Genomic DNA, 115,343 nt, shown 5'->3' on the forward strand with positions numbered 1-115,343 from the left:
AGGACCAGGGCCATATGAGCGCCCGCGTCACCGGCGCCATGATCGATTTCCTGACGCCCGGCGATGCTGCCGCGATCATCGAGCGGCTTGCCGATCCGGCAATCAGGATCGTTTCGCTGACCATCACCGAAGGCGGCTATTTCATCGACCCGGCCTCAGGCAAGTTCAACCCGGCCCATCCCGACATCGTCGCCGACGCGCGGCCGGGCGCCGTGCCGAAAACCGTCTTTGGCATCATCCTTGCCGGCCTGCTGCGCCGGCGCGCCGAAGGCATCGTGCCGTTCACCGTCATGTCCTGCGACAACATTCCCCATAACGGCCACGTCACATCCGACGGCGTCATCGGCCTGGCGCGGCTGATCGACGAGGATCTGGCCGACTGGGTGAGGGACAGTGTCGCCTTTCCCAATGCCATGGTCGACCGCATCACGCCGGCCACCACAGATCGCGAGCGCAAGATCCTCGCCGATGATTTCGGGCTGGAGGACAACTGGCCGGTGTTCTGCGAGCCGTTCAAGCAGTGGGTGCTGGAGGACCGCTTCACCGCGGGCCGCCCGGCGCTGGAAAAGGTCGGCGTGCAGTTCGTCAAGGATGTCTCGCCCTACGAGCTGATGAAGATCCGGATCCTCAACGGCGGCCATGCCGCCATCGCCTATCCGGCCGGTCTGATGGACATTCATTTCGTCCATGAAGGCATGGAAGAGCCGCTGGTGCGCGACTTCCTCTCGAAGCTCGAGCATGACGAGATCATCCCGACCGTGCCGCCGGTGCCCGACACTGACCTGGAGGAGTACTACCAGCTTATCGAACGGCGTTTTGCCAATCCGAAGATCGGCGACACCATCCGCCGGCTCTGCCTCGACGGCTCGAACCGCCAGCCGAAATTCATCATCCCGACGATCGCCGACCGGCTCAAGGCGGGCAAGGGAGTCGCCGGTCTGGCGCTGGAATCGGCCCTATGGTGCCGCTACTGCTTCGGCGTCACCGACAGCGGCGCAATCATAGAGCCGAACGACCCGAACTGGGGCCGCATGCAGGCAACCGCGAAGGCAGCGAAGGATGATCCGAAGGCGTGGCTTGCGATGGAGGATATCTATGGCGATGTCGGCCGTTCGTCCGCCTTCGCCGCGGCCTTCGCTCACGCCTTGCAGGTGCTGTGGGCGAACGGCGCGCGCGAGACCCTGACGCGCTATCTCGCCGGGAGGCTCTGAAGGCCGGAAGAGCCAGCCGTGACGCCTGAACTGGTCATTTTCGACTGTGACGGCGTGCTGGTCGACAGCGAGGCGCTTTCGGTCTCGGCGCTGCTCGCCATGATCGAGCTCGCTGGCGGCACGCTCAGCGAGGACGTCGCCTACGAGTATTTTCTGGGCAAGAGCATGAAAAGCGTGCGCGAGATACTCGGCCGCGATTTCGGGCTCGAGATCAGCGACCGGCATCTGACCGCAATGCGCGTCGACCTGATGCGCAAATTCCGCGAGGAATTGAAACCGATCGCCGGCGTCAAGGACGTGCTGCCGAAGCTCGGTCGGCCCCGCTGCGTCGCGTCGTCGGGCACGCTGGAACGCATCCGCTACGCGCTCGACGTGACCGGCCTGCTGCCGCTGCTGGAGCCGCATATCTTCAGCGCCACCATGGTCAAAAACGGGAAGCCGGCACCCGATCTCTTCCTGCACGCCGCCGCAAGCATGCGAGCCCATCCACGCAACTGCCTGGTGATCGAGGACAGCCCGGCCGGCATTGCGGCGGCTCGCGCGGCCGGCATGCGCGTCTTCGCTTTCACCGGCGGCTCGCATGCGTCCAGCCCCGCCCTGAGGGCGCGGCTTGCGTCGACGGAACCGGACTCTATATTCGCTGACATGCTGCAATTGCCCGATCTGATTGCAGGCCTGGGAGCGAGAGTAAGAACATCTTGACGAAAAGCTTTGTTTGCGCGGTCGATGTCGGCACCGGGAGCGCTCGCGCGGGCATTCTCGATGCCGAGGGCAACCTGTTGGCCCGGGCCGATCATCCGATCGCCATGCATCAGCCCAAGCCCGATCACGCCGAACACGATTCGCAGGACATCTGGGCGGCGGTGTGCAAATCCGTGCGGGGCGCGCTGCGCAAATCCGGCGTTGCGGCCGGCGATGTCGCCGGCATTTCTTTCGACGCCACCTGCTCGCTGGTCGTGCGCGACAGGCAAGGCGAACAGCTCAGCGTCTCGGTGACCGGCGCAAAGCGCTGGGACACGGTCGTCTGGCTCGACCACCGCGCCATCGCCGAGGCCGATGAATGCACGGCAAGCGGCCACGCCGTCCTCGACTATATCGGCGGAGTGATGTCGCCGGAGATGGCGACGCCGAAGCTGATGTGGCTGAAACGCCATCTGCCGCAAACATGGAATGAAGCCGGCTATCTATTTGATCTGGCCGACTTCCTGACCTGGAAGGCGTCGGGCTCACTGGCCCGTTCGCAATGCACGCTGACGGCGAAGTGGACCTATCTGGCGCATGAGGAGAACAGCTGGCGACGCGATTTCTTCGATCTCGTCGGCCTTGGTGACCTCTTCGAGCACGGCAATCTGCCGGAGAAGGCAAGCCCGGTCGGCGCCGATATCGGCCCCTTGACGGCCGCTGCAGCGGCCGAACTCGGCCTCACCGAAGAATGCCGGGTCGGCGCCGGTGTCATCGATGCCTATGCCGGCGCGCTCGGCGTCCTCGGCGGCTTTGCCGGCGACGAGAAGAACATCAGCCGGCACCTGGCTCTGATTGCCGGTACGTCGTCCTGCGTCATGGCAATGTCGCGCGACCCGCAACCCTTTGCCGGCGTCTGGGGTCCGTATTACGGCGCCGCCTTGCCGACGCTATGGCTCTCGGAGGGCGGCCAGTCGGCCACCGGCGCGCTGCTCGATCACATCATCCGATGGCACGGGGCAGGTGGTGAGCCCGACGCGGCCATGCATATGAAGATCGCCAGCCGGGTTGCCGAGCTGCGCGCCGAGGACGGCGATGCGCTGGCTGCAAGGCTGCATGTGCTGCCGGATTTCCATGGCAATCGTTCGCCGCTCGCCGATCCGCATGCGGTCGGCGTCATCAGCGGGCTGACGCTCGATTCCTCCTTCGACAGCCTGTGCAAGCTCTACTGGCGCACCGCCGTCGGCATCGCGCTCGGCGTGCGCCACGTGCTCGAGGCGTTGAACGAGAACGGCTATTTGATCGACACGCTGCATGTCACCGGCGGCCACACCAAGAACCCGCTATTGATGGAGCTTTACGCCGACGCCACGGGCTGCACGGTGGTCGAGCCGCTGGCCGACGAGGCGGTCCTGCTCGGCACCGGCATGGTGGCGGCAACAGCCGCCGGGCTCTACAGCGACCTCAACGCCGCCTGCGTCGCCATGCAGCAGGGCGGCAAGGCGCGCGCGCCCAACAAGGCCGCCGGCGCCCGCTTCGATCGCGACTACCGGATCTTCCTCGAGATGCACCGCCAGCGGCAGGCGCTCGACGCGATTGGGTAGAGCGTTCCAGGACGCAACCGGTCTTATCGCCGGCGCAGCGACTTGCCGGTCTGCGCGTCGAACAAATGGATGCTTTCCTCGTCGAAGCTGTAGCGCACGGGTGCGCTCTGCTCCGGGCATTCGCGGGCCGACACCAGCGCGCTGATCTCCTTGCCGCCGGAGCCGAACGTCACCAGCGCGTCATTGCCATGAAACTCGATGAGATCGGCGGTGCCCTGCAACAGGTTTGCCGTGCCGGCTCCGGCCGTCTTCAGATCCGGAGGCCGGATGCCGAGCACCACACGATCGCCATGCTGCAGGTAGAAGTCGCCGCCTTCCAGCGATAACACCGTCCCGGCGCCGGTCAACGTCCAGCCATCGCCCTTCCGGCCGACCATGGCCTCGATGAAATTCATGCTCGGCGTGCCGATGAAGCCGGCCACGAACTGGTTCCCGGGGCGGCGATAGATCTCCGCCGGCGAGCCGACCTGTTCGATCACCCCGTCCTTTAACAGCACGATCCGGTCGGCCAAAGTCATCGCTTCCAGCTGGTCATGCGTGACATAGACGGTTGTCGTCTTCAGCGACTGGTGCAGCCTGGCGATCTCGACGCGCATATGGTTGCGTAGCTTGGCGTCGAGATTGGACAGAGGCTCGTCGAAGAGAAAGACTTTCGGCGTCATGATCATGGCGCGCGCGATCGCCACGCGCTGCTGCTGGCCGCCGGAGAGCTCGGTCGGCTTGCGACCCAGATAGGGTTCGAGGCCAAGCGTTTTCGCAACGGCTTCGACGCGCTTCTTGATCTCGGCCGCTGGCACCTTCTGCCGCTTCAGTCCGAAGGCGACGTTGTCGAAGATGGTCATGTGCGGATAGAGCGCATAATTCTGGAACACCATGGCGATGCCGCGATCGCCGGGGTCTAGATCGTTGACCACCTTGCCGCCGATCGACACCTCGCCGCCGCTGATGTCCTCAAGTCCGGCTAGCATCCTGAGCAGCGTGGACTTGCCGCAGCCGGACGGCCCGAGGAACACGACGAATTCATGCTCCTCGATTGCAAGGTTGAGGTCGCGGATGACCGTCGTGGCGCCATAGGCCTTGTCGACATGCGAGCAAACGATCGCGGACATCACTTATCCCTTCTCGCCGGTCAGCAGGATCTGCAGCTTGACGTCCTGCGGCTTGCCTTGCGCCGCGCGCTCGAACGCCTTGATGCTCTCGGAGAAATCATAGGTGCCGGTGATCAGCGGCTTCAGGTCGACCTTGCCGGAGGCGATCAACTGCAACGCGCGGTCGAAGATGTTGGCGTAGCGGAACACGGTCTCGATGCGCACTTCCTTGGAGATCGCCGCAGGCACGTTGAGCTCGACCGCTTCCACCGGCAGCCCGACCAGCACCACCGCGCCGCCCGGCCGCACTATGTCGAACAGATTGGCGAAAGCCTTCGGGCTGCCGCTGGCCTCGAACACGATGTCGGCGCCCCAATTGTCGGTCGCGGACCGCACGGCGTCTACCAGCGACCGCTCGCCGATATTGACCGGCACGATGCCCGAATACTGGGCGGCGATTGCCAACTTCGGAGCCGAGAAGTCGGAGATCAGCACTTTGGAGCAGCCGCCGGCCAAAGCCGCGAGCGCGATCATGATGCCGATCGGGCCGCAGCCGACGACGACGGCGACATCGCCCGGCACGATCCGGGCGCGCGCCGCCGCCTGCATGCCGATGGCGAAGGGTTCGACCATCGCGCCCTCGGCAAACGAGACATTGTCCGGCAATTTGTAGGTGAAGGCCGCCGGATGGACGGCGTAGGGCGCAAGCACGCCATGCACCGGCGGCGTCGCCCAGAAGCGCACGTCCGGGTCGACGTTGTAGATACCGAGCTTCGTCGCCCGCGACGCAAGGTTCGGCACGCCGGGTTCCATGCAGACGCGATCGCCGACCTTCAGGCTGGCGACTTTGGCGCCGACCTCGACGATCGTGCCTGACGCCTCATGGCCGAGCACCATCGGCTGGTGCACGATGTAGCTGCCGATGGCTCCATGCGTGTAGTAATGCACGTCGCTGCCGCAGACGCCGACCGTGTGGATGGCGATCCTGACGTCGTCCGGCCCGACATCTTGCGGCAGCGCGATCTCGCGCAGCGACAGTTCGCCTTTTTTCTCAAGCACCAGTGCTCGCATCGGGGTAAGCCTCACTTCAACTTTTCTTTTGCCGGAAAACGGAATTCAGGAAGCCGCTCAAAACGCCGAGGAACAGCAGTGGCGGCAGCGACAGGAGCACGACCGAGGCGTTGAGGATGCCCCACGGCACGTTCATGCCTTGCTGGGAAAGTTCCGAAGCGACGATCGGCAGCGTCTTGGCGTTTGAGCTCGACAGCATCAGCGCGATCAGGAACTCGTTCCACACCAGCACGAAGCTGAAGGCGATGGCGCCGATGAGCGAGCGCGCCGCGACGGGAAGCCCGATCCGCCAGAACACGGCGTAAGCGCCGTAGCCATCGACGAAGGCAGCTTCCTCGATCTCTTTCGGCACGCCCTGGAAGGCTGGGATGGCCAGCCACATGATCACCGAGATGGTCAGCAGCGAATAAGTGACGATCAGCGCCGGCAAAGTGTCGTAGAGGCCCACCTGCAGCCAGATCACCATCAGCGGGATGGCCACCGCCACCGGCGGCAGGAAGCGCAACGACAGGACGAAGAACTGGATGTCGCCGGCGAAGCGGTTGGGATAGCGCGCCACCGCATAGGCCGCCGGCAGGCCGAGCGCGATGCCGATCAGCACCGCCGAGCCGCAGGCTACGACCGAGTTGTAGAGGCCGGTCAGCACGCTGTCGCGGCCGAGGATGTAGCTGATATTGGCGAGCGTCGGCGTGAAGAACATCTTCGGCACGCGCGTGATGATGTCGACATTGTTCTTCAGCGCGTTGAGCGCCGTCCACGCCAGCGGGAACACGGCCAGGAATCCGGCCAGCGCCAGGATGGCTTTGGCGATCAAGCGGCCCGGTCTGATCCGATGTGGCTTCATGCCTGCACCCGCTTCCAAAGCATGGTGAAGGTGATGACGGTCGCGATCATCATCAGCACCGCCATGGCCGAAGCATAGGAGACCTTGCCGGACTCGATGAAGCCCTGCGAGAAGGCGTACATGTCGAGCGTCTCGGTCGCCACGCCCGGCCCGCCGCGCGTCATCACATAGATCAGGTCGAAGGAGCGCAGCGACTCGATCATCTTGACGAACATCAGGCTGATCAGCGGTGCCTTCAGCATCGGCAGCGTGACATAGGCGTGGATCTGCCAGCGCTTGGCGTGATCAAGCCGGGCCGCCTCGATCGGTTGCGGCGGCAGGGTTTCGAGCAGCTTCAGCACGATGACCGCGAAGAACAGCCCCCATTGCCAGACGTCGACCGAGGCCACGGCGAACAGCGCGGTGCCGGGCTTGGACAGCGGATCGAAGATCAGTCCGCCGGTGACGAGCCGGTAGGGATAGGTGGCGATGCCATAGAGCGGATGATAGGCGAACTTCCAGACGAAGGCGGCCGAAACGCGCGGGAGCAGCACCGGGACGATGAACAGCAGGCAATAGAAATTGCGCAGGCGCGGGCCGGCGACCTCGAACATCAGCACGCCGAGCCCGATCGCCACCACCATCGTCGCCACCACGGTGACGATCTCCCATTTCACCGAAACCCAGACGGCATTCAGGAAACGGCGGTCGAGGAACAGGTCGCCGAAATTCGCGAACCAGACCCAGGAATAGCCCGGCGCGCTCAGCTCGCGGTTCTGCAGGGCGATGACGATGGCGTAGAGCGTTGGCACCATCGACAGCACGAGCAGGATGGCCAAAGTCGGAACCAGAAATGTGACCGGCAGGGAAGAGCGTCGGCGCATTGCCTATCCTCGGGCTGCATTGCATTGCTTTAAGTGAATCCGCGGCGCGGATCCCGGCACTCCAGCGAGTGCCGTGGACCGCGCGCCGCGGGCGGGAGGATTACTTCTTCTTCACCAGACCGTTGGCATAGGCCTCGAGCTCGTTGAGGCCGCCCTTGATGTCGGTGCGCGTACCGGTGACGAGCTCTTCCAGGATGATGCCCCAGCGGTCGCCGAGATCGGGCCAGCGCGGATCCTGCCAGAAGTTCACCGCCGTCACCTTTCCGGTATCGGCCAGCGCCTGGCCGAGATCGGCGCCGTAGATGTCGGCGAATTCCTTGCTGGTGAGGATGCTGGTGCGGTTCAGTTCGCCAAACTGATGCGCGTCGAGCCGGCGCTTCTCGTTTTCCTTGGACGTCGCCCAGGCGATGAACAGGCCGGCGCATTTCTTCGCAGCGTCGTCGGCATTGGCCTTGGTGCCGATGGCGAGCCCGTGGCCATAGCCGCCGCCCGGCAGCGGCGAGGGCGGCGGCAGGAAGCCGACCTTGCCGACCACCTGCGAGGTCTTGGGGTCGACCGCCATGCCCGACAACGGGGTCGATTCAACGAGTATGGCGACCTGGCCGGAGAGGAATGCGCCGGTCGATTCATCCCAGCTGCCGGTCTGCGTGCCGGGCGCCGAGTCCTTGAACAGCTTCAAATAGGTCTCGGTCGCCTTGACGGCGGCGTCGGAATTGAAAGCCGGCTTGTCGCCGTCGAACCACTTGCCGCCATAGGCCTTGAAGAACGGCATCCAGCGCCAGACATTGGCGCCCGAGCCGCGCGCGCCGCGCAGCGCAATGCCGTAAATGCCCTTGTCGGCATTGGTCAGCTTCGGCACGTCGGCGATCAGTTCGTCCAGCGTCTTCGGCGGCTGGATGCCGGCGGCCTCCAGCACATCCTTGCGGTAGACCATCAGGTCGCCGCCGCCGGTCAGCGGCGCAAACCACACCTTGCCGTCATAGGTGGCGACCTTCTGGCGGCCCGGATCGAAATCGGCATAGTCATAGTCAGCCGGATAATAATCGGTCAGCGGCACTATCCAGCCGGAAGACGCGAACAGCGCCACGTTGGCCTCGTCGACATAGTAGACGTTGTAGTTGCCGACGGTGGAAGCATCGGCGCGCGACTTGGCGCGGCGGTCGTTCTCGTTGAGGTAATCGATCTGGAACGAGGCGCCGGAGAGCTTCTTGAACTCGTCTTTCGAATCCTCCAGCAGCGTCAGGCCGTCGCGCGGCTGCGCCAGCACCTTGACCGGCGCCGAGCAGACCGGCGCCTGCGCGAGCGCCGCGGTTGAAACAGAAGCGGTAAGCACGAAAGCTGCGCCGAGGCTGGCAGCGAGCCGGGTTGATTTCATTGATGTTTCTCCTCCAGGAACAAGCAAGTCCGCGGGCTAAGCGACCCTCACCGTCGCCCGCATGACTGCGGCCCGCCGCCAAAATGAGGAGTTGGATGGGGCGAGACTAGAAGCCCCGTTGCAGCAGACCTGTACTTTTATGCATTGTGCGGCGCAAAAGATGCCACAGGCAGAGTCTACCCGTCACACGAGTATCAGTACGATCAGGGGTGGCGAAATCAGGCTCGTAACGTCAGCCGCTGCCGCGATAGCTTGCGATAGGAGGACGGCGTCATCTTGTGCTTGCGCAGGAAGGCGCGGTTGAAGTTCGAGATGTTCATGTAGCCGACCTGGAAGCAGATGTCGGTGATCGGGATCTCGGTATCGGCAAGCAGCTTGCAGGCCTGCCAGAGCCTGAGCTTGGCGACATGGTCGCTGAACGAGTTGCCGGTGTTCTTCTGGAAAAAGCGCGAGAATGTGCTTTCGCTCATGCCGGCCAATGCCGCCACCTCCGGTAGCTTCAAATCCTCGGCAAAGTGCTGGAACAGATAGGTCAGCGAGCGCTGGATGATGTCCAGCGACTCGGCGTCGAGCAACGGCGAAAAATCCGGCGACGACAAAAGCGCGTATTCGTCGGTGGTGGCCAGAAGGTCCAGCAGTTCGAGGAACAGGCGGAACCTTGCCAGCCCATGCACCTCGCCCATCCGTTCCATCAGCTCGGCGCCGTCGAGTGCCGTCTGGCCATGGAAGACCATGCCGCGCAGCGAGCGCTCCAGGAACGGCTCCAGCTCGCGCAGCTCCGGCAGCAGCCCGGACGAGCCGCGCAGCCGCTCCGGATCGAATTGAAGCACGATATCGCGCCCCTCAATCAGCTCGCCCGGCTGCACAGCGGTCACCCAGTCATGCGGCAGCCCGCCGCCGACGATGGTCAGATAGCCCGGCCCGAACTCGCCGATATGGTCGCCGACCAGCACCACGCCGGACGATTTCCTCAGAAGATGGATTTCGTATTCGGGGTGAAAATTCCAGACATTGCGCTCCCAGGGATAATCGTCCAGCCGCCACAGAAAACTCTCGCTGGCCTCGGTGACGATATGCTCGAAGGCGGGCACCGTGCGCGGTATCGCGGCGGTGTTCTTTCTGCGCTTGAAGGGCATCCATTCCTCCCGGCACGGTGCGCCGGCTGTCCGCATCAGCGCTATCCGTAGCAGCCCGGCTCCGGCAAGTGAACGTGCCGTCGGCGCCTGGTCCCGGGCTGGCCGGCGGATGTTTTAGGCTTTCACCACCCGGTCGCAGACGATGCCGTTGCGCTGCATGGCGTTGCGGGTGTCGATGATCAGGCGCGAGTGATTTGCCAGAAGGCCATAGTCGACCCCGTCGTGATCGGTGACGATGACGACCGCGTCGTAGGCAGCGATGGAGTCGCGGTTGAGGCGGATGCAGTCCTTGCCGGCCAGCATCGGATGCTTGCGCGTCTTGGGTATGCGCGCGACATGAGGGTCGTGATAGGCAATGTCGGCGGCGCGTTTTTCGAGTAGCTCGATCAGCTTGAGCGCGGGGCTCTCACGCACGTCCGACACGTTCTTCTTGTAGGCGACGCCGACGATCAGGATGGCCGCCTGGCTCAGCGGCAGGCCAAGCTGCGTGTCGAGGGCTTCCGACAGCTTCGACATGACATAGTGCGGCATGGAGACGTTGATCTCGCCGGCGAGTTCGATGAACTTCGTCGACACTTCGAACTCGCGCGACTTCCAGGTCAGGTAGAACGGATCGATCGGGATGCAATGTCCGCCGAGCCCCGGGCCGGGATAGAACGGCATGTAGCCGAAGGGCTTCGTCTTTGCGGCTTCGATGACCTCCCAGATGTCGATCCCCATCGCGGAATAGATGACCTTGAGCTCATTGACCAAGGCGATGTTGACGGCGCGGAAAATGTTCTCCGTCAGCTTCACCACTTCGGCCACCTTGATGCTCGAGACAGGCACGACCTTTTCCACGATCGCCCCATAGAAGAGCGCCACCAGTTTCGCCGCGGCCGGCCCGTCGCCGGCGACAATTTTCGGAATGGTGGCGGTCTCGAAGCCGATGCTGCCCGGATCCTCGCGTTCCGGCGAATAGCCGAGGAAGAAGTCCCTGCCGGATCTGTAGCCCGTCGCTTCCAGTATGGGCTTCATCACCTCGTCGGTGGTGCCGGGATAGGTGGTCGATTCCAGCACGACGAGCTGATCTTTGCGCAGATGCGCCGCTATGGCGCGCGTTGTATCCTCCACGAAGGAAAGGTCCGGCTCGCGCTGCTTTGTCAGCGGCGTCGGGACGCATATGGAGATGACGTCGCATTCTTCCAGCATCGCGAAATCCGATGTTGCCCGGAAGGAGCCGCTCGCGCTGATGCCTTGCAGGGCCTCGTCTGTGACGGCGCCGATATAGGAACGGCCGGCCTTCAGTCTCTCGACCTTGCTGTTGTCGATATCGAAGCCGGTCACCCGGAAGCCGGCGCGCGCCGCAACCGCGGCCAGCGGCAATCCGACATAGCCAAGTCCGATGACACCAATCGTGGCCGTTCGTGACTCGAGTTTTGAATGAAGCGTCGCTCCGCGCGCCTGCTCGACCAATGCCATTGTTGCCTCCATGGTGCGGCCGGCTCGGAATCGGCGCCGCACTGCAATGACGTGAATTCTGACGGACAGGACTTCTGGTAGCCGGCGTCATAACCCCACGTTGTCGTGGGTCCTCGTGCAACTCTTGTGCCACGAGGCTTTTTGCGCGCCAGATCGTTGCGGAGCGCCGAGGCAACAAGGAAAGATCGGCCCGCGCAGGAGCAAACTTGCACTGATTGTCAAGTGTTCTGCTTGTGCTGATTTCGCACGCAGTCGTTTCATTTTAGGTCAGGCCAAGAACGAAGTCACAAAAAAGACAATGATTACAAGGTGGTAATTAACCACTGTTGTTTATCATATTGTTAACTATCAGTTGCGCTGCCTGGGGAAATCCTCATTGCATGACGCAAGGCGCACAATGAGGGGGTGCAGCCCTCTTCTTATGCAAGTGAGGATTGTCGCTTTATGAGCATGAACAGCACCGAATTCAGATGTCTTGTCGCCGGAGGCGCGGGATGTCTCGGGACCAACCTCGCCCGTCGCCTTCTCGACCAGGGTGCGCATGTCGATGTCGTCGACAATCTCTCCACCGGTCGCCAGGCCAATGTCGACCAGTTGGCGCGTCACCCGAACTTCGGCTTCATCAAGATGGATGTTGCCGATCCGGCGATCTGCCGCCGGTTGCAGCGCCGCCGTTACAGCCATGTCTATAACCTGGCCTGCCCCACGGGCGTTCCCAACATCAAGCGGTTGGGCGAGCAGATGCTGATGGCCTCGTCCGTCGGGACCCTGAACCTGTTGAAGATCGCGCGCAGGTGCAAGGCGAAATATCTGTTTGCCAGCACCGCCGAGACGTACGGCGATCCGGACGTCTTCCCGCAGGCCGAAACCTATGTCGGGCGGGTCGATCCCGTTGGGCCGCGCAGCCCCTACGAGGAAGGCAAGCGCTTCGGCGAGGCGCTGACCCGATTCTGGGGCGGCAAATATGGCATCGAGGTGCGCATCGTGCGTATTTTCAACACCTATGGTCCGGCCATGTCGCCCAAGGACCAGCGGGTTATTCCGCAGATGCTGACCCGCCTCATCGCCGGCCAGCCCGTGCCGATCTATGGCGACGGAACGCAGACGAGGACCTTCCTGCATGTGGACGATCTGGTGAACGGACTTCTCACAGTCATGGAGAAGGGCGACAGCGGCGAGGTCTACAATGTCGGCGGCGACGAACAGATCACCATGCGTGATCTCTTCACCACGGTGAAAAGGGCGACCGGTCTCGTAGGCAAAGCCGATTTTCGCGACCATTTCATCGAGGATCATCGCGGCCGCTGGCCGGACACGACGAAGCTGCGGGCCCTGGGCTGGCGGCCGAATATCCCGTTGGAAGCAGGTATCCGCCAGAGCTATCAGGACCTGCTTCGCTCGCTGGGCATCAAGCCGGCTCGCGCGGCCTTCGACTCCACGCATGGCAGAACCGACCGCGCGCTGGTCCCGGGCGATCGGTTGCAGCCCCTCTCGCCATGAGCCTGACGGCTGCCCTCAACGCGACCTTGATGGTGCTCAGCGCTTCGCTGGGCATAAACATCGCGTTCTGGTGCACGGTCGGGCTGTTGCGCTTCATCGCCGAACTCGCCGGCCGCAAGGCCGTCGCGGGCCCGCGCGCGATCAGGGTCGCCGATGTCGCGGTCGTCATCCCCGCGCATAACGAGGAGATAGCGCTGCCCAAATGCATCGCCGCCCTCAAGGCGATCATCCCGGCCCGGCAGATCTATGTGGCCAGCGATGGATCGAAAGACGCCACGGTTTCCATCGCCCGGAGCATGGGCTGCAGGGCTCTCGACATCCGGCCCAACGGCGGCAAGGCCAAGGCCATAGACCGGGCCATCAAGCACTATCGCCTTTGCGAGCGGTTCAAGGCGGTTCTGATCCAGGATGCCGACTCCGAAATCGATCCGCATTATCTCGACTACGCCCTTCCGCTGTTCGACGATCCGGGTGTCAGCGTCGTCGCGGGTCATGTCCTGTCGCGCTGGCGCGATCAGCGCCTGCCGACGCTGGACATGCTCTTCGCCGCCTACCGGACGCGCCTCTACAGGATCCTGCAGACGGCGTTCCAGTATGGCCAGTCCTGGAAATGGACCAGCGTGAGCTACATCGCGCCCGGTTTTGCCAGCATGTATCGCACCCAGGCCCTGACCCGGATCGACATCACGGCCCCAGGCCTCGTGATCGAAGACTTCAACATGACCTTCGAGGTGCAGCACAAAGGGCTGGGCCGCGTCGCCTATACGCCGAAAGCGCGGTGCTCGTCGGAAGATCCTTTCAACCTCTCCGACTACCGCAAGCAGGTGCAGCGCTGGTATTTGGGCTTCTGGCAGACCGTGCGCCGGCACGGGGTCTGGCCAGGCCGGTTCTGGCTCTCGCTTGGCGGCCTGCTGGCGGAGTTGCTGGTCATTTCGATTTTCGCCCTTGCCTTGCCGCTGGCCGTCCTGGTCTATCTGGTGACCGGTTTTGAAGTCCCCGCCTTGTCGATCGGTCAACTCGCGGTGCGACCGGTCTCGCCTGTCGTCCTGCTTGCGCTGTTCTTGGCCGTCGACTACGCGCTCACTGTCGTCGTCGCGATCATCGAGCGGCGGCCGAGCCTGATGCTCTACGGCATCGCCTTTCCCGCGATCCGGCTTCTCGACGCCGCGCTTTTCCTTCGCGCCCTCGGCAAATCCTTCTCCGCGAAATCCGATGGCCGCTGGGTGAGCCCGGCGCGGTACGCGGTTCCCGCCGCCGACAGGAGGCATCCATGAACATAAGCCGGCGTTCGGTCCTTCTCGGCGGCATCAGCATCCCGCTCCTGGCGGTTGCCGGCCGCGCCCTGGCCGCCGCGCGCCTGCCCAATCCGCTGATGGTGATCGTCAGCGGCGTCGGCGCCCGCGCCGACACAGGCAGGCTCGGAGCTGTCGCGAACGCCTTCTCGTCCGCCGGTCTGCCGATCGCCATGACCATCGAGATGGCTGGCGATCCCGGCGACATCCCAAGCTTCAACTCGGACCTTGCCAAGTGGATAAGGCAGTCCTTGGTACTGGCTCCAGACGCCATCGAGTTCGGCATTCATGCCGCGAAGATCGCGCCGCCCGACCCTTATCTTCAGGCGCGGCAGGCAGGCGAGATGCAGGCCGCCTTTTCGTACATGATCAACGCATTCGACCGCTACAAGTCCAAGGCCGTCCTCACCGCGCTGACGCTGACCACCAATCAGCCGCTGCAATCGCCTCAGGACGCCGCAGCGATGAGGTCGGCCGGCATTCGCACCGTCATCCGTCTTGCGGGCGGGCAGGACGACAAGGTCATCCAGGAGCCCTCGGATGGAGGCTACTGGATGACCAACACCGGGCTTGTGAACACGGCCGCCTCGGCGCGAACATCCGCCACATCGGGCAATGCGGCAGCCGCGCTGACGGCCCCGGCCGCGCTTGCGCAGAACATCACGGCTCTTGCCGCCAACACTGACCCGATCATCGTCGATATCCCGTTTGATGCGCTGGCCGGCCTGTCCAATGCCGATGCCGCCGACTATGCGTCCGGTGTCGCCATGGCGGTGCTTGCGGCGACCTCGTCCGGCGCCGTGCGTGTCCTTGCGCCGCAGAAGCTCTATACACAGAGCCGTCCCGCCAACAGGCGCTACATTGTGGTCAGGATCGATGACCTGCGCCTCGACAGCGATACCGATCCGAGCCACATGGCCTTCGTCAGGGGTCTCATCGAAGCCGGCTATCCGGTCACCAACGCCATCATCCCGGCCCCCAAGGCGGGCCTGCTGTCGGCGGATGAAAGCAGCAAGGCCTTCCTGCGGTCGATGCTCGCGGAGCCGCGATACGATATCGCGGGGCATGGCTGGCACCACACGCCTTCCGAGCTGCTCGGAAACTCGCTCGCGAAAGACGTCGACCTCATCAGGGACTGCATGAGCGAAATCTATCGCTCCACGGGCACACTGCCGCTGACTTACATCCCTCCGAACGACGATTTCGACGGCAACACGCTCGATGCCGTGGCCGGCACGGGAACGCCGATGTTCGCCGCCGAGAAGGGCACGCTGCGCTGGTTCAACGGTCTGGACAGGCGCGGAATCCTGCACGTGTCCAATACCCTCAAGTTCGAGGCCGCCTGGACGGGCGATCTTCCCTACTTCTCCCAGCAACAGGTCTTCGATTATCTCGGAGAGGACAATGACGCGGTCTTCTGCATCCACCCGGACACCGCCAATACGCCCGAAAAGAAACAGGTGATACTCGATTCCATCACCCGGATGGCGGGTCTGCCGGGCACGACGCTGGTCAATTTCGCCGAATACTACAAGGCCGTCTGCCCGACCATGCCGAAGGTGGACCGCATCCGGCAAGCCCGTGCCGAGGTATCGGTCAAGGACTGGCGGAAACCCGGTCCGTATCCGCTGGAAGAGCAAGCGCTGAGGGCTGATGCCGAACTGGCCTGGACCTATTTCGACTGGGGTGCAAAGCATTACAACGGCATGGCGCCCGCCACCTCCTGGATCGAGACCGGCAAGCAGACTGGATATCCGTTCGTGACGATGTGGGATATAGGATCGCACATCCTGGCCGTGGTTGCGGCTCAACGCCTGCGCGTCATCGACCAGACCGAATTCGAGACGAGGATAAATCGTATCCTTGCCTTCCTTGGCCAAAACGATTTCAGCTTGGCGGGGGCGAAGCTCCCGAACACCGAACGACGGCTGAGCTCGAAGGGCGGCGAGCGCGACGGCTTCGACAGCGCCGATACCGGGCGGCTGCTGGTCGCCCTCAAGATCCTGGACAGTTATACGGCAGGCGCCTTCCCGGTGTTCAAGCTGGTGCGGCATTGGTCGTTCGGGCCTGTCCTCAAGGATGGCGAGATGCATGTGGTCAGCGACACCGGCAGGATTTCGTCGGCGCAATTGAACAGCTACGCCGGCTATGCCGGTCGCGGATACAGCCTCTGGGGCGAGGCGATAGCGCCGGTCTTTTCCACGCCTGACCCGAGCAGCGACATGGACGCCGCCCTTGCTGCCATCGTGGAAATACAACGGCGCGGCCGCATCGCCACCGAGCCTCATGTCACCGAGGAAATCGAGCTTGGCGCATCGCCGCACGGTCGCCTCATCGCGGACATCCTCTACGCGGCCCAGATTAAGCGCTTCCAGGATACCGGCATCCTGACCTGCGTTTCCGAGACCGCCATGGCCGGGCCTCCCTATTTCACCTACCAGGGCTACCAGCTGGCCGACGATGGCGGCACTTTCCCGGTCGACACGCTGAAGACCTCCGCGCCCGACAAGGCGGCGAAGCTTTCCGACTCGCTGCGGCTGGTCAATTCCAAAGGCGCCTATCTGTGGCTCGCGGCCCGGCCCGGCGATTACGCGCAAAAGCTCGTGGCCTATATCAGGGAGCGGGCCAGGATGAAGGGGGTCGGCTTTTCCGCCGGAGTGTCCGAGCAAACCGGCAAGCGGATCGAGGTCACCGACATCAACACCAACGGCGTCATCCTCGAAGCGGTCGCCTACATACTCGGCGGCCGCAAACCGCTGATCTCTCGCGCGGAGGCCTGACCTCCGCGATATTGGCGGCAGGGGGATCGGGCGCCGCCTGGCGCCAATGTGCCGCCACAAGGGTGTGCTCGCCGCGGGGTGCGCAGCCACGGGCCGCTCCCGTGAGGCGCATGGGGGGATGCGGCAGGTTGCGATCGCTGGATCAATCGCTGCCCGGTCCTCTCCCTTGCCAAAATGTCGCACTTCGTCCACAAGGCGACGCAAACGACGCCATTTTGCGTCGTGCGGCTTCCGGCCCTTTGGCCGACGCGCCGTGTTCTGAAAGAGCGGAACAATGTCTGCGATCGAAGCCGGCGCTCGCGCGCCGGAAAACCTTTGGCGTCGGGAAATCAGGGCGACGGTCGCGCTCGCCTGGCCCATGGTGCTGACCAATCTCGGCCAGACCGCCATGACCGCGACCGACGTCATGATGATGGGCCGTCTCGGGCCGGATACGCTGGCCGCCGGCGCGCTCGGCTCCAATCTCTATTTCATGCCGTTGATCTTCGGCCTCGGCCTGATGCTGGCGACTTCGCCGATGATCGCGACAGAACTCGGCCGCCGCCGCCATTCGGTACGCGACCTGCGCCGCACCGTACGTCAGGGCCTGTGGCTGGCGATCCTGATCTCGATCCCGATCTGGGTCTTCCTCTCGCATGGCGAAGAGGTCCTCTTGGCCATGGGCCAGAAGCCGGAACTGTCGCGTGAGGCCGGCATCTACCTGCACTGGCTGCAATGGGCGGTGCTGCCCTTCTATGGCTATATCGTGCTGCGCTCCTTCATCTCGGCGCTGGAGCGGCCGGGCTGGGCGCTGATCATCGTTTTCGTCGCGGTCGCCTGCAACGCCTTCTTCAACTGGGTGTTCATGTTCGGCAATCTCGGCGTAAGGTCGATGGGCATAGCCGGCTCCGGTCTCGCCACCACGCTGTCCAGCACGCTGATGTTCGTCGGCCTTGCGGCGGTTGTGATGCTGGAGAAGAAGTTCCGCCGCTATCACCTCTTCGGCCGCTTCTGGCGCTCGGACTGGCCGCGTTTTCGTGGCCTGCTCAGGCTCGGCCTGCCGATCGCCGGCATCCTTGCCTTCGAGGTGACGATCTTCAACGCGGCGGCGCTGCTCATGGGCCTGATCGACGCGGATTCGCTCGCCGCCCATGCGATTGCCATCCAGATCGCGTCGGTCTCTTTCATGGTGCCGCTCGGGCTTAACCAGGCTGCCACGGTGCGTGTGGGCCTGGCGCATGGCGCCGGCAATCCGGAAGGCGTCTCTCGCGCCGGCTGGACCGCCTTCGTCATCGGCGTCTCGTTCATGGCGCTGATGGGCCTGGTGATGATCCTGTGGCCGCATGCGCTGATCGGCGCCTTCATCGATCTCACCGATCCGGCCAATGCGAGGGTGATCAGCCTGTCCGTGTCGTTCCTGGGGTTCGCGGCGCTGTTCCAGATCTTCGACGGCGCCCAGGCGGTGGCGGCCGGCATGCTGCGCGGCCTGCACGACACCAAGGTGCCGATGCTTTATGCCGCGATCGGCTATTGGGGCGTCGGCCTGCCGCTCGGCGTGCTGCTCGCCTTCCGTTTCGGTTTGAACGGCGCCGGCATCTGGATCGGCCTGGCGTCGGGCCTGGCCGTCGTGGCGGCCCTGCTGCTGGCGCGCTGGCTCCGCCGGGACCGCTTGGCGCCACCCCTCGTCTTCGGGCATTGACCGCACACCGGTTGCCAGGCAGCCGTCATGTCCAGACCGCCGGGCCGAATGCTGCAGGGGCTTTGCGGTTACTTTCAACGAGAAAGACAAGCATCCTCAGAAAGGGCCAGAGCCGTACCGCTGGCTAACGAGAATGCGATCAAAGTCCTCATTTCGGTTCCCCCTGGTTCGACGTACACGTCGTTTTTCTCGGGAGTTCGGCTTTGAACGAAGAACTTATCGGAAGTCCGCTGTGCTTGCCCGCAGGAAAATCTTTGTGCGCGCCGTGCCAGGCGAGGTCAGCAGTTCCAGACTGGCGGCGTGCCGATGACTTCCCGCAGGGCACTGCTCATCACCCGTAGTTTTGCCGAGGGCTGCGCCAGCGCGCGCAGCAGGTAAATCCCGGTTTCTGCTGCGTTCCAAGGCTCTCCTTCGAGGTCCAGCCTGTGGAGGGCCCCTGACCGCACATCGCCGCCAACGACCCAGTCCGGCAGAAAGCCGACGCCTATCCCCGCCAGCGCGGCTCCCCGCATGGCTTCGAAATCGTCACAGCGAAACACCGCGCCCTGACCTTGCCGATGCCCTGCCGGCCAGCCGAGCACGTTGGTCCATCCCAGCAAGTCGGCACCATGCAGCTTGTCTATGAGGCGGTGACCCGCCAGATCGGCGCACGTCTCTGGCACGCCGTGTCGCGCTAGATAGTCCGGGGAGGCGATCAGAAGGCGCTTCTGTCCAGCAAGCCGCGTCGCAATCAGCGTGCTGTCGGCCAGCTCGCCGATCCGGATCACCGCGTCGAGACGCTCCAGTACAGGATCGGCGAGCCGTTCGGTCAAATCCAGTTCAATCTTCAGCTCCGGATGCTGCTGCATAACAGCTCGGACCGCGGGGATGACGAAACGCTTGCCGAATGTCGGAAAGCAGGCCAGGCTGAGCGTGCCGTTGACCGCCCCGGCGAAGGCGGAAATCTCCGCATGTGTATCGGCAAGATCATCCAGCAAACGCTGCGCACGTTCAAACAGCCGTTCGCCCGCATCCGTCAGAGCAAGCGCTCGCGTCGAGCGTAGGAAAAGGGGCACACCGACGCTTTGCTCCAACGCATCGATTTGACGGGCGATCGCCGACGGGGTCAACCCGCGCCGTCGCGCCGCGCTGGAAAAGCTGCCGCCCCGGACCACCTCGACGAAGACGGTCAGATGTTCCACAAACCGAGGATCGACCATCTGTGCGCTCCACGCAAAAAGGTTTCGAGGTCGGCCCGCATTATCACGCCAGGCATGGCCACGTAAGTTGGCTTCATCAGTTGGGCAAAGGGGCCCGGCTCACATCTGGTGGAGACAAAAATGAAAGTCCTGGACGAAATCCTGTCGCAATCTGCCTATTCCGCCGAAATCGACGTACCCCTCTCACAGGTAGACATTGAGGAATGGCTATTCTCTCTGCCCGAAGCCGAGTATTTGCGCTGCTGTCCGCCCGATCACATCGCCGCAGGGACCACCACGACCGACGACGGCCGCCGCATGTCGATCAATGTCGAGATGATTGGAACCGGCCTCGTGGTGCAGCACTATGTCTGTGAAGAGGCTGGCCCAGCCTATGTCCGGATGAATTCGATCTCGGATGTGTTCACGGCCAACGGACGGACCCAGGTCAATGTGATTTGGGAACTGATGGCAGAGGACCTCGGCGACGGCCGCAGCCGCTATACCAACCGGGTGACCGCGCATCCGACCGATGCCTTCATGGAATTTATTAAGGAACATGACATCTCCTATGAAACTGCAGCGGCGGCGCGTCAGGCCGCCGGCGGCGATCACAATCGCCGCGAAACCCCACTTTTTGCCGACAGCATTGCCCGGCGCGCGAGAATGCGTTCGCTAGAAATCGTGAAGTGAAAGCACTCGTCTTTCAGGAACTCGGCCGGCCAGATGCTCTCTGCCTGGCCGAGATGCCCGCACCCGAGCTGCGGTAGAGGAGGCCCTGGCGCCCTTGCGTGCGGTGGGATCAACCGTGCCGATCTGCTTCAGAGATAAGGCGTTTACGGCCGTCAGAGCTTTCGGTGCAGCCCGTTGCTTCAATGTGCGGCGCGCCGCTCCAGCCGCCGCGCATATTGCGTCAGCGGGAAGCACATGGCGAAGAAGATCAGCGCCACCAGTCCGTAGACCTTGAACGGTTCGAAGGTCGCGTTGTTGATCGCGTTGGAGGTTCTGACCAGCTCCTCGAAGCCGATGATCGAGGTCAGCGCCGTCGATTTGATGAGCTGCACCAGGAAGCCGACGGTCGGCGCCCGGGTGATTGCGAAGGCCTGTGGCAGGATGATCAGCCGGAGTTCCTGCAGATAGTGCAGCCCAAGGCTGGCGCCGGCGTCCCACTGGCCGCGCGGCAGCGCGTCGACGCCGCCGCGCCAGATCTCGGCCAGATAGGCGCTGGCAAAGAAAGTCAGCCCAAGCATCGCCGCCGTCCACGGTTCGATGCGCAGCCCCAGCATCGGCAGGCCGAAGAACATCAGGAAGAGCTGCATCAGGAGCGGCGTACCCTGGAACAGCGCGATATAGCCTGAGGCGATCCGCTTCACCCATTTGTTCTTGGCGATGCGGAAGAACAGCACCACCAGCCCGACCAGCGCGCCGCCGACAAAGGCGGCGAGCGACAAGAGCACCGTCCAGCGCGCGGCCAGCAGAAGGTTACGAACGATATCCCAAAGGGTGAATTCGATCATGACACGCCGGCCCCCAGAACCCGGCGGCCGCCGCTTACCAGCAGCCGGCGCAGCCCCATCGACAGGCCGAGATAGACCATGGTCACGACGAGATAGGTCTCGAAAGCGCGGAAGGTCCGGGCCTGCAGCATGTCGGCCTCGTAGGTCAATTCGCGCACGGCGATCTGCGACACCACGGCCGATTCCAGCATCATGATGACGATCTGGCTGGTCAGCGCCGGATAGATCACCTTCAGCGCCTGCGGCAGCACGATCTTAACGAACACCTGGCGGGGCCTGAGCCCGAGCGCCAAGGCGGCTTCCGTCTGGCCACGCGGCACGGCGTCCAGCCCCGCGCCGACGATCTCGATCGTATAGGCCGCCATGTTGAGCGTCATCGCCAGCATCGCGGCGAGGATCGGATCGAGCCTTATGCCGAGGCTGGGCAGGCCGAAGAAGATGAAGAACAGCTGCACCAGGAACGGCGTGTTGCGCATCACCTCGACATAAACGCCGATCGCCAGCCGGAGCGGCTTGGGGCCATTTCGTTTGCCGGCGGCGCCCAGGATGCTGAGGAAAGTGCCCGCCAGCGTGGTCACGGCGATCAGGAGGATCGTCGTCGCCGCGCCACGCGCGATCACGCCCGCCGCACCCGCAAGCCAGCCGAAATCCAGGCTGTAGCCCATGGCGTTTGACCTTGTTGGACAGCGCGTCGCGCAGGGAACAAAAGCGGGAACGGCTCAGCCCGTTATCGTGGGCTGAGCCGTTCCGGAGATCAATCCTTGAGGTTGTCGGGATTGAGCGGCGTCTTCAGCCAGGTCTTCGAGCTTTCATCGAGCTTGCCGTCGGCGAGCATCTTGGCGACCGCGTCGTTCACCGCCTTCTTCAGCCGGTCCTCGTTCTTGTTGAGGCCGATATGCGAGGGCGAGGTGAGCAACTGGAATTTCTGCTCAGGCTTCAGCGCATCCTGCTTGGCCAGCACCTGGGCGCCGACATCGTTGCCGACCACCATGAGCTGCGTCTGGCCGGAGATGAAGGCCTGGATGACGGAATTGTAGTTGTCGAAGCGGCGGATGTCGGCCGAAGCCGGAGCCGCCTGGGTCAGGGACGTATCCTCGAGAGTGCCACGATTGACCGCGATCGACTTGTCGGCAAGGTCTTCCTTGCCTTTGACCGAAAGCGCCGCCGGGCCGATGACGGCGATGTAATAGGGCGCGTAGGCGGCGGCGAAATCGATCACCTCGGCGCGCTCCTTCGAGTAGCCGACGCTCATCAAGATATCGACGCGCTTGTCGGTGAGATAGGGGATCCGGTTCTGGCCGGTGACGCTGACCAGGTTGAGCTTCACCTTCAAGGCATCGGCGATCGCCTGCGCGACGTCGACGTCGTAGCCCTTGATGCTCATGTCGGCGCTCGCCGAGGAGAAGGGCGGGAAGTCCGAGAAGATGCCGACATTGATGGCGCCGGCCTTGGTGATGTCGTCGACGGCGTCGGCCTTCGCCTGCGTGGCGAGGGCGGCGGCGCCGAGCATCAAGGCCGCCGCGATGGCGGATTTCAGTGCGTTGCGAAGTAACATTGTCATTCCCCTGCTGGAAGCTTGTTGTTGCATCCGGCCGCCGGCTCCAGCGCGGCGGCCGTGTTGGTAGGGCAATTCCAGCAGAGACGGTTTAGGCTTGGCGATTTCGCCATGGCCTCCGACTGGAATTGCGAGGCGTCAGCCCTTCCTGATTGCGGGGCTGAACACCATGAGGCTTAGGATCTCGAACAGGACCTGGGCGCCGGCATGGGCGGTGTTGGTGGTCGAGTCATATTGCGGCGCCACCTCGACGACGTCGCCGCCGACGATGTTGAGGCCTTTCAGGCCGCGCAGCAGCTCGAGCACCTCGCGCGTCGTCAGTCCGCCGACTTCCGGCGTGCCGGTGCCCGGCGCGAAGGCCGGATCGATGCTGTCGACGTCGAAGGAGATGTAGGTCGGGCCATCGCCGACGATTTTGCGCGCCTTCTCGATGATGGCGGGGATGCCGAGCCCAGTCACCTCCTCGGCATGCACGACCGTCATGCCGGACTCGTAGGTGAACTCCCACAGATATTCGGCCGAGCCGCGGATGCCGATCTGGATCGTGCGCGAGGGATCGAGCACGCCATCCAAAACCGCGTTTCGGAAGGGCCCGCCATGGTGGAACTTGGTCATGTCGAACAGCCCGCTGGTGTCGCAATGGGCGTCGATATGGATCATGCCGACGGGAGCCTTTTTGCCAACCGCCTTCAGGATCGGGTGGCTGATCGAATGGTCGCCGCCGACCGAGAGCGGCAGCACGCCGGCATCGACGATCTGGTTGGTGCGCTTTTCGACGTCCTCATGGCTGATCTCCAGCCGGTAGCGGCTGCGGAACGGCGTGTCGCCGATGTCGGCGACGCGAAGCTCATGCGTCGGCGCGCATTCCAGCACGTGGTTGTAGGGCCCGATGCGCTCGATGGCGCGTAGCGCGCGCGGCCCGAAGCGCGAGCCGGGACGGTTGGTGACGCCGAGATCCATCGGCACGCCGATCATCGCGACCTGCAGATCGCCGAAATCCGGATTGTCGGCGGCGATTTCGCGGTAGGGCGCGGCAAGGAAGGTCGGGATGCCGGCATAGGGGGCGAGCCGCGTGCCCGACTTGTTGAAGATCTTGTCGGCGACCTTGCGGAATTTCGGATCGAACATCTCGCCGCCATGGCTCTCGCCATATTTGCGGCGCAACGCTTCGAGCTTGCCGCGATCGTAACCCATGTCCGGTCTCCTCTCTTGCCTGCTCGCAGCGCTGCCCGCAGGACGATTTGCCAAGCCAGCCTGTTGTCCGGCTGGATCGTTGCCCGCCGGCTGCGCTGCGGATTTCACGTCTCTTGAAAGCTGTTCCGGGCAAAAGTGTCGGGCAGCCGCTTTGAAAAAGCAATTGATATTGTTAGGGTCTCAGTTGTGAGAAAACCTCACAAAGTAGGAGCATTCCATGGCCAAGCGCCTGCCGCCGCTGAACCCGCTGCGCGCCTTCGAGGCCGCGGCGCGGCACGCCTCGCTGACCAAGGCGGCGGGTGAGCTGAATGTCACCCATGGCGCCGTTAGCCATCAGATCAAGGCGCTCGAGCAATCGCTCGGGGTGAAACTTTTCGAACGCACCGGCCAGCGCGTGAAGCTGACGCCGCATGGCGCGGAGTTCCTGCCGGCGGTCTCGGCTGCCTTTGACGGTATCGCCGCCGCCACCCAGCGCATGACCAGGCCGGCAAGTGCCGGCGCGCTGTCTGTATCCTGCGTGCCGGCGCTGTTGCTGCTCTGGATGACGCCGCGCCTCGGCTCCTTCACCGCGCAATATCCCGACATCCAGCTGACGCTGATCCCGTCCAACGACGCCCGCGATATCCGTGCCCCCGAGATCGATGTCTGCGTGCATTATGGCGACGGCGGCTGGACCGATTGCTGGATGCGCAAATGGTCCGGGCTGGAACTCTTTCCCGTTGTCAGCCCGACGCTGATCAACAACCGGCCCATCCGCGGCGTCCGCGACCTTGCCGACCACGTCTTCCTGCATGGCGACGACGGCCGCGAATGGCACACCTGGCTGGCCGCCGCCGACGCGCTCGATCTGGAGCGTGGCCGCCGCCATCATCTGGGCGATGCGCGCATGGCGACGGAGGCCGCCGTGCACGGCCACGGCGTGGCGCTCGGCGATTCCGTCACCGCGCGCGCCCTGCTTGCCAGGGGCATGCTCGTCGCACCCTTCACTCTGTCCGTTCCGGCCGTCGACGATTTCTACGTCGTTTGCCGCAACGAGATGCGCTCGGCGCCCATCGTTCAGCTCTTCATCGACTGGCTGTTCGCCGAGAAGGAGCAGGACGAGGGCCGCGCCAACGCGCCGGTGGCTGGTCGCGTGCCCAGCCGCCGGAAGCGCCCTTCGCTCAAGGTCATCGGCGCCAGGACCGCGTCTTGACGGCTGGACTTGCATAGCTGCTTTTTGTCGGGCCAGCCCGCAAAGCAGGAAGCGCGTTCGGAAATACAGTGCTAAGAGGCAGTTGGCTGAGGCAATTCCAGGAAACCGCGCGAGGGTCTTCCATCCGGATTGCTCGAACGAGAACTTGAAGCGTGGCGCCTGCGTTTCCGTGCGTCGTGCCTTACGGGTGAGGAAGCATGGCAAAAACCGATATAGCGCGGCGCGTCTACAACCACACCTGGAAGCTCGACCCGATCGTCCGCAGCCTGCTGGACACCGACTTCTACAAGCTTCTGATGCTGCAGATGATCTGGGGCATGTATCCCAAGGTCGACGCCACCTTCACGCTGATCAACCGCACCACCACGGTGCGCCTCGCCGACGAGATCGATGAGGGCGAATTGCGCGAGCAGCTCGACCACGCCCGCACCTTGCGTTTCTCCAAGAAGGAAATGATCTGGCTGGGCGGCAACACCTTCTACGGCCGCAAGCAGATCTTCGAGCCGGAATTCCTCGCTTGGCTCGAGGATTTCCGCTTGCCCCAATACGAGCTTTCCAGGCGCGACGGACAGTATGTGCTCTCCTTCCCTGGCCCCTGGATGTATACGACGCTCTGGGAAATCCCGGCTTTGGCCATCATCAACGAGCTGCGCTCGCGCGCGGCGATGCGCTCATACGGGCCTTTCGCGCTCGACGTGCTCTATGCCCGCGCCAAGGCCAAGATGTGGGCCAAAACCGAGCGGCTGAAGGCGCTGCCTGGCATCCGCATCTCCGACTTCGGCACGCGCCGCCGCCATTCCTTCCTGTGGCAGCGCTGGTGCGTCGAGGCACTGAAGGAAGGCATCGGCGATGCCTTCACCGGCACCTCCAACGTGCTTCTGGCCATGGACAACGATCTCGAGGCCCTGGGCACCAACGCGCATGAATTGCCGATGGTCTTCGCGGCGCTCGCCAATTCCGAGAAAGAGCTGCGGGAGGCACCCTACAAGGTGCTGCAGGACTGGCAGCGCTACTATGGTGGCAATCTCCTGATCGTGCTGCCCGACGCCTTCGGAACGGAATCCTTCCTGCGCGACGCGCCCGACTGGGTCGCCGACTGGACCGGCTTCCGCCCCGACAGCGCGCCGCCGATCGAAGGCGGCGAGAGGATCATCGACTGGTGGCGCAAGAAGGGCAAGGACCCCAAGCAGAAGCTGCTCATCTTCTCCGACGGGCTCGAGGTCGAGACCATCGAGGAAACCTACAGGCACTTCCGCGGCAAGGTGCGCATGTCCTTCGGCTGGGGCACCAACCTCACCAACGATTTCGAAGGCTGCGCGCCGACCGAGACCGACAGCCTCGACGCCATCTCGCTGGTCTGCAAGGTGACGGAGGCCAATGGCCGGCCGGCGGTGAAGCTGTCGGACAACCCCGCCAAGGCGACGGGGGACGAGAACGAGATCAAGCGCTATCTGCGGATCTTTGGCGAGAAGGGCCGGGTGGAGCATTTGGTCAAGGTGTGAGAGCGTCTAGTTCGCCCAACCTTGCCGCATATGGAATTCGGATAAGTTGAGTTCCCACCCACCCCCCTCTGTCCTGCCGGATATCTCCCCCGCAAGGGAGGAGATTGGCACGACAGAGGGGGGTGCGACGGATCGCGACGCTGGACCTAATCTCCCCGGGGCAATTGCATTAGCATCTGCTCTTGCCCTCCTCCCCACCCCTGCCTTCGCCCACGCCTCGGACCGTGGCCACGTGCTGCTTCTCCCCACCGGCTACTATCTCGCCGGCGGCGCGCTGGCGGTCGCCGTCAGTTTCCTCGTGCTGGCGCTGCTGCCGCCCGCCGCCCTCAATCGCTTCTGGCGCTGGCGCCTGGCCCTGCTCACCTTCGGCGACGCTCCGCGCACCGTCGTCAGCCTCATTTCCTTTGCCGGCTTTGCGCTGCTCATTGCCGCTGGTCTCACAGGTAGCCGGGACCCGCTTTCCAACCCGCTGCCGTTGGTGGTCTGGACGCTGCTCTGGGCAGGCTTCACCCAATTGCAGGGCGTCTTCGGCGACCTCTGGTCATGGCTCAACCCGTGGTACGGCCCTTACCGAGTTGCGACCAGGATTTTCGGCCTTCAAAGCGACGAAGCAAAGCCACCACGCTTGCCGCCACGGCTCGGCTACTGGCCGGCCTTCGTGCTGTTCTTCGCCTTCGCCTGGTTCGAGCTGATCGATCCTGCGCCCGACGATCCGGCCCGCCTGGCCTTTGCCGCCGGCCTCTGCTGGCTGGCGAGCTTTGTCGCCATGCTCATCTTCGGCTACGACGACTGGAGCAAGCGGGCCGAATTCCTGACCATCTTTTTCGCCATGGTCGCCCGCTTCGCGCCCTTCGAGCGCGTTGAAGGTCGTCTCTCGCTCTGCTGGCCCGGCGCCAAGCTGCTGGCGGCCGAGCCGCTGCCGCCAAGCGGCACGGCCTTCCTCCTGCTAGCGCTATCCTCGGTATCCTTCGACGGCCTGTCTAAGACTTTCTTCTGGCTCGGCCTGTTCGGTATCAACCCCCTGGAGTTTCCCGGCCGCACGGCGCTGATCGGCATCGGCAGCTTCGGCCTCATCCTGACCTTCATCCTGCTGGCGGCGGTGTTCGCGTTGGCCCTCTTTCTCGGCCAGCGCCTCGCCAGTGACAAACAGTCTTTCATGGAGGCCGCCGGCCTGCTGGTCTGGTCGATCGTGCCAATCGCGCTCGCCTACCACATCGCGCATTACCTCACCGTGCTCTTGGTCGACGGCCAGTACGCGCTGGTCGCCCTCTCCGACCCGTTCTCGCTCGGCTGGAACCTGTTCGGCACCGCCAGCATGATGGTCGAGGCGGGTGTCGTCGCCGGCGCCGGCTCGGCCTGGTGGCTATGGAATGTTCAGGCAGGCGCCATCATCGCCGGTCATGTGCTGGCGGTCCTCGTTGCGCATGGCCTCGCCTGGCGCCTGCACCCGCAGCCATCGCGAGCCGCGCTCAGCCAGTTGCCGCTCACCCTGTTGATGATCGCCTACACGATATTCGGCCTTTGGTTGCTTGCCACGCCGACGGCGGGATGAGACAAGGGCGCGGCTCCGATGCCGTCGGGTAAAGCTCGCTTGCCACGCCAAAGCTTTGGTGATTTAGTTTGTACACATGCAATTTTTCCATCCTTAGGAAAGGGATGGTTTAGCCGCCTTATCGCTGGTCAAAACTGAAAAACAGGGGAACGGACATGGCTGACAAGAACGGATTCTTCGACCTCTCCAGGACGACGCTTTCGCGCCGCACGGCATTGAAGGGCATTGCCGCCGGCGCCGGCCTGGCACTTGCGCCGGGCTTCGTCCGCTACAGCCAGGCGCAGAGCTCGGCGCCGATCAAGATCGGCTTCCAGTCACACCGTACCGGCATCGGCGCCGCCTATGGCCGCTGGTATGAGAAGACCAGCACCGCCGCCGTCAAGGCGATCAACGACGCCGGTGGCATCGGCGGCCGCCAGGTCGAGCTGGTCATCGAGGATGACGGCACCGATCCCGCGCGCGGCGCCGAGGTGGTCAACAAATTCGCCAAGCAGCACAAGACCGACATCGTCTTCGGCACCTTGTTCTCCCATGTCGTGATAGGCTCGGCGCCTGCCGCCGGCGAGAACAAGATTCCCTATTTCGTGGTCAGCGAAGGCCACCACGTGGCCTCGACCAAGCTCAACCGCTATGTCTTCCAGCCCGGCATCACCGACGTGAAGAGCCAGATCCAGTCGATGGCGCCGTGGATCGCGGCGAACGCCGGCAAGAAGGTGACGCAGATCTTCCCGGACTTCGCCTTCGGTTACGATCACCGCGATTACCTGCCGCCTGCGCTGAAGGCGCAAGGCGCCGACGTGATCGCCCAGATCGCCATCCCGCCGACGGAGTCGTCCTTCACCAAATACTTCCCGCAGATCCCGGCCGAGACCGAGGTGATCTACCATGTCATGGTCGGCCCTGCGGTGCTCACCTTCGTCAAGGAACTCGGCGAGTTCTACGGCTCGCAGAGGCCGCAGCTCTTCGGCTTCATGGACTCGCTCGAGGCCGTCGACATCAACAGCCCCGGCCTCGAATTCCTCGACGGCAGCCACTTCTGGGAAGGCTCGCCGCGCTATGCTCAGCCCGATGATTCCGCCGCGCAGAAGGCCTATCGCGCCGCCGTCGGCATCGACGACAATGGCGCTGCCGTCGGCGACGCCAAGGACATATCCACCGCCTCGCACATGTTCGGCTGCTGGGAAACGCTCTATGTGGTCAAGAAGGCGATGGAAGACGCCGGTTACAAGGGGCCGGAAGACCGCGCCAAGCTGGTCGAGGCGACCGAGGCGCTGAAGGAATTCGCCGAGGGGCCGGAGCACCCGCAGGGTCCGAAAACCTTCAATGGCAAGATCCACCAGTGTTTCGGCATCCAGAACATCTCCAAAGTCGAAGGCGGCAAGCTCAAGGTCGTGCACAAGACCAAGATCGAGGACGGTCTCTACGAGCCGGAAGGGGATTACACGACGCAGGCGCTGTAGGATCATCCTCGCAAGCGTGAGTACCAGGCCACCCCTCTCTGTCCTGCAGAGGGGGGTGCATCGCGCATCCGCTGGCAAATAGCCCATGCACTTCGGACCCCACCTTCTCCTCGCCGCCCTAGAAGGCCTTGTCACCTCCGCCGTGCTGGCGCTGACGGCGCTTGGACTGTCGCTGGTGTTCGGCGTCATGCGCATCGTCAACGTCGCCCATGGCGAGTTCTTCATGCTGGGCGCGGTACTTGCCTGGGCGATCTCGACGGCGATTTCCGGCCACCCGGCCATCGGCTTCGCGGCCGCGCTGGTGATCGCGCCCTTGCTTGTCGGCCTGATCGCGTTTCTTGCCGAATGGCTGGTGCTGCGCCGCCTGAACTACAATCCCGAAAGCACCATCGTCGCCACCATCGGCATGCTCTACATCATCCAGCAACTGGCGCTCACCTTCTACGGGCCGGAGGCGCGTCCCGTCGAGCCGCCTTTCAGCTATCGCATACTTCTGCCGTGGTTCGGCTATTCCGGCTACAAGCTGTCGGTGGTTGCCGCTTCCGCCATCCTGCTCGTGATCACGTGGCTTGTGCTGACCCGCACCAGGATCGGCCTGATCATGCGCGCCACCCAGTATGATCGCGAGACGGCGCAGGCCTTCGGCATCCCGGTCGAGCGCGTCTATGCCGGCGTTTTCGCCATCGGCGCCATGCTGGCGGCGATCGCCGCTGTGCTGATCGTGCCGATCAGCCAGGCGCATTACCTGATGGGGCAGGACCCGCTGCTCTTGTCCTTCATCGTCGTCATCATAGGCGGTCTGGGATCGCTCCGCGGCACCGTGGTCGCGGCCGTGCTGATCGGCCTCTCCGACGGGATCGTCTCGATGTTCTTCTCGCCGACGCTCGCCAAGATCATCGCCACGCTGGCGGTCGCAATGGTGCTGGTGTTCCGGCCGCAGGGCCTGTTCGGGACCACGCCGCGATGACGGATGTTTCGCCGGCAAAGGCCTATGCCTTGCACATCCTGGTCGTCGCGCTTCTGTTCGTGCTGAACTTCGCGCTGCCGGATTACCACCAGGGCTTGTTTGCCCGCATCATGACGCTGGCGGTCTTCGCCATGGGCTACAATCTGCTCTTCGGCTATGTCGGCCTGCTCAGCCTCGGCCACGCCATGTTCTTCTCGGCCGGCCTCTATGGCGCGGGCTTGACCGTCTATCATCTCGGCTGGGGCGTGCCGGAAGCCTTCGTCGCAGGCGTCGTCTGCGGCGCGATGCTCGCTCTGGTCATCGGCCTGCTGGCGTTGCGCACGTCCGGCGTGGCCTTCATGATCGTCACCATGATGTTCGCGCAGGTCTTCTACCTGCTCATCCTCTATTTCGCGGCCTCGACCGGCGGCGACCAGGGCCTGGTCATCCAGCAGGCGTCGCGGGTTGTCACGGTCGGCGGCGCCTTGTTCGACCTGACCGACCCGACCGTGCGCTACATGAGCGCGCTGGCGCTGTTCGCGGTGGTTCTGCTGATCACGCTTGCCCTTGTCCGCTCCCGCTTCGGCCGCGTGCTGGTCGCCATCCGCGAGAATGAAGAGCGCACGAAAATGTTGGGCTACGACACCGGCGCCAAGAAGCTCGCCGCGGTCGTCGCCTCCGGCGCCGTCTGCGCGGCCTCGGGCGCCGCCTACGCGCTGCTGTTCGGCTATGTCGGCTCCAGCTTCGCCTCGGTGCAGTACTCGATCCTGCCTCTGCTCTGGGTATTGCTCGGCGGCGCGGCCACCACGCTCGGGCCGCTCGTCGGCACGCTGTTCATGTATTATGTCACCGACATCACCAGCGGCTTCACCTCCGCCTATCTGCTGATCGTCGGCGTGGCGCTCATCCTGCTGGTGCTGTTCTTCCCGAAGGGCGTTTTGGGTTCAATCCGCCAGCGCTGGCTGGGGTGGCTGCCATGAAGCCGCTGCTCACCACCAAGGGCCTGTCGCGGCAGTTCGGCGGCCTGCGCGCCGTCGACGGGGTCGACTTCGCGCTGATGCCGGGCGAGATCCGCGCCATCATCGGCCCCAACGGCGCCGGCAAGACCACCTTCGTCAGCCTGCTATCGGGCCGCATCCGGCCGTCATCAGGCACAATCGTCTTCGACGGCGCCGACATCACCGCCATGCCGGCCTACAAGAGGGTTCGCCGTGGCGTTGCCTACACCTTTCAGATCACCAGCGTCTTCGCCAATCTCACGGCTTTCGACAATGTCGCGCTGCCGGTGCAGCGCACGCTGACGGACGGCCGCACGAAGGGGCAGGTCAGGACCGGCGTCATGGCGGCGCTGGAGCGCACCGGACTTGCCGACCGCGCCGGCACGCTGGCCGCGCATCTTTCCTACGGCCATCAGCGTCTGCTGGAAGTGGCGATGGGCCTGGCGCTGAAGCCGCGCCTGCTCATCCTCGACGAACCGACGCAAGGCCTGGCCGACAGCGAGATCGACAATTTCATCACGCTGGTGCGCGGGATCGCCAGGGACGCGACGGTGCTTCTGATCGAGCACAACATGCCGGTCGTCATGCAGCTTGCCAAGCGTATCACCGTCTTCAATTCGGGAAGGATCCTCGCGGAAGGCACGCCGGGTGAGATCCGCGCCGACACGCAAGTGCAGGATGCTTATCTCGGAGCGACCCATGGCTGAGGCGGGGCTGCTTACGATTGCCGGGCTCGATTGCTTCTATGGCGAGGTACAGGTGCTTCACGGCCTGGACCTGGCCTTGAACAAGGGCGAGGTGCTGTGCCTGTTCGGCCGCAACGGCGCCGGCAAGACGACGACGCTGAAGGCGATCATGGGGCTGGTTCCGGCCGCCGCCGGCTCGATAAGGCTGAACGGCGCGGAACTCACCGGGCTCGCCGCGCATGACGTGCCGAAGGCCGGTGTCGCCTATGTTCCGCAGGGCAGGCGGCTTTTCGCCGACATGACGGTGGCGGAAAACATCGAGATCGGCTTGATGGCGCGTGGCAAGGGCAAGGCCGTGCGGGAAAGTGTGCTGAACCTCTTCCCGCTCTTGCGCGAGCGGTTGAAGCAACGCTCCGGCACATTGTCCGGTGGCGAGCAGCAGATGCTGGCCATGGCCCGCGCGCTGTGCCTGGAGCCCCTTGTCCTGTTGCTCGACGAGCCCACCGAGGGGCTGATGCCGTCGATGATCGCCAAGATCCGCGAGACGGTGGCCAGGCTGCGTGAGCTCGGCGTCTCGACCATCCTGGTCGAGCAGCGCGTCGATGCCGTGCTGTCGGTTGCGGATCGCGTTTGCTTCATCGAGAACGGCCGCAACCGCGAGACGGTCGATGTCGAAGCGTTGCGCGCCGATCCGTCGGCGGTAAGGCGTTATGTCGGTGTCGGCTAGAAAAACAGAAATCCCGCGATCAGAAACGTCGGGATCAGCACCAGGCCGGACCACATCATGTAGCCGAAGAAGCCCGGCATCTTGAAGCCGCGATGCCTCGCGATGGCGAAGACCATGAAGTTGGGCGCGTTGCCGATATAAGTGTTGGCGCCCATGAACACCGCGCCGGCCGAGATCGCGGCGAGCGTCGAGGCTGCCTCCGTCATCAAGTGCTTCGCGTCGCCACCGGCAAGCTCGAAAAAAACCAGATAGGTCGGCGCATTGTCGAGGAAGGATGACAGCGCTCCGGTCAGCCAGAAATAGGCGAGGTTGTTCGGCTGGCCGTCAGCGGTGGTGACGAGCGATACCAGCGGTGCCAGCGCGCCGTCATGGCCGGCTCGCAGTATGGCGATGACCGGCACGATGCAGACGAAGATGCCGGCAAACAATTTCGCCACCTCGGCGATCGGGCCCCAGGTGAAGCCGTTTGCCTGCCGATGGCTCTTGTACGACACGCCGAGCGACAGGAAGGCAAGCGCCAGGATGATGGCGTCGCGCAACAGGTTCTGCAACTCGAGGCCGACGCCGAGCACGGAGATGCTCACCCCAGGCTTCCAGCTCGCCGAAAGCAGGATGGCGCCGATCACGCCGGCCAGCAGCGGCAGGTTGGCGAGGCCGCGCAGGCGCACCGTCGAATCCGGCGTCGGATCCTTGATCTTCGGCATGCCGCCCTCGCGGTGGTGCAGCACCATATCGAGCGTTAGGAATACGATGAGAACCAGCCCGCCGGTGAACAGCGTCTCGCGCCACAGGTTCGCGGTCGTCCAGAAGAAGTCGACGCCGCGCAGGAAGCCGACGAACAAGGGCGGGTCGCCAAGCGGCGTCAGCGAGCCGCCGATGTTGGAGACCAGGAAGATGAAGAAGATCACCACATGCGCATTGAATGGCCGGTTGTCGTTGGCGCGCAGGATCGGCCGGATCAGGATCATCGAGGCGCCGGTCGTGCCGATGACCGAGGCAAGCATCGCGCCGGCGAGCAGCAGGCCGGTATTGGTGAGCGGCGTGCCGTGGATGTTGCCGGCAAGCAGGATGCCGCCCGAGATCGTGTAGAGCGCGAACAACAGGATGATGAAGGACATGTATTCGGTGAGCAGCGTGTGCAGCACCGCTTCGCCTGCCGTGGCAAGCCCGAAGACGGCCGCGAGCGGCACGACCACCAGCGCCGCCCAGCCGGCGGCGATCTTGCCGTAATGGTGCTCCCACGCATGCGGGAAGAGCAGCGGTCCGGTCGCGATCGACAAGAGCAGGCCGGCAAAGGGAAGTGCCCACCACAGCGACATGGCGGCGCCGGGCAGCTCGTGGACTTCGGCGGCGGAAGCCGGCTGCGCAAATGCAATCAAGGCTGCGGCAATCAAGCCCGTAGCCAATCTGCCGATCGGTCTTGGGAAGCCCCCCAGATCCCCCACAGTCCGGTCAGTCCGCCAGATGATCTTCGAGCGCCACGCCGGCTTCATGCATGCGCTTCAGCATCGCCTCGACCGAGCCGTTGAGGTCGATGCCGCGGCAGGCATCGAGCCGCACCGTCGTCTTGAAACCCTGCTTCACAGCGTCGAGCGCCGAGAACGCGACGCAGAAATCGGTGGCGAGCCCAACCAGGGTGATCGTGTCGATGCCGCGTTCCTTGAGGTAGCCGCCAAGGCCGGTCGGCGTCTTATGGTCGTTCTCGAAGAAGGCCGAATAGCTGTCGATGGCCGCCCGGAAGCCCTTGCGGATCACCAGCTCGGCCTTGGTCCAGGCGAGCCCGGAATGGAAATCGGAGCCTAGGCTGCCCTGGATGCAATGGTCGGGCCACAGCGTCTGCGGCCCGTAGGGCATCTCGATCGTCTCGAAGGCCTGCTTGCCGGGATGGCTGGAGGCGAAGCTCGAATGTCCGGCTGGGTGCCAGTCCTGCGTCAGGATCACATGCTCGCTGCGCCGGATCAGGTCGTTGACCAAGGGCACGATCTCGTCGCCGCCGGCAACCGCCAGCGCCCCGCCAGGGCAAAAATCGTTCTGCAGGTCGATGACGATGAGCGCTTCTTCGGCCATGCGGCTCCCTCTCGTTTCGGCCCTCTCGTCTGGCTTGGGGCTCCAGTCCAAATGCCGCTGACGCGGCCGGACACGGAACCTTGACCAGATGGCCGGCGGCGTCAACCTCCGGCTTCATAACAATCGCGTTCAGGTCTTGGCGGCGCAAACTCCGGCTTTGACAATTCCGACCGGCCTGATATCATTTGCATACGAATGAATTTGACCGATCCGCGCACCGGCGGAGAGACCCGAATTAGGCACTTGGGAGGCCAGGGGAAGGCCCCTTTCGGGAAGGTACAATTGTCTGGAAGGCAAAGCGTGATCCGTTACGCGAAACCCACCACCCTCGACGAGGCGCTCGCTGTGCTTGGCGAGGATCGCTGGCGCATTCTGGCCGGCGGCACGGACTTCTATCCGGCGCAGGGCGCCAAACCCTTCCGCGAAAACATCCTCGACATCAACGGCCTCGCCGAACTACGCGGCGTCGCCGAGACGGTCGATCATTGGCGGATCGGCGCCCGCGCGACCTGGACCGACATCGCGCGGCACCCCTTGCCGGCGGCGTTCGACGCGTTGAAATCGGCCGCCCGCGAGGTCGGCTCGGTCCAGATCCAGAATGTCGCTTCCGTTGCCGGCAATCTCTGCAATGCTTCGCCTGCGGCCGATGGCGTGCCGGCGTTGCTGACGCTCGACGCCGATGTCGAACTGCGCTCGGCCAAAGCCGTCCGCCATCTGCCGCTCGGCGCGTTCATCCTTGGCAATCGTCGCACGGCGTTGCAGCCGGGCGAGATGGTCACCGCCATCCGCGTTATGAAGCGTTCAGCCGCCGGCGCTTCGGCCTTCGTCAAGCTCGGCGCCCGGCGCTACCTCGTGATCTCGATCGCCATGGCCGCGGCGCGGCTCGTGGTCGAGAATGGCGTCGTCGCCGATGTCGCGATCGCGGTCGGCTCCTGCTCGGCGGTCGCCCGCCGCCTCGCCGGCGTCGAGGCGGCTTTGCGCGGGCGGCCGATCAATGAGGCGCTCGCCGAAGCGGTGCTTTCCGCGCCGTTCGACGAACTGTCGCCGATCGCCGACGTGCGCGGCAGCGCCGAGTACCGGCAGGACGCGGCCCGCGAGATCGTTGTGCGCGCGGTGCGCACTGCAATCGACCCCGGTGAAGGCAAGGTGGCGGCATGAGCATTGTGCAGTCGGGCATGACCCGATCCGGTATGGCTCAATCCGGCATGGCCCAATCGAGCATGGAACGCGCCCACATCGCCTTCGAGGTCAATGGCGCCCCCGTCCGCGTCTCTGTGCCGCCGGTGCGGCGCCTGTCGCAGGTCTTGCGCGACGAGTTGCGGCTGACCGGCACCAAGGTGGGCTGCGATGCCGGCGATTGCGGCGCCTGCACGGTACTCGTCGATGGCAATCCGGTCTGCGCCTGCCTGATGCCGGCGGCCTCCGTGGCGGGCGCTTCCGTCACCACGGTTGAAGGCCTTGCCAATGGCCGGCTGTCCGCGCTGCAGGCCTCGTTCCTCGAACATGGCGCCGCGCAATGCGGCATCTGCACGCCCGGCCTGCTGGTTGCGGCCACCGCGCTTTTGCAGCGCAACCCCACGCCGAGCGAGGCCGAGACTCAGGACGCACTGGGTGGCGTTCTCTGCCGCTGCACCGGCTACAGGAAAATCGTGGCGGCGGTGATGCAGGCTTCGCGACATATGAACGGCATCGACCTTCGCCTGCCGGAGGTAGGCTACGCCGTCGGCGCCTCGCCGATCCGCCTCGACGGCGTGCCGAAAGTCAACGGCGACGAGAAGTTCGGCGGCGATTCCTTTCCTGCCGATGCGCTGTCGGTGCTGGTGATCCGCTCGCCGCACTATCATGCCCGCTTCAGCTTCGGCGATCTCGATGCCTGGGCGAAAGCGCATCCCGGCATCGCCGGCGTGTTCACCGCCGCCGATATTCCCGGCAAGAACTGTTTTGGCGTCATTGGCCCCTTTGCCGACCAACCGGCGCTCGCCGAAGGTTTCGCGCGCCTGCGCGGCGAAGCGGTGGCGCTGGTGGCGGGCGAGCGCGAGGCGATCCTCGATCTCGACCTCGTCGACTTTCCGGTCACTTGGACCGAGCTGCCACATATGCTGCGGCCCGGCGAGGCGAAGGCAGACGGCGCCCCGCTGATCCACGGGCATCGCCCGGCAAACCTGCTCACGTCGGGCTTTGTCGAGCGCGGCGATCCCGATGGCGCGCTTGCCGGCGCCGCCGTCATCGCCGCGGGCGCCATCGAGACTTCCTTCGTCGAGCACGCCTATATCGAGCCGGAAGCCGGCTACGCTTACATGGACGGCGACACGCTGGTCGTCGTCGCCTGCACCCAGGCGCCCTACATGGACCGCGACGACACGGCCAAGGTGCTTGGACTGCCGGTCGAGAGGGTCCGCATTGTGCCGACCGCCACCGGTGGCGGCTTCGGGTCCAAGCTCGATGTCTCGCTGCAGCCGCTCATCGGCCTGGTGGCGATGAAGACGGGACGGCCGGCGGCCCTCGCCTACACGCGCAATGAATCGATGATGTCGACCACCAAGCGCCATCCGGCCGAGATGAAGGCGACCATCGGCACTGATGCGGACGGCCGCATCGCCGGCATGGTGTTCGAGGGGGATTTCAACACCGGCGCCTATGCAAGCTGGGGACCGACAGTGGCCAACCGCGTGCCGGTGCACGCTTCCGGCCCCTATCTTACGCCGAACTACCGGGCAATCGGCTACGCCATCCACACCAACGGCCCGATCGCCGGCGCCTTCCGCGGCTTCGGCGTGCCGCAGGCCACAATCATGCAGGAGACGCTCTATGACGAGCTCGCCGGCAAGCTCGGCATGGATCGGCTGGAATTCCGGTTGAAGAACTGTCTTCGCAATGGCTGCGAAACGGTGACCGGCCAGCGTCTGGAGTTGGGTGTCGGCATCGGTGAATGCCTGGAATTGCTCGGCCCGCATTGGGAACGCGCGCTTGCCGAGGCAGACGCGTTCAACGCCGCCAATACCGCAAGCAAGCGCGGCGTCGGTGTCGCCTCCTGCTGGTATGGCTGCGGCAACACTTCGCTGCCCAATCCCTCGACCATCAAGGTCGGCATCTCGCCCTCGGGTGATGTCGTGCTGCATCAGGGCGCGGTCGATATCGGCCAGGGTTCCAACACCGTCATCACCCAGATCTGCGCCGACGCCCTCGGCCTGCCGCTGGACAAGTTCAAGCTGAAGAGCGCCGACACCGCCATCACGCCCGACGCCGGCAAGACATCCGCCTCGCGCCAGACTTTCGTCACCGGCAAGGCGGCGGAGAAGGCAGGCCGCGCGCTGCGCGAGAAAATCCTGCGCTTCGCCAATGTCTCCGGTCAGGCGACGATCGCGCTCGAAGGCGATAGCATTTCCATCCGCGAAGGCGACGCGGCGCGGCGCATCGATCTCGCAGCGCTCAAGGCCGATGCCGACGGCCTGGTGTTCGTCGCGGAAGAAACTTACGACCCGCCGACGCTGCCGCTCGACGCGAAGGGCCAGGGCAAGCCTTATGCCGTCTATGGTTATGGCGCGCAGATCGCCGAGCTCGAGGTCGACCTCAAGCTGGGCACCGTGAAGCTGATCAAGATCACCGCGGCGCATGATGTTGGCAAGGCGATCAACCCGGTGCTGGTCGAAGGCCAGATCGAGGGCGGCATCGCGCAGGGCATCGGCATGGCGCTGATGGAGGAATACATCCCCGGCCGCACCGAGAACCTGCACGATTACCTTATCCCGACCATCGGCGACGTGCCGCCGATCGAGCATATTCTGGTCGAGGTCCCGGATCCGGAAGGACCCTTCGGCGCCAAGGGTCTGGGCGAGCATGTGCTGATCCCGACCGCGCCGGCGATCCTCAACGCCATCCGCCATGCCACCGGCGTCCTTGTCACCAAGGTGCCGGCGACGCCGAGCCGCATCCTGGCGGCGATCCGCGAGAAGGAGGCGCGCCAATGAGCGAGCTTGCCGAACGTTTCGAAACCCACGATCCCGGCGAGAAACAGGTGGCGGAAAAGATCCGCTGCGATGCCTGCCCGGTCATGTGCTATATCGCCGACGGCCGCACCGGCGCCTGCGACCGCTACGGCAATGTCGGCGGCCGCATCGTGCGCATGGACCCGCTGACCATCCTCGACCACGCGGCCGAGACCGGCGGCGCGGTCGTGCCTTTCGTCGCCGAGGGCGAAGCCTGGAATGGCGAGCTGGTCAACACCGGCCGACGCTTCGTCACTGCGATCGGCGCCGGCACTACCTATCCGGATTATAAGCCGGCGCCCTTCATCGTCAGCCAGGAGGTCGAGGGCGTCGATCTCGTCACGGTCGTCACCGAGGGCATCTTCTCCTACTGTGGGGTCAAGGTGAAGATCGACACCGACCGCCATATCGGCGACGAGACGGCTGTCGTGCGTGCCGAAGGCGAGGCCATCGGCCACGTGACGACCGGCGAATACGGCTCGCAGATGCTGTCGCTCGGCGGCGTCCATCACCTGACCGGCGGCTCGAAAGCCGAGGGGCGTGCCACCTGCGACGCGCTGCTCAAGCTCTGCAACAGGAAGCCAGTCGAGCTCACCATCGATGGCGGCGCGACGGTCGTCGTCGAGGCAGGCAAGGCGCCGGTCATCGACGGCAAGGTCGAGCACCGCATGCGCGTCGGCTGCGGCTCGGCCACCATCGGCATGTTCGCGACCCAGTGGCGCGGCCTGGTCGACGAGGTTGTGGTGGTGGACGATCACATCACCGGCGTCGTCTCCGAGCATCAGGCCGGCAAGGTCCTTGGCTGGGAGGATACGGGCATTAAGATCATCGGTCGTCGTTCCACGCCTGGCCGCTACTTCAAGGTGTCGGAACCCGGCCTTGGCTGGGGCGGCACGACGATCTCCGATCCGCTCTCGATCCTCGGCGACTGGAACGCCAGGAAGGGCGCGCGCCCCGGCCTGTCGCTCATGATGGTGTCGACCACCGGCGAGCAATTCGCCTATTACGAACTCGACGACGAGCTGAAGCCGGTCGAGAAGCCTTTCCCCGAAAGGCTGCAGAAATCCGTCGGGCTGATCGAGGACAATTGCGAGCCGGCGCTTTGCACGGTTCTTTTTGTCGGCGGCGCCGGCGGTTCGCTGCGTGCCGGCGTCACCGAAAACCCGGTCAACCTCACCCGCTCGGTGCAGGGCCTGAGGACCTACGTGACCGTCGGCGGCGCGCCGGTCTATGTATGGCCGGGCGGCGGCATCACGCTGATGGTCGACGTCACACGCGTGCCGGAGGGCGCCTTCGGCTATGTGCCGACGCCGGCGCTGGTGGCACCGATCGAGTTCACCATGCGCCGCGACGACTATGTCCGGCTCGGTGGCTACGAGAACGAGATCCGCAGCGTCGAGGACATCCTCGCCAAGGGCGGCGAGTATCTCAACCCACGCAGCAGCACCGGCGCGCCGGCCGGCAATCCCTGGCCGCCGCTGGCGCAACTGCGGCGTTCAGCAGCGAACGGCGCCGGCTGATGAACGGCCCACAGGCGCATTGGCTTGCCGATGGCAGGCGGCTCCATCTCAACCACGGGCCGATCGACCTGATCGTCGAGGCCTTTGGCGATGAAGTTGAACGCCGCGCCGCGTACGAACAGGCCGTCGCGCGCTTTCAGACGATCCTGATCGAGGTGGTCGAGGAACTGCCCGAACTGCGGCTTCCCGCATTCTTCCTGGCGCCGCGCAGTTTTGCCGGCCCGACCGCGCGCCGCATGGAAGCAGCCGTCGCATCGTTGGCGGAATGCTTCATAACGCCGATGGCTGCCGTTGCCGGTTCGGTAGCCGACGAGATTCTTGGGGCGTTGCTCGCTGGCCGCCGGCTCGACCGCGCCTATGTCAACAATGGCGGCGATTGCGCTCTCCATCTTGGCAGAGGCCAGTCGATGACGGTTGCGATTGCCGGCACGGGCAATGGCATGGCCGATCGCGTCACCATTCGCGCCGAGGATGGCGTGCGCGGCGTTGCCACCAGCGGCTGGCGCGGACGCTCGTTTTCGCTGGGGATCGCCGATGCGGTCACGGTTCTGGCGCGCACCGGCGCGGAGGCGGACGCGGCGGCGACGCTGATTGCCAATGCGGTCGATCTGCCTGGACATCCCGCCATCGCCCGCGCCGCTGCGCGCGAGCTGGCGCCCGACAGCGATCTGGGAGAGATGCTGGTGACGCAAAGTGTCGGCGCGCTTGACGCAGCCGAAATTGCGCGGGCGCTGGACAACGGCCTTGCCGTCGCCGAAGATTTTCGCCGGCGCGGCCTGGTCGCCGCATCGGCGCTGTTTCTGGCGGGGGAGGCCCGCATCAGTGGTTCGGTGGCGCTCGCCGCGCCCAACAAACATAAAGCGAAGGAAACTGCTCATGCCTGACTTTCCGATCCGCAAGGTCGCGGTCCTTACCGAGGAGATTTTTCACGACGGCGGCCCCGTGGCCAAAGAGCCGCGCTTGCGTGCCGCAGCCATGGCTGTGGTGAAAAACCCCTTCGCCGGCCGCTATGTCCAGGAGCTGCAGGGCGCGATGGAGGATCTGAAGCCGCTGGGTCTGCTGCTCTCCGACAGGCTGATCGCGGCGCTCGGCGGCGACGTGAAGAAGATCGATGGTTACGGCAAGGGCGCCATCGTCGGCGCGGCGGGCGAGCTGGAGCACGGCGCGCTCTGGCACGTGCCGGGCGGCTACGCCATGCGCGAGCGTCTCGGTGACGCCAAGGCCATCGTGCCGTCCGCCAAGAAGGTCGGCGCCTTCGGCTCGAAGCTCGATGTGCCGCTCGGCCACATCAACGCCGCCTATGTGCGCAGCCATTTCGATGCCATGGAAGTGGGTATCAGCGACGGCCCCCGTCCCGACGAGATACTGTTCGTTCTCGCCATGACCTGCGGCCCGCGCGTTCACAACCGCATGGGCGGCCTGGCGGCTGCGGACATCAAGGCATGGGATGGCCTGAGATGAGCGGCGAGGACAACCTGCTGCGGCTGGTCGAAGCCGATGAGGGCGACGAGAACTACCATCTGCAGGACCAGGTCGGCTTCATCCTGCGCAAAGCGCACCAGCGCCATGTCGCGATCTTCGCTTCGCATATCGGCGACTTGACGCCGCCGCAATTCGCCGCTCTGGCGAAGCTCCATGACATCGGCGAAACCTCGCAGAACCAGCTCGGCACGCTGATCGCGATGGACGCGGCCACCGTCAAGGGCGTCATCGACCGGCTGAAGGCGCGTGGCCTGGTAGAGGTATCCAAGCACGAGGTCGACAAAAGACGGCTGCTGGTCAATCTGACGCCGCAAGGCCGCGAGGCGATCGAGCGTCTGATCCCGCTAGCCCGCGCGATCACCGAGGAAACGCTGGCGCCGCTGACGGCCAAGGAGACCGCGACCTTCCTGCGGCTGCTGGCCAAGCTGGCGTAGAGAAATTCATGGCGGGAAACGCTCAGCGCCCCTGCGCCTAGCGCAGTTGTCGGGTCATGTCGCGGCCGAAGGCTGTAATGCGCTCGTCGGCGAACGGGAAGCTTCGGCCTCGCCGACCAGAATGCCTGCGGTGCATCGCCAGATCACGGCGACGACCAGCATCGCAATGTAGCCGTCAACAGCATAGTGCCATCCCGTGTAGATGGATCCAAACAGGATGAAGATGGCGAATGCCCAGCCTACGAGCCCGAGCCAACGGCTGAGGCGCCCGAGGTAGAAGGCGTTCACGGTAGCGATCGCCACATGCATGCTGGGCATGGCCGAGATCCCGGAGCCAAGCGCCGGCTTGTCGGCCCTGTGACTTGCCAGCAGGTAATCGGAATACTGCAGCACATGCGCGTTGTATGGATGCTGCTTCAGCACTTGCAGAAGTTCCGCATAACGCTCGCCGCCTACAAATTCGTCATAGAAGATCGGGCCGACGGATGAGAAGGCCGTCGCCATGAGCGTTCCGACCACCATGGTGACGAGCGCAAGCGCCGTGAGATAGCGAAGATGCAGTAGTCGATTGGCGCACAGTGCTGCAAAGAGCACCATGCCGTACCATTCGATAAACCAGAACTTGGAATAGGCTAGCGCCACAAGCATCGCCAGGGTATCGGAATCGAATGAATGAGCAATTCGCCATGGCGCCTGACCGTGCAGAAGCTCACCTATGTCGGCCAACGCCTTGTCGCTGTAGAAAGGCATGATGTCCGGGATATTTACCTTGTAGGTTGTGAAGGCGGCGAGCGACAAGACAAAGACCACCAGCACAGTCAATGCCCGCCGCCAGTTCCATCTCAGCGAAGACGCGAGATACCCGACCGGTGATCTTGGAGAAATGATCACTGCTGCTGGAATCATGACGACGAAGACGGAGAGTGAGCCCCACATCGTGAACAGGGACAAATAGCGCTGCGCCATATGATAATATTGCGCCGGCCAGCACAAAGCCGCCACGGCAATATAAAGCAGGCAGAGGATAAGCAATTTATAAGAGATACTTGAAGTTCGCGCGATATCGGCCTGCTCGCCGGCGTGCGATCGCGGCATGCCCGGCAAGCCCGTGCCCCCAAGCAAGCTGTCAAGCGTGCCCATGAACGTATGTCCCCAACCCGCGTTGCGGCCAATCGCTATATTCGAGGGCTTAATATATCGTTATCCGATTACATAGGAATTAAGTATCTTGGCAATAAACGGCGAATCTATGCATTATAGGAAAAATGTAGAAATCCTGCTATCCCTCCGGGTAAGCAACGACGCCAAACATTTCCCTGATTTGCTCGGCTGTATAGTAGCCAAGTCTAATATCTTCGGCGATTTGCTTCGGATCTCGCTCGCGCGGATCGCCATAGCCGCCGCCGCCAGGCGTGCCGACGCGAACGCGGTCGCCGGCCTTGAGCGCGATGTCCTGCTCTTTCGAGAGATGCGGCGGCACATGCGCTTCGCCGGCCCGGAACACGGTCACGCTGTTCGGCGCGCCGTCGCTGCCGCCGAGCGCGCCTTGCGGGCCAAAACGGCCATGATCCATGACGAAGGACGCACGCGCTTCGCCGCGCAGGATCTCGACCTCATAGGCGAGCCCGAAGCCGCCGCGATGCTTGCCCGCGCCGCCGGAGCCTTCGCGCAGCGCGTAATGCCGGTAGAGCACCGGGAAGGCCTGCTCCATGATCTCGACCGGCGGCGACTTCGAGATGCCGATGGTCGAGCAGCCATTGCTCAAACCGTCATGGCCGGCATTGCCGCCATAGCCGCCGCCGGAGATCTGGTACATCACATAGTCGCGGCCACGCGCCGGATCGTTGCCGCCAAGCGCGAAATTGCCACTGGAGCCGGCGGGGGCCGCCGTCACCTTTTCCGGCAATGCCTGCACCATCGCGGCGAACACAGCCTCGGCGATGCGCTGTGAAACCTCCGCCGCGCAGCCCGACACGGGCCGCGGATATTTCGCGTCGAGGAACGTGCCTTCCGGCCGCCTGACGTTCAGCGGCTCGAAGGCGCCGGCGCTGATCGGCACTTCCGGGAAGATATGGCGCATGGCGAGATAGACCGACGACAAGGTCGTCGCCAGCACGCTGTTCATTGGGCCCGCGCAGGGTTTCGAGGAGCCGGCGAAATCGAAGGTGAGCGTGTCGCCCTGCTTCTCGACGGCGAGATTGATGGTCAGCGGCTCGTTCACCACGCCGTCGGAATCGACGAAGGCCTGCGAGCGGTAGACGCCGTCGGGGATGACGGCGATCGAGGCGCGCATCTGCTCGGCGGCGCGGCGGCGCAGCTCGGCGATCGCCTCGACGACGGTTTCGTCTCCGTAACGATCAAGGATTTCATTGAGCCTGTCCTGGCCGATCAGCAGCGCCGCGGCCTGTGCGCGAATGTCGCCGATACGTTGGTCGGCGACGCGGATGTTCGAGCAGATGATGGCGTAGATCTCGGGATCGAGCACGCCCTTCTTGAACAGTTTTACCGGCGGCAGCCGCAGGCCCTCTTGCTCGACCGCGGTGGCCGAGGCCGAAAACCCACCCGGCACCGAGCCACCGATATCCGGCCAGTGACCGGTGTTGGACAGCCAGCAAAAGATCTTGCCGCCGCGATAGACCGGCATGACGAAGCGCACATCCATCAGATGCGTGCCGCCGAGATAAGGATCGTTGACGATGTAGATATCGCCGGGTTCGGGCGTCAGGCAACGGCCGTCGGCGATCATCTCGATGACCGTCCTCGTCGAGTACTGCATGACGCCGACGAACACCGGCAGGCCCTGGCTGCCTTGCGCGATCAGCGAGCCATCTACCGCCGAATAGATGCCGTCTGAACGGTCGTTGGCCTCGGCGATGACCGGGGAGAAGGCGGCGCGCGAGAAGGTCAGGTCCATCTCGTCGCAGACCTGCTGCAGGGCGGCCTGCAGAACCGAAAGCGTGATCGTGTCGAGCGTGCTCATCCCTTAGCCTCGCCGATGTCGATAATGATGTTGCCGTCCGCGTCCGAGCGCGCCCGGTCGCCGGGTTCGAGCACCGTGGTGGCGTCCATCTGTTCCAGGATCGCCGGTCCTTCGATCATGGCATCGAGAGGCAGCTTTTCCCGGGCATAGACTGGCGTGTCATGCCAGGTGCCGTGATACCAGACCGGCCGGACTTCGCGCCGCGCTTCGTCAAGCGTCCCCGCGCGCCCCGCAGGATCGATCAGCCGCGACAGGTCGATTTGGGGCCGCACGCCGGTGACCGACGTGTTCAGGTTGACGAGGTTGGCGCGGATTTCCGGCAACTCGACCTTGAAGCGGGCGAAATAGGCCTTTTCGAACAGAAGCTGCAGCGTTTCTCGTGAAACCGAGGACGACGGCAGCGGCACGTTGATGATGTGCGTCTGGCCAACGAATTGCATGTCGGCTGAGTGCGTCACACGGATCGCGTCGGGCTTCACCGCTTCCTTGGCGATCAGTGCTTCGCCTTCGGTACGGTGCCGTTCCAATACCTCTTGAAGCGAAGCCTCGTCGAGCAACTTGACCGGTTGGTTGATCGTGTTGACGAAGTCGTGGCGGAGGTCAGCGACGACGCAGCCGAGCGCGTTGGTGATGCCCGGCCGCGCCGGCACCAGAACGCGGGGCAGGCCAAGTTCGCGGGCAAGCGCCGTTGCGTGCAGCGGTCCGGCGCCGCCAAAGGCGAACAGCGCGAAATCGCGCGGATCATGGCCGCGCGAGACGGATACCATGCGGATGGCGCCGGCCATCTTCATGTTGCCGAGCCGCAGCACCGCGCCGGCCGCCTCGACACCGGAAAGGCCGGCGCGCTTGCCGATCTTTTCCTCGAAAATGCCGGTGACTCGCTCGACGGTGACCGGATTGTCGACCGCCAGCAATTTCTTCGGGGCCAGCCGGCCGAGCACAAGGTTGGCGTCGGTGATGGTCGGCTCCGTGCCGCCGCGCCCGTAGCAGATCGGGCCGGGATTGGCGCCGGCGCTCTCCGGGCCGATCTGGATCAGCCCGGCCGCGTCGACACGCGCGATCGAGCCGCCGCCGGCGCCGACGGTATGCACCGCCACCATCGGCACATGGATCGGCATCGCATATTCGATCTCGATCTCGTTGGACACGGCGGGCTCCGCATTGCGGATCAGCGCCACATCGGTCGAGGTGCCGCCCATGTCGTAGGTCACGAGATTGCCGAAGCCGGCGCGCTTTCCGGTATAGGCGGCGGCGATCACGCCCGAAGCCGGGCCGGACATCACGGTCTTGGCCGATTCCAGCGTCACGAAACGGGCCGAGATCATGCCGCCATTGCCGTTCATGATCAGGAAGTCGCGGGCGTAGCCCTTTGCCGCTAGTTCCTTGCGCAGGCGTTCGACATAGCGTTCGAGGATCGGCTGCACCGAGGCGTTGACCGCCGCCGTCACGCCACGCTCGAACTCGCGCGCTTCCGAAAGCAGCGCGTGACCGGTGGTGATATGGCCGTTGGGCCAAAGCTCCGCCGCGATCTCCGCCGCCCGTCGTTCATGCGCGGGGTTGGCGTAGGAATGCAGGAAATGGATCACCAGCGACTCGCAGCCGGCGGCGAGCAACTTCTTCACCGCATCGCGCATCTCGCCTTCGTCGAGTTGAATGCGCACGGCGCCGGAAGCCTCGACGCGCTCCGACACTTCGAGCCTCAGATCACGTGGAATGACCGGCACGAAGGTTCCCGTCATGCCATAGGCCTGCGGCCTCGTGCGCCGGCCAAGCTCGATTACGTCGCGAAAGCCGCGCGTCGTGATCATGCCGGTCCGTGCCAGTCGGCGCTCCAGCACGGCGTTGGTCGTGGTCGTCGTGCCATGCACGATGAGGTCGATGCCGTCGATTGGAAAGCCGGTGGCGCCGAGCGCGGCGACCACGCCAAAGGCTTGATTTTCCACCGTCGTCGGGGTCTTGGCGATATGGACCTTGCCGCCTGCCTTGCCGTCGATGAGGAGGAGGTCGGTGAAGGTCCCGCCGACATCAATGCCTGCGACAACATTTCCCGCCGACGCCGAAAATTTCTCATCCATTGTCGAAACCCGAAATGCTAAAACTACGGATATGTCCCAGTTTGGAAAGGCGTTTTACGCCTCGATCTTGACCGCAAGATCGTTTGTATACTAATAACTTTCCAACACAAGGGCCTACTGTTGGCAGTGTGCCGGAAGTGCGTCGGAGCCGAGCGTTCGGACGCGCAGGGAGCAATTTGGCGCCAAGGCCTCGCGTCTGGGCCGGAAAGTTGGGTTTGATGAACACGACATCCGCATTGAATACCGCCAGCGCCAAGCCGCTGCAGTTCCCGATCCCGGCCAATGTCTATGCCGAGACCGTGGTGTCGGTGAAGCATTATACCGACCGGTTGTTCTCCTTCCGCATCACCCGCCCGCAGTCGCTGCGGTTCCGCTCCGGCGAGTTTGTCATGATCGGCCTGCCCAATGCCGAGAAGCCGATCTTCCGCGCCTATTCCGTCGCCAGCCCCGCCTGGGACGACGAGCTCGAATTTTTCTCGATCAAGGTGCCGGATGGTCCGCTCACCTCCGAACTGCAGAAGATCCAGGTCGGCGACACCGTGATTATGCGTCAGAAGGCGACCGGTACGCTGGTGCTCGATGCGCTGACGCCCGCCAAGCGCCTGTTCATGATCTCGACCGGAACCGGCATCGCGCCCTTCGCCAGCCTGCTGCGCGATCCTGACACCTATGAGAAGTTCGATCACGTCATCCTCACCCACACCTGCCGCGACAATGCCGAACTCACTTACGGTCAGGAACTGGTGGCGGCGCTTGAAAGCGACCCGTTGATCGGCGAACTGACCGCCGGCCGCGTCACGCTCTACAATTCGACGACCCGCGAGGAATCGGCGCGCATGGGCCGCATCACCGCGCTGATCGGCTCGGGCAAGTTCTATTCGGATCTCGGCATCGAGAAGCTCGACCCCGAGACCGACCGCGTGATGATCTGCGGTTCGATGCACATGCTAAAGGACGTCAAGGAACTTGCCGAAAGCCTCGGCTTCCAGGAAGGCTCCTTGAGCCATCCGGCAAGCTTCGTCGTCGAGCGCGCCTTCGTCGGCTGAGATTACGCCATTCCATTTTGACCATGCGGTCAAAATCGGCTGCTTTTGCTGCCTTTTTCCGCTATGAGCCTTTGAAAGACTCGTGAAGCATCGCTTCACGGGCTATCCTTCGGCGCAAGTCGCTGAGTGAAAGGGCAGGAGATGAGCACGATCCGCGAAGCAGGCGCTGGAGCTTCCAAGGTGATGCCGCTACCGGCGCGCGCCGCCGCCAACACGCCGATGCCCCCGGAGCACGGCATTGCCCGCAACCCCGGCATGAAGCTCGATCTCGGCTTCCTGGAGTCGGTGCGCAGCGTCAACCGCTCGGCGCTGGAGCGCCGCGCCGCCACGCTCACCAAGCGGCGCTCGATCAAGGCCGACAACCAGGCCGCCTGGCTGCTGCGCGCCATCGCCTGCATGGACCTCACCACCCTGAATTCCAACGACACCGACGAGCGGGTGCGGCGGCTCTGCGCCAAGGCGATCAACCCGCTGCGCAAGGACATCGTCGAGGGCCTCGGCATTACGGGCGAAACCATCCGTCCGGCGGCGGTCTGCGTCTACCATCCCTTCGTCGCCACCGCGGTCGACGCGCTGCGCGGCACCGGCGTCCATGTCGCCGCTGTCTCCACCGCCTTTCCGCACGGGCTTGCGCCGCTTTCGACCCGCCTGCAGGAGATCGAGGCGTCGGTCAAGGACGGCGCCGACGAGATCGACGTCGTCATTCCGCGCGGCCTTGTCTACGGCGCCAAGTGGCGCGAACTGTTCAACGAGATCGTCGCCATGCGCGCCGCCTGCGGCGACGCCCATCTCAAGGTCATCCTCGGCACTGGCGACCTCGCAACTTTGCGCAATGTGATGCTCGCCTCCATGGTGGCGATGATGGCGGGCGCCGATTTCATCAAGACCTCGACCGGCAAGGAAAGCGTCAACGCCACGCTTCCCGTGGGCCTCGCCATGGTACGCGCCATCCGCGCCTATTTCGAGGAAACCGGCTTTCTCATCGGCTTCAAGCCGGCCGGCGGCATCTCGACAGCCAAGGTCGCGCTCGACTGGCTGGTGCTGATGAAGGAAGAGCTCGGCCGGCCCTGGCTCGAGCCGGAGCTGTTCCGCTTCGGTGCATCCAGCCTGCTCACCGACATCGAACGCCAGCTCGAACATCATTTGACCGGCCACTATTCGGCGAACCATCGCCACGCGATGGCGTGAGGCGATCTCCACCCTTGAGGTGGAGATGCCCGGTAGGACAGAGGGGGCGCGAAGGGGTGCCCTCCAAGATAATTGCGGAGCCCCCATGAACATCCTCGAACGCTATCACGCCATGGAATACGGCCCGGCGCCGGAAGCCCGCAACGAAGCCGATGCGTGGCTCGCCTCGCGCGATTTCTCCAAGGCCCTGTTCATCGACGGCGCCTGGAAGGCCGCGGCCAGCGGCAAGACTTTCGAGACCAGCGAACCGTCCTCCGGCAAGCTGCTGGCCAAGGTGTCGGATGCCGGCGCCGCCGAAATCGATGCCGCGGTCGCGGCGGCCGGCAGGGCGCTGCCGAAATGGAGCGCCAGCTCGGGCTACGCCAGGGCGAAAGTGCTCTATGCCGTCGGCCGCGCCATGCAGCGCCACCAGCGCCTGTTCGCGGTGCTGGAATCGATCGACAATGGCAAGCCGATCCGCGAGAGCCGCGACATCGACGTGCCGCTGGCGATCCGACATTTCATCCATCACGCCGGCTGGGCGCAGACGCTCGAGAAGGATTTTCCCGACCACAAGCCGGTCGGCGTCGTGGGCCAGGTCATCCCGTGGAACTTCCCGCTGCTGATGCTCGCCTGGAAGATCGCGCCGGCTCTGGCTGCCGGCTGCACGGTGGTGCTGAAGCCGGCCGAGTTCACGCCGCTCACCGCCATATTGTTCGCCGAGATCTGCGAGCGGGCCGGCGTGCCCAAGGGTGTCGTCAACATCGTCCAGGGCGGACCGGAAGCGGGTGCCGCGATCGTCAACCATCCCGGCGTCCAGAAGATCGCCTTCACCGGCTCTTCCGAAGTCGGCAAGATCATCCGCAAGGCAACGGCCGGCTCTGGGAAAAAACTGTCGCTGGAGCTCGGCGGCAAGTCGGCCTTCATCGTCTTCGAGGACGCCGATCTCGACAGCGCCGTCGAGGGTCTGGTCGATGGCATCTGGTTCAACCAGGGCCAGGTCTGCTGCGCCGGCTCGCGCCTCCTGGTCCAGGAAGGCATCGCGGAAGCCCTCATCGCCAAGGTCAAGGCCAGGATGAGCCGGCTGCGCGTCGGCAGTCCGCTCGACAAGAACACCGACATCGGCCCGCTCGTCGACCGTACCCAGCTCGACCGCGTCAAAGGTTTGATCGCGGAGGGCGCGAAACAAGGTGCTGTTTGCTGGCAGCCGGACGCCGCCTTGCCGACGACAGGCTACTATCACCTGCCGACGCTGGCGACCTCTGTTTCGCCGGCTAACATCCTGGCGCAGGAGGAGGTGTTCGGCCCGGTGCTGGCGACGATGACCTTCCGCAACACCGAGGAGGCGATCGAGCTTGCCAACAACACGCGCTACGGCCTTGCCGCTTCGGTGTGGAGCGAGAACGTCAATCTTGCGCTGCATGTCGCGCCGCAATTGAAGGCCGGCGTCGTCTGGGTCAACGGCACCAACATGTTCGACGCGGCCTGCGGCTTCGGCGGTTATCGCGAAAGCGGCTTTGGCCGTGAAGGCGGCCGGGAAGGCATGTTCGAGTATCTCGCGGCGAAGCTCCCAGTCGGCCCGGTCATCAAGCCGGCTGCGGCCGGCTCGACCCAGCCTGTCGAACAAGCCGACGGAGCGCTCATCGACCGCACCGCAAAGCTGTTCATCGGCGGCAAGCAGGTGCGCCCGGACGGCAACTATTCGCTCGGGATCGTCACCGCAAAGGGTAAGCTGGCCGGCGAAGTCGGGCTCGGCAACCGCAAGGATATCCGCGACGCGGTTTCTGCCGCCCGCGCGTGCAAGGCCTGGCCGGAGGCGACAGCATTCAACCGCAGCCAGGTGCTGTACTATTTTGCAGAGAACCTGTCCGGCCGAGCCGACGAGTTCGCCGCGCGCCTCGTCCAATTGACCGGTGTCGCCGTCAAGGCGGCGCGCGAGGAGGTCGAGCAGTCGATCGAGCGGTTGTTCCTTTATGCCGGCCTGACCGACAAGTTCGAAGGCCGCGTCCACCAGCCGCCGGCGCGCGTCGTGACACTGGCGCTGCATGAACCCGTCGGCGTTGTCGGCATCGTCGCGCCGGACAACCAGCCGCTGCTCGGTTTCATCTCGCTGGTGGCGCCGGCGCTTGCCATGGGCAACACCGTGGTGGCTGTGCCGTCCGAGAGGCATCCTCTGTTGGCCACCGATCTCTATCAGGTGATCGAATATTCCGACATTCCGGCCGGCGCCATCAACATTGTCACTGGCCGCGGCGCGGAGCTGGCCGGTGTGCTGGCCAAGCATGATGACGTCGACGGCCTCTGGGTGTTCGCCGATGCCGACACCTGCGCCAGGGCGGAGGCCGACTCCATCGGCAACTTGAAGCGCGTCTGGACCGGCAACGGCCGCACGCTCGACTGGGCTTCGGGCGAAGCAGCGGGCGAAGCTTTCATGCGCCGCGCCATCGAAATCAAGAACGTCTGGGTGCCCTACGGCGACTGATGCCCAGCTTTAATCACGGCGCTCTCGGCTCGACGGCTTTCGGTGAGCCGGAGCCGGCCGCTGCCGCGAAGGTGATCGCGTTCGGGCTTGACGCTTGCATACGTGCTCTTTAACGAGAAAGAACATCTTTATCTGTGAAGCCTAGGGCTGCCCGTTGTCTGGCACTCGACGCCACGGCCGGACATAGGTAAAGGCGGCCGCATAGGGCGGACGAGGAGAAGAGGCATGGCGGATCTGGCAGGCAAGGTGGTCGTCGTGACCGCGGCGGCGCAAGGCATCGGGCGGGCAAGCGCGTTGGCCTTTGCCAAGGCCGGCGCCACGGTGCATGCGACCGACATCAATGAGCCGCTTCTTGCCGACCTAGCCAAGACTTCCGGGATAAAGACCCGCAAGCTCGATGTGCTGAACGACGCGGCCGTCGCTTCCGCCTTCGCCGCGATCGGCCGGGTCGACGTCCTGTTCAACTGCGCCGGCTTCGTCCATGCCGGCTCGATCCTTGAGATGAAGGACGAGGACCTCGACTTCGCGCTCAACCTCAACGTCCGTTCGATGATCCGCACCATCCGCGCCGTGCTGCCCGGCATGCTGGAGCGCGGCGACGGCTCGATCATCAACATGGCGTCGCTGGCGAGTTCGCAAAAGGGCGTGCCTAACCGCTTCGCCTACGGCCTGACCAAGGCGGCGGTCGTCGGCCTGACCAAGGCGGTCGCCGCCGACTATGTCGCCAAGGGCATCCGCTGCAACGCCATCTGCCCGGGCACGGTCGAAAGCCCGTCGCTGCAGGACCGCATGCATGCGCAGGGCGATTATGAGGCGGCGCGCGCGGCCTTCATCGCTCGCCAGCCGATGGGCAGACTGGGCACGCCCGAGGAAATCGCCGATCTCGCCGTTTATCTGGCCGGCGCCACCTACACGTCAGGCCAGGCCTACAATATCGATGGCGGCTGGTCGATCTGAGGGGCAGGGCGGAAGGGGTTGGCGGCGGCTTGTCGGATCGAGGCGTCTGGAAATTCCGCCACTCGTTCGGCACCGGGCGCGGGGCTTGCTTGCCGTGGAGCGGGTCGGCGACTAGGGTCCGCTGGCTTTGACGGGAATTTGTGAAACGGCCGCAGGCCGCAAGGTGGAGAAGCAAGATGAAGTTGTTGCGCTACGGTGAGCCAGGCAGCGAGAAGCCCGGCCTCCTCGATGCTGATGGGACGATCCGCGACCTTTCGGCCTATGTCGCCGACATCGCCGGCACCGCGCTCCATCCGGCGACGCTGGAAATGCTCTCCAGGCTCGACCCGAAATCGCTTCCCGCCGTCTCCGGCAAGCCGCGCATGGGTGCCTGCGTCGCCGGCACCGGCAAGTTCATCTGCATTGGGCTCAACTATTCCGACCACGCGGCCGAAACCGGCGCCACGGTGCCCTCGGAGCCGATCATCTTCATGAAGGCAAGCTCGGCGATCGTCGGACCGGACGACGACGTGCTGATCCCGCGCGGCTCGGTCAAGACCGATTGGGAGGTCGAGCTTGGTGTGGTCATTGGCAAGACCGCCAAATATGTCAGCGAGGACGACGCTCTGGATTATGTTGCCGGCTACTGCGTCTCGCATGACGTATCCGAGCGCGCGTTCCAGGCCGAGCGACAGGGCCAGTGGACCAAAGGCAAGTCCTGCGACACCTTCGGACCGATCGGGCCGTGGCTGGTGACCAAGGACGAGGTCGCCGACCCGCAGAACCTGAAGATGTGGCTGACCGTCAACGGCAAGACCATGCAGAACGGCTCGACCAAGACCATGGTCTATGGCGTGAAGTATCTGGTGTCATATCTCAGCCAGTTCATGTCGCTGCATCCCGGCGACATCATCTCCACCGGCACACCGCCCGGCGTTGGCCTCGGCATGAAGCCGCCGGTGTTCCTGAAGGCAGGCGACGTCGTCGAACTCGGTATCGAAGGCATGGGCCAACAGAAGCAGACGTTCAAGGCTGACGAATAGCGCCGACATCACCTTCCCCCTTCGTGGGAGAAGGTGGCCGCGAACCGGCGATGGGGTGCTGGAAGGATCTCGGCGCAGCAGAATTATGCGGCTCGGGGCCATTCAATCTTTGAGGGTGCACTCCGCTGGAGCACTCCTCAACCGTCGCGGCGCTACTTCAGCACCTTACCGTCCGCCCCGAACCGATACGTCTTCGCCGCGTCGGGCGTCGCATAGAGCGTCGCGCCGGGCTCGGCATTGTAGACGCCAAAGATGCGCACCGTGATCAGCCCGGCTTTCTCGCAGTCGAGATAGAGGTTGGTGTCGGCGCCGAGATGCTCGGCATGCACCACCGTGCCTTTCCAGGCGCCGGACTTCGTATCGACCGTCAGATGCTCCGGCCGCACGCCGATGGTCTTAGCCGTCTCGCCCAGCCTGGTGCCGTCGATGAAATTCATCTTCGGCGAGCCGATGAAGCCGGCGACGAATTCGTTGGCCGGCGAATTGTAGAGCTCCATTGGACTGCCGATCTGCTCGATACGGCCGGCATTGAGCACCACGATCCTGTCGGCCAGCGTCATCGCCTCGACCTGGTCGTGAGTCACGTAGATCATCGTCGCCTTCAGCCGCCGGTGCAACTGCGCGATCTCCAGGCGGGTGTTGACGCGCAAGGCGGCGTCGAGATTGGACAGCGGTTCGTCGAACAGGAACAGCTTCGGCTCGCGCACCACGGCGCGGCCGATTGCGACGCGCTGGCGTTGGCCGCCGGACAGTTCCGCCGGTCGCCGCTCAAGATAGGGCTCGAGCGACAGCATGGCGGAAGCGATCTTGATGCGGCGCTCGATCTCGGCCGCGGGCGTGCCGGCCTGCTTGAGGCCCAGCGCCATGTTGTTCTTCACCGTCAGATGCGGATAGAGCGCGTAGGTCTGGAACACCATGGCGATGCCGCGCTTCGCCGGCGGCGTGACGGAGACGTCGGCCCCGTCGATCACCACGCGGCCGGAGGTCGAATCCTCCAGGCCGGCGATGACGCGCAGCAGCGTCGACTTTCCGCAGCCGGAAGGGCCGACGAAGACGACGAATTCGCCGTCATTGACCTGAAGGTCGATGCCCTTCAGCACCTCGACCGGCCCGAAAGCCTTCTTCACATTCTCGATCTTCAGCGAGCCCACGGCTTCGTTCCTGTTCTAGAGTTTGACGGCGTTGCCGCTGCGCACGCTCTCGTCGGCGGCGAGGCAGACGGCGAGCGATTTCACGGCATCATCCATGTGGCGGGTGAGGTCGATATTTTCGCGGATGGCCTTGAGCAGGAAGGCCTGTTCGAGGTCGCAAAGCTCCTGATGCCCCGGCTCGCCTTTCATCGACAGCAATTGGTCCTCTGTGGAGAACTTGCCGTCCGATCCGGTTGCGGCGCTGTGCAGCCGGATGGTCGAGGTCTTGGTGTGGGTGTCGATGTCGTCGGACTTGACGCCCTCCTTCATCACGATCGAGACGCAGCCCTTGGGCGACATCACGTCCTTCACGAAGAAGGCCGTCTCCGAGATCATCGGTCCCCAGCCGGCTTCGTACCAGCCGACCGAACCGTCCTCGAACAGCACTTGCAAATGCCCGTAATTGTACATCGACGGCGCCACCTCGTCGGTCAGCCGCACGCCCATGCCGCGCACCTCGACGGGCTTCGCGTCGGTGATCTGCAGCATCACGTCGAGATAGTGCACGCCGCAGTCGACGATCGGCGAGGTCGTCCGCATCAGCTGCTTGTGCGTCTCCCAGGTGTGGCCGGAAGACTGCTGGTTGAGGTTCATGCGGAAGACGTAGGGGCCGCCAAGCTTGCGCGCCTCGGCGATCAGCCGGATCCAGGACGGGTGGTGGCGCAGGATGTAGCCGATCACCAGTTTCCTGCCATTGGCCGTGGCGGCATCGACGACGCGCTGCGCGTCGGCAACCGTCGTCGCCAGCGGCTTCTCGACGAAGACATGGCAGCCGGCCTCGAAGGCCCGCACCGCATAATCGGCATGGCTGTCGGAATAGGTGGCGATCGCCGCCACATCCGGCTTCTCGTCGCGCAGCGCTTCCTCGAAGGAGCGCCTGATGCCATAGCCCGACATGCCCTCCGGCAGCGGCACGTCGGAACGGTTGATCAGCGCCACGATCTCGAAGCCGGGATTGGTGTGATAGGCCAGCGCATGGCTGCGGCCCATATTGCCGAGGCCGGCGACGACAACGCGAAGGGGTTGAGCCATTCAATTTGCCTTTTCTTGGCTACGGGCGCTGAGAGCCACCGTCACGTGTGGCCCGCGCTCATCTGCAACTCGCAAAGCTGCTTGTTCACTTTCGCAGAGGGATAAAGGCTTGAAGCCATGGGCAGATACCCCGTCCTTGATCAGCGAAAGCCTCTGATCGGATGGCATGGCTTGCTCGAGGTTGAGTGCCTGCGTGAATGCCTTTGATTGTTCGTCTTCCATTGTCGAATCCACACGCCAACGAATTTGGCATTTGTGTTCCTTCGGCCGGCGCTCCGCCCCGAACCGCGTGAACCAGACAGCGGCATTGATATAGAACTGCGGTCCCCAAGAGGATTTCTGCAGGTTCAGCAGGCAGATCGTCTCCTTCCCGTCGCGATAGAAGTTCGTGCCGCTGACGCCCCTAAATCCATAGCGGCTGCCGGCCTCGACAAGAGCCTGAACAATGACATCCCGACCCTCGCTCACTTCACCGCTCCCGAGGTGATGCCGCGGATCAGCTGCCGCGAGAAGATGACATAGAGGATCAGCACCGGCAGGATCGCCAGCGACAGCGCGGCCAGGATCGCGTTCCAGTTGGTGACGAACTGGCCGAGGAAAAGCTGGGCGCCGAGCGTCACGGTCTTGGTCTCTTCCGACGGCGCCAGGATCAGCGGGAACCAAAGGTCGTTCCAGATCGGGATCATGGTGAAGACGGCAACCGTCGCCATTGCCGGCCGCACCAGTGGCAGCACCAGGCGGAAGAAGATCGTGTATTCCGACAGCCCGTCTATGCGTCCGGCGTTCTTAAGATCGTTCGACACCTGCTTCATGAATTCCGACAGGATGAAGACGGCCAGCGGCAGGCCTTGCGCGGTGTAGACCAGGATCAGCGCTGTTAATGTGTTGACCAGCCCTGTCGCCACCATCAACTGAAGGATGGCGACGGTGCCGAGGCGGATCGGGATCATGATGCCGAGCGCCAGGTAAAGCCCCATCAGCGTGTTGCCGCGGAAGCGGTATTCCGACAATGCGAAGGCGGCCATCGCGCCGAACAAAAGCACGAAGAACAGCGAGGCGACGGTGACGACGAGGCTGTTCTGGAAATAGTGGATGAAATCGCCCTGGCCGATGACGGTGGTGTAACCGATCAGGTCGAAGGTCTTCGGCGTTGGCGGAGTCAGCGGCGCACCGAAGATGCCAGCGCGCGACTTGAACGAATTCATCACCACCAGGATAACCGGAAACAGCGCGATCGCTGTGTAGGTCAGAAGGATCGCATGTGCGCCGATGGTGCGGGGAAGCGAGCGGGTTGCAATGCTCATGGCGCGCCTCAGAACTGGTAGCGACGCAGACGCGTCTGTACGAGGAACAGGTAGACGCAGACGCCGGCGAGGATGATCAGGAACATGATCGTGGCGATGGCGGCACCCATGTTGGGATCGCCGACCTGCAACTGGAACCCGAAGAAGGCGCGATAGAGGTAGGTGCCGAGGATGTCGGTCGAATAGTTCGGCCCGGCGAGCGCGCCCTGCGCGGTGTAGATCAGGTCGAAGGCGTTGAAATTGCCGACGAAGGTCAGGATGGAAATGATGCCGATCGATGGCAGGATCAGCGGCAGCTTGATCTTCCAGAACTGCGCCATGCCGGTGACGCCGTCGCATTCGGCCGCCTCGATCACTTCGTCGGGGATAGACAGCAGCGCCGCGTAGATCAGCATCATCGGGATGCCGACGAACTGCCAGACCGAGACCAGGCTGAGCGCTGTCAGCGCATACTGCTCCTTGCCGAGCCACGGCGTGAAGAAGCTCTTCAAGCCGACGAAATCCATCAGGTGCGGCGCCACGCCCCAGATCGGCGACAGGATCAGCTTCCAGGCGAAGCCGACGATGACGAAGGACAGGATCGTCGGCACGAAGATCGCCGTGCGGTAGAAGGCGGTGAAGCGCAGCCTGGGGCTGGAGAGAAGTGCCGCGAGCAGGATGCCGATCGGATTCTGCACCAGCATGTGGATGATGAAGAACCAGACATTGTTCCTCAGCGCGTTCCAGAAATTCACCGACCAGTTCGGATCGCCGAACAGCGTGCGGAAATTGCCCAACCCGACAAAGACCTGGGACTGTTCGATGTTTCGGAACAGGGAGAGCTGAAGGGTGCCGAACAACGGCAGGATCATGACAGCGGTGTAGACCAGCACCGCTGGCGCCAGGAAGACGCCGACATGCCAGCGGATCGGTCTTTTCGGTCGCGTTTCTTCAGCCATGAGTTCGGTAGCCATGAGTTCGGTTCCCCGCCGTCTCTGGGTTCCAGTTCAGGTGATGCCAGCTGATGCCTCGATGCATGGCCCGATCATCCCCTTGGGGAAGAACCAAGGCCAGCGACAGATCGGCTCCGTCTTCCCCGCGAGATCGAGGGTAGGACCGGGAGGCTGCGCCGACAATCGCTATCTGGAACTGTTCGATGCCGGCCGGGCCCGCGCCCGGCCGGCATCGCGATCATATGCTCTTACTTCGCCGGCTTGTACCAGCTGTCGAGGCCATCCTGCAGCTTCTTGGCCGCGGCCTCCGGCGTGTCGGTGCCGTTGATCACATTGGCCGATTCGACCCAGGTCTCGTTCTCGAGGTTAGGCGTGCCGCGCGACAGGATCTGATAGGTCGAGCGGATGGTCGACTTGCACTTGCCGCGCCAGGAAACGAATTCCTGCGCCAGCGGATCTTCCATCTTCACCGGCGTCGAGTTCAGGCTGAAGAAGCCCGGCAGCGCGTTGGCATAAATGGTGGCGAAGTCCGGCGAGGCGACCCACGACAGGAACTTCTTGGCCGCCTCTTGATGCTTCGATGCGGCGTTCAGGCCCATGCCGATATCGGTGTGGTCGGAAATGTAGCAGGTGTCGCCGGCCTTCTGCACTGGCGGCGGGAAGGCGCCCATCTTGAACTGGGCCTGCGTGTTGAACAGGCCGATCTCCCACGAGCCGGCCGGGTAGATAGCGGCGCGGCCGAGCGTGAACAGGTTCTGGCTGTCGGGATAGGTCTGCGCCTCGAAGCCGTCGCCGAGATAGGGCTTCCACTTGGCCAGTTCCTTGTAGGGCTCGACCCAGTCGGGATCGGTCAGCTTCTGCTTACCCTTGATCAGGGCCGTGCGGCCTTCCTCGCCTTTCCAGTAGTTCGGGCCGATATTCTGGTAGCCCATGGTCGCGGCTTCCCACAGATCCTTCGTGCCCATCGCCATCGGGATATAGGTGCCGTCGGCCTTGATCTTGTCGAGCACGGCGTAGAACTCTTCATTCGTGGTCGGCACCTTGAGGCCGAGCTTGTCGAAGGCGTCCTTGTTGTAGATGAAGCCGTGGATGACCGAGGCCATCGGCACGCAGAAGCTCGACTTGCCGTCATCGGTCTGCCACGCGGCCTTGGCGACGGGCGAGAAGTTCTCCATGCCGGGAAGCGTGGTGAGGTCTGCGAGGTTGCCCTTCTTGAACAATTCGAGCGACTTGTCGAAGGGGCGGCAGGTGATCAGGTCGCCCGCCGAGCCGGCGGCGAGCTTGGCGCCCAGCGCCGCGTCATACTCCGTCGGGGCCGAAGGCGCGAAAACCACCTTGATGCCGGGGTTCTTGGCTTCGAAGGCCGGGATCAGCTTGTCCTTCCAGATGGTCAGGTCGTCGCCGCGCCAGCTTTCGATGTTGAGCGTCACGTCTTCGGCGAGCGCTATTCCGGTGGTGCCCAGGATGCTTGTGCCGAGCAGAAGGGCCGTCAGTAGTTTGGTCTTCATCTTCAGTCTCCCTGTTGACCTTTTTCAGGTTCGGTTTTGATGAGAACAGGGGCTCAGCGCCCCTTGCTCCCCTCGATCGCGGAAAGCGCCGGCCTGAGCTTCTGGCCGGTTCTTTCCAGTATCTTTTCGGCTGCGTCGGCGCTGGCCGCGCCCGCGGCGAGCAGAATGGCTGTCTTGACGCCGCCGCCGCTTTCCTCGAGCAGGCGGGCGGCATCGTCGCGGCTCTTGCCGCTGATGGCGGCAACCATGCGCACGGCGCGGTCGCGCAGCTTGATGTTGTCGGCGATGAGGTTGACCATATAGCCGTCATGGACATGGCCGAGATGGATGGCGGTCAGCGTCGAAAGCATGTTGAGCGCAATCTTCTGCGCGGTGCCCGCGCCCATCCGCGTCGAGCCGGCGATAAGTTCCGGCGGCGTTTCGAGCAGGATGGCGACGTCGGCTTGCTTGAAGAGCCTGGCCCCCCGGTTGTTGGCGATGGCGATGGTCGCCGCCCCCCGGTGCCGCGCGTCCTGGAGAGCCTGGACGGCATAGGAAGTTGAGCCGCTGGCGGAGATGGCGATCAGGCAGTCGCCCGTGCCTATATCTGCGGCGGCGACAGCCGCCGCAGCCTCCTCGGTGTCGTCCTCCGGTCCGCCGGCCAGCGTGCGGAAGGCTTCGTCGCCGCCCGCGATCAGGATGGCGATGCGGTCGCGCGCAATGCCGAACGTTCCTGGAAGCTCCAGCGCATCGGCCACGGCCATCAGGCCGGAGCTGCCGGCCGCCGCATAGGCGAGCCTGCCGCCGCCTTTCAGTTGCCTGGCGATGAGTTCGGCGGCGGTGGCGATCGCCGGGATGGCCCCGTGCACGGCCTTGGCGGCCTCGATCTGGGCATTGGCCAGGGACGCCAGAATGGCTTCCGGGGCTTGGACATCGAGCCCCTCGGCATTCTGGTGGAGCGCTTCCGTACGCGTCTCGGCCATCCATTTTCCTCCAACTGAGCAAACAATACCAAAAAAATACCACTTGTCCACACGCATTAACGAATTTCGGGCTGCAGAACTAGCCTTCAGGCAAATTACCGTGGTTTTTCAATCAAATACGTCTTAATCTTTTTTGAACCGAAATTAATCCTTGGCTATTGGTATTTTATTGGTATTATCCCGGCCGAGGAGAAAATCGCGTGAAATTCGTGCTTGGCATCGATGGCGGCGGCACCAGCTGCAGGGCGGCCCTTGCGACCGTCGACGGCGTTGTCCTCGGCCGCGCCAGGAGCGGCGCAGCCAACATCCGCACCGACCTCGCCGGCGCCCGCGCCAACATCGTCGAGGCCGCCAGGCAGGCTTTCCTTGCCGCCGGCGCGGATCCGGACTCTGATTTCGCAAACGCCTGCCATTCTCGGCCTTGCCGGAGCCAATGTCGGCACCTACCGGCAGCAACTCGAGGCTATCCTGCCCTTCAGCAAGAGTCGTGTCGAAACCGACGCCGAGATCGCGCTCGAGGGCGCGGTCGGTTCGGGTGACGGCGCCATGGCCATCCTGGGCACCGGCACCGCCTATATGGCGCGCAAGAACGGCAAGTCGCGCGCCATCGGCGGCTGGGGCTTCCAGGTCGGCGATCAAGGCAGCGGCGCCCGCATCGGCCGCGACCTGCTGGAGCAGACGCTGCTCGCCTATGACGGCATCCGCCCCGGTTCGCCCCTGACGGACGCGATGCTTGCCGTCTTCCGCAACAATCCGGAAGACGTGGTCGAATTCACCACCAATGCCAAGCCGGGCGATTTCGGCGGCTTCGCGCCTAAGGTCTTCGAACATGCAGGGAAGGGCGACCTTGTCGCCAACTGGATCCTCGACAAGGCGGTGGCCGATGTCGAGGCCTCGCTCGGCGCGCTAGACCTCGCCGACGATGCCCCGCTCTGCTTGCTCGGCGGCCTGGCGCCGCTTTACGCGCCGCGCCTGTCGGCGCGTTATCAGGCGCTGCTGAAGGCTCCGCTCGATGATGCGCTCGGTGGTGCCGTGCAGATGGCGGTGCGAATCTTTGCCGGCAAATCGGAGGGCGCGCGATGAGCGCCGCCGACCAGATCTTCGCCATGTTGCCGGAGGCGCCGCGATGAGCGCCGCCGACCAGATCTTCGCCATGTTGAAAGAATCCTCGCAGAGCGGCGCGCCGCTCTATCTGCAACTGAGGAAAAGCATCGAGGAAGCGGTCAATCGCGGCCTGATCGGCCCCGGCGACGCGTTGCCGTCCGAGCGCGACATCGCCAGCAAGGCCGATATCTCGCGCGTCACCGTGCGCAAGGCGGTGCAGGACCTGGTCAAGGGGGGCATCCTCGTCCAGCGCCACGGCTCGGGCACCTTCGTTGCGCCGCGCATGGAACGCGTCGAGCAATCGCTGTCGAGGCTGACCTCCTTCACGGAGGACATGGCGCGCCGCGGCATGAGCGTGCGCTCCGTCTGGCTCGACCGCGGGCTCTACGCGCCGTCGCCGGACGAGACGATGGTGCTGGGCCTGTCCTCGACCGAACTGGTGGCGCGCGTCGCGCGCCTGCGCATCGCCAACGAAACGCCGCTGGCGATCGAGCGCGCATCGCTCTCGGCCAGCGTGCTGCCGGATCCCGAGGCGGTCGGCTCCTCGCTCTACGCGGCGCTGGGGACGACCGGCAATCGCCCGGTGCGCGCCGTCCAGCGCATCTCGGCCACCAATCTCGGCGATGCGGATGCGCGCCTCCTCGAAGTGCTCCCGGGAATTGCCGGTCTGCAGATCGAGCGCATTTCCTATCTGGCGAGCGGCAAGGTGATCGAGTTCACCCGCTCGGTCTACAGGGGCGACGCCTATGATTTCGTCGCGGAACTCCGGCTGACCGGGCCGGGAGAGGAGATCCGGCCATGAGCGCCAATGCAACCCATATGCGGCGCGAGATCGATGAGATCCCGCAGGCCACCGCCCGCCTTCTCGACGGCTCGGCTTCGGCGCTGGCCGAGGCCGGTCGCGGCCTGCGCGAGCGTGATCCGCAATTCGTCGTCACTGTGGCGCGCGGCTCGTCGGATCACGCCGCGACCTTCATGAAATACGCCGTCGAACTGACCGCGGGCCTTGCGGTCGCCTCCGTCGGACCGTCGATCGCTTCGATCTACGGCGCGAAGCTCAGGCTGCGCGGCTCGGCCTGCTTGGCGATCTCGCAGTCCGGCAAGAGTCCCGACATCGTGGCCATGGCCGAGACGGCGCGGGCCGGCGGCGCGCTCACCGTCGCCATCACCAATACGGCCGACTCGCCGCTGGCACGCGCCTCCGATCATGCCATCGATATTCTGGCAGGGCCGGAACGCTCGGTCGCGGCCACCAAGACCTTCGTCAATTCCGCCGTCGCCGGCTTGGCGCTGATGGCGCATGCCACCGATGACCAGCCGTTGCTTAAGGCGCTCGCCGGCCTGCCCGAACATTTCGAGAAGGCGATCGCCTGCGACTGGATGGCGCTCGCAGCGGCGCTGGAAAATCCGCAGTCGCTGTTCATCCTCGGCCGCGGCCCGTCCTTCGCGATCGCCAGCGAAGCGGCGCTGAAATTCAAGGAAACCTGCGCCATGCATGCCGAGGCCTATAGCGCCGCCGAGGTCATGCACGGGCCGCTGGCGCTGGTCGGACCGGGTTTCCCGGTTCTGGCGCTTGCCGCGCGCGATGCGTCCGAGCCGTCGGTCGCCGCGGCGGCCGACGGCCTGGCCGCCAAGGGCGCCGCCGCCTTCATCACGTCCGACAAGGCGAAGGCCGCGAGGCTCCTGCCGCATGTCGCCACAGGCCATCCCCTGACCGATCCGCTGCCGCTGATCGTGTCCTTCTACGGCTTCGTCGAGGCCTTCGCGCGCCATCGCGGTCTCGATCCTGATACGCCGCGCAACTTGCGCAAGGTCACGGAGACAGTATGAGCGACCGCTTCGCACTCGTCGGCGGCCGCATCTTCGACGGCGCCGACTGGCACGACAACGCCGCCCTTGTCGTTAATGGCGATGTGGTCGAGGCCATCCTGCCCGCAGGTGCCATTCCATCCGGGGTTCCGGCCATCGAGACCGGCGGCCTGCTGGTGCCGGGATTCGTCGACATCCAGGTCAATGGCGGCGGCGGTGTCATGCTCAACGACCATCCCGATGTCGCCTCGATCGAAACCATCTGCCGGGCACATGCGCCTTTCGGCACCACGGCGTTGCTGGTGACGCTGATCACGGACACGCCGGCGATCACCGCCGCCACCATCGCCGCCGGCGCCGAGGCTGCCCGCGAAAAGGTGCCTGGCTTCCTCGGCCTGCATCTGGAAGGGCCGCATCTCTCCATGGCCCGCAAGGGCGCGCATGATCCGGCGCTGATCCGGCCGATGACCGATGCCGACCAGGCGGCGCTAATCGCCGCGCGCCGGGATCTGCCGGTCCTGCTCATCACGATCGCTCCGGAATCGGTCGAGCCGGCGCGGGTCACCGCGCTGGCCAAGGCCGGCGTCATCGTGAGCCTCGGCCATACCGACACAAATTACGCGACCGCCAGCGCCTTCGCCGCCGTCGGCGCCACCGTGGTCACGCATCTGTTCAACGCCATGAGCCAGATCGGCAACCGCGAGCCGGGCCTGGCAGGCACGGCGATCGACAGCGGCGGCTTGTACGCCGGCATCATCGCCGACGGCATCCATGTCCACCCTGCAACGATGACCCTCGCGCTGCGCGGCAAGCAGGGGCCGGGCAGGATCGTGCTGGTCACCGACGCCATGGCGACGATCGGCACCGACATGACGTCATTCACGCTCAACGGCCGCACCGTCTACCGCAAGGACGGCAGCCTCAGGCTCGCCGACGGCACGCTGGCCGGCGCCGACCTCGACATGATTTCCGCCATCCGCTTCGTCCATCGCGTCATTGGGCTCGATCTCGACGAGGCCTTGCGCATGGCCTCGCTCTATCCGGCCGAGGCGATCGGCCAGGCGCACCGGCTTGGGCGGTTCGCCAACGGCACGGCCGCCGACATTGTCGGCCTGTCTGAGGACCTGGATGTCAGGAAGGTCTGGATCGGCGGCAAGAAGGTCTTTGGGAAATAGGCCCTCGCGTCGCTGCGCTCCTTGCTGCTCCCTGTAATGACGAGGCAATGGGCGGCTTGGCCAACCCGGACGCCTTACACCCCGATAATTGTTAGCCGGCGCTATTTCGCCGTGTAGATATCCTTGTACGTGTCGCGCAGAACGTTTTTCTGCACTTTGCCCATCGTGTTGCGCGGCAGTTCGTCGACGAAGATCACCTGCTTGGGATGCTTGTATTTCGCCAGCCGTCCGGCGATGGCGCCGGCAATGTCGGCGGCGCTTATCGCCGAGCCCGGCTTGCGAACCACGATCGCGGTGACGCCTTCGCCGAAATCCGGATGCGCGACGCCGATCACCGCGCTTTCGCTGACGCCGTCGAGCGCGTCGATCTCGCCCTCGATCTCCTTCGGATAGACGTTGTAGCCGCCCGAGATGATCAGATCCTTGCCGCGCCCGACGATGTGGACATAGCCGTCCGCGTCAAGCAGGCCGAGATCGCCGGTGATGAAGAAGCCGTCGTCGCGGAATTCGGCCCTGGTCTTCTCCGGCATGCGCCAATAGCCGGCAAAGACGTTCGGCCCCTTCACCTCGATCATGCCGATTTCGCCCTGCCTGAGCGGCCGGCCATCCTCGGGATCCGTGATGCGTAGCGAGACGCCTGGCAGGGGGAAACCGACCGTGCCGGCGCGCCGCTCGCCGTCATAGGGATTGGACGTGTTCATGTTGGTCTCGGTCATGCCGTAGCGTTCGAGGATGGCGTGGCCGGTGCGCTCGCGCCAGGCCTTGTGCGTCTCGGCCAGCAATGGCGCCGAGCCGGAAATGAAGACCCGCATCGTCTTCGTCGCCTCGCGCGTCAGCCCCTCCTGCTGCAACAGCCGCACATAGAAGGTCGGCACGCCCATCAAGGCCGTCGCGCGTGGCATCAGCGACAGGACGCGCGCCGGGTCGAACTTCTGCTCGAACAGCATCCTGGCGCCGGCCATCAGGATGACGTTGGTCGCGACGAACAGGCCGTGCGTGTGGAAGATCGGCAGCGCGTGGATCAGCACATCATCGGCGCTGAAGCGCCACTGGTCGACGAGCACGCGCGCGTTCGAGGCAAGGTTCTCGTGGCTGAGCATCGCGCCCTTGGAGCGGCCGGTCGTGCCGGACGTGTAGAGGATGGCGGCAAGATCGTCCGGTCCGCGCGCGACATCGCTGAACTCCGTCGCCTGCCGTGAAGCCTGGCTGGCCAGCGTTCCCTGCCCGTCGCGGCCGAGCGTGAGCACCGAGGCGCCGACCGACGCGGCAAGGGGCTCGACCCCGGAAAGACGGTCCGGATCGCACACGATCAGCCGCGGCTCGGCGTCGCGGAAGAAATAGTCGAGCTCTGGCAGCGTGTAGGCGGTGTTGAGCGGCAGGAAGACCGCGCCGGCGCGCAAGCAAGCGAGATAGAGCAGCGCGGCCTCGGGGCTTTTCTCGACCTGGACGGCGACGCGGTCGCCAGGTTCGACGCCGCCCTGCACCAGCGCATGCGCCAGTTGCGCCGATTTTGCCAGCATGTCGCCATAGGTGATGGAACGGCCGTCATCCGTTTCCATCAGCAACCGGTCGGGCGCCGGCATATGGGAACGGAAAGCATTGAACAAATGGTTGGTCATGGAATGTCCTCAAGGCACCAAGGGCCCGATGGCACAAGCGTTGCGCCGCCAGAGCGAATACCAGATTTGGCGGCCGGAGCAATTCCAGGAAAACCGCGCGCGGTTTTCCGTCCGCAATTGCGTGAGACAGAGAGAGCGCAATTCCAGGAAAGCCGCGCAACGGTCGGGCTTGGGAGTTCGCCATAGCCCTCCGTCCGCAATTGCGTAAACCGGCGAGCGCGATTGCAGGGAACCGCGCAGCCTTTCCGTCAGCTATCTGCGGCTGCGGGTTATCTTGCCGACCCCTGGGACCATAGCCCTGCGCGAAGCGTTCCATGCACCGGCCGCGATGAGGCGGCAATGGTTGAGAAGTCTCTCGACGGCGCCATCGGCATCGCCATCAAGGGTTCGCTCGGCGATGATGCGGTGCTCGCCAAGATCGTGCCTTTGCTTTGCCAGGGCCAGCCGGTCAAGCAATCTTCCTTACATATATATCCTTCGGCCGGGCAATGGCGGCTTAAGCGGAAGATAATGCTGTTAGATTTTAGAGTTTGAAGCAAATTTCGACAAAGAGAATGCTGTTTGTGCACCGCATCCTACACTTGACAGTCGTTCAATTAGACGCCGCGGCTCTGCGAGCCGCGCGGGAAGCGGGTAGTTGTCTATTCAACCGGCTGCCTTGTCGGCAGCCGTCCGGATTGCTTCGATATTCGCCCTGTAGGCCTCGACGCTGCCCCCCTTGAAGACGGCGGCGCCGGCCACCAGCACATCGGCGCCAGCCGCCGTCACCAGCGGCGCCGTCTCGGCCGAGACGCCGCCGTCGATCTCGATATGGATCGGCCGGCTGCCGATCAGCGCCTTCACCCGTTTCACCTTGTCGACGATCGCCGGGATGAATGCCTGCCCGCCGAAGCCCGGATTGACGGTCATGATCAGGATCAGGTCGAGCCGGTCGAGCACATATTCGATCGCCGCTTCCGGCGTCGCCGGATTGAGCGAGACGCCGGCCTTCTTGCCGAGGGTCCTAATGGTCTGCAGCGAGCGGTCGAGATGCGGCCCGGCCTCGGCGTGCACCGTCATGCCGTCGCAGCCGGCCTCGGCGAAGGCAGCCAGGTAAGGATCGGCCGGCGCGATCATCAGGTGGCAGTCGAAGAAGGCCTTGGTTCGATTGCGGATCGCCTTGATCACCGGCGGGCCGAATGTGATGTTGGGTACGAAATGGCCATCCATCACGTCGAGATGGATCCAGTCGGCGCCGGCCGCCGCGACGGCCTCGACCTCGTCGCCCAGCTTCGAAAAATCCGATGCCAGCACCGATGGCGCGATCAGGGTCTTCTTGGTCATGGCGCACTTCTCCTGGCAGTCCTGCGCGTGTCCGCGCCTGTCAGGGCGACTGCGTAGACCATGATCCGGCCTAGGGGAAGCATGTTTTGACAGGCGCATTTGCGCGCCTGCCGTGGGCCATTCTTTGATGTGGAAAAGAAGGCCCGCCGGATCGCTCCGGCGGGCCTGGTCATCAGCCGCAACGATTACGGCTTGAAGTTCTGGATGTCGGCGCCCGCCGGATCCTGCGGGACGCGCCTCGGCTGGCGCTGCGGCACCAGTTGCTGCAGCAGGTTCGGGTTGAGCAGGATGCCGGGGTTGATCTCGACGCCCGGCCGCTGGCGGATCGGCGTGCAGTCAGGGAACCGTCCCGTCGTGCCTACCGGGCAGCGCCGTTTGGTCAGTATCGGCTGGCACTGGCCGTTCACAACGCGCGAGCCCGGCGCGCATTCCTGCTGGGGCTTGCGGCAGGCGCCGTCGCGGATTTCGGTCCCGCGGGGGCAGACGCAGTCGCCCCTCTTGTTGTGGACCTGGCCGCGGATGGAGCACTGTTCCTGGCTCGGCTTTGGCGGCCTGCAGGCTTTGCCCTGCACCTCCTGTCCGTCCGGGCAGGCGCAGTTGCCATTGGCGTCGCGCACCTGGCCCCGGATCGGGCATTGCCTCGACACGATCGGCCGGCAGGCGCCGTCACGGACTTCCGTACGGGTTGGGCAGACGCATTCGCCATCGGCATTGCGGGACTGGCCCCGGATGCGGCACTGAACGGGCGGTTGCTTGTCCGGCACGCAGGCTTTGGCCACCCGATCGAGATGCGTGCCGTCCGGGCAAGTGCAGCCGTTGCCGTCCGAAGTCGGCACGGCGCCGCGCACCGTGCATTTCGGCGGAATGACCTGGCACACGCCATTCACCAGTTCGCCACGGCGGCACACGCAGTTGCCGTCCTGGTCGCGGTACTGGCCGGGACGCAGCGTGCATTGCGGCTCCTGTGGCTGTCCGCCCTGAACGCACTTGCCGTTTTCCAACGCCGTGCCGCGCGGGCAGACACAGCGTCCGTCTTCTGTCCGGATCTGGCCCTGAAGCAGGACACAGCGCGGCGGCACGGGCAGCGGCAGGAGCTTGGTGCCGCCGCCTGTGCATTGGCCGTTGCGGAAGGTGGTGCCTTCGGGGCAGACGCACCGGCCGGCCGAGTTCATCACCAGCCCGAACGAGCACTGGTTCTTCACCTCATGCCTGATGGTGAAGGGGTGGCACGCATAGGCCTTGCCGCGATCGCTCCGGCTGATCGTCAGGTCGCCTGACAGCACCTCGCCGCCGCCCTGCACCGGCGTGTTCGGGGGCAGTACACCGACGCAGTTCTGTCCGTTGACCGTTCCCTGCAGGCTGGCAAGACGCCCGCCCTCGGGAAGGATCACGGTGACGTGGTGGGTGTGGCTTTCGCCGGCCCCGAGCATCAGGTCCGCGATGCAGGATGCCGGAAGCGTCGTCGGCTCCGGCGAGCAGCCGAACGGCGGATCGATCGAGGTGATCTGAACGCCTTCCAGCCGGCCGAGGCCTTCCACGCCGATCGCATCGCCGATGCGGACCGGACCGGAGAAGGGATTCGGCCCGTCATTCGTGATGGTGATCTCGAACGAGCATGGCTGGCCGGGCTGGCACTCGGCATCGCCGGTCTTCTCGACGCGGATGGTGGAAGGGCCGCCGCCCTTCGCGCAAGCCCGGCCGATCGGGTAGACGATGTCGTCGCCCGGCGCCGGCCCGAAGCTGCCGCGCGCGCAGTTCTCGAACGCGCCATTGCCGCTTACCGTCACGTCGAAGTGCCTGGAGGTACCGGGCGTCATTACGGCGCCTGGAATCTGGCACGACAGCGTGTTGGCCGGCACCGGTCCGCAGTTCCACTCCGCGCCGTCAGGGGCGACGGTCTGGATTTGCACCGCAGCGCCCCCGGACACCAGAGTTGCGGCGTCGTTGACCCGCACCGGCCCGGTGGGGGCGGCGGTGCCGGCATTGGTGACGGTGATGCGGCAGGAAACCATTCCGGCGCGCACGAGCCGATCGCCGCCGCATTCCTTGGTGATGCGCAGGCCGGGCTGGCCGCCATTCGGATGGCGGAAGCGCTCGGTCGCGCAGGCCTTGTTGTTGGCGAGGTCGACCTCGCCGGGAATGGCTTTCACCTCGGCGCAGTTCTCGACACTATCCTCCCGGTAGTCGGCCGGCATCACCGCCTTGACCACGATCGGCGTCGAGGCGCCAGGAGGCAGCGAGATGCCGGCATTGTCGCAGCGGAACTGTCCGGGGCCGTTCGGTCCGCAACTCCATGGCGGGCTCGGCCCGAAGGTCGACGAGGCCGGCGCGCCGCCGGGGTAGGTGTCGATCACCGTCAGCGGCCCATTATAGGTGTTGGTGCCGTTGTTGATGATGTCGATGACGAAGGTGCAGACGCCATCCGGTGTGCAGACCGGGATGCGGGCACGCTTCTTCAGGATCAGGTCGACCTTCTTTTCGACCGGCGGGTTGCACTGCGGATCGCGGTCGCCACGGCGGCAGATCGGGATCGAGGCGCAGCCGCGGTCGTTCTGTTGGCTGCCGAACAGCGGCTTGCCGCTGGCATCATAGTCATAGGCGGCGCAGTTGCGCAGCACGCTGCCCTGCCAGCCGCCCGCCGGCTTGAAGCCGAGCTTCAGGTTGACCGAGGCGCCGGGATTGAGCGTCGTCACAGGATAGGTGCAGGTCATCGGTGTCGTGCCGGGCACGCAGACCCATGGCGCATTCGGTCCGGAGGTCAGCACGGAGCCTGCCGGCAGCGTGACCTCGTCGAGCACGATCTTGCCGTTATAGGGCGCGTCGCCGACATTGGTTACCATAATGGTGAAGTCGCAGCCGCCGGCCATCGTGCAACGCGGCACGTCGGCATGCTTCTCGACCTTGAGGTCCGGCTCTTTGTCCTTCGGAGGGCATCTGAGGTCGCGCGGGATGAAGATGTCGATCACCTGCGTGCAGCACAGCCCCCAGCCTTCCTTCGGTCCGGCGTAACCCTCGATGCCGGTGACGATGAGGTGGATGGCCTCGCCGGGCGAGGCGCCGATGATCTTCCAGTTCAGCACGCCGCCGCCGACCGGCACTTTCTGCATGTCGGGGACGATGGTGATGCCGGGCGTCGTCGTCGACACCTGCACCCATTTGCCGCCCATCTCGGGACCGACCGGCATGTGATAGATGAAGGCTCCGCCGCCGGGCACGCAGTCGACCGTGCCGCGTTCGACCTTGAAGCATTCCTTGCCGGGAGGCGGAGGCGGCGGGTTGCACTTGGTGACGTCGATGCGCACCGTCGTCTTTTCGCCGGTGAGCATGTTGCCGTCATCCGGCTTGCCCGGGTCCTGCGAGGGGATGATGGTCCCTGTGCCGGCCCCGACCGTCACCTTGATCAGGCCCTGGTTGTCGACATTGGCCGGCGCGGGAAACGCCGCCTGGTCGATCTTGGCAAGGATCCGGAAGGTGATGACGCGTTCGTTCGGCGCGCCCGAGCCGTCGAGGTCGGTGGCGGAAATCCGGAAGTCGGAAACCGTCGCCGTATCGTCGGGATTGGCCGAGCTGCTGATGGTTGCCACCGGCAGCGGTCCGCCGCCAGCGTCGGTGCCGTCGCCGGTCACATTCACGTTGACGATCTTCAGCCCATGCGGAAGCTGGTCCTTGAAGTCGATCCTGGCGTTCTTCAACGCGTTGACCAAGGCCGGATTGGCGAAGGCTTGCGCATTGCCGCGCAGGCCGAAATTCAAGGTGTAGTAGACGTAGTCGCAGCTTCGCTGGCCGCCCGTCTTGGTGAAGAAGGGTACGATGCGGCCGGGTTCGGGATTGACCACGCGCGGATTGTCCAGGTCGAGCCTGGGTTCCGGCCCGGTGACTTCGGTGAGCTTGGCCGGCCCGGTGTCTTCGGCAAGCGCCGGCATTGCCGGCATCATGGCGACCGCGATACCGGCCGCCATAAGCCAGCGCGCGCCGCGCCTGGCGTATGACAGGGGTTTCATGATCGTCTCCATGACGGTTTTCGTTTCGCGCGAAGCGAGGCGGGAAGGGGCGGGATTGCTCATCTGGCCCTCCTCAACGTTCGCAACTAACGGCTGGCGTTCTGAGCGGCAGCGTCATCTTGCAGCAAGGGTAGTAGCCGCCCTTGTCCTGGTCGGACTTGCGATAGAAGCAGAGCCCGACATTGACGGTGTCGCCAGGATTGTGGCCGGTGATGTCGACCGCGTAGGGCTTGCCCGGGACATGAGACATGGGGGTTGTCACCCCGACGCCAGGCGTCCTGGACTGCGCCTTGATCGAATCGCCGCCAAAGCCGGCATGATCATGGAGAGTGAGGTCGGCCCGGAGTCCGCGCGGCGTGCAGTAGTAGTGCACGTCCTCGACGTCCACGCAGGGCGGCAGATTACCGGGCGGCGGGAAATCCGGCGGATAGAACGGAGGCAGATAGCCGCCGGGGAGTTCCTCATAATAGCCGGCCCGACCCTCGCAGGGGCGCCAGACCCGAACGTCGCCGACATGGCCTTCGACCTCCGGGTCTTCGAAATAGCCGTCGAAATCGACGAACCACGAGCCGAAGGGCGGCACGTTTGCCGGCTTGACCAGCGCGCTCGGCGTCAATTGCACGCCATGCACGGCAAGCGGCCCGCCGGCGGCGAGCCGCTCGGCAAGCTCGGGATTGTCGCGCAACTTGTCGCCGGTGTTGACGACGGTGTCGGTGCACACGCTGGTGTCGAGATTGCCTGCGGCGTCATAGCCATACTGCAGATCGACGCCGCCGGCCGACTGACGGTTGCCTTGCGGGAAGCCGACCGCATATTCCTGCGGCACTTCCACCCAGACGGATTCCGTCGCCGGGTCGTCCGGATCCTCACGCCAGTAACGGATCAGCTCGCCTTTGCCGGAATCGGCGAAGCGGCTGTAATCGTAGCGATTTTCGACTGGGCCGCGCTGGGCGAGATACATGAAGCCCTTGTTGTCGAAGGCGATGTCGGTGACGGCGTAGTCCTTGTCGGCCTTGACGGTCAGTTCCCAGCGCGGGTCGCCGGCGAACGAGCCGTCGCGCGCGATGCCGACCGACCAGATCTCGGATTTCTCGCCGACCGAATAATAGAGCCGGCCGCCGTGATAGGAGACCGCCCAGACGCGGCGCTCGTCCTGCGTGTAGCCCCAGGTCTCGGGGTTTTCGGTGTCGAAGGCGGCGCCCTGGATATCCATGACGGCGCCATCGTCGGCGACCGGGGCAAGCCCATGCGCCGGGCGCCCCGCAACGCCATGGTCGAACGTGTCGATCAGATGGCCGTTGGCATTGATGCGGTGGATTAGGCCGGTGTCGAGATCGGAGGCGAAGAACTGGCGATGGATCGGGTCGAAGGCGAGGTTGCCGATGCCCGGCCCGCTGTTGGTGTCGATATCGGCGAATTTCGAGACGGCGCCGGAGATGCCGTCTATCTTCCAGATCGTGCCCGGACCGCCGCCATTCTCGGTGCCGAACTGACCGTCCATGAAGGCAGCGCCCGCGGCGCCGCGACGCTGCCGCTCCGGACGCCCGTCATTGTCGGCGTCCGGTGTGACGATCTCGATGCCATGCAGCGAGGTCGCGGCCGCATAGAGATTGGGGATGCCCGACGGCACGCCATCGCGCACGCCGTCGTCATAGGTGAGGCCGAACACCTCGCCGATCTGCCCGGCGGTCACTTCGAAGGGCGGCGGCGTGTTGACCAGCTGGCCCGAGGCCGGACCGCCGAGGTTGGAGACGTCGAAGATGCGCAAGGATGCGCGGGATGTGTCGATGAAGGTCTCGTCGATCGGGTCGACGCCCGGCGGCAGGCCTTGATCGAAACCGGGGATTGTCGTGCCGGGGAAGCCGGTCACCGCCATCGAGCCCGGATAGATGATCCGGGTTTCCTGCGCCTGGGCGGTGCTGCCGAACCAGACGCCGGTGCTCAACGCCAAAGCAAGAATTCCGCTGGTTGCCTTGATAGCGCGGCGCAAACGGGACGCGCGCGTGGTCAAGAACGAGCAAGACATTGAACTCCCCCCGAAGCCGCTGGAAGGAATGTCCCGCCTTACCGCGCCAACCAGGGCAAGGCGCGGCGTTGCGGCACGTTCTTCCCCGATCGAATTGTCTGCTTTCCTCTGCCTGACGATACGCCTGCTCCTGGACAGGGTCAACGGAATCAGCCGGAAGCCCAGTGCGTCGACCCCTTCCCGAAGGCGGTGATCGCGCCGGACTCCCGTTGCTCCCGGAGACCGTGGAGTCTCTGGGTTTCTGGTCATGGGGTCTCCCTTTCCGGGCCGCACCATCGCGGCGCCTGGCCGTCAGTCGCTGGCCGGCATGGAAAGGTTCATTCGAGGAAAGTCGATGCGCGCTCGGTTGCCGGAGGCGTCACCAGATCCAGTCGCCTCGGCCGAGCACCGCAACCGCGTCGACGATGCGGGTGAAGCTCGTCCGCGCGCGGCCGACCATGTGGCGTGCCCTGAGATAACCGTGCACCAGCCCCGGTTCCTCGAACCAGGCGGCGCGCCCGCCGGCCGCGACGACACGATCGCGATAGGCCTCGCCATCGGACGACAGCGGGTCGCACTGGGCGGTGATCAGCACCGTCGGCGGCAGGTTGGCGAAATCGGCGTCGGCGAGGGGATAGAGCGTGATGTCGCCGGTCCGGTCGACGCCGCCGGTGCGGATATGCCTGTAGAAGTCGAGGTCGCGCACCGTCAGCATCGGCGCCTCGGCATGAGTCACATAGGAGCCCTTTGAGTGGTCGCCGCCGAGGCCGGGATAAATCAGCATCTGGCCGGCCGGCTTCGTCACATGGCCGCGCGTGGCGTGAGCGACCGCGGCGCAGAGATTGCCACCGGCGCTGTCGCCGCAAAGCACGATCGCGCTGTCATAGGTCCTGGAGGCCCATTCGAAGGCGCCCATCGCGTCGTCGAAGGCGGCCGGATGCAGATGCTCCGGCGCCAGCCGGTAATCGACCGAGACCACTTCGAAGCCTGTGCGGGCGCAGAGTTCGGCGCAGACATCGTCATGGCTGTCCAACCCACCGAGGATGAAGCCGCCGCCATGGAAATAGAGCACGGCCGCAGCTTTGTTCGGTTTCGCGTTGCGATAGATACGCACCGGAATGCCGTTGGCGGCGGCTGTCGTCTCCGCGGTCACGCCTTGCGGATAGCCGGCAAAGAACTCGCGGCACATCCGGTCGTATATCGCGCGCTGCTGGACGATCGTGTAGTCGATCGTGTCAGGCGGATAGTAGGAGTTGGTCTTCTCGATGAAGGCCCAGGTCTCGGCGTCGATCAAGGTCTTGTAGTCGGTCATGATGCGTGGCGCCGTCATCTCCTGCGGCGTCACTTCCCCTTCCACACCGGGTCGCGCTTTTCCGCGAAGGCCCGGAACCCTTCCATGTTGTCCTCCGAACCGTAGAGGATGTCGACGGTCCTGAGCTGCCTGCGCGTCACCTTGTTCATGGCATCCTGGAAGCTCAGCGCCTCGGCCACCCTCGCCGTCTCCTTGATCGAGGCGAAGACCAGCGGCGGGCCGCTGGCCAGCAGGCGGGCGATCTCCCAGACGCGCTCCTCGAGCTTGTCCTTGGGCAGCACTTCATTGACCAGGCCCCAGCGATGCGCCTCGGCGACATCCATCCAGCGGCCGGTGAACAAAAGGTCCATGGCGATGTGGTAGGGAATGCGCTTCGGCAGCTTGATCGTCGCGGCATCGGCCAGCGTGCCGGCGCGGATCTCCGGCAGCGCGAAGGAGGAGTGGTCCGAGGCGTAGATGAGGTCGCAGGACAGCGCCAGCTCGAAGCCGCCGCCCACCGCCATGCCGTTGACGCAGGCGATCACCGGCTTGTTGAGGTCGCGCAATTCCTGCAGTCCGGCAAAGCCGCCGACGCCATAGTCGCCGTCGACGGCGTCGCCGGCGGCGGCCGCCTTCAGGTCCCAGCCGGCGCTGAAGAACTTGTCGCCGGCCGTCTTGACGATCGCGACGCGCAATTCCGGATCGTCGCGGAACGCCTTGAAGGTCTCGCCCATCAGCCGCGAGGTCTTGAGATCGATCGCATTGGCCTTCGGCCGGTCGAGCGTGACCTCGAGGATCGCGCCTTCACGGCGGGTGGTGATGACGTCAGCCATTCTTCTTTTCTCCAAGCACCAGCAGGGCGTCCGCGATCCAGGCGCCCTTGCCTTCGGCGCACACGATCAGCGGGTTGATGTCGAGTTCCTCGATCTCGCCTTCGTTCTTCTGCACGAAACCGGCAATGCCGGCGATGGCGTCGATGGCGGCATTCACGTCGGCCTTCGGCCGGCCGCGATAGCCTTCGAGCAGCGGATAGAGTTTGAGCCCGCGCAATGCCGCCTCGATGTCGTCGCGCGTCGCCGGCAGCATCAGGGTGACGCTGTCGCGCAGAAGCTCGACCAGCACGCCGCCGGTGCCGAGCGTCATCACCACGCCGAACATCGGGTCGCGGGTGAAGCCGACGATCAACTCGGCGACGCCGTCGCGCACCATGCGCTCGGCATAAAGCCCGGTGCCGAGCGGCAGAAGGTCATGCGCGGCGGCGCTGACGGATTCGGCGTCCTTGAGGTTCAATCGCACCGCGCCGACTTCCGATTTGTGCGTGACGCCGAGCGCCTTGAGCGCCACAGGGAAGCCCAGCGTCATGGAAGAGATCACTGCCTCGACCGCATTGGAGGCGCGCTCGCCTTTCGGCACCGGCAGGCCGGCCTTGATCAACCGCGCCTTGGCCTCGGCCTCGTCCGGAGTCACATGCGCGCCGTCGGACACGCCCGCGGCCGTGGTATCGACCGGCTGCGCCTGCGGCTCGCGCCACGCCCAGCCGATGAAGGCGGCGGCCTGCGCGGCGTCCATGGCTTCCGAGATGCCGAACAAAGGCACCATGCCGCGCGCCATCAGGCCAGCGGTGTATTCCTCCGGCAGGTTCTCCGGTAGCGAGGAGACGATCGCGCCTTGCGCCTTGTTGGTCTTGAGCGCCGCCTCGAAGGCGCGCAGCGTTGCCCACCAGTCGACGTCCGAGCAACGGTCGGGACGCGGGAAGTCGAGCACCAGCATGTTCAAGTCGAAGCCGCCCGACACCATGGCGGTGAAGGTGGCGGTCATCGCCGGCTCGTTGTTCCAGATGAACGTGTGGTAGTCGAGCGGATTGGCGACCGCGACCAGCGGCCCGAGCGTCGATTTGACATGCGCGCGGTGCTCGGCGGTCAGCGGCGGGAAATTGACGAGACGGCCCTCGGCGCTGTCGGCCATGACGGAAGCCTCGCCGCCCGAGCAGCTCATCGATGAGAGCTTGTAGCCGGGCAGCGGACCGGTGATGTGCAGGAGCTTCAGCGCCTCGATGAAGGCGGGAATCGAATCGATGCGCGCGATGCCGAGCCGTTTCAGGAAAGCGCCGGAGGCGGCGTCCGATCCCGCAAGCGAGGCTGTGTGCGACACGGTCGCCTGCCTTGCCTGCTCGGAGCGGCCGACTTTCATGGCGATGATCGGCTTCTTCAGCTCGCGCGCCCGTGCCGCCAGCCTCTCGAAGCCGGCCACCGAGTCAAAGGCCTCGATATGCAGGCCGAGCGAGGTGACGCGATCGTCCTCGATCAGGCCCAACGCCATTTCCGAAAGGCCGGTCTGTGCCTGGTTGCCGGCCGTCATCAGGAAGGCGATCGGCAGGCCGCGCTTCTGCATCGTCATGTTGATGGCGATGTTGGACGATTGCGTGATGATGGCCACGCCCTTGCCGCCCTCAGCCAGGCGGATGCCGCCATGCTGGTCGGGCCACAAGAGGGCGCCGTCGGCATAGTTGATCAGCCCGTAGCAGTTCGGCCCGATGATCGGCATCTGGCCGGCGGCGGCAACAAGCTCCGCCTGCAGCCGCTCGCCGTCCTCGTCATAGGCCTCGGTCTCCAGGAAGCCGGCGGCAAAGCAGACGGCGCCGCCTGCGCCGCGCTCGGCCAGCGCCTTGATGACCTCGATGGTGAGATGCCGGTTGACGCCGACGAAGGCGGCGTCCGGCGCGCCGGGCAGGTCGGCAACGGAGCGGTAGGCCTTGCGGCCTGCAACCTCGTCCTTGGTCGGGTGCACCGGCCAGATCTCGCCGGCAAAGCCCATTTTGATCGATTGCGCGACGACGGCGGCGGCCTGCGCCCCGCCGAACACGGCGATCGATTTCGGGCGCAGGAGACGTTCAAGCTTATGCATGTGCTTTCTTTTCTTTCACGCCCCGAACGGCCGAAGCAGCGCCCGCGAAATGATGTGACGCTGGATTTCCGAAGTGCCTTCCCAGATGCGCTCCACGCGCGCGTCGCGCCAAATGCGCTCCAAGGGCAGGTCGTCCATCAACCCCATGCCGCCATGGATCTGGATGGCTTCGTCGGCGACGAAGGCCAGCATCTCCGTGGCTTTCAGCTTAGCCATCGCCATGTCCTGGTCGGTGACGGTGCCCTGATCGTACTTCCAACCCGCTTCGAACACCATCAGGTCGGCGGCCTTGAGCTCGGTTGCCATGTCGGCGAGCTTGAAGGAGACGCCCTGGAACTTGCCGATCTGCTGGCCGAACTGCTGGCGCTGCGCGGCATATTCTATGGCATGCGACAGCGCCCGCTCGGCGCGGCCGAGACAGGTGGCGCCGACCTGAAGGCGGGTCGCGCCGAGCCAGGAATTGGCCACGTCGAAGCCCTTGTGCACTTCGCCGAGCACCTGGGACGCCGGCAGCCGGCAGTCGTCGAATTCGAGGATCGAGTTGGTATAGCCGCGATGCGAGACGTTGCGGTAGCCGTCGCGTACCGAAAAACCCTTGGTGCCCTTGTCGACGAAGAAGGCGGTGATCTTCTTGCGCTTGCCGCGCGGCGAATCCTCCTCGCCCGAGGCCATGAAGACGATGGCGAAGTCGGCGATGTCGGCATGGGAGATAAAGTGCTTGGTGCCGTTGAGCACCCAGTCCGAACCGTCCTGCACGGCGGTCGCCTTCATGCCGCGCAGGTCGGAGCCGGCGCCCGGCTCGGTCATTGCCAGGCAGTCCCACTTCTCGCCGCGGATGCAGGGGAAGAGATACCTTTCGCGCTGCTCCGGCGTGCCGGCGAGCAGGATGTTGGACGGACGCGCCACGCAGGTCCAGTGCAGCGCGTAATTGGCGCGGCCAAGCTCTTTCTCGTAGAGCAGCCAGCTTACCGTATCGAGTCCGGCGCCGCCGACATCGGCCGGCATGTTGGCCGCGTAGAGCCCGGCCTCGATTGCCTTGGCTTTCAATTCGTCGATCAGCTCGCGGCGCAGCTCGCCGGTACGCTCAACCTCGCGCTCATGCGGGTAAAGCTCGTTCTCGACGAAGGCACGCGTCGTTTCAACGATGAGCTTTTGCTCTTCCGAAAGACCGAAATGCATCGCTTCAGCCCTTCTTCTTGCTCTTCTTTGCCTTGTCGGCCTTCCCGGCCTTTGCCGGCTTTTCAACCTTTGCCGGCTTCGCGGCCTTCTTCGCCGGCTTGGCCGCCTTGCCCTTTGCCGGAGCCTTGGCCGGGGGCTTCTTCGCCGCCAGCTTGGCAAGCTGCCTAGTATAATCCTTGTGCAGCGCGCCGGCACCCCAGCCCTTGCCTTTGTTCTGCTTCGACAGCGCTTCCATGATCGCGACCAGATTGTCGTCGCGGATCTTTTCCAGTTCGCGGATCGACAGGCCGTGCGCTTGCTCGTCCGACTGGGTTGCGATCAGATCGACTAGCTCGTCGTTGAACTCCGGCACGTCCATCAGCTTGGTCCACGGCCATTTCAGGCACGGCCCGAACTGCGCCATGAAGTGGCGCATGCCGGCCTCGCCGCCGGCGACGCGATAGACCTGGAACATGCCCATCTGTGCCCAGCGCAGGCCGAAGGAATAGCGCATGATGTCGTCGAGTTCCTCGACGGTGCAGATGCCGTCCTTGACCAGCCACAGCGCTTCTCGCCAGGCGGCTTCGAGCAGCCGGTCGCCGACGAAGGCCTCGATCTCCTTGCGCACCACCACGGGCTTCATGCCGATCGAGGCGTAGATCTCCTTGGCGACCTCGATCGCCTCGGGGAAGGTCTGCTCGCCGCCGACGATCTCGACCAGCGGCAGCAGATAGACCGGGTTGAACGGATGACCGACCACAAGCCGTTCCGGGTGCTTCTTCATCGCCACCTGCATGTCGGTCGGTTTGATGCCGGAGGTCGACGAACCGACGATCGCGTTGGCTGGCGCATGCGCGTCGATCTCGGCCAGCACCTTGTGCTTGAGGTCGAGCCGCTCCGGCACGCTTTCCTGGATGAAGTCGGCATCGGCCACCGCCTCGGCGATGGTCTTGGCGAAGGTGAGCTTGCCCTCCTTGGGCAGGCCGCCGGGCAGCATCTGCTTGTAGGCACGGCGCGCGCCCTTCATCACTTCGGCGACCTTGCGGGAGGCCTCGGGGTCCGGATCGAAGATCGAGACATCGATGCCGTTGAGCAGCAGCCGCGCCACCCAGCCGGCGCCGATGACACCGCCGCCGATGGCGGCCGCCTTGTTGATGCTGCTCATGGTCAGGCTCCGGTTCTTTTCCTGGCTGTTTCGGGATCGGTTAGGGCCACGCGCTCGCCGGCGCGGATCACCGCCGGGTCGTAGGCCTTGCGGGCGAAGACTTCGAGCACGAAGGGCCGGAAGAACTCGGCCGACAGCGTCTCGTAGTCGGGATCGAAGCTCGACTGGTCCCAGCGCTCGCAGAACTGGTCGCAGTCGCCGAAATAGGGATGGCCGGCGAAGCGGTCGCGGGCGTGCCGGTTGCCGCCCAGATGATGCGCGTAATAGAGGCGCTGGAAGTCGCCGTGCTTTTCCACCACCCAGGTGCATTGCTCGCGCACGAAAGGCTTCAGGATCGTCGCGGCATATTCGTCGTGGTTGTGGGGCGCGTAGATGTCGCCGATGTCGTGCAGCAGCGCGCAGACGATCCAGTCGGTGTCTGCGCCGTCGCGCCAGGCGCGCGTCGCCGCCTGTAGCGAATGGCCGAGCCGCGTGATCTTATAGCCCGACAGGCCTTCGTCGAGCTGCACGAGGGCTTCGAGCAACCGGTCGCCGGTCTTGGCGGCGTAATCGATCTCATGGGCGGTCAGGAATTCGTAGTCTTCCCTGTCGCCATCCTTCATCGCGGTGAATTTGACGGTATCAGCCATGACCAGCGCCCGCCTTACGCCGCGGCGGCGAGCGGCGCCCGTTTGGTGAGGTTCAGCTTCTTGCGCACTTCCTCCGGCCCGAGGATCCGGGCGCCGAGATTGGTGACGATGCTCGCCGCGCGTTCGACGAGCTGCGCGTTGGTGGCCAGCACGCCCTTGTCGAGCCACAGATTGTCCTCCAGGCCGACGCGGACATTGCCGCCGGCAAGCACCGCCGCCGCCGCATAGGCCATCTGGTTGCGGCCGATCGAGAAGGCCGACCAGTTCCAGGTTGAGGGCACGTTGTTGACCATCGCCATGAAGGTGTTGAGGTCGTCCGGCGCCCCCCATGGCACGCCCATGCAGAGCTGCACCAGCGCGTCGGGATTGAGCACCTTCTCCTCGACCAACTGCTTGGCGAACCACAGATGGCCGGTGTCGAAGGCCTCGATCTCGGGCTTGACGCCCAGCGCCGTCATCATGCCGCCCATGGCGCGCAGCATGCCGGGCGTGTTGGTCATCACATAGTCGGCCTCGGCGAAATTCATCGTGCCGCAATCCAGCGTGCATATCTCCGGCAGGCACTGGCGCACATGCTCCATACGGTTCGAGGCGCCTCCCATGTCGGTGCCTTTCTCGTTGAGCGGCAGCGGCGCTTCCGGCGAACCGAACACCATGTCGCCGCCCATGCCGGCGGTGAGGTTCAGCACCACATCGACATTGGCCTCGCGTATACGCTCCGTCACTTCGCGGTAGAGATGCACGTCGCGGCGCGGTTTGCCGGTCTCTGGGTCGCGCACATGGCAGTGAACGATCGCGGCGCCGGCCTTGGCCGCGTCGATCGCCGATTCGGCGATCTGCTTCGGCGAGCGCGGTACGTGAGGGCTGCGGTCCTGCGTGCCGCCGGAGCCGGTCACGGCACAGGCAATGAAGACCTCACGGTTCATCGCGAGCGGCATGGTTTATCCTCCCAGATTCGATCAGCCACGCATGCCACCCAGAAGCGGGAGCCGACAACGGCACGGCATGCACGGGGAATTCATCAAGAATGCCCGACTTGCCGGAAACTGTTTTGCGTTTTACGAAGGACTCATGATAAAAAGCGAAAAGCCTACGATCTTTCGATCCGAACGCGAGAAGCTCAAGGTGACGTTCCTGGTATTCTCGGGTTCGTCGATCATGTGCGTCGCCTCCGCGGTCGACCCGCTGCGCGCCGCCAACCGCATTTCGGGCGAGACGCTGTTCGATTTCAAGCTGGTCTCGGTTACCGGCGAGGCGCCGGTCACCACCTGCGGCCTGCCGGTGGCGGTCAGTGGGCGTTTCGACGCCGCCGAACCAACCGACATGCTGGTGGTCGTCGCCGGCTTCGGCACGCAGAACTACGCCACGTCGGCGCTGCTCGCGGGCCTGCGCAGGGCGGCGCGCGCGGCCCGCGCCTGCGGCGGGGTCGAGGCCGGCACGTGGCTGGTGGCGCGCGCCGGCCTGCTCGAGGGCCGCAGCGCCACCACACACTGGGAGGACATGGAGGATTTTTCCGCTGCCTTTTCGGGCGTCGACGTGCGGCCGGATCGCTATGTCATCGACGGGCCGGTCTTCACCTCCGGCGGCGCCTCGCCGACCTTCGACCTGATGCTGCATCTGGTCCGCACAAGGCTCGGCATGGCCGCCGCGCTCGATGTCGCCAGCGTCTTCATCTACGACCAGGCGCGCGCCGCGACCGACGCGCAGCCGCTGGTGTCATTGGGCCGGCTCGACGGCTATGATCCGCGGCTTGCCCAGGCGATCCGGCTGATGGAAGCGCATGTCGATGAGCCTCTCACCATTGATGCGTTGGCCAGGCGCGCCGGCGTCACCGCGCGGACGCTCGAAAGCATATTCCGCAAATCGATCGGCGAGACCCCGGGCGCCTATTATCTGAGGCTGCGCCTCAGCGCCGCCCGCCGCCTGGTGGTCGACACGCGCATCGCCATGGCCGATATTGCCGGGCGTACGGGCTTTTCATCCGCAGCGGCATTTTCCAGGGCATTTTCAAGAGCTTTCGGCGAGGCGCCGGTCAGGCTTCGCCGAGGGTAGGACGTCAGGCGCGCTTTGATTAAGCGGCATCTGCCGCTCGCTAAGCGGCAGCCTGCTGCTCGCTCAAGCGGCGGTCTGCCGCTCGCTCGAACCGTCCATCTGCGAGCGCATCTGCCTCGCCAGACGGATTTCGAAGCGGTTGCTGACGGCGCGATCCCATTCGGTCTTCACGTCGTCCGTCGGCCGCGGCAATGCCATCAGCCGGTCGATGATCGATCCGGTCTCGCCGGACGAGAGCAGGGCGTCGATTTCGCGTTCGTGCTGCATATCGGTTCGCCTCCTTCTTCTTCACCCGCCACAGGAGGCATCTTTATACGAGTTCCGTGACGGCTGTTTGAAGGCAAGAACGAGGTGATTGAGGGGCGGGGCGAGGCAAAGTTTTGTCGCGTGATTCCGACCCCGCGAATGCAATTTCAGGCCTGCCCCGCGTCCCGATTGCTCGGGCGCGGGGCGGCCTGCCGTTCTTTAGACATACCTGTTGACGATGTTTTCGAGCAGTTCCTGCCGCCCGGAGCGCGGCTGCGGCTCGATCTTCTTCTTCACCACGCGTTCGGCGATCTCCTCCAGCGTGCGCTTGCCCGACAGCATCGCCTTGCCTTCGGCGGAGTTCCAGCCGGCATAGCGTTCGGCGAGCGGGGCCGACAGCGCCTTGTCCTCGATCATCTTCGCCGCCGCCTTCAGGCCGCGCGCGCAGGCATCCATGCCGCCAATATGGCCGATCAGCAGATCGTCCGGGTCGAGCGACTGGCGCCTCAGCTTGGCGTCGAAATTGGTGCCGCCGGTCTTGAAGCCGCCGCCCTGCAGCACCTGGTAATAGGCCAAGGCCATTTCCGGGACGTTGTTGGGGAACTGGTCGGTGTCCCAGCCCGACTGGTAGTCGTTACGGTTCATGTCGATCGAACCGAAGATGCCGAGCGCATTGGCCAGAGCCAGCTCGTGCTCGAAGGAATGGCCGGCGAGGATTGCGTGGCCCTGCTCGATGTTGAGCTTCACTTCCTTCTCCAGCCCGAAGCGTTTCAGGAAGCCGTAAACCGTGGCGACGTCGTAGTCGTACTGGTGCTTGGTCGGCTCCTGCGGCTTCGGCTCGATCAGGATCGTGCCCTTGAAGCCGATTCTGTGCTTGTAGTCGACGACGAGGTTGAGGAAGCGGCCGGCCTGCTCCTGCTCGCGGGCAAGGTCGGTGTTGAGCAGCGTCTCATAGCCCTCGCGCCCACCCCACAGCACATAATTCTCGCCCTTGAGCTTCTTGGTGACGTCGATGCATTTCTTCACCGTCGCCGCCGCATAGGCGAACACGTCCGGGTCGGGATTGGTGGCCGCGCCCGCCATGAATCGGCGATGCGAGAAGAGGTTCGCCGTGCCCCACAGCAACTTGACGCCGGTCTGCTTCATCTTGGTTGCGAAATAGTCGGTGATCTCGTCGAGACGCGCGGCGCTCTCGGAAAAGTCCTTGCCCTCGGGGCGGACGTCGGCGTCGTGGAAGCAGAAATAGGGCGCGCCGAGCAGCGAGAACATCTCGAAGGCGACGTCGGCCTTGAGCTTGGCCAGTTCCATCGTGTCGACGCCGCCCGGTTTGGCGAACCAGGGCCGGTCGAAGGTCTGGCCACCGAACGGGTCGCCGCCCGGCCAGGCGAAGGAATGCCAATAGGCGACGGCGAAGCGCAGATGGTCTTCCAGCCGCTTGCCGGCCACCATCTCGTCCGGATTGTAATAGCGGTAGGCCAAGGGATTGGTCGAATCCGGTCCCTCATATTTGATCTTCTTGATGTCGCCGAAAAATCCGCTGCTCATGGTTTCCTTCCTCTCCAAGTGCCTTTGCCCGATTACCTCAGGCGTAATTGGTTTCGCTTCCATGCGGCGTGAAAAGGGTCATGTCGAAACGATCCAAAGAAGGATGAACACCATGACGGACCTCAACACGATCGCCCGCAACTACATCGCCGCCTGGAACGAGAGCGACGCGACCCGCCGCAACGCGCTGCTCGAAGCGGCGTTCACCAGCGACGTCAGCTATCGCGACCCGGTCATGCAGGGCGACGGCCATGACGGCGTCGCAGCGTTGATCGACGGTGTGCAGCAGCGCTTCGTCGGCTTTCGCTTCTCGCTGAAAGGCGAGCCGGATGGTTTCGCGGACCGCATCCGCTTCTCGTGGAACCTGGGGCCCGAAGGCACGGAGTCCGTTATCGAAGGCACCGACATCGGCGTCATCGAGGACGGCCGCCTCAAGAGCGTGACCGGCTTCCTCGACAAGGTGCCGGCGCAGTGAGGCGCTGAAGCTGCCAATCTCCCCCCTAGTGGGGGAGATGCCCGGCAGGGCAGAGGCGAGCGCCTCGAGCCGGCTCACGCGGTTACAGCCCTGATCGCCGGATAGAGCGCCCGATAGCGCTGGTAGGCATCGGCAAAGGCGCCGCTCAGCCCGGCGTCCGGCTCGATCGTCGCATCGGTTGCCGGCGCGGTGCATACGGCAAGCGGATCGGTGCCCGTCGCCGCAATCAGGCCGAGCCGCGCCGCGCCGAAAGCGGCGCCGAAATCACCGTCGGCCGGGATGTCGATCGGCAGCTGCAGCGCGGTGGCGATCGCCTTCAGCCAATAGCGTGAACGCGAGCCGCCGCCGATCGCGGTCACTCGCGTCAGTGTCGTGCCGGCCGTCTTCAGCGCCTCAAGGCTGTCGCGGAAGGCGAAGGCGACGCCCTCGAGCACAGCCTGCGTCAACACCGGCCGGCCAGACTCGTGCCCAAGCCCGGTGAAGGAGCCGCGGATGGCGGAATCATTGTGCGGCGTGCGCTCGCCTGAAAGATAGGGCAGGAAAGATACGCCCGTCGGCGCCTTGAGTTTGTCGCCTAGCTCGCCGGTCAGGTCGCCGGCGCTTTTTCCGGTGATTTCCGACAGCCAGTTGAGCGAATCGGTGGCGGACAGGATGACGCCCATCTGGTGCCAGGTGCCGGGCAGCGCATGGCAGAATGTGTGCACCGCGCTTTCCGGATTGGGCAAATAGGAGGCGTTCGCCGCAAACAGAACGCCCGACGTGCCGAGCGACACGAAAGCCTGGCCGGCGCCGACCGTGCCCATGCCGCAGGCGGAGGCCGCATTGTCGCCGGCGCCGCCGGCAACCGCGATGCCCGCCGCAATGCCCCATTTCGAGGCGAGCTCACCGCGCAGGGCGCCGGCCTTGGCCGTGCCTTCGGTGAGCGACGGCATCTGTTTTTCGTCGAGCGACGTCGCCGCCAGCAACTCGGGCGCCCAGCGGCGCTTGCCGACGTCGAGCCATGAGGTGCCGGCCGAATCCGACATCTCGGAAATATGCTCGCCGGTCAGCCAGAGGCGCAGATAGTCCTTGGGCAGCAGCACCTTGGCCACTTTGGCGAAGATCGCCGGCTCGTTGTTCTTCACCCAGGCGAGCTTCGGCGCGGTGAAGCCCGGGAAGACGATGTTGCCGGTGAGCTTGCGAAAGCGCGCATCGGCGTCGAGCGCTGCAGCCTCGACATGGCTGCGCGTGTCGTTCCACAGGATGCAGGGACGCAGCACCTTGTCCGAGGCATCGAGCAGGGTGGCGCCATGCATCTGGCCGGAAAGGCCGATGCCCTTGACGGCGGCCAGCTCTCCCGGATGGGAAGCCTTCAGCTCGGCGAGCGCCGTCTCGCAGGCCTGTATCCACTGCGCCGGGTCCTGCTCCGACCAGCCGGGATGCGGACGCGAAACGTCGAGCGAGCCATGGCCGGCGCCGATGACCTTCTGGCCGTCGTCGATCAGCAGCGCCTTGACGCCTGAGGTACCCAGGTCGAGGCCGAGAAACATGATTTCCTCCCATTGCCTTTAATTTTTTCGGATTCTCGAAAAAATCTGGCTTGGCCAGTTTTTAAGACAAGATGCGCTTCGGGTCAATTCTCAGACAAATCGGACGCCCGCAACGATAGCAGCGTCGATAGCGGGCTGTCCGGCCGGGCTAGCTGGCGTTCGGCCGTCAGGGCGCGCGCAAGCGCCGTGTCGCCGGCGCGCAAAGCGGCCTCGATCAGCGTCAGGTCGATCACGTCGCGCTGCGCATGGCTGCCGCCGAAACGGTGGGCAATCGAGCGGATCGGTCGGATCAGGCGCACGGCCTCGTCATAGTCGTCTTCGCCGAAGGCCTTGATCGCGCATGTGAGCGGGTGGCCGACATCGCGGGTGAAGGCGGCGTTGTCGTCATTCCCGCGCATCGCCTCGCGCTGCGTTTCCAGCAAGATCCGCGCCGGCGCTTCCAGCCCGGCGCCGACAAAGGCCATCATGGCATGTGCGTCGTTGAAGGCGTAATTGCCGGCGCCTTTCGGCATCCAGTTGGTGGCGAGTGCCGCCCAGCGGTCGCCCACATTGATGCCGCCCAGATGGAGACGCCACAGGATCGCCGAGGCGTCGACCATGTTGAGCGCCAGTGTCGAGCGCGCTCCATAGATCGGTCCGTCATAGAGCCTGAGCACTTCGTCGACCTCGCCGAGATCGTAGTGGAACAATGCCAGGTGCCACCAATTGTGGACCTGGAGAAAACTCTCCCGCGACCACGCCTCCGGATTGGCGCGCATCCAGGCGATGCCGTCCCTTTGCCGGCTCTGCATCTCCATGACATGCGCGACCGCATGTTGTGCCCAGCCGTCGCGCGGCTCGATCCCGACAGCCTCTCGGCCGAAGGACTCGGCGCGCGCATAGTCGCCCATCTCCTCCAGCCCGAAGGCCTGCATGCCGAGGATGGCGTGGTATCCCGGCATGCCTTTTTCCCAGGCCGGCAGCGCCCGGCCGATACGGTCGCGCAGCATGCGCGCGTTGCCGGTGAAGAAATCGATCTGGTGCCCGACCTGCAGCGCCAGCGCATCGCGCGGGTTGTCGATCGCGATATCCTCGAGGATGCGGGAGGCTTCATGCCATCGCCCTTGGACCAGGTGGCCAAGCGCCGCCACATGGGCCTTTTCGCGCGGCGTGGCGGCAAGGGGAAGCGCCGCTTGGTGGCTCGACCGGGCGACCGCCGTCGCGTCCCGCTCGGTGGCGAGGCCGAACAGGTAACCCCTGAAGACATGCCCCATGACGAAGGCCGGGTCGTCTCCAATGGCTCTGTCGATCGATCCGACCGGATCGCCGATGAAGCATTGCAGTTCATGCACGGCGCGGGCGTAGGACGAGAAACCGGCCTCGGTCGCTCCGGAATAAATGAGGCCGAATGCGTCCTTCAACATGCTGTCCTCGCTATCGGGCGGCTTTTGCGCTCGGGATGCGACCCTGGAGCGATCCTAGAGCATCCCGCACCGACCCGCCAACGGCGCACACATGGCTTCGCAGTGCCTCGGCTTGTCCCTGGGCCTAGCTGCCTGACCGCATCGCCACCGTGGCGATGCCGGCGCCGACCAGCAGCGTGCCGCCGGTGCGGTTGAAGATACGGATCGCCTTCGGGTTGCGCACGATCGCGCGGGCCCTGGACGCGATCAGCGCGTAACCGAAGGCGTTGAGGAAGGCGAGCGTCAGGAAGGTCGTCTCGAAGATGAGCATCTGCGGCCAGAAGTCGGCATGTCGGTCGAGGAACTGCGGCAGGAAGGCGACGAAGAAGGTGATGCTCTTGGGGTTCAGCGCCGTCACCAGCCAGGCATGCGCCGTCATCCTTGCCGCCGAGACGGCGTCGGTGCGCGGCTCGGCCTTCAGCGCGCCGCCGGCGCGGAACAGTTTTATGCCGAGATAGATCAGGTAGCCGGCGCCGATCATCTTGAGCACGGTGAATACGGTGGCCGAAGCCGCGAGCAGCGCGCCGATGCCGAGCATCGACAGCGTCATGGCGGTGAAGTCGCCAAGCGCCACGCCCGCTGCCATCGGCAGCGCCGTGCGCCAGCCCTGTCCCAGCGCGTAGGAGACGACGAGCAGGATCGTCGGGCCCGGAATGACGAGAAGGATGGAAGAGGCGGCGGCGAAGGCGGCCCAGTTTTCGAAGGACATTTCCCTGCTCCTTGAGCGCAAAGAAAAGGATAAATCCTGGGGTCGCCGCGAATGTAAAGGGCCTGTTGGAAAAATCCACGGCGCCCGTGCCTCGGGGCCATCGGCCGCCGCAACGATCCGTTAGGGTTAAGCCCGGTCCGCTCGCTTTCACCCTTTTTCAACCATGAGTGGCGAAAATGCCTGCGATCCGGCCGGACCGTGCTTCCGCCGGCAGCGTAGGGTTTGGTGCATGCGCGAGTTGCCGCAAAGTTTGACGCCGCCTTCCAACGGCGCCGCAATCGATACCGAAATTCAACTTTCCCGCCGCGCCGTGCTTTCGGGCGCCGGCGCCATGGCGCTGCTCGGCTTTGCCGGTTGCAGCACCACCGACACGCTCGACCTGCCACGGACGCAGCTCGACAACACCGTTACCGGTTCCGTGCCCCCGATGCGCCCGGCGATCAGCGTCGACAAGAACATCACCGGCCCCGACGTCATGTACGCCTCGCTCACCGATGGCGGTTTCGAGGTGCCGGCCGTGCCTTGGCAGAAAGTCAAGCCGCAGTTCCGCCGCCAGATCGTCGTCGACAAGACCGGCGAGGCGCCCGGCACCATCGTCGTGCATCTGCAGGAGCGCATGCTCTATCTGGTGCAGCCGGGCGGCGACGCCATCCGCTACGGCGTCGGCATCGGCAAGGACGGTTTCCGATGGTCGGGCCGCGCCAACATCCAGTACGGCCGCGAATGGCCGGTATGGACGCCGCCGCCGGAAATGATCCAGCGCAAGCCGGAACTGGTGAAGTGGCAGGGCGGCCAGCCCGGCGGCCTCACCAACCCGCTGGGGGCCCGCGCGCTCTACATCTACCAGAACGGCAAGGACACGGGCTACCGCATCCACGGTTCGCCCGAATGGTGGAGCATCGGCCAGGCGATGTCGTCGGGCTGCGTGCGGCTGATCAACCAGGACATCATCGACCTCTACAGCCGCGTTTCCAAGAAGAACCCGGTCGTCGTGGTCTGATCCTTTACTGCATCTCCCGTTGCACGACGCCGCAAGACAGGCGAAGGTGCCCTGAAAACCTTCGCTCCGGGGAGAAAAAGGCATGGCTGGAACCTTCGTCATCGCGCAGGGCGGCGGCCCGACCGCCGTCATCAACCAGACGGTTGTCGGCGCGACGCTGGAAATCCGCAAGCGTCATCCCGGCGCCAAGGTGCTGGGCTCGATCCATGGCGTGCGCGGCATCCGCGACGGCAACTATGTCGATCTCTCCGCCGTCCCCGAGGACAGGCTGCGGCTGATCGCGGGCACGCCGAGCGCCGCCCTTGGCTCGACCCGCGACAAGCCGGACGCCGCCTATTGCGAGGTCATCCTCAACGGCCTGAAAAAGGTAGGCGCCGACGCCTTCATCTATATCGGCGGCAACGACACGTCGGGCACGCAGCAGATACTGACCGATGCCGCCGGCGGCTCGATCGCCTTCGTGCATGCGCCGAAGACCATCGACAATGACCTCGAGGAGAACGACCACACGCCGGGTTTCATCTCGGCGGCCGAATTCGTCGCCGGCGCCTTCCTCTCCGTCGATCTCGATTTCCGCGCCCTGCCCGGCATCTATGTCGGCATCGTCATGGGCCGGCATGCGGGCTTCCTCACCGCCGCCGCGGCCGCGTGGCAGCTCGATCCCGACAGCGGCCCGCATCTGGTCTATGTGCCGGAGCGCGCCTTCTCGGCGAAGCGGTTCATCGATGAAGTGCGCGAAAAGCTGGACCGCCATAAGCGCTGCATTGTCGCCGTCTCGGAAGGCGTCAGCACCGCCGACGGCAAGGCGCTGGTCGAAAGCCTGGTGCCGCCGGAGAAGCTCGAACGCGACCAGCACGGCAACGTGAAACTGTCGGGCAGCGACCTGACGGCGGCACTCGAACACGCGCTCGCCGAAGGTCTGCCCGGCAAGCGCGCGCGGGTGGACGCGTTGGGCTACATGCCGCGCGGCTATGTCGGCGCCATCAGCGCCGTCGACGCCCGGGAAGCCTTTGAGGCGGGGGCCTTCGCGGTCTCCGTCGCCGGCGAGGGCGGCGGCTCGGTCGCGATCCAGTATGACGGGTCGAAGACCGTGCTGAAGAAGGTGCCGCTGAAGGCGGTGGCCGGCAAGACGCGCCATATGCCCGACGATTTCATGCAGCCGGACGCGAACCAGCTTTCGCAAGCCGGCATGGCCTATCTCAAGCGGCTGGTGCCTGAAAAATACAAGATAGGGAAGCCGTTCGTCTGATGGGCGGGCTCGTGGTGGGTGAGTGGTTCGGCAAGACGAAAGTCGACGCCGGCACGACGATGCTGACCGAGCCTTTCGTGCATGATTTCGTTCGCGCCAACATCTGGTATCTGAAGGGCCGCGACGCCGATCTTCTGGTCGATACCGGCATGGGCATACGCCCGCTGGCGCCTGAGATCGACACGCCGGCCGGCAAGCCGCTGATCGTCGTCGCCACGCACATCCATCTCGACCATGTAGGCTCGCTGCACGAATTCCCGCTGCGCCTGGGGCCGAGGATGAGCGCGGCGGGGTTCGACGCGATGGATGACGCCGTCACCTACGCCTACATGTTCCACAATCTCGACGGCGCCGTCTCGAAGCTGCCTGAGCTGGGCTGGAAGGCTTCCGATTACCGTATCCCCTCGGCGCCGCTGACACGCGCGCTCGACGAGGGTGATATCGTCGATCTCGGCGACAGGAAATTCCGTGTGCTGCACCTGCCCGGACATTCGCCGGATTCCATCGCGCTCTTCGACGAAGCCGATGGCCTCTTCTTCGCCGGCGACGCCATCTATGACGGTATGCTGATCGACGATCTGCCGGATTCGGACCGCACCGCCTATTGCCGCACCATGCAGCGCCTGCTCGACCTGCCGATCCGCATGGGCCATGGCGGCCACGGCCCAAGTTTCGACCGCGCCAGAATGCGCGAAATTGCCTTGTCCTATCTGCGCCGGCGGGAACGGTTCGTGAGCGGCCTCTGAATTAAATCTTTGTAAGGTCACCCAAAGGCCCTGATTCGGGCCATTCCGCGTCCTAAATCTTGATCGTCGATCCGGCCGGCTGCCATGCGCGGCGAGGCGGGCATTTCCCGGTCGCCGACACGTCGACGGGCGCTCCTCTAAAAGCGCCTGCGGCGCTGGATCAACCACTCGCCCGGACAGAACGACCATGTCACCATCAAGCATTCTTCGCAGACATCGCGTCGCCGCCCTGCTGGGCGCCGCGCTGATCATCTCTCCCGTCGTCGTCTCCTTTGCCCAGAGCAATGCGGGCCTCAGCACCGTAGCCGCCACCACCCAGACGCCCGTGGCCGGCATCACGGCCCCGAACGGTTCCTTCGCGCCGATCATCGCCGTGACCAAGCCGGCTGTTGTCACCGTCACCACCGTCATGAAGGCGCAGCCCGAGACGATGGGCGAAGGTTCGCCCTTCGGCGGCAACGCGCCTTTCGATCAGTTCTTCCAGCAGTTTTTCGGTGACCAGGGCATGCCGATGCCGAAGGCGCCGCCGCAGCAGCAGGGTCAGCGCGCCGAGGCGCTTGGCTCCGGCTTCATCGTCGGTGCAGATGGTACCATAGTCACCAACAACCATGTGATCGACGGCGCCAGCTCGATCAAGGTAACGCTCGACGACGGCACGGAGCTTCCCGCCAAGCTCGTCGGCCACGACGCCAAGAACGATCTGGCGGTGCTCAAGATCAAGGCCGACAAGCCTCTGCCGACGGTCAAATGGGGTGATTCCAACAAGCTGATGACCGGCGACCAGGTGCTGGCGATCGGCAATCCGTTCGGCATCGGCACCACGGTCACCGCCGGCATCGTCTCGGCGCGCGGCCGCGACCTGCACAGCGGGCCGTTCGACGACTTCATCCAGATCGACGCGCCTATCAACCACGGCAACTCCGGCGGCCCGCTGGTCGACGTCACCGGCAACGTCATCGGCATCAACACCGCCATCTATTCGCCGAACGGCGGCAGTGTCGGCGTCGGTTTTGCCATTCCGTCCGATCAGGCGCAGAAGGTCGTCGCCAAGCTGATGAAGGGCGGCGACATCGAATACGGCTATCTCGGCGTTCAGATCCAGCCGGTCACGCAGGATGTAGCCAGCGCCATAGGCCTGGATCATGCGGGCGGAGCGCTGGTCTCGGCGGTCACTCCAGGCTCACCTGCCGCCAAGGCCGGGATCGAAACCGGCGATGTCATCACCGGCTTCGCCGGCGAACAGATCAAGGATCCGAAGGACCTGTCGCGCGCCGTCGCCGACGTGTCCCCGGGCGCCAAGGAAACGCTCGATGTCTGGCGCAAGGGCAAGATGATGCAGATCTCGGCAGACGTCGGCCGCAACGCCGATGATCAGAAGACCGCATCAAACGGCAACGAAGGCGCCAGTCCGTCGACCGGCCAGCGCGTTCCCTCGCTCGGCCTCGGCCTGACCGACCTCACGCCCGATATCCGCGACCAGCTCAACCTCGCCGACAACCAGCACGGGGCGGTGGTCGAGCGGGTCAATCCGGACAAGGCGGCTTCGGCCGCCGGCATCCAGCCCGGCGATGTCATTGTCGGCGTCGACCAGGTGCCGGTAAGGACGGCCAGGCAGGCCAACCAGGCAATCGCCGAGGCCGGCAAGTCCGGCAAGAAGTCGGTGCTCTTGCTGATCGATCGCGGTGACGCGCAGATCTTCGTCGCGGTGCCGTTCGCCGCCGGCTGAGAAAGGGCCGGGCAGGGCCCGCCGGCGTCTCCGGCGGGCTCTCTACCCCCAAAATTTCTGTTGCCCCTCGAGGCGTCTTCGAGAACACTCCCCGCGATCGGACGAACCGGCGCAAGGGATTCATCGATGGCGACACGCGGCTTCTTCTCCGGGCGGCGACCTCCTTCCGACACTGATGCGCGCATCCCGCCCGGCCAGTATCTGGAACAGGGTTTCCCGGTTCTCTCGGCAGGGCCGACGCCACGAGTGCGCGCGGAGGGCTGGTCCTTCACCCTCAAGCAGGGGCCGAGGCCGATCAAGAAATGGAACTGGGCCGAGTTCAACGCCCTGCCGCAAAGCAAGATGACGCGCGACATCCATTGCGTCACGGCCTGGACCAAGTTCAACACGCCCTGGCAAGGCGTGATGATCGACGACATCCTTGCCGACGCCGGCATCGAGCCGCCAACCGCCTACACGCTGGCGCTGTCCTTCGATGGCTATTCCACAAACGTGCCGACCAAGGACCTCGTCAGCGGCAAGGCGATGGTGGCGCTGCTTTATGAGGGCAAGCCGATAACGCCCGATCATGGCGGGCCGGCGCGGCTTTTGGTGCCGCATCTCTATTTCTGGAAGTCGGCCAAATGGGTGAACGGTCTGCAGTTCACCGAGCGCGATGAACCTGGCTTCTGGGAACTGCGCGGTTACCACATGTATGGCGATCCATGGCGCGAGCAGCGCTATTCGAGTGACCCGTGAGGGGGGATCCATGAGCCGCAATCGATGAACGCCGAGACATCGCCGCAATCGCCTTGGCAGACGGCGAGCATCATCCGCATCGAAAAGCGCACCCCGCGTGTGACCAGCTTCTGGCTCCAGCCCTCGCGGCCGTTCAGCCATATTGCGGGGCAGCATGTCGACATCAGGCTGACGGCGCCGGACGGCTATCAGGCGCGCCGTTCCTATTCCATCGCCTCCGCGCCGGACGCGGGTATCGAGCTTGCGATCGAGCGGCTCGACGACGGCGAGGTTTCGCCCTTCTTTCATGACGTGGCGGCCGTCGGCGACGAGATCGAGCTGCGCGGACCGCTGGGTGGCCATTTCATTTGGCAGGACAGCGACGGCGGTCCCATCCTTCTGGTTGGCGGAGGCTCAGGCGTGGTGCCGCTGATGGCGATGGTACGCCATCGCACCTTGCGAGAATCGACCGAGAAGGTAGCCTTGGTGTTTTCGGCGCGGATCTGGGACGAGGTGATTTTCCGCGACGAGCTGATCGGCCTCGACGATCGCCGCGACGGGTTCGATCTGGTGCTGACGCTGACCCGCGAGCCGGCCAGGCGCCCGGCGGATTATTCCCGGCGCATCGATGCCGCGATGGTGACGCGGGTGCTGTCGCGGATGTCCGGGCCGCCGAAGCTCGCCTTTGTCTGCGGCTCGAACGCCTTCGTGTCGGCCGCCGCCCAGGCGCTGATCGATGCCGGCGTTGAGGCCAGCCTCATCCGCACCGAGCGCTACGGCGTTTAGAGCAAACTCAGGCGACTCGGCGCCCGCCCGGCCATTCGCCCGGAATGCCGTCAACACAAGGAGGTGGAGGGTTTCATCGCTTCCGCGAAACGCTCTGGAACGCCGGTCCCCAGGCGGGATTTCGTCGGGAGATGGGCGCCCAATTCCTGGCGGCAGGACAAGGCGGCGGCCGGCGAGGGTGATCGCGCAACGCTCCTCGCCTCGACCGGCAAGCCTTCAGGCTTCGATGTCCAGCGCCGACAACGGCCTCGAACAGCAGGCCAGGATATAGCCGTCGTCGATCTCGTGATCGAGAATGCCGCCATTGTGGCTCATCGAGACTTCGCCCGAGACCTTTTTCACCTTGCAGGTTCCGCAGAGACCGAACTCGCAGGCCGCCGGGATCCTGACGCCTGAGGCACGCGCCGTCTGCAGCACCGTCTGTCCGGCGACGCATTCCGCATCGACGTCTGAAAGCGAAAAACGGACCGGCGTCACCGTCTCGGCGGATGGCGCGGCGCCGTCGCCGGCCGGCATCGCGAACGGCGCCGGGACCTCTTCCACGGCCGGCGCCGCGAAGCTCTCCTGATGGTAGCGGCGCATCTCGAATCCTGCTGCGTCCAGCATCTGCCGCACCGCCCGCATGAAAGGGTCGGGGCCGCAGCAGAAGATCTCGCGCTCGCGGAAATCGGGTGCCAGCAGCGGCAGCCGGATCGCGTCGATACGGCCCATGTGGCCGAACCAGCCCTCGCGGCTCGACCGTTCCTCGATCATGAAGCCGAGCGACAGTCCCGGCATGCGGCTGCCGAGCAGTTCGAGCTCCTTGCGGAAGATGATCTCTTCCGGCCGGCGCGAGCAGTTGACGAAGCCGACATCGGTCCAGGGCGCGCAGTCGTTCAGCCAGCGCAGCATCGACATCATCGGCGTGACGCCGGATCCGGCCGAGATGAACAGATATTTGGCCGCGGGATGGCTGTGCAGCGAGAAGTCGCCGGCCGGCCCGTAGGCCTTCACATGCACGCCGGGTTTCAGATTGTCGAACATCCAGCGCGTCCCGACGCTGCCGGCCTGCGCTTTCACCGTCACCGCGATCGAGAACGGCCGCGACGGCGAGGACGAGAGCGTGTAGGTGCGCATCAGCGGCCCGTCGGCCGTCGGCAATTCCAGCGTCACGAACTGCCCGGGTTTGTAACGGAACCAGGTCTGGTTGTCGGAGCGGAAAGTGAAGGTCTTCACCTGCGGCGCCTCGTCGCTGACGCCGATCACCTCCAGCACCTGCAGCCTGTCGTTCCATGGCGCCATCTCGTCGAGATGGCGATAGAGTCCTAGATCCGTCATCGCGTTCATCTCTCCACCCTTCAGGCGACGTTGCGCAGCGCCGGGCGACCGCCTTCGGCAAGGCGCGGACCGATGAACGAGGCGTACCAGTCGACGAACTGGATCACGCCGCCCTCATGCAGCTCGGAATAGGGACCGGGCTCGTATGCGGGCGACAGGATGCCGAGCGCGTTTTCCTCGACGATGCGGCGGTCCTGATCGTTGGTCTCGGTCCAGACATGGGTGAGCTCGGCCAGATCATAGTCGACGCCTTCAACTGCGTCCTTGTGGACCAGCCATTTCGTCGTCACCGCGGTCTCGGTGGCGCTGATTGGCAGGACACGGAAGGTGACGGCGTGATCGATGAGGATGTGGTTCCAGGTCGTGGGGTAGTGGTAGTGCATCAAGGTGCCGATGCGGTCGGCGGCGACGCTGGCCGACAGGTTTTTCGTAACCGCGCGCCTGCCGCTCATCGTGTAGCTGATGGCGTCACGCAGCAGTGGTGCGCGTGTCGCGCGGTATTGCCCGGCCGGATCGATCCGGAACCGGCTCGGCAGGCCCGCCGCCTCGCATTTCGCCCAATGCGCAAGCATTTCCGGATCGCTGTCGGCGCCCTGTACACCTGTCACCGTCGGCGCTTCCGGGAATGTCTTGCACAGTTCGGGATGGTTGCCGGCGCAATGGTAGCATTCGCGGTTGTTTTCCCAGACCAGCTTCCAGTTGCCCTTTTCGACGATCGTCGATTCGAACGCGACCTTCGCCTCGCTCAACCGGTGCGGCAGGAGATAGGGTTCGATCATGGCGCGCATCGGCCCGAAGTCGGCCGGATCTTTCGCCAGGCAGATGAAGATGTAGCCGCCGACGCTTTCGCAGGCCACCGGCTTCAGGCCGAACTGGCTCTTGTCGAAGCTGTCGGCCATCTGACGGGCAAAAAGCAGCCGCCCGTCGAGCTCGTAGGTCCATTGATGGTAAGGGCAGACGAGTTTGGCCGCCATGCCTTTCTCGGCATTGCAGACGCGGCTGCCGCGATGACGGCAGGAGTTGTGGAAAGCGTTGACGGTTCCCTTCTGGTCGCGGACCAGCACCACCGGATAGTCGCCGATCTGGACGGTGATGTAGCTGCCCGGCTTCGGCAGTTCGCAATCATGGCCGATGAACAACCAGTCGCGATACCAGATCAGCTCCATGTCGAGCTTGAAATATTCGGGATCGGTGTAGAAGGGCTGCTCCAGCGAATAGCCCGGCTTGCGGCTCTGCAGGAGCCTCAGCATGTCGTTGCGCGCATCCATGTCCTGTCCTCTCGGTCAAGGACTGAACTGGTGGTGATGGAGAAGAACGACAGCGACCGGCTGGGCCGGGCACGCGCCGTCCGCCTCTTGACCGCCCACCGCGATCAGTCGAGTTCAAATGCCTCGGGCTGGTTTCCGGGCTCTGGAGTGTCCTTGCGGACTCTTCGCAACACCTTCCCAGGCCCTGGGGCCCAGTGGTCTCCCGTTGCGATTTCACTCCACCACCGTTGCGGGGGCAGCGCCGGATTTCGACCGGCTTCCCAATTCTCCGCCTCGTTGCGACGACGCGGCACCTGAGATGGCCTGATCTAACCACGACAGCCGGTTTCCCATCGGCATGAAAACGACATCGCATCCATGCGGCGCGACAAGGGGCACCGTATTCGCGGTGTTGACCCTCGCACTTTTCACCATGACCTTCGGCCTCGGTGCCTCCGCCCCGGACAAGCCTCGGGAGGGCTGTTGATGGTTAACAGTATCAAAAAGTGACTAGCAGTGACTTCTAAAATCGAACCGAACGGTTCGTTTCTGTTGACGGTGCGTGCAGGACGGTGTGAACGTTGGCGCTCCGACACACTTGGTGAGCCAACTGGAGAAATCGTGTAAAGCATTGATTGGATTCAATAAAAATATGGTCGTAGGCATGCTCATTAAAACTTCAAGATGCCGATCCATGGTCCAGATGGAAAAACTTCGTGATTGGAATCCGGCGATCGACTTACCCAAATCAGCGCTGTCCGAACGACGCGATTTCATTCCCAAGACACGCCGCTAGACGGACTGAATAAAAATACTGGAGTAGCAAAAATGAAAAAGATTGTTCTCACTGCCGCAGCCCTTCTGGCGATTTCCGGCAGCGCCTTTGCCGGTAGCGACAATTATGGTTCGCAGGCTGCCAATCCGCCGGCCGCCACGGTTGACTCTTCTTACACCGCCTCGGTCCGCAAGTCCGAACCGGCTGAACAGAAGCCTGTCACCACGGGCGCCGACCACAACCTTTTCGGTAACAACTAACAGCCGACTTCGAACGGCGACGGCTTTGCCCCTCGCCTCGGTCGGATCAGGAAATTCAGGAGCACGAAAATGAAGAAGATCGTTCTTGCCACCGTCGCCCTTTTGGCCGTTTCCGGCAGCGCTTTTGCCGGCAGCGATAATTACGGTTCCAACGGGGCCAACCAGCCGGCCGTCGCGGTCGACTCGACCTACACGGCGTCTGTGAACAAGTCGAACCCGGCTGCCGCGCAGAAGCCTGTCACCACGGGCGCCGACCACAACCTTTTCGGTAACAACTAACAGCCGACTTCGAACGGCGACGGCTTTGCCCGTCGCCTCAGTCGGATCAGCAAATTCAGGAGTTCCTAAGATGAAAAAGATCGTTCTTGCCACCGCGGCTCTCATGGCCGTTTCCACGGTTGCTTTTGCGGGTAGCGACAATTACGGCGACAGCGGCGTCAACCAGCCGGCTCCCGCCGTGGATACGACCCGCACTTCGTCGATCGGCAACGATTCGCCTGTCTACAAGCTGCTGAATTCGTCGCGCGACGCACAGAAGTCGGCCCCTCAGGGCAGCGACCGCGATCACTTCGGCAATCACTAACAACCGACCGTGATTTGAAAATAGGAGCGGCGGGCCGTAGCCCGCCGCTTTTTCCTTGCCGTAGCGGCTCTGCGCGTCAGGCCGCCTTCGCTTCCTCCCGATGCAACGTGAAGGAGTGGCCGTCGGCATCGAAGATGTGCAGATCGCCGGCGCTGGCGTTGAGCCGCAGCGTCTCGCCACGTTTCACCTCGACATTGCCAGGCAGCTTGGCCACCAGCGGCAGGTCGGCACGGCCGATATCGATATAGACGAGCTGTACCTCGCCGAGCTGCTCGATGTAATCGACCTTGCCTTCGAACAGGTAGTCCGTACCCGTCGCTATCGCGAGATCCTCCGGCCTGACCCCGAAACTGACCGCCGCGCCATTCGCCGATACGGGCGTGGCGATCGGCACTGTCGCCTTGCGCCCGCCGACATGGCTGACCACGGTCGGATTGCCGGCCTTCTCGATCTTCGCCGGCAAAATGTTCATCGCCGGCGAACCGATGAACTGGGCGACGAACAGATTGCCGGGACGCTTGTAGAGCTCCATCGGCGTGCCGACCTGCTCGACGCGGCCATCCTTCAGCACCACGATGCGGTCCGCCAGAGTCATCGCCTCGACCTGGTCATGGGTGACGTAGATCATGGTGGTGTTCGGCATCGATTCCTTGAGCTTGGCGATCTCGATGCGGGTGGCGACGCGCAGCGCCGCGTCGAGGTTCGACAGCGGCTCGTCGAACAGGAACACCTTCGGGTTGCGCACGATGGCGCGGCCGATGGCGACGCGCTGGCGCTGGCCACCCGACATCGCCTTGGGCAGTCGGTCGAGATATTTGGTCAACTGCAGGATCTCGGCTGCCTGGCGAACGCGCTTGTCGATCTCGGCCTTGCTTTCCTTGCCGATCTTCATCGAGAAGGCCATGTTGTCGTAGACCGTCATGTGCGGATAGAGCGCATAGGACTGGAACACCATGGCGATGCCACGCTTTGACGGCGGCACGTCGTTCACCACCTCGCCGTCGATCTTCAGTTCGCCCGACGTGATCTCCTCGAGGCCTGCGATCGACCGCAGCAAGGTCGACTTGCCGCAGCCTGACGGCCCGACGAAGACGATGAACTCGCCCGATTTGATGTCGAGGTCGATGCCGTGGAGAATGTTGAGGGTGCCGTACGATTTCTTCACCTGGTTGAGCGTGACATCGGCCATGTTTTTCCTCTCCCGTTGATCTCTGTATTAGAAGTTCAGTCAATGCGTCCGAACCAGGCGCCGTAGCCGCCGAGACGGACTGGTCCGGTGTCAGTCTGTTCCGAAAAGCCATGCCCCGGCAAGGGTCTCAGCGAGCCTTTGCCGAGATCGACCTCGGCAGGCTTGCCGCCGAGGTTGAAGGCGCAGACGATCCGCTCATTGCCCTCGCGGCGCGTGAAGGCGACGGTGTCGCCTTCGCTTTCGATGAAGTCGATGTCGCCCTTGGCCAGCGCCGGATGCTGGCGACGGAAGGCGAGGAAGCGCCGGTAATGCTCGAGCAACGAGCTTGCGTCGCCCTGCTGCACGTTGACTGCCTGCGACAGGTGCTTGCCTGGCACCGGCAGCCACGGCTTGGCGGTCGAGAAACCGCCATTCTTGGCGGACGCATCCCACACCATCGGCGTGCGACAGCCGTCACGGCCCTTGAACTCAGGCCAGAACCTTATGCCATAGGGGTCTTGGAGGTCCTCGAACTTCAGCTCGGCTTCGCCAAGGCCGAGCTCTTCGCCTTGATAGATGCAAACGGAGCCGCGCAGGGACATCAGAAGCGCGGAGATCACCTTGAGATAGGCGGTCGGATCCGCCTCGTTGGCTGCCCAGCGCGAGGCGACCCGCATCACGTCATGGTTGGAGAACGCCCAGCACGACCAGCCGTCGCTGGCGACCGTGCCGAAGGCTTCCAGCACAGCGCGCACTTTGGCCGCGCTGATCTTCTCCGGCGCCAGGAAGTCGAACGAATAGCACATATGCACGCGCTTGCCGTCGGCGGTGTAGGCGGCGACCACTTCCAGGCCGCGCTGGGAATCGCCCACCTCGCCCACGGCGGCCTGCGCCGGGTATTCGTCCAGAAGCGCGCGGAAGTGCTCCAGGAAGCCGAGGTTCTCCGGCCGGCTCTTGTCGTAGATATGGTCCTGATAGTTGTAGGGATTGACGGCGGGCGCCGTCTGGTCGTTGCGCTCTTCCGGCGGCAGCGGCGGATTGTCTTCCAGTCCCTGGCTGTGGAAGTAGAAATTGATCGTGTCGAGGCGGAAGCCGTCGACGCCGCGTTCCAGCCAGAAGCGGGTGATGTCGAGCAGCGCGTCCTGGACTTCGCCGTTATGGAAGTTGAGATCCGGCTGCTCGGCCAGGAAATTGTGCAGGTAATATTGCTGGCGGCTGGTGTCCCACTGCCAGGCCGAGCCGCCGAAGATCGAAAGCCAGTTGTTGGGCGGCGTGCCGTCGGGCTTGGCGTCGGCCCACACATACCAGTCCGCCTTCGGATTGTTGCGGCTAGAGCGGCTTTCCTTGAACCAGGGATGATTGTCGGCGGTGTGCGACAGCACCTCGTCGATCATCACCTTGAGGCCCAGCCGATGCGCTTCCACCACCAGCGCATCGAAATCGGCCAGCGTTCCGAACATCGGGTCGACGTCGCAGTAATCCGACACGTCGTAGCCGAAATCCTTCATCGGCGATTTGAAGAAGGGCGAGATCCAGATGGCATCGACGCCGAGCGAGGCGATATAGGGCAGCCGCCGCACGATGCCTTCCAGGTCGCCTATGCCGTCGTCATTTGAGTCCTGGTAGGAGCGCGGATAGATCTGGTAGATCACCGCGCCACGCCACCAGTCGCGGTCGATGGCAGGGTCTGGAGTGGGGTCTGGTCTCGAAGTCGCCTTCAAAGCCGATTGCATGTCTTCAACCTCCTTTCACCGAGCCGGCGAGCAGCCCGCGTACGAAATAACGCTGCAGCGAGAAGAAGACGATCAGCGGTACGATGATGGTGATGAATGCCGATGTCGTCAGGATTTCCCAATTGCCGCCGCGCGAGCCGAGCAGCGCGTTGAGCTTCGCCGTCAGCACGATCTGATCGGGCGCCGTGCCGAGGAAAACCATCGCTACCAGCAGATCGTTCCATACCCACAGGAACTGGAAGATGGCGAAGGAGGCAAGCACCGGGAACGACAGCGGCAGCACGATCTTGACGAAGATCTCGAAATCGCTCGCGCCGTCGATACGCGCCGATTCCATGATTTCGCGCGGCAGGCCGGCAATGTAGCTCCTCAGCAGGTAGATGGCGAAGGGCAGCCCGAAGCCGGTATGCGCCAGCCAGATACCGAGATAGGTCTTGGAAGGCACGCCGAAGAAGCTGCCGACGCCGTTGTAGAGCTTGAGCAACGGGATCAGCGACATCTGCAGCGGCACTACTAGCAGGCCGATGATGACGGCGATCAGCAGCGCGCGCCCCGGAAAGCGCATCCAGGCCAGCGCATAGGCAGCGAAGGCCGCGATCAGGATGGGGATGATCGTTGCCGGGATGGTCACCGTCAGCGAGTTCATGAACGAGCGGCCGATGCCTTCGGAAAACAGCACGGCATTGTAGTTGTCCGTGGTGAATTTCGGCGGTGCCGAGGAAGCGTAGTAGATGCGTTGGCCGCGATCCCCCTCGAACGCCTTCGCGGAGGACAGGACAAACGTGCCGTCGGCATTGATCTGCAGGGTCACGCCGTCATTGAGGTCGGCAACCGTCCCCGCCTTATACTGCGTCGGCGCGGAAGATTTCACGCCGAAGGCGCTGATCTCGCGCTTGGGCCCGTCTCCGAAGATGTTGCCCTCGACGACGTACTTGCCATCCTTCTGGGTTTGCGCGGACGCCGCGGGGAGCCGCCCGGCCTCGCTCTGGCTGGAACTGGCAAAGGAATTCCACCAGCCCGACGCGACGATCTGGTCCTTGTCGCGCAGCGACGATACGAGGATGCCGAGCGTGGGAATGGTCCAGATCACCACGAAGACGAGCACGGCGAGATGGACGCCAAAGCGGCTGACGAAGGACTTTCCGGTCTGGCCAGCCATCTCAGTTCCCTCCCGTCTCTTTGTTGGCCTGGCGGATGTTCCAGACCATGATCGGGATGACCGCGATCATGATGATGATGGCGATCGTGGCGCCGCGGCCGAAGTCGCCGCCGCCGCGGAACATCCAGTCGAACATCAGATTGGCGAGCACCTGGGTGTTCCACTGGCCGTTGGTCATGGTCAGCACGATGTCGAACACCTTCAGCACCAGGATGGTGATGGTCGTCCATACCACCGCGATCGTGCCCCAGATCTGCGGCACCATGATCTTCCAGAAGATCTGGAACGGGTTGGCGCCGTCGATCACCGCGGCCTCCAGCGTCTCTTCGGGGATGCCGCGCAGCGCCGACGACAGGATGACCATGGCAAAGCCGGTCTGGATCCAGATCAGGATGATCATCAGGAAGAAATTGTTCCAGAACGGCAGCGATATCCACACCTGCGGCTGGCCGCCGAAATACTGGATGATGGCGTTGAGCAGACCGATCTGCACCTGGCCCTCGCCGCGATACTCGTAGATGAACTTCCAGATCACGCTGGCGCCCACGAAGGAGATGGCCAGGGGCAGGAAGATCAGGCTCTTGGCGATCGTGCCCCACCAGATCTTGTCGGTGAGAACGGCGATGATCAGCCCAAGGAAGGTGCAGGCCGCCGGCACCACCGCCAGCCAAAGCACGTTGTTCAGGATCGAGTTGCGGAAGTCGTGGTCGCCGAACGCCCATTCATAATTGGCGAGCCCGACGAAATTAGCGCCGCCGCGATCGAGGAAGGAGAGCCTCAGCGTCTCGATCACCGGGTAGATCAGGTAGATGGTGAGGATGATCATTGCCGGGCCGACGAACAGCCACGGCCGCACCAGGCCCTGCCGGCGCAGATTGTCGACGGCGGCCGCGCCCGCGACGCCGCGCGACGGGAAGACGAGGTCGAGCAGTTTGTTGGCGCCCCAGAAATAGGCGACACAGCCGCCGACGCCGATGATGATGACGAATATGGCCGAGAAAATCTGAGCCGCCATGGGTCCCTCTCCCTGCGCATGACCGTCCAGCCGAGGCTGGCGATCGGATGCATCGACTTTCGGTTATTCGGAACAATCGAAACGCGAATGCTTCCGGCGTCGACCGCCGGTCGGATCCGGGCCGTGGCCCGGATCCAGGTGGAGGATCAGGAGGATTTCGGGATGCTTATTTTATGCCATCCCAGCTTTTCTGGATGTCGGCGGCGACGTCCTGCGCGGACTTTCCGCCGACCAGGTCGACCATGCCGGTCCAGAACGAGCCCGCGCCGACCTTGCCGGGCATCAGGTCGGATCCGTCGAAGCGCACCGTAGTCGCGCCGACCAGGATCTCGCCCTGCTTCTTCAGCGCCTCGCTGCCATAGGCGTCCTTGTTGGCCGCCTTGAAGGGGGTCACGAAGCTCTTCTGCGCCATCCACAATTCATGCGCGAGCGGCATCTCGAGGAACTTGATGAACTCGCGCGAGGCCTTGGAATCCTTGGTGATCATCACCAGCGTGCCGGCCACTTCCAGCGGCGTGCCCAGTTCCGGCTTGGAGGCGTAAGGCGGGTAGGGGAAGAAGTCGGCGTCCTGGCCGAGCTTCACGTTTTCCGGGAAGAACGAGGGGATGAAGGATGCCTGGTGGTGCATGTAGCATTTCGGCGGCACGGTGAAGAGGCCCTTGGGGCTGTCGCGGAAGTCGGTCGCAGCGACTGCCTTGGCGCCGCCGTCCACCATCTTGTCGTCGGTGGCGATCTTGCCGAAGATGTCTATGGCGTTGACCACGGCCGGGTCGGTGAACGGAATCTCGTTCTTCACCCACTTGTCGTAGACTTCCGGCGGCTGCGTCCGCAGCATGATGTCCTCGACCCAGTCGGTCGCCGGCCAGCCGGTGGCGCCGCCGGAGCCCAACCCGATGCACCAGGGCTTGCCGCCATCGGCGATGATCTTCTTCTCGAGATCGGCGAGTTCTTCCTGCGTCTTCGGCACCTTGTAGCCGGCCTCGCTGAAATTGTCGGGCGAGTACCAGACCAGGCCCTTCACGTCTATCTTGTAGGGGAAGGCGTAGAAGCCCGGCTTGCCGTCCTTGCCATTATAGGTGCCGAGCTTCGCCCACGAGTCGCCGGCGGCGTAATTCTCCTTGACCCAGGCGGCGACGTCGTCGCCAAGCGGGGTGAGCACGCCCTTGGAGGCGAGATCCTGGATGAGGCCGGGCTGCGGCAGGACGGCGATGTTGGGCGGGCTGCCGGCCTGGGTGTCGATGACGATTTGCTGCTCGTAATTCTCGGATGAGGAATATTTGACCTCGGCGCCGGTCGCTTCCTGGAAATAGTCGAGCACCGAACGCACGAGCGTCTCGTCCTCGCCCCGCCAAGGACCGAAGATGGTCAGCGTCTCGCCCTTGAGGTCGACCTTCTTGAGGTCGTCATAGTTCGCCCAGTGGAACTTCGGATCCTCGCCCGGCTTGAACTTCAGTTCGGCATGTGCCGGCAGGCTGAGGGTGAGTGCCGCGAACGCCGCACCCAAGAGAAGCACTTTCTTCATCGCAATCCTCCCAGTGGTGAAACAGATGGACGAGACCTCCATCCCGCCCGCCGACGCCCGCGGAACTGTGACTCAGCGAGAAGGCAACTGCAACCTTCCGAAGAGCATTCCAAAGCGCTTTGGCTGATTTGATCTCGCCACTGAATCGCCATGAAGTCAAGAGGTTTGGAAAACTAATCGATTTAAAGAAGGGCCAATACACCCGCAAGGTGCAGCGCAGCATGCTTTTTTGGCGTTGCAGCGAGAAAAATGCTTCAAACCGGGCAGGTGCGCCTCTAAGGTGCCGGCAGTCTCGGTCATCATCGGATCGATTCAATTTGAAAGCGCTTTGAGGCTGGAGACCTCCGATGAACCTCAAGCAACTCTCGCATATGCTGTCGCTCTCGCAGACCACGGTCAGCAGGGCGCTGAACGGCTATCCCGAGGTCAGCGAGGAAACCCGGCGCCGGGTGATGGACGCGGCCAAGCGTCATGGCTACCGGCCGAACCCCAGCGCCCGCCGGCTCGCCACCGGCAAGTCGGGCATGATCGGCTATGTGCTGCCGACGGGCGCCTCCGTCGACATCGATCCGCATTTCGTCGAATTCCTCTCCGGCCTCGGCGATTACGCCCGCGCACACGAGCTCGACCTCGTGCTTTCGCCCGCCGATGCCGACGATGAGGAAACGACCTATCGGCGCATCGTCGCCAATCGCCAGGTCGACGCCGTGTACCTTTCATCGCCGCGTCCGGTCGACAAGCGGCTGGCGCTGGTCAACACGCTGGGCATTCCCTTCATCGTCCATGGCCGCAGCGAAGGCTTCGACTTCGACTATCCCTATCTCGACATCGACAATGAAGGCGCCTTCCACGAGGCGGCGAGACTGCTGATCCAGCTTGGCCACAAGCGCCTGGCGCTGATCAACGGCAATGAGCGCGAGACTTTCGCCATCCATCGCGAGCGCGGCGTACGCCGCGCGCTTGCCGCAAGCGGCATGACGCTCGGCGAGCGCCATATCCGTTCGGTCACCATGACCGAGGAGAACGGCTATCGCGCCGCCCGCCGGCTGCTCGAGGAAGCCGAGCCGCCGACGGCGATCGTCTGCTCCAGCCTGATCATGGCACTCGGCGTCGTGCGCGCCGTGCGCGACCTGGGCCTGACCATTCCCGGCGACCTGTCGCTGGTCGCCCATGACGACGTCTTCCCGTGGCTGCGGCCAGAAAATTTCCCGGTGCCGCTGTCGACCACGCGCTCCTCCATCCGTCTCGCCGGCGCCCGCGTCGCCGAGCGACTGGCGGCGCGGATATCGGGGCTGGAGGAGGGCGCGCGCGGCGAGGTCTGGCCGGTCGATCTGGTGGTGCGGGGGTCAGTGGCAGGGGCGCCGGTGTAGGGAGCCCCCTGTTTCTTCCCGTCCGGATGTAACGAAATCTCTCTGCCAACGAACAAGCTGGACGGCCCTCAAGAGCCTGCAGCTTGCCAACCAAATGCCGGCTGCGGCTCCTTGGTTTGACATATCGCTACCGGCAAAGGACACAGCATGCATAGAGAGTTCAACGTCGCTGAGACGGGCTTCGGCTCTTATTGGCCGCTCGCCATCCTCAGATGGGTAATGGTGCTGATTTTCGTGTCGTTCGGCATCCAGAAGTTCACGCCGCAGTCGGCGCAAGGAATTGCTCTCTTTATCTCAAACAGCCCGTTCGTCTCTTGGCTCCAGCTTTTTGGAATTAGAGGCGAGGCCTATCTTCTGGGCTGCATCGAGCTGGCGACGGCTGCGCTTTTGGCTTTGGGGGCTTTTGTGCCCATCCTGTCTGCCCTGGGCGCATTGATCGGGGTCGGCACGTTTCTCATCACTTGGTCGTTTTTCTTTACGACCCCAGGTGTTGTCGTATGGAGCATCTCCACGGATCCCATCGCATGGAATCTGGCTGGGGAGTTTCTCTACAAAGACATAGTGCTCCTCTGCGTCTGTCTGGTTCTATTTCTTAATTCTCTTCCACCGGCCCTGGTTCGCCTGCGAGCGAAACAATAACGGTTGGAAGCACTCGTTGGGGGATAGGGTTGCGTCTGGCTTGGGCATTTGGAGACAGTCGCCAGCCAAGCCACTTGGGCGCCTGTCAGGTCAGGACGCGACAGCTTGGTCGGCCGTCTCTTCCCGGGTTACCTTTGCTGTCGTGGGACAACGGTCCCCCTTCGGCTGCTCCTGATCTTGGATGGTGACAACCGGTAAGCAAGAACCGTCAACCAGTCCTTCAGAGTACGCCATTTGCCGACATTCCCGTTCACCGAAGCGGATCCGATCCAATATCCAGGGCCGCCGCCGAAGACCTCGCAGGTGGTGATTGTCGGTGGCGGCATTATCGGCGTGACCACGGCCCTGTTCCTTGCCTCTCGAAACATCCCGGTGACGGTGCTGGAAAAAGGCCGCGTCGCCGCCGAGCAGTCCTCCCGAAATTGGGGCTGGATCAGAAAGCAGGGACGGGACGCGGATGAACTGCCGATTGTCATCGAGGCCATTCGCCTGTGGCGGCAACTGGCGCAGGAATGTGGCGAAGACATCGGGCTCACCCAGACAGGCGTGACCTATCTTGCGAATGCCGACAAGGACATGGCCGGCTTCGAAGCATTCATGAAGATCGCCGCCCTCCATGATCTCGACACGCGCCTCCTGGACGCGGACGAGACCGCAAACCTTATCAAGGGCATGTCGCGCAGGTTCGTGGGCGCGATGACGACGCCCTCCGACATGCGCGCGGAGCCTTGGCTGGCTGTGCCTGCGCTGGCCAGGCTTGCCGTGCGAAAAGGCGTCAGGATCGTCGAGAATTGCGCGGCGCGAGGCCTGGACATCGCGGCCGGCAGGATCAAGGGCGTATGGACCGAGGCGGGACATATCGAGACCTCCACTGTGCTGGTCGCCGGCGGCGCCTGGTCATCCCTCTTCCTGAAAAGACATGGCGTCTCCGTTCCGCAGCTCAGCGTCCGGGTGACCGCGGCCGCAACGGAGCCTCTGCCTGAAATCCATGCGGGCGCGGCAGCCGACCACCACATCGCTTTCCGGCGCAGGCAGGATGGCGGATACACGCTCGCCGCGGGCGGCAGCCACCTGCTATACTTGGGACCCGACGCGTTCCGGCACGCCACCAAGTATATTCCCGCCCTCAGGAACGATCCGTTCGGAGCGCGCTATTTTCCGTTCGCTCCATCAGGCTACCCGGATAGCTGGTCGACGCCGCGCGATTGGGCGCCGGATTCGCCAAGTCCTTTCGAGAGAATGCGCGTGCTCAGCCCTGCCCCTGAACCGGCCAAGCTTCGTTCGATCGAGCGCAATTTCAAACAGCTTTTTCCGCAGTTCGACGACGTTCGCCTGAAGGTCGGCTGGGGCGGCATGATCGACGCCATGCCCGACGTCGTCCCGGTCGTGGATCGGGTCCTGGCGATCGGCGGTCTTTTCGTCGCGACCGGAATGAGCGGCCACGGCTTCGGCATCGGGCCTGGTATAGGCCGCGTCGTCTCCGACATGATCCAGGGAAACGAAATCGGGCACGACCTCAGCCGCTTTCGGCTGCCCCGCTTCTATGATGGAAGCCCTGTCCGGTTGGGGCCAGCGCTGTGAAGTAGGCGGTCGGCTGGCCGGTTCACTTCGCCGCTTCCGCCGCCTTGATATCCAGCAGCCCGTAGCCGAAATCATTGTCGCGCCCCTTGGGCCCGAGATCCTTGGCTGTCGCCGCAAGCGCCTTCTCGATGTCGTCGGCGGTGCGATCGGGCGCGACGTGGATCAGATTGGCGATGGCGCCGCTGACGATTGCTGCAGCGAAGGATGTGCCTGTCACCACGTCGGAGCCGGCGCCGCTCGGCGCCACCATCTCGACGCCCGGCGCCGAGATGAAGACATAGGCGCCGCGATTGGCCTGCGGCATCAGGGCGTCCTTGGCGTCGGTGGCGGTGACGGCGATGACGCCGTCGAAGGCGGCCGGATAGCCATAGGGCGCCTTCGGCCCGTTGTTGCCGGCCGCCGCCACCAGCACGATGCCGAGCGCCCGGGCATTGCGGCAGGCGGTGCCGAGCAACTCGTTCTTCGGCCCGACGAAGCTCATGTTGATGATGCGCACGTCCTGTTCGGCCGCCCAGTCGAGCGCCGAAAGGATGACGTCCATGGTCGACTTGCCGCCTTCGAAGGCGCGCGCGTGATAGATCCTGGCGCCGGGTGCCATGCCTTCCAGCGGGCCGACGCCGGCGATCAGCCCGTCGACCGAGGTGCCGTGGTCGCGCTTTTCGATCGGCACGTTCGGCATCGCGTCATATTGCTCGGCGACCACGCCGGCGAGCGCCGGGTTGGTGTCGTCTATGCCGGTGTCGATGACGGCGACGCGCACATTCTCGCCGCTCGCTTGTTTCGAATCGAGCGCGATGCGGTCGAAGGCATAGTTCACGATGCCCGCCGCCTGCTGCAGCGTGTAGATGTGGTTGGGTTCGCGCCGCTGCGTACGTCCGTCCGCGGCAAGCTGCGCCAGCACCACGCCGACGGGCCGCCCGTCGGTGATGCCGAAGCGCACCAAGGTGGTTCCGAGCAGCCGCGACTGGCGCTGCGAGCGCACCTGCAGGCCGAAGGAGTTGGCGATCTGCTGCACCACGCCGGCATCGCCGTCGACCGTCACCAGCACCTCGTCGGGCACGAATTCGCCGGAAATCGCGCGCGCCGGTTCGGCAAGGTTGAGGCCTTGCGGCACCGTGACGGGTCCGCTCGGCGCCGGAGGGGGCGGCGTGCTGCTGGCACCGTTCGATGGGGATGTGCCTTTGGTCGGCGGCTGCGCGGCCGAGCCGGCGGGCGTGTTCGGGAACAGGTCGACGATCAGCGCAGGCAGCATCACCGCGCCGCCCGTGTCATTGCCCGCCGCACCCCGATTGCCCTCGGCGTCGCCTTCCTTGTCGCAGCCGGCGCCCGCAGCCGTCGTTCGGTTCAGGCAGTTGACCTGCTTCTGCGTCAGATTCGGATCGTTGGTCTGCGCAAACGCAGGCGCCGCGATAAATGCCACGAGGATTGCCGCGCGAAGAATGACCGCCTTAGCCGCCATCGACCGGTTTCCTTCCCTGGATCACAGCATCCGCGAAAGGCTGGGCGGCAATAAGGCCAACGAGTTTGTCGTAATCGGCCGTCGTGTTGGCCGGGATCGTCAGGTGGAACACGCCGTCCGCGGTCGGGCCGCCGGCGATCTTCAACCCGTTCTGGTCGAGGAAGGCCGCGATGTCGGCCATCCTGGCGTCCGGCTTGAACTTCACCAGCGCGAAAGGCAGCTTCGCCAGATCGTCCTCGGCGCCGGCCACTTCGAAGTCGTTGCCCTTGCCGCCCGGCTGCTCGAAGGACTGCACCAGGACGAGCGCAAGCAACGCCGCGGCGGCAGCCCAGGCGACGCCGGCGGGCATCGCCGTAACCCGGCCAAAGACTTTCGCCAGCCACGACTGCCCGGCCGGCGCTCGCGCTGGGCCGGCCTCCGCGTCCAGCGCCCTGGCAAAGCGGGACAGCGCGTCGGCCGGCGGGCGGATCGCCTCGTTGGCGGCGGCGGTGCCGGAGAACTCCGCCTCCGCCTCGCCAAGCGCTGCGAGCGCCGCCGGGTCGGTAGCCAGCCATTCCTCGACGGCCTCCAGTTCGGCGCCTTCCAGCGAGCCGTTCAGATAGAACGGCAGCAGCGTTTCCATCTCGTCGCGGCGCGACATCTTTTCAGCGGCGCTCATGGCCACCCCCTGTCGTAACCGGCGGCCTTGAGGGCCTCTCCGAGTTTCTTGCGGGCGTAGAACATCCTCGTCTTGACGGTCGCGACCGGAATGGCGAGCACCTCGCCGATCTCGGTCACCGACTGGCCATGATAATAGGCAAGGTCGATCACCGTGCGGTGTTCCTCCGGCAAGGCGTCGATCATGCGGCGCAAGGCGGCGGCCTTGTCCTCCTTCATCGTCACGACTTCCGGCGTATCGGCGCTGTCGGGAACCTGCGCCGCGTCATCGTCGTCGATCCAGTCTTCCTTCTTCTTGCGCAGCATGGACAGCGCCTTGAAGCGGGCGATTCCGAGCAACCAGGTGGAAACCTCAGAGCGACCCTCGAAGCCGGGCGCCTGTTTCCACAGCTCCAGAAAGACCTCGTTCGCGATATCGTCGGCCATCATTTCCGATCCCGTCTGGCGCGCCACGAAGCGGTAGACCCGCGCGTGGTGACGCATGAACAGGAGCCGGACGGCGGCCCGGTCGCCCTTCGCGACCCGGTTCACCAGCGCGCGATCGGTTTCCGTCGCCGCGTTCATGGCCGGTCGAGCCGCCTGGCTCCTCGTGGCTCTGTCGCTGATCGGTCCAAAAAGGTTCATCCTCCGCCAAGGAATTTTCGGAGGCTAACCGAAGAAAGGAGAGGTTGCCAGTAGGAGCTCTTTGCCTTCTCCCCAGGGGAGAAGGGCGATCTAGACCAGAAACACCTGCGCCTTCATCGTCTGCGGTATCGCCACGCCGAGCCGGCTCAGCACCGTCGGCGCGAGCTGCAGCTGGTCGAGCAGCGTGTCGGCCTCGGGGCCTTTCGCAGGCCCGAAATAGTAGAGCGCGAAATCCTGCATCTCGTCGTCGCGGCCGCCATGGTGGCCGCGGTCGGTCTGGCCGTGGTCGGCCGTCACGATCACCTCATAGCCGGCATCGCGCCATTGCGGCAGGAAGCCCGCCAGCATCGCGTCCATCGCATAGCAGGCATGGTCCATCTCGTGGCAGTCATGGCCGAAACGGTGACCCATGGAGTCAAGAGTGCAGGTGTGCAGGATGCCGTAGTCGATGCCGTGGCGCTTAGCCAGCATGGTCAGCGTCGCGAACAGGTCGACGTCGCTCGGTGTCATCTGGTTCTTGGCGTTGTAGCCGGTCATGGTGTGGAAGCGGCCATGCGTGATCGGCCCGCCTGGTTCGTCGAATTCCATGTCTTCGACGAGGTCGAACGGGTACGAACGGAAGAACTCCGACCAGTAGGAATGGGTCACGGCCCCGGTCTTGCCGCCAGCCTTGCTCACTTCGGAGAAGATGTCGGGCTGCGCGACGCGAAAGCGATTCTCGTTCGAAAGGATGCCGTGCACCTGCGGTGTGACACCGGTGTGAATCGAGGCATAGCAGCAGGCCGAGGTCGACGGCAGCACCGAGCGCATCCTCCAGACCTTTGCCTCGCCGGACTGCGCCCAGCCTTCGAGATTGCCCATCAACCGGCGCCAGTTCCGGTAGGGCACGCCGTCTAGGATAATGAGCAGCAGTTTGGATTTCAGCGCCACGGACAGCTTCCTGTGATTGTCGGTCTAAACAAGAACGCCGCGCGTCCTTGGGACACGCGGCGTTCGAAGAATTATATTGATATCAGGCGTTCAGCCAGCATTCGCAGAGCGCGTAGCCGTCCATCATCTCGCCATTGGGGTTCTTGGCGTAGCCGCTGACCTTCTTGGTGTTGGCGGCGTCGATGAACTGGTTGAAGAACGGCACGATCAGGCCGCCTTCGTCGCGCATCAGCATTGCCATGTCCCGGTAGATCGCCTTGCGCTTGGCCTGGTCGAGCTCGGCCCGGGCCGTAAGCAGCATCTTGTCGAATTCCGGCCGTTTGAAGCGTGTGTCGTTCCAGTCGGCGGTCGAGAAGTAGCCGGTGGAATACATCTGGTCCTGCGTCGGTCGTCCGCCCCAGTAGGAGAGCGAGAAAGGCTGCTTGTTCCACACTTCCGACCAGTAGCCGTCGCCGGGCTCGCGCTTGATCTCTATTTTGATGCCGGCCTTGGCGCAGCTCTGCTGGTAGAGCTGGGCGGCGTCGACCGCGCCGGGGAAGGCGACGTCCGAGGTGCGCAGCAGGATCGACCCGCTATGGCCCGACTTCTTGTAGGCCGCGGCCGCCTTTTCGGGATCGAACTTGCGCTGCTCGATGTCGGCGGAAAACAGCGGGTAGGCCTCGTTGATCGGGAAATCGTTGCCGACCGAACCGTAACCGCGCAGAATCTTTTCCAGCATCTCCTCGCGGTCCATGGCAAGCTTCAGCGCCATGCGGAGATCATTGTTGTCGAAAGGCGCGGTGTCGCAGAACATGTTGAACGGGTAATAGCCGCGCCCCGACACGTTCTCGATGCTGACGCCCGGAATGCGTTTCACCAGGTCGACCACCTTCGGCTCGACCCGGTTGATGAGATGCACTTGGCCGCCCTGCAGCGCAGCAAGACGCGCCGTGGCATCGTTGATGACGACGATCTCGACCTGGTCGGCATGGCCGGCCTTGTCGCCGCGCCAGTAGTTGGCGAAGCGCTCGCCGCCATGTTTCACGCCGGGCTGGTTGACGGTGACCTTGTAAGGGCCGGCGCTGATGCCGGCATTCGGGTTGTCCTTGCCGCCATTCGGCTGGATGACCAGATGGTAGTCAGCCATCAGATAGGGGAAGTCGGCATCGGCATCGCCGAGGGTGACCACCACTTCCTTGCCCTGGGCCTTGACCGTCTTGATGTTCTTCAAAATGCCGAGCGCGCCGGATTTCGACTTCTCGTCCGCATGGCGCTCAAGCGTGGCGGCGACATCCTCCGCGCTCACCGTCTTGCCGTTGTGGAACTCGATGCCGTCGCGGATCTTCATCGTCCAGGTCTTGGCATCCGCCGAAGCGCCGATCTCCTCGGCGATCAGGTTCTCGACGCCGCCTTGCGGGGTAAGGCGGACGAGGAATTCGCCCCATTGCTTGCAGAAGTTGAATGTGACCTGACTGAGATTCAGCGCTGGATCCAGGCTGTTGGTCGACTCGCCGCCCTGCAGGCCGGCCTTGATGATGCCGCCCTTTACCGGCGTCGCGGCGAAAGCCTTGCCGGCCAGAGTCGTCGCCAGCGCCGCCGAGACGCCGAGAGCCGCCGCGCGGCCAAGGAAATCGCGGCGCGAGATCCAGCCCTTGCCGGCGAGTTCGGCGAGATGATCGAGTT

General features: G+C 64.4%; 97 protein-coding genes, 1 pseudogene and 1 riboswitch (2 of these 99 only partly in view). Of the genes and pseudogenes, 46 read left to right on the top strand and 52 right to left on the bottom strand.

Features of this window, described 5'->3' with window-relative positions:
• The 3 genes in view from ACR64R_RS23800 to ACR64R_RS23810 are tightly spaced (at most 18 nt apart) and all read left to right on the top strand, a layout consistent with a single transcriptional unit that may run on beyond the window.
• On the top strand, positions 1-1,211 hold the 3' portion of the coding sequence (locus ACR64R_RS23800; RefSeq protein ID WP_487362530.1) for a mannitol dehydrogenase family protein. Its footprint begins 268 nt before the window's first position; the window shows 1,211 of its 1,479 coding nt (coding positions 269-1,479); the start codon falls outside the window, past its left edge; it ends in the stop codon at positions 1,209-1,211.
• An 18-nt stretch (positions 1,212-1,229) separates the two neighbouring features.
• A complete protein-coding gene (locus ACR64R_RS23805) occupies positions 1,230-1,913 on the top strand; it encodes an HAD family hydrolase (protein ID WP_487358695.1) in 684 nt (227 codons plus the stop codon).
• Positions 1,910-3,496: an FGGY-family carbohydrate kinase gene (locus ACR64R_RS23810; protein ID WP_487358696.1), complete on the top strand. Its 1,587-nt coding sequence runs from the start codon at positions 1,910-1,912 to the stop codon at positions 3,494-3,496. The genes ACR64R_RS23805 and ACR64R_RS23810 overlap by 4 nt, the downstream gene beginning before the upstream one ends.
• A 23-nt stretch (positions 3,497-3,519) precedes the next feature.
• On the opposite strand, the gene ACR64R_RS23815 is transcribed toward ACR64R_RS23810, so the two are convergent.
• From ACR64R_RS23815 to ACR64R_RS23845, 7 genes are all read right to left on the bottom strand, one after another.
• Positions 3,520-4,605 carry an ABC transporter ATP-binding protein gene (locus ACR64R_RS23815; RefSeq protein WP_487358697.1) on the bottom strand — a complete coding sequence of 362 codons (1,086 nt, stop codon included), beginning with the start codon at positions 4,603-4,605 and terminating at the stop codon, positions 3,520-3,522.
• Positions 4,606-4,608: 3 nt separating this feature from the next.
• A complete protein-coding gene (locus ACR64R_RS23820) occupies positions 4,609-5,655 on the bottom strand; it encodes an NAD(P)-dependent alcohol dehydrogenase (protein WP_487362531.1) in 1,047 nt (348 codons plus the stop codon).
• A gap of 16 nt (positions 5,656-5,671) precedes the next feature.
• Positions 5,672-6,484, bottom strand: a complete 813-nt coding sequence (locus ACR64R_RS23825; protein WP_487362532.1) for a carbohydrate ABC transporter permease — start codon at positions 6,482-6,484, stop codon at positions 5,672-5,674.
• Positions 6,485-6,495: 11 nt separating this feature from the next.
• Positions 6,496-7,362, bottom strand: a complete 867-nt coding sequence (locus ACR64R_RS23830; protein ID WP_487358698.1) for a carbohydrate ABC transporter permease — start codon at positions 7,360-7,362, stop codon at positions 6,496-6,498.
• Positions 7,363-7,462: 100 nt separating this feature from the next.
• Positions 7,463-8,737 carry an ABC transporter substrate-binding protein gene (locus tag ACR64R_RS23835; RefSeq protein ID WP_487358699.1) on the bottom strand — a complete coding sequence of 425 codons (1,275 nt, stop codon included), beginning with the start codon at positions 8,735-8,737 and terminating at the stop codon, positions 7,463-7,465.
• Between the two features lie 218 nt (positions 8,738-8,955).
• Positions 8,956-9,873 carry an AraC family transcriptional regulator gene (locus tag ACR64R_RS23840; RefSeq protein WP_487358700.1) on the bottom strand — a complete coding sequence of 306 codons (918 nt, stop codon included), beginning with the start codon at positions 9,871-9,873 and terminating at the stop codon, positions 8,956-8,958.
• A gap of 114 nt (positions 9,874-9,987) precedes the next feature.
• The gene (locus ACR64R_RS23845; protein ID WP_487358701.1) at positions 9,988-11,334 is read right to left on the bottom strand and encodes a nucleotide sugar dehydrogenase; all 1,347 of its coding nucleotides are present in this window, start codon (positions 11,332-11,334) and stop codon (positions 9,988-9,990) included.
• A gap of 444 nt (positions 11,335-11,778) precedes the next feature.
• Between ACR64R_RS23845 and ACR64R_RS23850 the strand changes: the two genes are divergently transcribed.
• The 4 genes from ACR64R_RS23850 to ACR64R_RS23865 all read left to right on the top strand — a co-directional run bounded on the left by ACR64R_RS23850 (position 11,779) and on the right by ACR64R_RS23865 (position 18,584).
• Positions 11,779-12,834, top strand: coding sequence for an NAD-dependent epimerase/dehydratase family protein (locus ACR64R_RS23850; protein WP_487358702.1), 1,056 nt, complete (start codon positions 11,779-11,781; stop codon positions 12,832-12,834).
• Positions 12,831-14,108, top strand: coding sequence for a glycosyltransferase family 2 protein (locus ACR64R_RS23855; RefSeq protein ID WP_487358703.1), 1,278 nt, complete (start codon positions 12,831-12,833; stop codon positions 14,106-14,108). The genes ACR64R_RS23850 and ACR64R_RS23855 overlap by 4 nt, the downstream gene beginning before the upstream one ends.
• Positions 14,105-16,906 (top strand): DUF3131 domain-containing protein, encoded by a 2,802-nt coding sequence (locus tag ACR64R_RS23860; RefSeq protein ID WP_487358704.1) that lies wholly within the window; start codon positions 14,105-14,107, stop codon positions 16,904-16,906. The genes ACR64R_RS23855 and ACR64R_RS23860 overlap by 4 nt, the downstream gene beginning before the upstream one ends.
• Before the next feature lie 274 nt (positions 16,907-17,180).
• Positions 17,181-18,584, top strand: coding sequence for an MATE family efflux transporter (locus ACR64R_RS23865; protein ID WP_487358705.1), 1,404 nt, complete (start codon positions 17,181-17,183; stop codon positions 18,582-18,584).
• Positions 18,585-18,862: 278 nt separating this feature from the next.
• Here the strand turns inward: ACR64R_RS23865 and ACR64R_RS23870 are convergent, their stop codons facing one another.
• A complete protein-coding gene (locus tag ACR64R_RS23870; protein ID WP_487358706.1) occupies positions 18,863-19,783 on the bottom strand; it encodes a LysR family transcriptional regulator in 921 nt (306 codons plus the stop codon).
• Between the two features lie 120 nt (positions 19,784-19,903).
• Here ACR64R_RS23870 and ACR64R_RS23875 point away from each other — a divergent pair, with 120 nt between their 5' ends.
• Positions 19,904-20,455 carry a hypothetical protein gene (locus tag ACR64R_RS23875; RefSeq protein ID WP_487358707.1) on the top strand — a complete coding sequence of 184 codons (552 nt, stop codon included), beginning with the start codon at positions 19,904-19,906 and terminating at the stop codon, positions 20,453-20,455.
• A 179-nt stretch (positions 20,456-20,634) separates the two neighbouring features.
• Here the strand turns inward: ACR64R_RS23875 and ACR64R_RS23880 are convergent, their stop codons facing one another.
• From ACR64R_RS23880 to speB, 4 genes are all read right to left on the bottom strand, one after another.
• Entirely contained in the window at positions 20,635-21,279 is a 645-nt protein-coding gene (locus ACR64R_RS23880) for an amino acid ABC transporter permease (RefSeq protein WP_487358708.1), read from the bottom strand.
• Positions 21,276-21,944 carry an amino acid ABC transporter permease gene (locus ACR64R_RS23885; protein ID WP_487358709.1) on the bottom strand — a complete coding sequence of 223 codons (669 nt, stop codon included), beginning with the start codon at positions 21,942-21,944 and terminating at the stop codon, positions 21,276-21,278. The genes ACR64R_RS23880 and ACR64R_RS23885 overlap by 4 nt, the downstream gene beginning before the upstream one ends.
• An 89-nt stretch (positions 21,945-22,033) precedes the next feature.
• Positions 22,034-22,834 carry a transporter substrate-binding domain-containing protein gene (locus ACR64R_RS23890; RefSeq protein ID WP_487358710.1) on the bottom strand — a complete coding sequence of 267 codons (801 nt, stop codon included), beginning with the start codon at positions 22,832-22,834 and terminating at the stop codon, positions 22,034-22,036.
• A gap of 138 nt (positions 22,835-22,972) precedes the next feature.
• Entirely contained in the window at positions 22,973-24,028 is a 1,056-nt protein-coding gene (gene speB / locus ACR64R_RS23895; RefSeq protein ID WP_487358711.1) for an agmatinase, read from the bottom strand.
• A 217-nt stretch (positions 24,029-24,245) separates the two neighbouring features.
• Here speB and gcvA point away from each other — a divergent pair, with 217 nt between their 5' ends.
• The 8 genes from gcvA to ACR64R_RS23935 all read left to right on the top strand — a co-directional run bounded on the left by gcvA (position 24,246) and on the right by ACR64R_RS23935 (position 33,091).
• Complete coding sequence (gene gcvA / locus ACR64R_RS23900; protein WP_487358712.1) at positions 24,246-25,220, top strand: transcriptional regulator GcvA; 975 nt, start codon at positions 24,246-24,248, stop codon at positions 25,218-25,220.
• 197 nt (positions 25,221-25,417) lie between these two features.
• Positions 25,418-26,722, top strand: coding sequence for a nicotinate phosphoribosyltransferase (gene pncB, locus ACR64R_RS23905; RefSeq protein WP_487358713.1), 1,305 nt, complete (start codon positions 25,418-25,420; stop codon positions 26,720-26,722).
• A gap of 163 nt (positions 26,723-26,885) precedes the next feature.
• Complete coding sequence (locus tag ACR64R_RS23910) at positions 26,886-28,274, top strand: hypothetical protein (protein WP_487362533.1); 1,389 nt, start codon at positions 26,886-26,888, stop codon at positions 28,272-28,274.
• Positions 28,275-28,429: 155 nt separating this feature from the next.
• On the top strand, positions 28,430-29,734 hold the full coding sequence (locus ACR64R_RS23915; RefSeq protein WP_487358714.1) for an ABC transporter substrate-binding protein: 1,305 nt from the start codon (positions 28,430-28,432) through the stop codon (positions 29,732-29,734).
• An 85-nt stretch (positions 29,735-29,819) separates the two neighbouring features.
• The gene (locus ACR64R_RS23920; RefSeq protein ID WP_487358715.1) at positions 29,820-30,701 is read left to right on the top strand and encodes a branched-chain amino acid ABC transporter permease; all 882 of its coding nucleotides are present in this window, start codon (positions 29,820-29,822) and stop codon (positions 30,699-30,701) included.
• Positions 30,698-31,660, top strand: a complete 963-nt coding sequence (locus ACR64R_RS23925; protein ID WP_487358716.1) for a branched-chain amino acid ABC transporter permease — start codon at positions 30,698-30,700, stop codon at positions 31,658-31,660. Before ACR64R_RS23920 ends, ACR64R_RS23925 begins: the two co-directional genes overlap by 4 nt.
• On the top strand, positions 31,657-32,385 hold the full coding sequence (locus ACR64R_RS23930; protein ID WP_487358717.1) for an ABC transporter ATP-binding protein: 729 nt from the start codon (positions 31,657-31,659) through the stop codon (positions 32,383-32,385). Before ACR64R_RS23925 ends, ACR64R_RS23930 begins: the two co-directional genes overlap by 4 nt.
• Positions 32,378-33,091 carry an ABC transporter ATP-binding protein gene (locus tag ACR64R_RS23935; RefSeq protein WP_487358718.1) on the top strand — a complete coding sequence of 238 codons (714 nt, stop codon included), beginning with the start codon at positions 32,378-32,380 and terminating at the stop codon, positions 33,089-33,091. Before ACR64R_RS23930 ends, ACR64R_RS23935 begins: the two co-directional genes overlap by 8 nt.
• Here the strand turns inward: ACR64R_RS23935 and ACR64R_RS23940 are convergent.
• Together ACR64R_RS23940 and pncA are read right to left on the bottom strand one after the other, a co-directional pair.
• Complete coding sequence (locus ACR64R_RS23940; RefSeq protein WP_487358719.1) at positions 33,088-34,497, bottom strand: sodium:proton antiporter; 1,410 nt, start codon at positions 34,495-34,497, stop codon at positions 33,088-33,090. The two genes, ACR64R_RS23935 and ACR64R_RS23940, sit on opposite strands and share 4 nt — an antisense overlap.
• Positions 34,498-34,543: 46 nt before the next feature.
• Positions 34,544-35,158, bottom strand: a complete 615-nt coding sequence (gene pncA, locus ACR64R_RS23945; protein WP_487358720.1) for a bifunctional nicotinamidase/pyrazinamidase — start codon at positions 35,156-35,158, stop codon at positions 34,544-34,546.
• A 300-nt stretch (positions 35,159-35,458) separates the two neighbouring features.
• Between pncA and ACR64R_RS23950 the strand changes: the two genes are divergently transcribed.
• The 6 genes from ACR64R_RS23950 to ACR64R_RS23975 all read left to right on the top strand — a co-directional run bounded on the left by ACR64R_RS23950 (position 35,459) and on the right by ACR64R_RS23975 (position 42,580).
• The gene (locus ACR64R_RS23950; protein WP_487358721.1) at positions 35,459-36,316 is read left to right on the top strand and encodes an FAD binding domain-containing protein; all 858 of its coding nucleotides are present in this window, start codon (positions 35,459-35,461) and stop codon (positions 36,314-36,316) included.
• Positions 36,317-36,378: 62 nt separating this feature from the next.
• Complete coding sequence (locus ACR64R_RS23955) at positions 36,379-39,126, top strand: molybdopterin-dependent oxidoreductase (RefSeq protein WP_487362534.1); 2,748 nt, start codon at positions 36,379-36,381, stop codon at positions 39,124-39,126.
• Entirely contained in the window at positions 39,123-40,664 is a 1,542-nt protein-coding gene (locus ACR64R_RS23960; RefSeq protein WP_487358722.1) for a 6-hydroxynicotinate reductase, read from the top strand. Before ACR64R_RS23955 ends, ACR64R_RS23960 begins: the two co-directional genes overlap by 4 nt.
• On the top strand, positions 40,664-41,548 hold the full coding sequence (locus ACR64R_RS23965; RefSeq protein ID WP_487358723.1) for a UPF0280 family protein: 885 nt from the start codon (positions 40,664-40,666) through the stop codon (positions 41,546-41,548). Before ACR64R_RS23960 ends, ACR64R_RS23965 begins: the two co-directional genes overlap by 1 nt.
• A complete protein-coding gene (locus ACR64R_RS23970; protein ID WP_487358724.1) occupies positions 41,541-42,125 on the top strand; it encodes an amino acid synthesis family protein in 585 nt (194 codons plus the stop codon). The genes ACR64R_RS23965 and ACR64R_RS23970 overlap by 8 nt, the downstream gene beginning before the upstream one ends.
• On the top strand, positions 42,122-42,580 hold the full coding sequence (locus ACR64R_RS23975; protein ID WP_487358725.1) for a MarR family winged helix-turn-helix transcriptional regulator: 459 nt from the start codon (positions 42,122-42,124) through the stop codon (positions 42,578-42,580). Before ACR64R_RS23970 ends, ACR64R_RS23975 begins: the two co-directional genes overlap by 4 nt.
• Positions 42,581-42,634: 54 nt before the next feature.
• On the opposite strand, the gene ACR64R_RS23980 is transcribed toward ACR64R_RS23975, so the two are convergent.
• The 3 genes from ACR64R_RS23980 to ACR64R_RS23990 form a co-directional block, all read right to left on the bottom strand.
• Positions 42,635-43,720: a phosphatase PAP2 family protein gene (locus tag ACR64R_RS23980; protein WP_487358726.1), complete on the bottom strand. Its 1,086-nt coding sequence runs from the start codon at positions 43,718-43,720 to the stop codon at positions 42,635-42,637.
• A 139-nt stretch (positions 43,721-43,859) separates the two neighbouring features.
• Positions 43,860-45,560 (bottom strand): hydantoinase B/oxoprolinase family protein, encoded by a 1,701-nt coding sequence (locus ACR64R_RS23985; protein ID WP_487358727.1) that lies wholly within the window; start codon positions 45,558-45,560, stop codon positions 43,860-43,862.
• Entirely contained in the window at positions 45,557-47,635 is a 2,079-nt protein-coding gene (locus tag ACR64R_RS23990) for a hydantoinase/oxoprolinase family protein (protein ID WP_487358728.1), read from the bottom strand. Before ACR64R_RS23990 ends, ACR64R_RS23985 begins: the two co-directional genes overlap by 4 nt.
• 218 nt (positions 47,636-47,853) lie before the next feature.
• Between ACR64R_RS23990 and ACR64R_RS23995 the strand changes: the two genes are divergently transcribed.
• The 5 genes from ACR64R_RS23995 (at position 47,854) to ACR64R_RS24015 (ending at position 54,309) form a co-directional block, all read left to right on the top strand.
• On the top strand, positions 47,854-48,681 hold the full coding sequence (locus tag ACR64R_RS23995; RefSeq protein WP_487358729.1) for a ferredoxin--NADP reductase: 828 nt from the start codon (positions 47,854-47,856) through the stop codon (positions 48,679-48,681).
• 141 nt (positions 48,682-48,822) lie between these two features.
• Positions 48,823-49,869 carry a deoxyribose-phosphate aldolase gene (gene deoC / locus ACR64R_RS24000; RefSeq protein WP_487358730.1) on the top strand — a complete coding sequence of 349 codons (1,047 nt, stop codon included), beginning with the start codon at positions 48,823-48,825 and terminating at the stop codon, positions 49,867-49,869.
• Positions 49,870-49,954: 85 nt separating this feature from the next.
• On the top strand, positions 49,955-52,330 hold the full coding sequence (locus tag ACR64R_RS24005) for an aldehyde dehydrogenase family protein (RefSeq protein WP_487358731.1): 2,376 nt from the start codon (positions 49,955-49,957) through the stop codon (positions 52,328-52,330).
• A 225-nt stretch (positions 52,331-52,555) separates the two neighbouring features.
• The gene (locus ACR64R_RS24010; protein WP_487358732.1) at positions 52,556-53,287 is read left to right on the top strand and encodes an SDR family oxidoreductase; all 732 of its coding nucleotides are present in this window, start codon (positions 52,556-52,558) and stop codon (positions 53,285-53,287) included.
• A gap of 176 nt (positions 53,288-53,463) precedes the next feature.
• Positions 53,464-54,309 (top strand): fumarylacetoacetate hydrolase family protein, encoded by an 846-nt coding sequence (locus tag ACR64R_RS24015; RefSeq protein ID WP_487358733.1) that lies wholly within the window; start codon positions 53,464-53,466, stop codon positions 54,307-54,309.
• A 152-nt stretch (positions 54,310-54,461) separates the two neighbouring features.
• Here ACR64R_RS24015 and ACR64R_RS24020 read toward each other — a convergent pair whose 3' ends face one another.
• From ACR64R_RS24020 to ACR64R_RS24050, 7 genes are all read right to left on the bottom strand, one after another.
• Positions 54,462-55,460: an ABC transporter ATP-binding protein gene (locus ACR64R_RS24020; RefSeq protein ID WP_487358734.1), complete on the bottom strand. Its 999-nt coding sequence runs from the start codon at positions 55,458-55,460 to the stop codon at positions 54,462-54,464.
• A gap of 15 nt (positions 55,461-55,475) precedes the next feature.
• Positions 55,476-56,531: a Gfo/Idh/MocA family protein gene (locus tag ACR64R_RS24025; RefSeq protein ID WP_487358735.1), complete on the bottom strand. Its 1,056-nt coding sequence runs from the start codon at positions 56,529-56,531 to the stop codon at positions 55,476-55,478.
• The gene (locus ACR64R_RS24030) at positions 56,532-56,999 is read right to left on the bottom strand and encodes a DUF4304 domain-containing protein (RefSeq protein WP_487358736.1); all 468 of its coding nucleotides are present in this window, start codon (positions 56,997-56,999) and stop codon (positions 56,532-56,534) included.
• Entirely contained in the window at positions 56,996-57,835 is an 840-nt protein-coding gene (locus ACR64R_RS24035; protein WP_487358737.1) for a carbohydrate ABC transporter permease, read from the bottom strand. The genes ACR64R_RS24030 and ACR64R_RS24035 overlap by 4 nt, the downstream gene beginning before the upstream one ends.
• 8 nt (positions 57,836-57,843) lie before the next feature.
• Entirely contained in the window at positions 57,844-58,773 is a 930-nt protein-coding gene (locus ACR64R_RS24040; protein ID WP_487362535.1) for a carbohydrate ABC transporter permease, read from the bottom strand.
• Between the two features lie 242 nt (positions 58,774-59,015).
• Positions 59,016-60,275: an ABC transporter substrate-binding protein gene (locus tag ACR64R_RS24045; RefSeq protein WP_487358738.1), complete on the bottom strand. Its 1,260-nt coding sequence runs from the start codon at positions 60,273-60,275 to the stop codon at positions 59,016-59,018.
• A gap of 53 nt (positions 60,276-60,328) precedes the next feature.
• The gene (locus ACR64R_RS24050) at positions 60,329-61,237 is read right to left on the bottom strand and encodes an N-acetylmuramic acid 6-phosphate etherase (RefSeq protein WP_487358739.1); all 909 of its coding nucleotides are present in this window, start codon (positions 61,235-61,237) and stop codon (positions 60,329-60,331) included.
• Positions 61,238-61,437: 200 nt separating this feature from the next.
• Between ACR64R_RS24050 and ACR64R_RS24055 the strand changes: the two are divergent.
• From ACR64R_RS24055 to nagA, 4 genes and pseudogenes are all read left to right on the top strand, one after another.
• Positions 61,438-62,320 (top strand): annotated as a pseudogene (locus tag ACR64R_RS24055) (glucosamine kinase nucleotide-binding domain-containing protein).
• Between the two features lie 43 nt (positions 62,321-62,363).
• Positions 62,364-63,143 carry a GntR family transcriptional regulator gene (locus ACR64R_RS24060; protein WP_487358740.1) on the top strand — a complete coding sequence of 260 codons (780 nt, stop codon included), beginning with the start codon at positions 62,364-62,366 and terminating at the stop codon, positions 63,141-63,143.
• Entirely contained in the window at positions 63,140-64,171 is a 1,032-nt protein-coding gene (locus ACR64R_RS24065) for an SIS domain-containing protein (protein WP_487358741.1), read from the top strand. The genes ACR64R_RS24060 and ACR64R_RS24065 overlap by 4 nt, the downstream gene beginning before the upstream one ends.
• The gene (gene nagA / locus ACR64R_RS24070) at positions 64,168-65,325 is read left to right on the top strand and encodes an N-acetylglucosamine-6-phosphate deacetylase (RefSeq protein ID WP_487358742.1); all 1,158 of its coding nucleotides are present in this window, start codon (positions 64,168-64,170) and stop codon (positions 65,323-65,325) included. Before ACR64R_RS24065 ends, nagA begins: the two co-directional genes overlap by 4 nt.
• Positions 65,326-65,426: 101 nt before the next feature.
• On the opposite strand, the gene ACR64R_RS24075 is transcribed toward nagA, so the two are convergent.
• The gene (locus tag ACR64R_RS24075) at positions 65,427-66,944 is read right to left on the bottom strand and encodes a malonate--CoA ligase (RefSeq protein WP_487358743.1); all 1,518 of its coding nucleotides are present in this window, start codon (positions 66,942-66,944) and stop codon (positions 65,427-65,429) included.
• A 339-nt stretch (positions 66,945-67,283) separates the two neighbouring features.
• On the opposite strand from ACR64R_RS24075, the gene ACR64R_RS24080 reads away from it, so the two are divergent.
• Positions 67,284-67,478, top strand: a complete 195-nt coding sequence (locus ACR64R_RS24080; RefSeq protein WP_487358744.1) for a hypothetical protein — start codon at positions 67,284-67,286, stop codon at positions 67,476-67,478.
• A 111-nt stretch (positions 67,479-67,589) separates the two neighbouring features.
• On the opposite strand, the gene rpe is transcribed toward ACR64R_RS24080, so the two are convergent.
• The 10 genes from rpe to bcoG form a co-directional block, all read right to left on the bottom strand.
• Complete coding sequence (gene rpe, locus ACR64R_RS24085; protein WP_487358745.1) at positions 67,590-68,267, bottom strand: ribulose-phosphate 3-epimerase; 678 nt, start codon at positions 68,265-68,267, stop codon at positions 67,590-67,592.
• Positions 68,268-68,452: 185 nt separating this feature from the next.
• Complete coding sequence (locus tag ACR64R_RS24090) at positions 68,453-72,331, bottom strand: DUF7929 domain-containing protein (protein ID WP_487358746.1); 3,879 nt, start codon at positions 72,329-72,331, stop codon at positions 68,453-68,455.
• 10 nt (positions 72,332-72,341) lie between these two features.
• Positions 72,342-74,570: a hypothetical protein gene (locus ACR64R_RS24095; protein WP_487358747.1), complete on the bottom strand. Its 2,229-nt coding sequence runs from the start codon at positions 74,568-74,570 to the stop codon at positions 72,342-72,344.
• Positions 74,571-74,652: 82 nt separating this feature from the next.
• Complete coding sequence (locus tag ACR64R_RS24100) at positions 74,653-75,585, bottom strand: alpha/beta hydrolase (protein WP_487362536.1); 933 nt, start codon at positions 75,583-75,585, stop codon at positions 74,653-74,655.
• Positions 75,586-75,614: 29 nt separating this feature from the next.
• Complete coding sequence (locus tag ACR64R_RS24105; RefSeq protein WP_487358748.1) at positions 75,615-76,397, bottom strand: carnitinyl-CoA dehydratase; 783 nt, start codon at positions 76,395-76,397, stop codon at positions 75,615-75,617.
• Positions 76,390-78,468 (bottom strand): acetate--CoA ligase family protein, encoded by a 2,079-nt coding sequence (locus ACR64R_RS24110; protein WP_487358749.1) that lies wholly within the window; start codon positions 78,466-78,468, stop codon positions 76,390-76,392. The genes ACR64R_RS24105 and ACR64R_RS24110 overlap by 8 nt, the downstream gene beginning before the upstream one ends.
• A gap of 15 nt (positions 78,469-78,483) precedes the next feature.
• Positions 78,484-79,647 carry an acyl-CoA dehydrogenase family protein gene (locus tag ACR64R_RS24115; RefSeq protein ID WP_487358750.1) on the bottom strand — a complete coding sequence of 388 codons (1,164 nt, stop codon included), beginning with the start codon at positions 79,645-79,647 and terminating at the stop codon, positions 78,484-78,486.
• Between the two features lie 4 nt (positions 79,648-79,651).
• Positions 79,652-80,791, bottom strand: coding sequence for a carnitine 3-dehydrogenase (locus ACR64R_RS24120; protein WP_487358751.1), 1,140 nt, complete (start codon positions 80,789-80,791; stop codon positions 79,652-79,654).
• Between the two features lie 2 nt (positions 80,792-80,793).
• Positions 80,794-81,420 carry an HD domain-containing protein gene (locus tag ACR64R_RS24125; RefSeq protein ID WP_487358752.1) on the bottom strand — a complete coding sequence of 209 codons (627 nt, stop codon included), beginning with the start codon at positions 81,418-81,420 and terminating at the stop codon, positions 80,794-80,796.
• 14 nt (positions 81,421-81,434) lie between these two features.
• Positions 81,435-82,358: a 3-dehydrocarnitine:acetyl-CoA trimethylamine transferase BcoG gene (gene bcoG / locus ACR64R_RS24130; protein ID WP_487358753.1), complete on the bottom strand. Its 924-nt coding sequence runs from the start codon at positions 82,356-82,358 to the stop codon at positions 81,435-81,437.
• 133 nt (positions 82,359-82,491) lie between these two features.
• Between bcoG and ACR64R_RS24135 the strand changes: the two genes are divergently transcribed.
• Positions 82,492-83,472 (top strand): GlxA family transcriptional regulator, encoded by a 981-nt coding sequence (locus ACR64R_RS24135; protein ID WP_487358754.1) that lies wholly within the window; start codon positions 82,492-82,494, stop codon positions 83,470-83,472.
• A 63-nt stretch (positions 83,473-83,535) separates the two neighbouring features.
• Here ACR64R_RS24135 and ACR64R_RS24140 read toward each other — a convergent pair whose 3' ends face one another.
• Together ACR64R_RS24140 and xylA are read right to left on the bottom strand one after the other, a co-directional pair.
• The gene (locus ACR64R_RS24140; RefSeq protein ID WP_487358755.1) at positions 83,536-83,739 is read right to left on the bottom strand and encodes a hypothetical protein; all 204 of its coding nucleotides are present in this window, start codon (positions 83,737-83,739) and stop codon (positions 83,536-83,538) included.
• A gap of 198 nt (positions 83,740-83,937) precedes the next feature.
• On the bottom strand, positions 83,938-85,263 hold the full coding sequence (gene xylA / locus ACR64R_RS24145; protein ID WP_487358756.1) for a xylose isomerase: 1,326 nt from the start codon (positions 85,261-85,263) through the stop codon (positions 83,938-83,940).
• A 112-nt stretch (positions 85,264-85,375) separates the two neighbouring features.
• On the opposite strand from xylA, the gene ACR64R_RS24150 reads away from it, so the two are divergent.
• Entirely contained in the window at positions 85,376-85,738 is a 363-nt protein-coding gene (locus ACR64R_RS24150; protein ID WP_487358757.1) for a nuclear transport factor 2 family protein, read from the top strand.
• Between the two features lie 74 nt (positions 85,739-85,812).
• Here ACR64R_RS24150 and xylB read toward each other — a convergent pair whose 3' ends face one another.
• From xylB to ACR64R_RS24165, 3 genes are all read right to left on the bottom strand, one after another.
• Positions 85,813-87,267, bottom strand: coding sequence for a xylulokinase (xylB, locus tag ACR64R_RS24155; protein ID WP_487358758.1), 1,455 nt, complete (start codon positions 87,265-87,267; stop codon positions 85,813-85,815).
• Between the two features lie 83 nt (positions 87,268-87,350).
• Entirely contained in the window at positions 87,351-88,670 is a 1,320-nt protein-coding gene (locus tag ACR64R_RS24160; protein WP_487358759.1) for a tetratricopeptide repeat protein, read from the bottom strand.
• A 124-nt stretch (positions 88,671-88,794) separates the two neighbouring features.
• A complete protein-coding gene (locus ACR64R_RS24165) occupies positions 88,795-89,418 on the bottom strand; it encodes a LysE family translocator (protein ID WP_487358760.1) in 624 nt (207 codons plus the stop codon).
• A gap of 331 nt (positions 89,419-89,749) precedes the next feature.
• Here ACR64R_RS24165 and ACR64R_RS24170 point away from each other — a divergent pair, with 331 nt between their 5' ends.
• From ACR64R_RS24170 to ACR64R_RS24195, 6 genes are all read left to right on the top strand, one after another.
• Positions 89,750-90,418: a L,D-transpeptidase gene (locus tag ACR64R_RS24170; protein WP_487362537.1), complete on the top strand. Its 669-nt coding sequence runs from the start codon at positions 89,750-89,752 to the stop codon at positions 90,416-90,418.
• 82 nt (positions 90,419-90,500) lie between these two features.
• Positions 90,501-91,667, top strand: coding sequence for a diphosphate--fructose-6-phosphate 1-phosphotransferase (locus ACR64R_RS24175; RefSeq protein WP_487358761.1), 1,167 nt, complete (start codon positions 90,501-90,503; stop codon positions 91,665-91,667).
• Positions 91,667-92,413, top strand: a complete 747-nt coding sequence (locus ACR64R_RS24180; protein ID WP_487358762.1) for an MBL fold metallo-hydrolase — start codon at positions 91,667-91,669, stop codon at positions 92,411-92,413. The genes ACR64R_RS24175 and ACR64R_RS24180 overlap by 1 nt, the downstream gene beginning before the upstream one ends.
• 187 nt (positions 92,414-92,600) lie before the next feature.
• On the top strand, positions 92,601-94,139 hold the full coding sequence (locus ACR64R_RS24185; protein ID WP_487358763.1) for a DegQ family serine endoprotease: 1,539 nt from the start codon (positions 92,601-92,603) through the stop codon (positions 94,137-94,139).
• A 126-nt stretch (positions 94,140-94,265) separates the two neighbouring features.
• Positions 94,266-94,877, top strand: a complete 612-nt coding sequence (locus ACR64R_RS24190) for a sulfite oxidase-like oxidoreductase (protein WP_487358764.1) — start codon at positions 94,266-94,268, stop codon at positions 94,875-94,877.
• Positions 94,878-94,901: 24 nt separating this feature from the next.
• Positions 94,902-95,642: a ferredoxin reductase gene (locus ACR64R_RS24195; RefSeq protein WP_487358765.1), complete on the top strand. Its 741-nt coding sequence runs from the start codon at positions 94,902-94,904 to the stop codon at positions 95,640-95,642.
• Positions 95,643-95,858: 216 nt separating this feature from the next.
• Here ACR64R_RS24195 and ACR64R_RS24200 read toward each other — a convergent pair whose 3' ends face one another.
• Both ACR64R_RS24200 and ACR64R_RS24205 read right to left on the bottom strand, forming a co-directional pair.
• The gene (locus ACR64R_RS24200) at positions 95,859-96,959 is read right to left on the bottom strand and encodes an FAD-binding oxidoreductase (protein WP_487358766.1); all 1,101 of its coding nucleotides are present in this window, start codon (positions 96,957-96,959) and stop codon (positions 95,859-95,861) included.
• 20 nt (positions 96,960-96,979) lie between these two features.
• Positions 96,980-98,227, bottom strand: a complete 1,248-nt coding sequence (locus ACR64R_RS24205; protein ID WP_487358767.1) for an aromatic ring-hydroxylating oxygenase subunit alpha — start codon at positions 98,225-98,227, stop codon at positions 96,980-96,982.
• A 109-nt stretch (positions 98,228-98,336) separates the two neighbouring features.
• Positions 98,337-98,539, bottom strand: a riboswitch (cobalamin riboswitch).
• Between the two features lie 495 nt (positions 98,540-99,034).
• Between ACR64R_RS24205 and ACR64R_RS24210 the strand changes: the two genes are divergently transcribed.
• The 3 genes from ACR64R_RS24210 to ACR64R_RS24220 all read left to right on the top strand — a co-directional run bounded on the left by ACR64R_RS24210 (position 99,035) and on the right by ACR64R_RS24220 (position 99,824).
• Entirely contained in the window at positions 99,035-99,241 is a 207-nt protein-coding gene (locus tag ACR64R_RS24210; protein WP_128259921.1) for a DUF680 domain-containing protein, read from the top strand.
• 69 nt (positions 99,242-99,310) lie between these two features.
• Entirely contained in the window at positions 99,311-99,520 is a 210-nt protein-coding gene (locus ACR64R_RS24215; protein WP_487358768.1) for a DUF680 domain-containing protein, read from the top strand.
• A 70-nt stretch (positions 99,521-99,590) separates the two neighbouring features.
• The gene (locus ACR64R_RS24220) at positions 99,591-99,824 is read left to right on the top strand and encodes a DUF680 domain-containing protein (RefSeq protein ID WP_487358769.1); all 234 of its coding nucleotides are present in this window, start codon (positions 99,591-99,593) and stop codon (positions 99,822-99,824) included.
• A gap of 76 nt (positions 99,825-99,900) precedes the next feature.
• Here the strand turns inward: ACR64R_RS24220 and ACR64R_RS24225 are convergent, their stop codons facing one another.
• The 5 genes from ACR64R_RS24225 to ACR64R_RS24245 all read right to left on the bottom strand — a co-directional run bounded on the left by ACR64R_RS24225 (position 99,901) and on the right by ACR64R_RS24245 (position 106,421).
• Positions 99,901-101,013, bottom strand: coding sequence for an ABC transporter ATP-binding protein (locus tag ACR64R_RS24225; RefSeq protein ID WP_487358770.1), 1,113 nt, complete (start codon positions 101,011-101,013; stop codon positions 99,901-99,903).
• A 35-nt stretch (positions 101,014-101,048) separates the two neighbouring features.
• The gene (gene bglA / locus ACR64R_RS24230) at positions 101,049-102,725 is read right to left on the bottom strand and encodes a beta-galactosidase BglA (protein WP_487358771.1); all 1,677 of its coding nucleotides are present in this window, start codon (positions 102,723-102,725) and stop codon (positions 101,049-101,051) included.
• A 4-nt stretch (positions 102,726-102,729) separates the two neighbouring features.
• The gene (locus ACR64R_RS24235; RefSeq protein WP_487358772.1) at positions 102,730-103,884 is read right to left on the bottom strand and encodes a carbohydrate ABC transporter permease; all 1,155 of its coding nucleotides are present in this window, start codon (positions 103,882-103,884) and stop codon (positions 102,730-102,732) included.
• 1 nt (position 103,885) lies between these two features.
• A complete protein-coding gene (locus ACR64R_RS24240; protein WP_487358773.1) occupies positions 103,886-104,899 on the bottom strand; it encodes a carbohydrate ABC transporter permease in 1,014 nt (337 codons plus the stop codon).
• A gap of 166 nt (positions 104,900-105,065) precedes the next feature.
• A complete protein-coding gene (locus ACR64R_RS24245; RefSeq protein ID WP_487358774.1) occupies positions 105,066-106,421 on the bottom strand; it encodes an ABC transporter substrate-binding protein in 1,356 nt (451 codons plus the stop codon).
• 347 nt (positions 106,422-106,768) lie between these two features.
• Between ACR64R_RS24245 and ACR64R_RS24250 the strand changes: the two genes are divergently transcribed.
• From ACR64R_RS24250 to ACR64R_RS24260, 3 genes are all read left to right on the top strand, one after another.
• On the top strand, positions 106,769-107,791 hold the full coding sequence (locus ACR64R_RS24250; protein WP_487358775.1) for a substrate-binding domain-containing protein: 1,023 nt from the start codon (positions 106,769-106,771) through the stop codon (positions 107,789-107,791).
• A gap of 147 nt (positions 107,792-107,938) precedes the next feature.
• Positions 107,939-108,430, top strand: a complete 492-nt coding sequence (locus ACR64R_RS24255) for a DUF417 family protein (protein ID WP_487358776.1) — start codon at positions 107,939-107,941, stop codon at positions 108,428-108,430.
• A 234-nt stretch (positions 108,431-108,664) separates the two neighbouring features.
• Positions 108,665-110,011, top strand: coding sequence for an NAD(P)/FAD-dependent oxidoreductase (locus ACR64R_RS24260; RefSeq protein ID WP_487358777.1), 1,347 nt, complete (start codon positions 108,665-108,667; stop codon positions 110,009-110,011).
• A 22-nt stretch (positions 110,012-110,033) separates the two neighbouring features.
• Here the strand turns inward: ACR64R_RS24260 and ACR64R_RS24265 are convergent, their stop codons facing one another.
• From ACR64R_RS24265 to ACR64R_RS24285, 5 genes are all read right to left on the bottom strand, one after another.
• Positions 110,034-111,470: a S8 family serine peptidase gene (locus ACR64R_RS24265; protein ID WP_487358778.1), complete on the bottom strand. Its 1,437-nt coding sequence runs from the start codon at positions 111,468-111,470 to the stop codon at positions 110,034-110,036.
• Positions 111,460-112,128 carry an anti-sigma factor gene (locus tag ACR64R_RS24270; protein WP_487358779.1) on the bottom strand — a complete coding sequence of 223 codons (669 nt, stop codon included), beginning with the start codon at positions 112,126-112,128 and terminating at the stop codon, positions 111,460-111,462. Before ACR64R_RS24270 ends, ACR64R_RS24265 begins: the two co-directional genes overlap by 11 nt.
• Positions 112,125-112,691 carry a sigma-70 family RNA polymerase sigma factor gene (locus ACR64R_RS24275; RefSeq protein WP_487358780.1) on the bottom strand — a complete coding sequence of 189 codons (567 nt, stop codon included), beginning with the start codon at positions 112,689-112,691 and terminating at the stop codon, positions 112,125-112,127. The genes ACR64R_RS24270 and ACR64R_RS24275 overlap by 4 nt, the downstream gene beginning before the upstream one ends.
• Before the next feature lie 150 nt (positions 112,692-112,841).
• Entirely contained in the window at positions 112,842-113,681 is an 840-nt protein-coding gene (locus tag ACR64R_RS24280) for an alkaline phosphatase family protein (RefSeq protein WP_487358781.1), read from the bottom strand.
• An 82-nt stretch (positions 113,682-113,763) separates the two neighbouring features.
• Positions 113,764-115,343 carry the 3' portion of an ABC transporter substrate-binding protein gene (locus ACR64R_RS24285; RefSeq protein WP_487358782.1) on the bottom strand. 10 nt of this gene lie beyond the right edge of the window, so only the last 1,580 of its 1,590 coding nucleotides appear in the window; its start codon lies beyond the right edge, outside the window; its stop codon occupies positions 113,764-113,766.

It is taken from the genome of Mesorhizobium sp. MC2-1-1 (genome assembly GCF_057597255.1).

Bases quoted from the DNA above. Each gene is read 5' to 3' on its own strand.
- ACR64R_RS23815 (WP_487358697.1), bottom strand. From the start codon at position 4,605: ATGTCCGCGATCGTTTGCTCGCATGTCGACAAGGCCTATGGCGCCACG.
- ACR64R_RS23820 (WP_487362531.1), bottom strand. From the start codon at position 5,655: ATGCGAGCACTGGTGCTTGAGAAAAAAGGCGAACTGTCGCTGCGCGAG.
- ACR64R_RS23830 (WP_487358698.1), bottom strand. From the start codon at position 7,362: ATGCGCCGACGCTCTTCCCTGCCGGTCACATTTCTGGTTCCGACTTTG.
- ACR64R_RS23835 (WP_487358699.1), bottom strand. From the start codon at position 8,737: ATGAAATCAACCCGGCTCGCTGCCAGCCTCGGCGCAGCTTTCGTGCTT.
- ACR64R_RS23840 (WP_487358700.1), bottom strand. From the start codon at position 9,873: ATGCCCTTCAAGCGCAGAAAGAACACCGCCGCGATACCGCGCACGGTG.
- ACR64R_RS23845 (WP_487358701.1), bottom strand. From the start codon at position 11,334: ATGGCATTGGTCGAGCAGGCGCGCGGAGCGACGCTTCATTCAAAACTC.
- ACR64R_RS23850 (WP_487358702.1), top strand. From the start codon at position 11,779: ATGAGCATGAACAGCACCGAATTCAGATGTCTTGTCGCCGGAGGCGCG.
- ACR64R_RS23855 (WP_487358703.1), top strand. From the start codon at position 12,831: ATGAGCCTGACGGCTGCCCTCAACGCGACCTTGATGGTGCTCAGCGCT.
- ACR64R_RS23860 (WP_487358704.1), top strand. From the start codon at position 14,105: ATGAACATAAGCCGGCGTTCGGTCCTTCTCGGCGGCATCAGCATCCCG.
- ACR64R_RS23865 (WP_487358705.1), top strand. From the start codon at position 17,181: ATGTCTGCGATCGAAGCCGGCGCTCGCGCGCCGGAAAACCTTTGGCGT.
- ACR64R_RS23870 (WP_487358706.1), bottom strand. From the start codon at position 19,783: ATGGTCGATCCTCGGTTTGTGGAACATCTGACCGTCTTCGTCGAGGTG.
- ACR64R_RS23875 (WP_487358707.1), top strand. From the start codon at position 19,904: ATGAAAGTCCTGGACGAAATCCTGTCGCAATCTGCCTATTCCGCCGAA.
- ACR64R_RS23880 (WP_487358708.1), bottom strand. From the start codon at position 21,279: ATGATCGAATTCACCCTTTGGGATATCGTTCGTAACCTTCTGCTGGCC.
- ACR64R_RS23885 (WP_487358709.1), bottom strand. From the start codon at position 21,944: ATGGGCTACAGCCTGGATTTCGGCTGGCTTGCGGGTGCGGCGGGCGTG.
- ACR64R_RS23890 (WP_487358710.1), bottom strand. From the start codon at position 22,834: ATGTTACTTCGCAACGCACTGAAATCCGCCATCGCGGCGGCCTTGATG.
- speB (WP_487358711.1), bottom strand. From the start codon at position 24,028: ATGGGTTACGATCGCGGCAAGCTCGAAGCGTTGCGCCGCAAATATGGC.
- gcvA (WP_487358712.1), top strand. From the start codon at position 24,246: ATGGCCAAGCGCCTGCCGCCGCTGAACCCGCTGCGCGCCTTCGAGGCC.
- pncB (WP_487358713.1), top strand. From the start codon at position 25,418: ATGGCAAAAACCGATATAGCGCGGCGCGTCTACAACCACACCTGGAAG.
- ACR64R_RS23915 (WP_487358714.1), top strand. From the start codon at position 28,430: ATGGCTGACAAGAACGGATTCTTCGACCTCTCCAGGACGACGCTTTCG.
- ACR64R_RS23920 (WP_487358715.1), top strand. From the start codon at position 29,820: ATGCACTTCGGACCCCACCTTCTCCTCGCCGCCCTAGAAGGCCTTGTC.
- ACR64R_RS23925 (WP_487358716.1), top strand. From the start codon at position 30,698: ATGACGGATGTTTCGCCGGCAAAGGCCTATGCCTTGCACATCCTGGTC.
- ACR64R_RS23930 (WP_487358717.1), top strand. From the start codon at position 31,657: ATGAAGCCGCTGCTCACCACCAAGGGCCTGTCGCGGCAGTTCGGCGGC.
- ACR64R_RS23935 (WP_487358718.1), top strand. From the start codon at position 32,378: ATGGCTGAGGCGGGGCTGCTTACGATTGCCGGGCTCGATTGCTTCTAT.
- pncA (WP_487358720.1), bottom strand. From the start codon at position 35,158: ATGGCCGAAGAAGCGCTCATCGTCATCGACCTGCAGAACGATTTTTGC.
- ACR64R_RS23955 (WP_487362534.1), top strand. From the start codon at position 36,379: ATGGAACGCGCCCACATCGCCTTCGAGGTCAATGGCGCCCCCGTCCGC.
- ACR64R_RS23960 (WP_487358722.1), top strand. From the start codon at position 39,123: ATGAGCGAGCTTGCCGAACGTTTCGAAACCCACGATCCCGGCGAGAAA.
- ACR64R_RS23965 (WP_487358723.1), top strand. From the start codon at position 40,664: ATGAACGGCCCACAGGCGCATTGGCTTGCCGATGGCAGGCGGCTCCAT.
- ACR64R_RS23970 (WP_487358724.1), top strand. From the start codon at position 41,541: ATGCCTGACTTTCCGATCCGCAAGGTCGCGGTCCTTACCGAGGAGATT.
- ACR64R_RS23975 (WP_487358725.1), top strand. From the start codon at position 42,122: ATGAGCGGCGAGGACAACCTGCTGCGGCTGGTCGAAGCCGATGAGGGC.
- ACR64R_RS23980 (WP_487358726.1), bottom strand. From the start codon at position 43,720: ATGGGCACGCTTGACAGCTTGCTTGGGGGCACGGGCTTGCCGGGCATG.
- ACR64R_RS23985 (WP_487358727.1), bottom strand. From the start codon at position 45,560: ATGAGCACGCTCGACACGATCACGCTTTCGGTTCTGCAGGCCGCCCTG.
- ACR64R_RS23990 (WP_487358728.1), bottom strand. From the start codon at position 47,635: ATGGATGAGAAATTTTCGGCGTCGGCGGGAAATGTTGTCGCAGGCATT.
- ACR64R_RS23995 (WP_487358729.1), top strand. From the start codon at position 47,854: ATGAACACGACATCCGCATTGAATACCGCCAGCGCCAAGCCGCTGCAG.
- deoC (WP_487358730.1), top strand. From the start codon at position 48,823: ATGAGCACGATCCGCGAAGCAGGCGCTGGAGCTTCCAAGGTGATGCCG.
- ACR64R_RS24005 (WP_487358731.1), top strand. From the start codon at position 49,955: ATGAACATCCTCGAACGCTATCACGCCATGGAATACGGCCCGGCGCCG.
- ACR64R_RS24010 (WP_487358732.1), top strand. From the start codon at position 52,556: ATGGCGGATCTGGCAGGCAAGGTGGTCGTCGTGACCGCGGCGGCGCAA.
- ACR64R_RS24015 (WP_487358733.1), top strand. From the start codon at position 53,464: ATGAAGTTGTTGCGCTACGGTGAGCCAGGCAGCGAGAAGCCCGGCCTC.
- ACR64R_RS24025 (WP_487358735.1), bottom strand. From the start codon at position 56,531: ATGGCTCAACCCCTTCGCGTTGTCGTCGCCGGCCTCGGCAATATGGGC.
- ACR64R_RS24035 (WP_487358737.1), bottom strand. From the start codon at position 57,835: ATGAGCATTGCAACCCGCTCGCTTCCCCGCACCATCGGCGCACATGCG.
- ACR64R_RS24040 (WP_487362535.1), bottom strand. From the start codon at position 58,773: ATGGCTGAAGAAACGCGACCGAAAAGACCGATCCGCTGGCATGTCGGC.
- ACR64R_RS24045 (WP_487358738.1), bottom strand. From the start codon at position 60,275: ATGAAGACCAAACTACTGACGGCCCTTCTGCTCGGCACAAGCATCCTG.
- ACR64R_RS24050 (WP_487358739.1), bottom strand. From the start codon at position 61,237: ATGGCCGAGACGCGTACGGAAGCGCTCCACCAGAATGCCGAGGGGCTC.
- ACR64R_RS24060 (WP_487358740.1), top strand. From the start codon at position 62,364: ATGAGCGCCGCCGACCAGATCTTCGCCATGTTGAAAGAATCCTCGCAG.
- ACR64R_RS24065 (WP_487358741.1), top strand. From the start codon at position 63,140: ATGAGCGCCAATGCAACCCATATGCGGCGCGAGATCGATGAGATCCCG.
- nagA (WP_487358742.1), top strand. From the start codon at position 64,168: ATGAGCGACCGCTTCGCACTCGTCGGCGGCCGCATCTTCGACGGCGCC.
- ACR64R_RS24075 (WP_487358743.1), bottom strand. From the start codon at position 66,944: ATGACCAACCATTTGTTCAATGCTTTCCGTTCCCATATGCCGGCGCCC.
- ACR64R_RS24080 (WP_487358744.1), top strand. From the start codon at position 67,284: ATGGTTGAGAAGTCTCTCGACGGCGCCATCGGCATCGCCATCAAGGGT.
- rpe (WP_487358745.1), bottom strand. From the start codon at position 68,267: ATGACCAAGAAGACCCTGATCGCGCCATCGGTGCTGGCATCGGATTTT.
- ACR64R_RS24090 (WP_487358746.1), bottom strand. From the start codon at position 72,331: ATGAGCAATCCCGCCCCTTCCCGCCTCGCTTCGCGCGAAACGAAAACC.
- ACR64R_RS24095 (WP_487358747.1), bottom strand. From the start codon at position 74,570: ATGGTGCGGCCCGGAAAGGGAGACCCCATGACCAGAAACCCAGAGACT.
- ACR64R_RS24100 (WP_487362536.1), bottom strand. From the start codon at position 75,585: ATGACCGACTACAAGACCTTGATCGACGCCGAGACCTGGGCCTTCATC.
- ACR64R_RS24105 (WP_487358748.1), bottom strand. From the start codon at position 76,397: ATGGCTGACGTCATCACCACCCGCCGTGAAGGCGCGATCCTCGAGGTC.
- ACR64R_RS24110 (WP_487358749.1), bottom strand. From the start codon at position 78,468: ATGCATAAGCTTGAACGTCTCCTGCGCCCGAAATCGATCGCCGTGTTC.
- ACR64R_RS24115 (WP_487358750.1), bottom strand. From the start codon at position 79,647: ATGCATTTCGGTCTTTCGGAAGAGCAAAAGCTCATCGTTGAAACGACG.
- ACR64R_RS24120 (WP_487358751.1), bottom strand. From the start codon at position 80,791: ATGAGCAGCATCAACAAGGCGGCCGCCATCGGCGGCGGTGTCATCGGC.
- ACR64R_RS24125 (WP_487358752.1), bottom strand. From the start codon at position 81,420: ATGGCTGATACCGTCAAATTCACCGCGATGAAGGATGGCGACAGGGAA.
- bcoG (WP_487358753.1), bottom strand. From the start codon at position 82,358: ATGCCGCTCGCGATGAACCGTGAGGTCTTCATTGCCTGTGCCGTGACC.
- ACR64R_RS24135 (WP_487358754.1), top strand. From the start codon at position 82,492: ATGATAAAAAGCGAAAAGCCTACGATCTTTCGATCCGAACGCGAGAAG.
- ACR64R_RS24140 (WP_487358755.1), bottom strand. From the start codon at position 83,739: ATGCAGCACGAACGCGAAATCGACGCCCTGCTCTCGTCCGGCGAGACC.
- xylA (WP_487358756.1), bottom strand. From the start codon at position 85,263: ATGAGCAGCGGATTTTTCGGCGACATCAAGAAGATCAAATATGAGGGA.
- ACR64R_RS24150 (WP_487358757.1), top strand. From the start codon at position 85,376: ATGACGGACCTCAACACGATCGCCCGCAACTACATCGCCGCCTGGAAC.
- xylB (WP_487358758.1), bottom strand. From the start codon at position 87,267: ATGTTTCTCGGCCTCGACCTGGGTACCTCAGGCGTCAAGGCGCTGCTG.
- ACR64R_RS24160 (WP_487358759.1), bottom strand. From the start codon at position 88,670: ATGTTGAAGGACGCATTCGGCCTCATTTATTCCGGAGCGACCGAGGCC.
- ACR64R_RS24165 (WP_487358760.1), bottom strand. From the start codon at position 89,418: ATGTCCTTCGAAAACTGGGCCGCCTTCGCCGCCGCCTCTTCCATCCTT.
- ACR64R_RS24170 (WP_487362537.1), top strand. From the start codon at position 89,750: ATGGCGCTGCTCGGCTTTGCCGGTTGCAGCACCACCGACACGCTCGAC.
- ACR64R_RS24175 (WP_487358761.1), top strand. From the start codon at position 90,501: ATGGCTGGAACCTTCGTCATCGCGCAGGGCGGCGGCCCGACCGCCGTC.
- ACR64R_RS24180 (WP_487358762.1), top strand. From the start codon at position 91,667: ATGGGCGGGCTCGTGGTGGGTGAGTGGTTCGGCAAGACGAAAGTCGAC.
- ACR64R_RS24185 (WP_487358763.1), top strand. From the start codon at position 92,601: ATGTCACCATCAAGCATTCTTCGCAGACATCGCGTCGCCGCCCTGCTG.
- ACR64R_RS24190 (WP_487358764.1), top strand. From the start codon at position 94,266: ATGGCGACACGCGGCTTCTTCTCCGGGCGGCGACCTCCTTCCGACACT.
- ACR64R_RS24195 (WP_487358765.1), top strand. From the start codon at position 94,902: ATGAACGCCGAGACATCGCCGCAATCGCCTTGGCAGACGGCGAGCATC.
- ACR64R_RS24200 (WP_487358766.1), bottom strand. From the start codon at position 96,959: ATGACGGATCTAGGACTCTATCGCCATCTCGACGAGATGGCGCCATGG.
- ACR64R_RS24205 (WP_487358767.1), bottom strand. From the start codon at position 98,227: ATGGATGCGCGCAACGACATGCTGAGGCTCCTGCAGAGCCGCAAGCCG.
- ACR64R_RS24210 (WP_128259921.1), top strand. From the start codon at position 99,035: ATGAAAAAGATTGTTCTCACTGCCGCAGCCCTTCTGGCGATTTCCGGC.
- ACR64R_RS24215 (WP_487358768.1), top strand. From the start codon at position 99,311: ATGAAGAAGATCGTTCTTGCCACCGTCGCCCTTTTGGCCGTTTCCGGC.
- ACR64R_RS24220 (WP_487358769.1), top strand. From the start codon at position 99,591: ATGAAAAAGATCGTTCTTGCCACCGCGGCTCTCATGGCCGTTTCCACG.
- ACR64R_RS24225 (WP_487358770.1), bottom strand. From the start codon at position 101,013: ATGGCCGATGTCACGCTCAACCAGGTGAAGAAATCGTACGGCACCCTC.
- bglA (WP_487358771.1), bottom strand. From the start codon at position 102,725: ATGCAATCGGCTTTGAAGGCGACTTCGAGACCAGACCCCACTCCAGAC.
- ACR64R_RS24235 (WP_487358772.1), bottom strand. From the start codon at position 103,884: ATGGCTGGCCAGACCGGAAAGTCCTTCGTCAGCCGCTTTGGCGTCCAT.
- ACR64R_RS24240 (WP_487358773.1), bottom strand. From the start codon at position 104,899: ATGGCGGCTCAGATTTTCTCGGCCATATTCGTCATCATCATCGGCGTC.
- ACR64R_RS24245 (WP_487358774.1), bottom strand. From the start codon at position 106,421: ATGAAGAAAGTGCTTCTCTTGGGTGCGGCGTTCGCGGCACTCACCCTC.
- ACR64R_RS24250 (WP_487358775.1), top strand. From the start codon at position 106,769: ATGAACCTCAAGCAACTCTCGCATATGCTGTCGCTCTCGCAGACCACG.
- ACR64R_RS24255 (WP_487358776.1), top strand. From the start codon at position 107,939: ATGCATAGAGAGTTCAACGTCGCTGAGACGGGCTTCGGCTCTTATTGG.
- ACR64R_RS24265 (WP_487358778.1), bottom strand. From the start codon at position 111,470: ATGGCGGCTAAGGCGGTCATTCTTCGCGCGGCAATCCTCGTGGCATTT.
- ACR64R_RS24270 (WP_487358779.1), bottom strand. From the start codon at position 112,128: ATGAGCGCCGCTGAAAAGATGTCGCGCCGCGACGAGATGGAAACGCTG.
- ACR64R_RS24275 (WP_487358780.1), bottom strand. From the start codon at position 112,691: ATGAACGCGGCGACGGAAACCGATCGCGCGCTGGTGAACCGGGTCGCG.